This is a genomic window from Aliirhizobium sp. YIM B11859 (genome assembly GCF_057163345.1).
This window is the reverse complement of sequence record NZ_JBXHAY010000008.1, coordinates 1-115,343: the sequence shown is the minus strand read 5'-3', so window position 1 is coordinate 115,343 and position 115,343 is coordinate 1. Positions and strand designations below refer to the sequence as shown.

Below are 115,343 nucleotides of genomic sequence, written 5' to 3'. Positions count from 1 at the left end.
CCTGATCCTGTAGGTAAACCGAGGTGGCGGTCATGTCCTGGGTATAGTCCAATAGGCCGCTTGTCTCTGTCATCGGCGCGCCATAGACGGGATCGTAGATGTCGATCGAGGCAATCTTGCCGCGTTCCCGCCAGAAGTCGAGGCTGGAGCGGACGTGCTCGACGCCCGCCAGCACGGTGTGGCCGATCTCGCCGGTATCGAAGGTCATGACAGTCTCGAACTGCAAATCGAGATTGCTGAGGTCTTGGGTGCGGTCGTTGTAACGGCGATTGAGTGTGCGCCCGTCGGCCTCAAGGCTCTGGAGATCGATGCCAAGGTCATGTGCCAGTGACCGTGTGTAGCGTACGGAGCTGCGGAATTTCAGCCAGTCGAGCGCCTGATGTTCTGCCGTCAACGCAACCTGGGTCTTATGGCTGTTGACCATTGACCAGTCTTCGCCGAGGAACCGGTCATAGGGAAGGTGGATCTTGTTATCGCTACTGACGATAAGGCCGCGGTCGTAGGGCTGGTCCTGGTGGGTATGATTGACGCTGACGCTGACCTTGGTATCGGTGTCCGGCGACCATTGCAGCACACCACCGACATATTGACGTGTGCTGGCCCGCCTTTCGTCGACGAAACCCTGATCATACTGGGCTGCGCCGGTAATCCGCCCGGTTAATGTGCCATCTTCGTTGAGAGGGCCGCTGGCCGTTGCTTCGGCACGACGGAAGCCATAGCTGCCGATCTGCGTCTTGGCTTCCGCCGTCAGCTCTTCGGTAGGCTGGCGGGTGACGACATTGATCAGCCCGCCCGGCTGGCCACGGCCATAGAGCACGGATGCCGGTCCTTTCAGGACCTCGACCCTTTCGATGCCGGCCATATCAGGTTCGGTGCTGTATTCCGGATTGTTTGCCGCCCCATCAAGCATCACGCCATCGACGGCATAGCTGTTGGAGGTGAAGCCGCGGGACATGTAGGACGAGGCGCGGTTAGCGGATGTTGCGCTTTCGCGAACGTTCGAGACGTTTTCCAGCGCTTCGGTCATGCTCGTCGCTTGCTGGTCTTCGAGAACGCTACGCTTCACTACCTGGATCGACTGCGGCACATCGCGCAGCGGCGTGTCAGTCTTGGTGCCAACCGAACTTTCCGTCGCGTCATAGCTTCCCGGCGCATCGCCGCTGTCGAGGACTATCGGCTGAAGGTCTGTCGCATCATTTCTCCCAGCGGACGCGCCAGGAGCGACGATCGTAATCGTGTCATTTGCGCCGAACATGTAACCTAGCTCCGTTCCGAACAGGAGCTGCTGCAGGGCCTGCCGGTCAGTTAACTGACCCTGGATGGCGCTGCTGCGGGCATTCGCGGGCAGGCTGCCATCATAAACGATATTGGCGCCGGTCACGGCGGAATAGCGGACGAGGGCGGAAGCGACGGATTGGCTTGGAATGCTGAATGAATGGGAGGCATTCGCATCCTGCGCCTTGCCCGCCGCTGCTGTTGCAAGCCAGCCCAGCATAAACAGCGCGGTGCCCTTTGCCAGCATGTTGCCGTGAAATTCGATCTTACGCGTCATTCTCGTTTGCCCCCGCAAATACCTGTTCTTCCGGCTCCTCCCAAAGCCGGCTTTGTGTTTGACGATCCGCGGATCGAAAAACCTGAGTGTTGCGGTAAATTATTTTCTGGCGGAGACCAGCGTCAGCAGTGGCGTGTAGTTCTGCAGCGAGATCGGCAGACCTTGGGTCAGTGTGGTGTCGATGCCAGCAATATCGTTGACGTCAAGAATGGCTGTCACTTTGCGCGCCGCAAGCGTCCGGTCGACGATGATAAGCCGCCCGTTGCGCCAGCGGTTTACCTCGGCAACGACTTCGCCGAGCGGCCTTGCCAGAAACACCAGCTGTCGGTCGCGCCATCTTACCCGGTTTTCCGCGTCGCCCTTGGCAATAGTGCCGAGCACGCCGCCCTGCCAGTCGACCGCGTCGCCCTGCGCAAGATCGACGGTCCTGCCGTTCGCTTCGACCCGGACGTTATGCTCGGTGACGGCAACACTGGTTCGCTCTGGCGCGATGGAGACAGAATAAGCCGTGCCGAGTGCGGTTGCAGTCAGGCCGGCAGCCTCCACAACGAAGGGGCGGGCGCCGTCGGCAGTGACAGAGAAATAGGCTTCGCCGCCACGCAGCACGATGCGGCGGGAGGACTGGCTGAAATGGACCGAGATGGCCGAGGCAGCGCCGAGTTCTACGCGCGACCCGTCGGCCAGCGTGACACTGCGGATTTCACCGGTCCCGGTGGAGAAGTCCGGCCGATTGGCGACCGTCCAGCCCGTGGCACTCGTGCCAGCCAAAAGGATGATGCCGCTCGTTACCTTCAGGAAACCACGTCGAGAGGCGGCGCCTTCGGCAAGGTCCGGTTCCATAGCTGCCTGCGTCCACAGCCGTTCCATCCGGGCATAGGCCTGCGCATTACGCTCGTCGGCGATGAGCCAGGCGCGGAACCGTTCGTAATCTGCAGGCGGGGTATCCTCATCGAGAAGACGCGCGAACCAGGTGGCCGCCTGGTGGGCCCGGTCTGAAAAGCCGGTCTCTGGCTGACTGTCGGGAAGCTCTTCCATGGCGTGTCTCGGGATTTTTGAAGTTGCTGTGTCCTGCCATAGACGAATGGCTGCGGCGAAAACCGGGGTTGCAGCAAGTGAATTTCAAAGCTCGGTCTGCTGAAAGCTCTCCAGCCGCTCCAGCGCCACGACCATGTGACTGAAGACGGTTTTCGGCGAGATACCCAGCCTCTCGCCAATAGCGGCATAGGTCATTCCCTCGATCCTCGCCATAACGAAGACCTCGCGTGCCCTCGGCGGCAAGGCGTCTATTGCTCGGGCCAGGCTGTTTAGGCTTTGTGCGGCGATCGCGCAGTGTTCCGGCGTCGGTGCCGTATCGGCGAGGAAGTCGAGATTTTCGACCCCGTCGATGAAGGGGGCAATCCGCTCGCGTCGCTTGAAATCGATAGCCAGATTGCGGCCGGTACGCACTACGTAACCATGCAACATGGAATTGGGGGGCAGATTCGACCGTCGTTCCCATAGCCGCAGAAACGTATCCTGGACAAGATCTTCAGCCGTCGCTTGTGACCTTACGAGCCTCACGATCGAAAGATGCAAACGCTTTCGCAAGCTCAAAAAAACTGCAAGCAGGTCGGGTGGATAGGCCGTTTCCATGTCTGATAGCACTAGCAGCGGAACAGAAACCTTACAATTCCGACTCTAAAAAAATATTACAACAATACTCATGTTTTGTGGTGCGCTGTTGTGATTGTCACGCGCGCGATGAAAGGCCGCCTACATTCCGGATGGGGTGTAAAGATTACCGTCCAGCACCTCATCGTGTCTGAAAAGATCGAGCAACCGCTGCTGGCCGACTGCGCATGATGGTCGTTCCAGCGATCGATTTCGCCTTTGCCATTGCTGGCACGCTGGCTTCAGCATCCGTCCATGCTGGATTACCCGGCGCCAGTGGTCGCGGCATTGTCGATGGTTGCAGCAATCAAGAAGTGACGCGGTTTCGCAATCGGCCCTCGTCCAGGAGTATCTTGATGGTGCGTGCCGCATTGGTGCGCATTTCAATCGCCGCATGGTCGGAATAGAAGGCGTTATGGGGGGTGATGACCAGACGGCCGGCAAGCCAATCGTCCCGGTTTCGCCACGCTGTCAGCAATGGATGCTGACGAGGCGGCTCTTCCGCCAGCGTGTCGATCGCCGCGCCAGCCAGCCGACCGCTTCTCAAAGCCGCTTCCAGGGCGTCGAGATCGGGCAATAGTTCGCCGCGTGCCGTGTTGACGAGAACGGCGCCGGGCTTCATCCGGCAAAGCCTGTCAGCACCCAGCAATCCCCGGGTCTCGGCATTGGCCGGGCAGTGAAGCGTCAGGATGTCAGACAAGGAGAGAATTTCGTCCAGCTTCTCCACGCGCTGATAGCCAACGGCTTTTTCATGGCCGGGCGGTTGCAACGGATCATAACCGAGAATGGTGAAGCCGAAGGGTTTCAGCCGATTGACCACCGCCGTGCCGATCCTCCCGACGCCCACCACGCCGACGGTCGCCCTGTTGGAGCGTGGTAGCGGCTTGAGGCTGTGAACCTGCCATCCGCTCTCGTATCCGCGGGCACGGGCATCGTGTTCCCACAGGCGTCGGTGAAGCGACAGGATCATGGCGAGCGCGTGATCAGCCACTTCCTCGGTACCGTAATCCGGATTGTTGGCGAAGGGGATATTCGCATCGGCAAGCGCCGGGAGATCAATCTTTTCGTAACCGACGCCGTAACGCACCACGCCCCGGCAACGTTTCAGGTGGATGATACTGCGCTCGGTCAGGCACGCGCCCCAGACCATCAGCGCATCGAGCCTTGCCAGACGGGCCGGATCGAAACGGGTCTCGTCGGTGCTGGCGAAAAAATCGAGCTCGACATCCTGCCCGAGCACCTCGGCTTCTAGATCGGGCGAGCCGATCATGTGGTCGGTTATCCCGACCACGTAGCGCTTCCGTGTCAAAGTCTGTCTCCTGCGTCTAGCGCGTCATGCCCCATTTCACCACAGTCCGCTGCTCCAGCTGGCGAAACAGCACGTTCTCGACCAGAAGGCCGAGCAGGATGACGGTGATCAGACCGGCAAAGACGCGATCGGTGTAAAGTTCGTTGCGGTTCTGGAAAATATACCAGCCGAGACCGCCACGGCCTGACGAGGCGCCGAAGACGAGCTCGGCTGCGATCAGCGTGCGCCATGCAAAAGCCCAGCCGATCTTCAGCCCTGCGATGATTGATGGCAGCGCAGCCGGCACGAGAATAAGGGCAACGTAGCGCAGGCCCTGCAGGCCGTAATTACGCCCGGTCATCCGAAGCGTGTCGGGCACGCTGGTAAAGCCCGTATGCATGTTCAGCGCCAGCGGCCAGAGGACGGAGTGGATCAGTACGAAGATCAGACTTCCCTGGCCAAGCCCGAACCACAAAAGCCCAAGCGGGAGAAGTGCGATCGGCGGCAGCGGATTCAACATAGAGGTAAGCGTCGACAGAAGGTCCCGGCCCGACTGGCTCGACACGGCAAGCGATGTCAGCACAAAGGCTAGAAAGACACCCGCGGCATACCCCTTTATCAGGACATTCAGCGAGTTCGCAGCCCGACCCGGTATGACGCCGTTCGAGACATCCTCGAAGAAAGCACGTAGCGTGGCCGTGGCGGAGGGCAGCATAAGGTCATTTCCCTGCAGCCTTGCAGCCATTTCCCATAGGAGGAAGAGCACGATCAGGATCAGGGCCTTGCGCAGCCATGCAATCTGCCAGATGCGTCGTGGCAGTGAGACGCGGCGCTGGATCGTGCCATCCTCCACCGGCTCGGGCACACGCTCGTATTCGGGACGGACCGGCGGTGAGCGCCGTGTGGTCTCGTTGGCAAGCGTTGGTGCCCGACTCATATCTGCGCTCCGCCGGCTGTCGCAGGATCATCGAAGAGAAGGCCGTGGATGCGGTTGACTGCAGCCTGGAAACCGCGGCTTCCGCCGCTCTGCAGATCCCATTGATCGCTATTGAGCTCTGCTCGCATCCGGCCCGGATGTGGGGACAGAAGCGCGATGCGGTTGCCGACGACCAGGGCTTCTTCAATCGAATGGGTGACGAAGAGAAGCGTGAATCGTACATCGTCCCAAAGCGCCAGCAGCTCCTCCTGCATCTTACGCCGCGTAAGGGCATCAAGGGCCGCAAATGGCTCGTCCATCAGGAGAATGCGCGGTTCCATCGCCAGCGCCCGGGCGATCGCGACGCGCTGTTTCATCCCTCCCGACAAGGCGTTCGGATAGCTGTCGGCGAAGCGGCTCAGCCCTACCTTTTCGAGATAATGATCGGCACGCTCCCTGGCCTCCCGACGCCCCAGTTGCCCCGAGACGCGGACGGGAAACGCGACATTCTCTCGCACGGTTTTCCACGGCGGTAACTGATCAAACTCCTGGAACACGACCATACGGTCAGCCCCTGGTCCACTGACGGGGCGACCATCGAGGCGGATCTGTCCTTTGCGCGGCTGGATAAAGCCTCCGATTGCTTTCAGCAGCGTAGATTTCCCGCAACCCGAGGCGCCGAGTAGAATAAAACGATCAGCATCCCACACATCGAAGCTGACATCCTGTGTGGCGCGAACCACACGTCCAGGCGTTTCGTATTCCAACGTCACGCGATCCACCGACAGGAGAGGAGGCGGCAGATCGTGCTTTCCGTTTTCAGGCAGAGATGCGTTTCTGATGCCGTGCATAATCTTTTCCGAATGCGATGCGGTGCCTCACTGGGGGCTGCGCTCGATAATGTTCTGACCGTGCCGGTCGGATCCGTTCTGGATCAGCTGCCGTCGTCAGCATGAGATTCCGGGAAAAAGTAATCCTTCCAGGAACCTGCCTCGTTCTTCAGTACACCGATCTTGTGGAGCTCACGGGCATAGACGAAGGTATTTTTCGGAACGATGGTGAAGTCGTTTTCCGGATCGTTGATGATCTGCAGCACGAGATCCGGCGAGAGTTTCGATTTCTGCTCGCGGATGAAGGTCTCGGCCGCTTCGGATTTGTGGGCGTTGATCCAGTCCGCGGCTTCCCTCAATGCTGCGTAAAACGCAGCATAGGTTTTGGGATTGGCATCGTGAAAGGTGGTCGTCGCGTAAAGCACGTTGAACGTCGCGGGACCGCCGAGGATATCATAAGAGCTGATGACCTTGTGGACGGCTTTGTTTCCAGCCAGTGCCTGATAATAAAACGGCGCCGAGGAGAAATGCGAGTTGACCTCCGTGCCGCCGGAAATCAGCGCAGCGGTCGCATCGGGATGCGGCAGACTGATGGAAATGTCGTCGAGCTTCTGGAAGTTGTCCGGGCCGAATATCTTTGCGGCTTCGATCTGCAACGTGCGCGATTGGAAACCGACACCGGCAGCTGGTACCGCAATGCGGTCGTTCGGGCCGAAATCCTTGAGTGAATGTATGTCCGGATTGGTCGTCAGTAGATAGTTGGGCTGAGAGCCAAGTGTGGCAACCATCTTGACGTTCTGCCGCCCATTGGTGCGGTCCCACATGGTAAGTGCAGGGGGCACGCCGGCTGCTGCGACGTCGAGATTGTCGGAAAGCAGCGCTTCGTTCATCGCCGTCGCGCCGGACACCGTTGCCCAATCGACCTGAATATCGAGGCCTGCTTGCCTGCCATGCTTTTCAACGAGTTTCTGTTCGCGAACGACATCAAGTGTCAGATAGGAAATGCCAAATTGCTGGGCGATACGGATCTTTCCCTCCGCGGCAGCCTGACCGGGCAACAGGGCTGCCGTGAGACAGGCGGAGGTGATCACCGCCAAACGAAGAACATGGATACGGGTCGTGTGGCGGATGCCGGGAAATAAATGCAGCGACATGAGCGCTCCTGCGGAAATATGATCAGGTGTTCGGAAAAGTTCGTATTCGAAAGAACGTTCGAGGACGCCATCTCGCTGAGCGCCGCGAACATCGTGAAGGCTATTAATGACGATCAAATCTATCAACATTGTAGCGTTTCGTTTTGAGCCCATTGTTGAGATGAAAATCCTGCAAATGAGCCAAATCTCGAAAAGTGCGAGGTGAAGGTCAGCGTGTGGTCCCTGCTGCCCTCGTGCTGATCTTCCGTCCCAAGGCCGGCAACCTCGCCTTTAGATCGGTTGGCGTGACGGGAGGGACTGCTCCGCTTAAGTGATCTTGGCTGTCGCGGAGCGGACAGGCACAGTGATTATTGGCGGCTGGTCGCTCATAGCGCAGCTAGCAGATGACCTGTCTTTCGTCACACGCCAAGATCAGCTGATCACCATGCGTTAAAAGCCCTGCGAAAAAGGGAGGTACGGTCCTATCCAACACATTTGCGCATTTGACAACGAGGGCAAACCATCCATCACGTGGCTTCCTTTTGATCCAGGTGAAACAACGCCACCAAGCCAAGGCACGTTATTTAATGGATCCTCGGCCTAGGTCGTCAAAATAAAATACTGTCTGCTCGATTGTCGTCGTGTAGGACATCTTGCAGTTTACCGGTTGAGCAGTGAAAGCGCTTCGTCATGGAGTTTCGGGCTGGCCGAGGCCAGAACCCGTCCATCCGAATGGATCGACAATGGGTTTCCCTGCCAATCGGTGATGCAGCCCCCGGCACCGGTGATGACCGGCACGAGGGCCATGTAGTCATAGGGTTGAAGACCGGTTTCGAGCGCGATGTCGCAATGGCCGGACGCGATCAGCCCGTAGATATAACAATCACCGCCGAAGCGCCTGAGCTTCGCCTTGCGTGACAGGAGGTCGAAAAGATCGGCGTCGTCGCCGGAAAACATGTCGGGCGAGGTCGTGTAGAAACGTGCCTCGGACAAGGTTTCGCAGGTGCTGGTGCGGGCAGCCTTGTCGGCAAAGAATGTCGCTCCCGGCCTGCCAATCCATCGTTCGCCGGTTGCCGGAATATCGATCAGCCCGCAGAACGGCTTTTCCTGGTAGGCAAGCGAAATCAGCGTGCCGAACAGCGGAAAGCCGGTGATGAAGCTTTTGGTGCCGTCGATCGGGTCCAGCACCCAGGTGAAGACATTGCCGTCCTTGACGCCGAATTCTTCGCCATGGATACCGTGGTCGGGAAAACGGTATTCGATCACCTCGCGAAGGCGCTTCTCGATCGTCCGGTCGGCGATCGTCACCGGGCTTTCGTCGAGTTTCGAAATCACCTCGAGCGGCGTCCTGAAATAGGAAAGCGCCAGCGGCCTTGCCACATCTGCAAGCTCGGCTGCAAAGGCGAGATAGGCCCGGATCTCATGCGGCTGGATATCGGAGAGGGACATTACAGGGTTTTCAGGAACAGGGGCCAACGGGCATCGTGGATGATCGAGCGAGCGCGCATGTGCTTCCAGATCCCGTATTTGTAAAAGTCGAAATCCAGCGTCGAAATGCGGTTTTGCACCATCGCCCAGGTGCTCCACTTGATGTCGGCCAGTGCCTTGTGAACGATGAAGCGGGCGTGATGCGCCTTGTCGTAGCGGCCGAAATATTCCTCGATGATCGCGCAGTCCGTGTCTTCCGAATAAAACATCTCGCCGCTCCAAATCGCCAGATCGTAGAGCCTCTCATTGTTCGACGCATATTCGAAATCGATCAGCTTGATCGACTTGTCGTCGCCGATCAGAAAATTGCCCGGCATCGGATCGTTGAAGCAGGGAACGAGATCGAGCCCGGAGGCTTCCAGCGCTTCGCGCGCCTGCAGATAGGACCGATAGAGAAATGCGTGATCGAGCGGCCAGTAACCGCCAAGGTCGCGGACCTGGCCGAAATGTTCCTCGATCATGTCGAACACGGTTTTCGTCAGCGGTAGGGCAGGGGCCTCATGAAACTGTCGGTAGACACGCACCGCCTCGTTGCGGATCGCCGGATCGGCGAAATCCCTATGGGTCGAGGGCCGGCGCCCATCGATGAATTCGGCGATCTCGATATCGAGATGATCGAGATAGTCGAATGTCTTAGGCCCGATGCCGATCGCTTCCGCCTGCTTGCTGGCGGCGGCGGCAGCCTTGCGGTCGATGAACATCTCGGTGCCGCGACCGGGGATCTTGAGGAAATATCCAAGATCATGCCCTTCGACATCAATGCGGAAATTCGTGTTGCTGATGCCGCCGGACACCGGGCGGTAACGCAGCCGCCGTCCGCTCCAGGGTTTCACCTGGACGATCGCCGCCTCGATCGCCCGTTCGGCATCCGATCGTGCCATTCCCAGTTCGTTCATCGCCATGTTCCCGTTTTCTTTTTATGGTCGTGCTCAGAGGGCCCGCAACCGTGCCTCGAAGTCTGGATGGCCAAGAAGCATGCGGCATCGCAGGAACCGCCAGCCGGCATATTTCAGGAATTCCACGCCCTTCGGCGGCGAACGAAGCTCCAGCACAAGGCTGCGCAGTGCCCAGTAGAGATCGTCTGCCGCGGCATAGGCGCGGCAGCGGTTGAAGGCCTTTTCGCTGAATGCGCCATCATGCATTTCGAGCAGCGGCCGCATCTGGCTTTCGAACTGGTAGAGTTCGTTCATCTGCACGCCGAGCTGGCAATAGGGGTCGATATCGGCCGCCATGTCGAAATCGACAAGCTGAAGTGTGCCATCGGCCCGAAGCATCACGTTGGACGAATGCGGATCGCCGTGGGCGGGTTTCAGATCGATGCCGGCCGCCGAAATCGCCTCGCGGATCGGCGCCATCCAGGACAGCATCCATTCGGCATCGCCGGGCAGGCTGGTGTCGCCGGCAACGATGATCGACCACAATTGGGCGATGCCGTCGAAGACGGACCATGTCCGGCCGAACTTGGCGGAGGCAGCGATCGTCTTCTGCATCTCGATCAGACGGGCAACGGCTGCCGGCTGCATCAGGTCGTCGATCTTTGCCGCCCGCCAACCGTCGCCAAGTCGGGCAAACAGCATAGCGCGGGTCGCGGCATCGTAGCCAACAGGCTGCGGTGAAAACCCGAGCTGGTGGAAACGGGTTGCTGCCGCAAATGCGGCTTCGCCATCCACGAGATCGGCGACTTCATCGGCACCAAGACGCAGGAAGTAATCTGCCTCGCCGCCGGCCGGCGCGACTGCGAAGCTGCAGGATTCGACGGCATGATAGGATGGCGATGCGACCGCTGCCGTCGCCGGTGCATAGGACGGCGCATCACCGAGTACGGAGGAAAAGGCGACAAGCGCCGTCTCCGCGCGGGTTTCCATCGGGGTTTCGGGAGATCCCGCTATCTTCATTCGGCAGCCTCGCTCACTTCCGCTGCCTGCAGCCCTTCGCAGGCGATCTTGTAAAGCATGTCCGCAAGGATCTGCGTGCCGAGCGCTTGGTCCTCCGGCGAGGTATATTCGGTCGGATGATGGATCACGCCGTCGCGACTCTGCACTGCCAGAACCACGGCCGGGCAGACGTCGGAGACGGCGACCGCATCATGGCCGCCGATCGTATCGAGACGGCGGGCGGTCTGGCCGAGATGCGCCGCTGCATTTTCCGCCAGCGCGATCAGACCCGGCGCGAAAGGCCCTGCCTTGCGGCGATCGATGGAGCGGACCTCAGAGGTCACACCCGCTTTCAGCGCCGCCTCGTCGATCTTGATCTTCATCTTGCGCTCCGCCTCGGCGAGGATTTCCGGCGAGCCCGAGCGCAGTTCGATGAAGAGCACGGCTTCGGCCGGCACTACGTTCGGTGAATTGGGATAGACTTCCAGACGGCCGACCGATGTGTGCAGGTCGAGACCTTGTTCAGTCGAGATCTGCTTCAGATCGGCCATCAGATAGGCGGCGGCAAGCAGCGCATCCTTGCGGTCTGCCATCGGTGTCGCCCCCGTATGGGCCTGCCGTCCCAGGAAAGCGAGGCGGTATTTCGTGGCGCCCCAGAAGCGGGTGAATATGCCGAAGCGTTCACCGGCGCGGCTCAACGTCGTATCGCCCTCGATATGCAGCTCGATCAGCGCGTCGGGGATTTCGACCTTGTCCTTGCCGGCATAACCGATTTCTTCCAGCGACTGGCGCACGGAAATGCCGTCGCCGTCGGTGCGGTCCAGCGCCCATTCGAGGTCAGCCGCGCCGGTAAACACGCTGCTGCCCAGAAGGCTCGGCTGGAAACGGGCGCCTTCCTCGTTCGTCCAGTTGACGATCTGGAAATTGCAGGCGGACAGCCGATCTTCGGCTTTCAGTCTTTCGGTGACGGACAGAACCGCCTCGCAGGCCGCGATGACGCCGAGCGCACCGTCGAAACGACCGCCATTCGGCTGGCTGTCGATATGGGAGCCGACCATGACGACCGGCGCATTGGCACCGGCCAAAGTCATCTTGCCGAACTGGTTGCCGATCGCATCGACGGCCTGCTCGAAGCCGTTATCGGCAAACCAGCGACCCAGCCAGTCACGCGCCATGCCGTCTTCCCTCGACAGCGTGAGGCGGGTCATCGAACCATCCGGCCCGCCGCCAAACGTGGAGACCGCCTCCATCAGCGATTGAAGCCGTTCAGCGTTGATCGGGGCAGAAAAAGAAGAGGGGACGTCAGGCATGTATGATTTCCACATTGGATTGGTTGAATTGGTCGGAAAATTCTCGGGCGATCACGCCGCTCGTCACCACCGCGTCGATCTCGCTCAGGCCGAAAGTATGGATGGAGCCGAGGCGGCCGAACTTGGAACTGTCGGCGACGATGATCGAACGCTTGGCCTGGGCCTTGGCGACACGGCGCAGGACCGCCTCGTCCTCGCCGAAATCCATGAAACCACGTTCCGAATGAATGGCGCTGATGGCGATGATCGCCAGATCGAAGAAATGCTCCTTCAGCGCCGCCACCGTCTCATGGCCGTAGGTCGCCTGGTAGTCGGAGCGCATGCGGCCACCCAGGACGCGCACACTTGCCTGCGGCAGGTGGAAGAAATGCGCCGCCACGGCCAGCGAGTTGCTGACGACGGTGATGTCCTTGCGGGTTTCGAGATGTTTCAGGCAAGCGATCGTCGTGGTGCCGGTATCGATGAAGACCTTCATCCCGTCCTCGACAAGCGCCGCGGCTGCCTCGCCGATCCTCGCCTTTTCGCGGGCGCTGACGCGCAGACGGTCGCTGAATGGCTGGTCGCTCTCCTGCTGATCGAGCACGGCGCCGCCATAGATGCGGCGGGCATAACCGCGTGTCTCAAGCTCCTTGAGGTCGCGCCGGATCGATTCCTGGCTGACCTGCAGATGATCGGCAAGCTCCTTCACATTGACGCGCTGGTTCTGCTTCAGCATGTCGAGGATGAGCTTGAGGCGATGTTCGGTGAAACTCATAAATGCACCTTGAATTATAGCGATCGTTACGGCCCCTTCGACAAGGGCCGCAACCATGTTCAGGCCAGCGCCACCTGGCGGGTTCCAGCCGCGCCGGGGGCGAGCGGCTGGATCAGATGGCAGGCGGCGAAATCCTGGCTGCCGCGCACGGTAAGCGTCGGCTGCAGGCTGCCGCATTTCTCCATCGCATGCGGACAGCGCGACTTGAAGCTGCAACCGGGAGGAATGTCGATCGGGCTCGGCGGTTCGCCTTCGAGCAGGCAATCCTCCGGCTGGTAGCGCCGTTGTTCAAGAGTCGGCATCGCGCTCAAAAGCGCCATTGTGTAGGGATGGCCGGGATCGAAGAACAGCCGCTCGTTATCTGCAAGCTCGAAGACTTCGCCGAGATACATCACCGCCACCCGGTTGCAGACCTTTCGAACCATCGCAAGGTCGTGGGAGATGAAGATATAGGTGAGGTCGTATTCCTTCTGCAGCTTCTGGAAAAGATCCAGAAGCTTGAACTGTTCCGTCTGGTCGAGGGCCGACAGCGTCTCGTCCATGATCAGGATTTCCGGTTCCAGAACCAGCGCGCGGGCGACATTGATACGCTGGCGCTGACCGGCGCTGAGGCCCAGCGGCAGTTCCTCGTAGAGATCGGCGGACAGGCCGACTTCGCCCATCACCTTCAGCACCCGCTCGCGGATCATGGCGCTGTCCTTCCAGCCATGGGTGCGCAGAGGCCCTTCCAGCATCCTGCCGACCGAGGTGCGCGGCGGCAGGGAGCCGAACGGGTCCTGCAGCACCATCTGTAGCTTCTTGCGGAAGGCCAAAAGGTTCTTGCCGCCGAGCCTTGCGATATCATCGTCGCCGCAGAGGACCTGACCCGAACTTGGCAGTTCCAACCGGCTGAGGAGGCGCATCAGCGTCGACTTGCCGCAACCGGATTCTCCGACGATAGCGAAACTGTCGCCGCGGCGGACATCGAAAGTGACGTTGCGCACAGCGCGCACCTGGTTGAAGCCACCGAAGCCGGTCTTTTTCTTCACCTTGTAGATCTGTGAGGCGTCGCGCAGGCTCAACACGACATCGCGCTTGTCGTTGAGGCGTGGCATCTCGGTCTTTTCGATCCAGATCTTCGGTGTCTGTTCGACGAGTTCCTTCGTGTAGGCATAAATGGGGCTGGCGATCAGCCGCTCGGTTTCCTGCTCCTCGACGATGCGGCCTTGTTCCATCACCAGAATGCGGTTGCAGGCTTCGCGGGCGACCGGAAGGGAGGACGAGACGAACAGAACCGCCGTATCGAAGCTGGCGGTCAGTTCCTTCATCAGGCGGATGACCTGGGCTGCGACGGTGACGTCGAGCGGCTGGGTAACGTTGTCGGCGATCAAAAGCGCCGGATTGGTGACCAGCGCATCGACGATCAGCGCACGCTGCATCATGCCGCCGGAAAACTGCGAGGGGTAGTCGCTGAACCGGCTGCGGGCGGAGGGAATGCGCACCGCCTCCAGCAGTTCGATCGTGCGTTTTTCGGCGTCCTTCCAGGATGTGCCCGGCACAACGGCACGCAGCTTTTCGACGATCTGCGCGCCGACCGGAAGCGTCGGATCAAGCGCGCCCATCGGGTTGGCGCCGACATAGGCGACCCGGCGGCGCAAGGTGCGCATGTCGTTTTCGGACAGGCCATAAATGTCCTTGCCCTCGAACATGACGTTGCCGGAACGCAAGGCGAGGGGCGCCTCCAGCCAGTTGACGACGGCCTTGGACAGCACCGTCTTGCCGGCACCGCTGGCGCCAACGACGCCGACGATTTCACGCGGCGCGAGGGTGAAGGAAATGTCGTCGAGGATGGTCTTCGCCGTGTCCGTTCGTCCGGCGGTAACCGTCAGGTTTTTCAGTTGAAGAAGCGGCTGGCTCATCACTCGGACCCTCCGTGGATGGTGTTGCGGGCACGCTCGAGCGAGGCACCAATGAGGTTGATGCTGGTCAGCGTCAGGCCGAGGAAAATGCCGGGCATGGTGGCGATCCACCAGGCGTTGAGAAGGTATTTGCGCCCGTCGGCAATGATGTTGCCGAAGGTCGGCGTCGGCGGCTGGACTCCGAGACCGAGGAAGCCGAGGGTCGATTCAAAGATCATCATGCGCGCCACATCGAGCACCGAGGTGAAGATCACCGGCGGCAGCAGGAGCGGCAGAAGCAGGCTGATGATGATGCGGATATCGGTCGAGCCGCCGAGCTTTGCGGCACGCACATATTCCCGCTGTCTTTCCGTCATCACGATGCTGCGCATGATGCGCGCATAGACCGGCCAGCTTGAAAGCCCGAGCACCAGCACGATGGCCGGAATGGTGGGGCGCGATACACCGAGAACGGCGATCGCCAGAATGATCATCGGGATCGACAGCTGCGCATCGGTGAGGCGCATGATCAGCATGTCGATACGGCCGCCGAAATAACCGGCGATCGTGCCGAGGGCGCAGCCGATGATGAGCGTCACGGCGACGGACGCGATGCCGATCAGGAAGGAGTAACGCAGGCCGACAAGCGAGCGCACCAGCATGTCGCGGCCGATCTGGTCGGTGCCGAGCGGATGACCCCAGCTCCATTTTTCACCGAAAAAAAGCGGCGGCAGAAGGCGGGCCTTCACATCCATCTTGGTCGGATCAATGCCGCTGATTTCAGGGTACAGCGCTGCGGCGATCGCCAGCAGCAGGAAGATTCCAAGGCCGATGCGGAAACCGGGCGTCGATGCCGCGCGATCGAAGATGCGCCTTGCAATCGAGCGGCTCGCTGCCTTCGATATGATCGGGGTGTCGAGTGCGGATGTGATGGACATCAGTATTCAAGCCTCGGATCGATGGTGGTTGCGACGAGATCGACGACGATGTTGATCAGCACGAAGATGGCGCTGGTAACGATGGCGATCCCCTGGATCAGCGGAAAGTCGCGCTGCAGCACGGCATTGATGGTCAACAGGCCAAGGCCGGGATAATCGAAGATGTATTCGACGATGATGACGCCGCCGAGCAGGCTGGAGAACTGCACGCCGAGCAGGTTAAGCAGCGGCACGGACGCATTGCGCAGCGCGTGGTTGGAGATGATCCGCGAGCGGCTGAGGCCGCGTACCCGGCCGACCGACACATAGGGCTCCATCATCTGGGTGGATACGGAGCTGACGAGCGTGCGGATGAGGACCGGCGACAGTTCGACGGCAAGCACGATGGCCGGCAGGATCGTATAGGCAAAACCCTGATAACCGATCGCCGGCAGCCAGCCGAGCTTGACCGAAAACAGCAGCGCCAGCACGATGCCGAGCCAGAAATTCGGCAGCGAAATGAAGATCGACGATATGTAGAAGGCGAGTTTGTCCGGCCATCTGCCGATCGCAAGGCCACCGGCAATTCCGACGATCGCCGAAAAGACCAGTGCGATGACCAGCGTCACGGCCGCCAACTGAAGTGTCATAGGCAGGGCATCGAAGATCAGGTCGAAAACTTTTGCCCGTTCGCCGCGTGTCGTGTCGTTGAATGTCGAGCCGCCCGTCGAGGCGCCGTTTGCGGGCCTGACGAAAGACTGACCTAGGTCGCCGTGAACCACGCCTCCCATATAACGGCCGAACTGCACGAGGATCGGATCGCGCAGGCCCATATCGGTTGCGATCTTCTCGATTAGCGCTTCGGGTGCCATGCCGCCTGCCATCAGGCGAACCGGGTCACCCGGCACCACCCGCAGAAGGGTAAAGATCAGCAAGGACACGAGGAATATGATGATGACGCCCTGAACCAGGCGCCGCATCAGGAAATTCACGGCAAACATTCAGTCACTCCGCTCAGATATGTCACGGGCAAATCCGCACGCCGCCTGGGGGTAAACGGCGTGCGGCTGATCACGCTCAGGCGGCGGGTTTGGCGGCGTCGATCGATCCGTCTGGATAGATGTACATGCCTTCAAAATCCTTCTGCATGGCGTGGATCATCACGGATGTGAACAGCGAGAGTGCCGGCATCTTGGAGGCGATGAGCGGCATGGTCTCTTCCTGGAGGATCTTCTTGCGCTCCTCCAGCGTCGATGCGTTGCGTTCCTTGTCGAGGCTGGCATCGATATCCTTGTCCTCGATGCCGCAGATGCGGTGCGAGGACGAATGGAAATGGGTGCGCAGAACGAGATCCGGTTCCGGCGAGGCCGTCGACCAGCCGCAATCGACCATGTGGCCGGGGCCGCCGCCGGGGCGATGGTAAAGCTGCTCGTTCCAGGCTGCCGGTTCAAGCACCGTCAGGCTGACGTTGAAACCCTGTTCCTGAAGCATGGCGGTGACCATTTCGCCATATTCCTTGGTCTTCGGGTAGAAGCCCACCGAGGTGATGTATTCAAGTGGCGGCAGGCCCTTGCCATTGGGGAAGCCGGCTTCGGCGAGCAGAGCCTGGGCTTTTTCCGGATCGAATTTCGGGTAGTTCGGCAGATCCGTGTAACCGAATTTGACGGGCGATACGAAGTTCGACGAGGCGTGGCCGGCCGATCCCATCAGTTCCATGATCATGTCGCGATCGATCGAATGGCAGGCGGCGAGGCGGATGCGCGGGTCGTCGAAGGGCGCCTTGGAGCAGCGGAACCACAGATACTTGTTTTCCACCGAAACGACCTTGTTGATGTAGATCGCCGGATTGTCCTTGATTGAATCGACCTGTTCCGGCTCGAGTCGCTCGACGATGGAGGCTTGGCCATTCATCAGCGACAGCATGCGGGTGGTGGAATCGCCGGTGAAGGTGAAGTTGATGCCGGGGATCGCAGGCTTGCCCTTGAAGTAGCCGTCATAGGCCGCCATCACGGTATCGTTGCCGCGCTGTTCGACGAACTTGAACGGGCCGGTGCCGTTCAAGCGCTGGGAGAGCGGGCCGCCGGGGCCGCCGGCGACATCCTTGGCCGACATAATCGGCAGGAAGGATGCGAGGAAGATGAAGAGATGGGCCGGATAACCGCCCTTCGACGTGTCGACGATGACTGTGTAGTCATCCGGCGTTTCGATCGTCAGTGTCTCTGTTGGGCCCGGATACCACTGGGCCGGGCGATCGGCCCGCGAGCCGTATTCGAAGGTCGCCTTGACGTCTTCGGCCTTGAACGGCTTGCCGTCGTGGAAGACGATGCCTTCGCGCAGCTTGATCTGCAGGCGATGCGCATCGAGAAGCTTGATGTCGGTGGCCAGTTCGTAGACGACTTTGCCCGGATCATCGAGCTTCATCGGGGTGCGGGTGAGAAAGCCCATGACGAAGCCTTCGATATTTTTTTGCGAAAGAGTCGTATGGGCCGTCGGGTCCCAGTTGCCGGTGATGTTTTCGGCCGACAGGAATGTCATGGTCTTGCCGGTCTGTGCGAAAGCCGACGAGATGAAAAAGTCAGGATTGATCTGCATATAGCCGGCGACCGCGGCAGCGCCCGCGGTCCCTTGCAGGAAGCGGCGACGATTGAATTCTGAACCCATCGAGTTCCCCTTTTTCTTTTGCAAAACCGTCAGATCAGTCAAAACGGTCAAATCAGTCAAAAGCAAAGGGCGTGCCAATCCCGAAAAACGGCTAGAAAACAAGAATTCTAATGTTGATATTGTGGTTTTTGACTTTTTCTTGGCTCGAATGAGAATGATTTAAGCGCTGTCTGCCAAAATCGTTGGCGACGCCCAGTTTTCTCCCTCAGGGGCAGACGACCGCGCTGCCAGGCCTCTGATCCTTGTCGGTCGGACCGGCAGAAGATGGTGGTGGCTCTACCGTTTTTTAAGCGCGACGTCCTCATAACCCAACGCTGAAGGCCGCACGCGGGGTCGTTACGAAAGGGTAGGTGGATCGCCATCTGAGATCTCGGAAAGCAGCCGTACAGATACGCTTGAATTGATTGAGCGTACGTCGTCAGCCGGCTTAAATAACATCGGCTCGGCACTGCCGCGGCTATCGCTGTGCGGAAATCGAGCTTCGCATTTCCTCAGTTCGCCCCGTGCACGGATCCTATTCTGATCACCCGTTGCGCTCTGTTGATCAGCGCGGGGCGGTGGGCGATAACCACACGGGTGACATCGAGGCTATCAAGCAGTTCCACGATCCGCATCTCGCTCGCCTCGTCCAGATTGGCCGTTCCTTCATCGAGCAGCAGGACTTTCGGTTGCCGGTACAGGGCCCGGGCAAGCAGGATGCGTTGTTTCTGTCCACCAGAAAGTGCCGCGCCCATTTCCCCGACCAGCGACAGATATTGCATCGGCATGCGCATGATCTCGTCATGAATGCCGGCGGCCATTGCCGCCTGGCAGACCGCGACCATGTTGAGATCGTGATCGAAGAAAGCGATGTTATCGGCAATGCTGCCTGAAATCAGCTGGTCGTCCTGCGCCACCACCCCGACCTGGCTGCGCCAGGCCTTCCACATGTCGGATGTCGCCGCACGTCCGTCCAGCAGCACCTGTCCACTGACAGGCTGATGCAGGCCCATCATCAGCTTGAACAGCGTACTCTTGCCGCTGCCGGATGGCCCGGTAATGGCAACGAATTCGCCCGGTCCAATCGAGAGGTTGAGATCATCGAGCACGGTTGCATCGCCCGTACCGTAACGGAAGCAGACATTGCGCAGTTCCAGTCCGCCTTTGACAACGTGCTGCGGAGCGGGTTTGGCAGTGACGCTGGGATCGGCCTCGGACGTGACGATATCGGCAATCCTGCCGAGATGAAAGCCGAGGAGGCGAAACTGGATCGTCTCCGAGATCAGCGACATGGTCCGGTCGCTGAAGGTCTGGCGAAACGACATGAACGCCACCAGCATGCCGATCGAAAAGCCGTCTGCATCGAGTGTCTGTCTGGCGCCGAGATAAATGACGAGCACCGTCTGCAGACCGACAATAGCAGTCTGGATGAATTTCAGCGTGATCTCGGTCTTGCCATAGCTGATCGAGGCGCTGGTCACCGCCGCATATCGGTTCAGCCAGCCGCTTTCCCGTTGGGTTTCTGCCCCCATCAGCTTGATTGTCGACGACGCCCGCATCGTCTCCATCAGGTGCGACTGTTCTCTGGCGGAAGCCAGTGCCCGCCGTTCCACCTGGGCTCGCATCATCGGATAGAAGAGCAATGAGGCGCCGACCGTCAGTACCAGCGATCCGATCACAACGCCGGCCAGAAGCGGGGAATAGATGAACAGGATCCATGCCAGGATGATCGACATCACTCCGTCGACCAAGGCCGCCACCATGCCACGGGTTACCGCGTCCTGCACCGAATTGGTCGATTCGATCCTCGACATGATATCGCCGATATGGCGTTTCTCGAAATAGGAGAGCGGCAGCCGGATCAGGTGCCGGACGATATTGCCGGCCACCTGATAAAGCATCATGGATCCCGTTACGCGCAGGATCCACGATCGCAACGCCTCCAGCCCGCAATGGAGGATCGTCAGCGCACCGAAGCCGAGCGCCAGGATCGTCAGCAGGTCGTAATCGCTCCGGCCGATCGCCTCGTCGACGACGAGCTGCATGTGAAAGGGCAGCGCGAATGTCGCCACCTGATAGGCGACCGAAAGCGCCAGGATCTGGAAGATGGAGGACCAGAGGCCCGTCAGCTTCGACCACAGAGCCGACAGTTTCAAAGGGCTTTTCGCAACGACGGGAACGAAATCCTGCGTCGGAGCAAGTTCGACGGCAACGCCCGTGTAATGCGATGAAAATTCCGCAAGCTCCAGCGAACGGGATCCGAGCGCCGGATCATGGATGACCACGCCTTTTTTGCCGACGCTTTTCAGCACGACGAAATGGTTCAGATCCCAGTGCAGGATTGCCGGCAAGGCGAGTTTTCCGATTGCATCCAGCCCCACCCTTAGCGCGCGAGGCGCAAGTGACAGGCTGCGGGCAAGATCCATCAGTCCCTTGAGCGTCACCCCGCCGATCGATATCGGAAACCGCTGCCTGAGACCGTTGAGATCGACATCGTGGCCATGATAACCGCCGATCATCGCCAGGCAGGCAAGTCCGCATTCGGCGCCTTCGGCTGCGATGATGACGGGCAGGTGCTTGCCTCGTACAAGTTTCAGCATGTCAGTCTGCATGACATTCATCCCGAACGGCTGACGGCATAGATCGGATCGAGAAGCCATTCGAGAAGGGTCCTTCGGTCAAATACGATATCGGCATTGAGCAGCATGCCGGGCTGGATCGAGATATTGCGCCCATAGGCGTCGATACTGTCCTTTTCGAGCGCCACCTTCACCCGGAAGACCGGCTCCTGCAGCTGCGCTTCCGGCATCTGCACATCGCTCGGGCTCAAGAGGGTTGGAGAAACTTCACCGACCACCCCCTTGGCCGTGCCGAATTTCTGATAGGGAAAAGCCTGGTATTTGAGCCGGACCTCCTGTCCCTCTCGAATGAAGCCCGCTGCGCGGGACGGCACGTAAAGCTCCACGCCAAGGCTGCCGCCCTCGGGGATCAGCACCGCCACAACCTTGCCGGGGCTGACATCCTGGCCGTCAAGCACCGGCAGGGCAACGACACGCCCGCTGACGCTGGCGCTCACCCCATAGCTGTTCTGGACGGCAATCTCGGTCCGCTTCTGCTCCAATGTGGCCTGACTGACGGCATTTTGCGCCTGTGCGGCCCTGATATCGATCGGTATCGTGAGAAGGCGTGCATCAAGGTCGGCAATCTGCCTTTGGTGTTCAAGAATGCTGGTGCGGGCTTGCGCCGCTTCCTTCTGGGAATCGAGCGTTGCCAGTTCAGCAGTCTCGACATCCTGCTTGTTGCCGGCGCCGCGGGTCGACAGGGCGCTGACGCGGCCTGCCCGACGAACAAGTATGGTGTTCTGATCGACCATCGCCTTCAATTGCTGCTCAAGTTCTTCTGTCCCGCGCACGAGGACTGCCCGCTGGCTGGTGACCTGTGTTGTTTCCGCCTGCAGTTTTTGTATCTGCGCATCGGTCGCCGCCTGCGTCGCCTCGATCTGCTGCGCCAGTTGTGCTGCGAGTGCGGCGCCGGAATCACCGTTTTCGAGAACGGATGAAAGGTTCAGCGTCAGGATCTGCCCGCCCTTCCTGATGGTGTCGCCCTCGCGCACTGCAATCGATTCGATCGCCCCACCCTGGCGGGCAGTGATCCGGATTAGACCGCCTTCGGGCACGACCCATCCCGGCACCGTTTCCATCCGGGCGTAACGTGTCACCGACAGGAAGATGAGAGCGGCAAGCACGACGCCGACGGCCAGGAAAGACAGGACATTCGTCGACACGGGCTGTGCCAGAAGGACCGCTCCTTCCAGGCGCTGCCCCTGGAAGGCAACGGCCTGTTCCCTGAACACCGTTCTTGGAGCCTCTTGGGCTGTGTTGGGTTTGTGAAGCATGTTCGAGTGCTGTACCGGATGTCCTGTCAGGGCAACTGCGAGCCTTGGTCGAAATCTGCTCCAGTCATGTCTGCCGGCATATGGATTGCCTGCAGGTCGAGGGCGTGCCGCATTCGGTCGCCATGACACCAGGCCTGATCTTCAAGCGGTCAGGCCTGGCACCGAGGATTTTAGGAGGCGCAATATTCGCGCTGGGCAACCGCGAGGCTGATCTGCGTCACGGCCCAAACAGCGCCGATGACAATCGGAAGAATGCCGCCGGATACGTCGTTGATCTCAGTGTCGGAGAGTTCGGAGAACTCGGTTTCCTGATCGGCGAAGTTGCTGTTCGACATGTCCATGTTGGTCATATTTCCACTCCTATGGATATTGATGTTTGTCGTCCCGTCGAAGTGGCAACGCAGTTGCGCCGCTCCCTCGACAAAACGCGCAGAAGGAGTGGCATTTCTCGTTTGAGGCGACAATTAGCACATACGTTCTACTGGCCGACGGTCGTTCTGAGTGCCACGCATGGAACATGAAATCGCTGACCGGTGAGTTGTAGTGGATAAAGCCGAAAATACAGAAACGAATAAAATCAACAACTTGCTGGTGCGTCACTTCGGTTTGCGCGAGGATGCGGAATTCGATACCGAACGGGCCCAGGCGGTGGTCCGGGTGATCGTCATCCTGGTGATTGCGGCATTCGTCATTCCCATGACGTTGTTCGGAATGATGCCCCGGATCGCCATGTATATGCTGCTGGCGCTCTATGCGATCTACGTGCCTTATTCGCTCGCGTTGATCTGGTGGATCATCCGGGAGCCAGGTCACAAGCCGTTGCGGCGGATGCTGACGATCGCCTCCGACTATACGGCGATCGCGCTGGTTTTTTCGACGGGTGGATCGCCAGTGATTGCCATCTTCTCGGTGCTGATCTGGGTGACGGTAGGAAATGGCTTGCGCTTCGGCACACCCTATCTGGTGGGCTCGACCGTCTCCGCCCTGATCGTCGTCTGTGTTGCAAGTGTGTTCAACGATTATCTGCGCCAGGCGCCTTATCTCATCTTCACCTTTGCAACGACCACACTGGTGGTGCCGAGCTACGTCTATATTCTGCAAAGCCGCCTGCAGCACGCCTATAAGGCGGCACAGGATGCGAGCCTGTCGAAATCCAAGTTCCTGGCCCAGGCAAGCCACGACCTGCGCCAGCCTATCCATGCCATAAGTCTGTTCACCGCCTGCCTTCGGGATGCCGGCCTGCAATCGCGCGAACTGCAGATGGTCGACAATATCGACCGGTCGCTTCAGGGTGTCTCACGCCTGTTCAAATCGCTTCTGGACGTGTCGACGCTCGATAGCGGTAAGGTCGAGCCAAGATGGGAAGTGGTTGATATCCGCGACATCCTGGCCGACGTTGTTCGCCAGAACAGCGAAAGCGTACAGCAAAGCGGCGGGGTGATCCGCCTTGTCGAAAGCAGCCAGCGCGTCAAGGTCGACCGGGCATTGCTGACGACAATGGTGCAGAATATCGTCAGCAATGCACTCAAATATGCGCCGGGCGCCGATATTCTCATCGGCTGCCGATTGCGCCGCGGCTCGCTTTCAATCGAGATCTGCGACCGGGGGCCAGGCATCGCGAAAATCCATCATGAACAGATCTTCGAGGAATTCTACCAGATCCGCGACAGAGGCGACCGGGATGTGGACGGGGTCGGTCTGGGCCTGTCAATCGTACGCCGGCTGGCAGGCCTGCTCGAGTTGGAGATCGTTCTGTCATCAAGAGTGGGTTACGGCACACGAGTGGCGATTGAAGGCTTGAGGCGTGTGCGTCGCTCGAAACTCGCCGTCCGAACCGCATCGTCAGGCGCACGGCCGCCGGACCGGCTGGCCGGCATGCGGATACTCCTGATCGAGGACGATCCAGCAGTATTGGCCGCGACCGCCAGCCTGCTCCAACGATGGGGTTGCCGTGTCCGGGCTGAACTGGCCTTGCCGAAGCTCATCGACGACTGCGATCTGCTGATCACCGATTATGATCTGGGTGCCGGGGTGACCGGCAATGAATGCATCAGAGCTGTGCGACGATCGGTGGGGTGGTGCATTCCGGCCATCATCATGAGCGGCCATGATGCGAGCCGGGTGTTTGACGAGCTGAATGATCCAGACATTCCGATCCTCTCAAAACCCGTCCTCCCAAGTGAACTGCGTTCGGTGATCTCAACAAAGGCGCTGGATCTGACTACGGGGCAAGACGTGCCCGTCACGCAGGACGAGACGGGGAGGAATTCTGTGCGCGCTAAAGATTGAGGATGCCCTCGGCAATCGCCTTGCTGACGGCGGCCGAACGGGTATGGACGCCGAGACTGCGAAACAGCGCCGAGACATGAATTCGTACGGTGAATGGCGAGATATTCAGTGCCTTGGCTATTTCCTTGTTGCTGCCGCCGACGGCGATTTGCTGCAGCACGGCCATCTGCCGGTCGCTCAGTGACGGTGTGGCTGGTGCATCGATCACTGCCGTTCCCGAAACGGAGATGATCTGCTCGCCATCCACTACCGCCTGCAGGGCGGCCATCATGTCCTCGGGCTCGATTGCTTTGCTGACATAACCATTGACCCCGAAGCCCATCGCCGTATCGATCGTTGCCTGATCTTCAGCCATCGAGACAATGACGATTGCTGTCCGGTTGAACTCGCGACGCAAGGCCGGAAGGTCGATCATGATGCTGCGGCGGGCAAAGAACAGATCGAAGACCAGCATGAGAGGTGGTGCGGGCAATCCGCGTGCCTGCGCCAGAGCATTTTCGAACGTGTCGGACACCATGATCTTCGAACCGGGAAAACCACGCTCGATCAGGGCGCAAAGGCCATCCCGGAAGACCGGGTGATCGTCGGCCAGAACTATGGTCTGCGATGTCACGTATCTTGTCCTCGCCGTTTGTCGGCAACCCGCGGTTTGTACCAGCACAGATAATGGTGCGCTACCTTCACCGGTCAAGCCGTGTTTGTAGCATGGATCGCAATGTCGACATCAGCTTCACGGCCATGACCGGCAGCGCCCTCTATCAACCGGAATTCTGCAATCCAGCGTCCGACTGAAAGGGGGCCAAGTCGAGAGAATGTACGGTAGTTTCATCATGAGTTCTTACTTGATGTTCGGACATAGCGGCAGCTTGAAGCGTTCCGCGAAAACGTTATCGCAGGCTCGGCCAGGATCAAGCGCCACCTGAAAACGGGATTGTGGCACCGTGCCGTGAGAAAACCTCCAGGTTACGTCGGTTCCGATGGAGCATCCAGGCCGACCCCGGAACGTCCCGACGGAAGCCGGTTGCCGAATATACCGATAGCGGTACCCACGCGAAGCCGGCTCATGTCTGTGAAACGCCTTGTTCGCAGCACCTCCGCTTTTCAATAGCCGATCTGCCCGCGCCAATCGGTCGCATCCCGACGACATCTCTGATCCGGAACCTTCTGTGACGCCGGAGCATTTCAATGCGCAATCTCACCCGCGCGCAAAAACCGCATTTCGACCAGGATAAATATCGCATGACCATGACGACGGGCTCGATGCCTTCGCCGAACACTTCCTCTGTTTCTTCATCCAGTTCAAAGCAATCCCGCTACCTCCACATGATCACCGGCATTGCCACGCTCGGCGCGCTGGCCTTTGGCTATGATACCGGCGTTATCGCGGGGGCGCTGCCGTTCATGACGCGCGGGCCTGAAGACGGAGGCCTCGGCCTTACCCCTCTGACCGAAGGGGTTGTAACGGCATCTCTCATCATTGGCGCGGCCCTGGGCTCGTTTGCCGGCGGCCAATTATCTGACCGCTACGGGCGCCGCAATGCGATGCTTGTTCTGGCGATCATCTTCTTCCTGGGAGCTCTTGGGACGGCTCTATCGCCTGATGTCGGGATGATGATCGTCGCGCGTTTCATTCTCGGGATCGGTGTTGGTGGCTCCTCGGCGGTGGTGCCGGTCTTCATCGCTGAAATAGCACCGCCGAAGCGCCGCGCGCGGCTGGTCACCCGCAGCGAGCTTATGATCGTCAGCGGCCAGATGCTCGCTTACGTCTCCAGCGCAGTCCTTGCCCATCTTTTTGATGATCCCGGTGTCTGGCGTCTTATGCTCGGGATTGCCGCCGTGCCGGCCATTCTGCTTTGGATTGGAATGATTTTCGCGCCGGAATCGCCACGCTGGCTGGCACTTCACGGTCGGGATGACGAAGCCAGAACGGTGATGAGGAAAATTCGGTCCGACCCCGCTGGCCGCGACAAGGAATTGAAGGCCATGACCGAGGGGGCAGGGGACGAAGAGCTGGCGTCCTGGAGCGATCTCCGCGAACCCTGGATCCGCAATCTTCTGCTGATCGGTATTGGCCTTGGTTTTGTTGCCCAGTTCTCGGGCGTCAATGCCTTCATGTATTTCACGCCGATCATCCTGCAATCCACCGGTCTGACCACCGGTGCCGCGCTGACGGCTACAATCGGCAACGGCTTCGTGTCCGTTCTGGCCACTTTCGTCGGCCTATGGCTGATCGGTCGCGTGCCGCGCCGACGAATGCTCATGACAGGATTGTCAGGCGTGATCGCGGCACAACTCGGCCTCGGTCTCTGTCTTCAACTTATGCCGGAAGGACCGATGCGCAGTTATTCCGCACTCGCTATCATCCTCGCCTTCCTGTTCTGTTTCCAAAGCATGGTTTCGACGACATACTGGCTGATGATGTCGGAGCTTTTCCCGCAGCGCCTTCGCGGCATGATCGTCGGCATTGCCGTCTCGGTACAGTGGCTGTTCAACGCGACCGTTGCCTTTCTATTCCCTATGGTGATGGCGTATGTCGGCAACGCAACATTCTACATCTTCTGCGCCATCAATGTGCTGTCACTCCTTTTCGTCGCCCGTTTTGTACCCGAGACACGCGGCAAGTCGCTGGAAAAGCTTGAAGCCGAACTCGAAGAAGAATTGACACCTGATGCAGCGCCGTCGGCAGCCTGATTGTCGGCCGAATATCGGTTACCGAAGGGGACTGCCGCAGTCTCGGCTGCGGCAGTCCCCTGTTCGACATAGCCCCGAAACGCGATCGGGCATGTAACGTTTCTTAATCCAACGACATACCCGCCTCCCTGCTGATCGCTACCCTGTCTTCCGGATTGGCCGTGATATCTGCGGCTCAAACGGAAGGTCGTTTCATGGGTGGAATATCCCGATCATTCTCATCACAGATGCGAGTAGTCGTCGGCGCATTGTGTCTCTGGCTTGCTTTTACGTCGGCTTCCCGGTCGCAGGAGCCAATGCCTGTGACCGTCGTGGCCGCAAAAGAGGCCGACGTGACGGAGAAGATACCGGTTGTCGGCTCACTTGCTGCAAGAGAGGAAGTGCAGGTCTATCCGCTCATCGAGGGTAGAGCGATCGTGCATATTCTGGGTGAGGTCGGACAGAAGGTTGAAAAGGGCCAGCCGCTGGCGCTGCTTGATCAAACCGAAATCCTCCTGTTGCTCGACAAGAACGCGGTGAGTGGCCAGCGAGCCGATGCGGCGGTCGCGGTGGAAGACAGCAGGCTCGATGTGGCCATGGTGACATTGAGGGAAGCGCTCAAGGTGGTGGAGCGTAGCCGGGCGCTGCAGCCGAAAGGTGCCGTGTCGCAGCAGGTTCTCGATGAGCATGAAAATGCCTATGCACGGGCAGTTGCCGAATGCGCTCTCGCACAACAGTCACTCTCTCTGGCCAAGGCTGACGCTGCCCTGATTGCCCGTGAGCGTGATGAGATCGAGCTGTCGATCGAGCGCGGCACGGTGAGGGCGCCCGAGAACGGGATTGTGTTGAGACGAACTGCCCGTGTCGGGGCCATGGCGTCCATTTCCGGAAGTCCGCTTTTCGTGCTCGCCCGGGACGCAGCCATCGAATTCGTTGCGCAGGTGACGGAGACGAGTTTCGCCCGGCTCGGCGAAGGCATGCCCGCTGAGGTGAGTGTGGCGGGATATGACGGGATGATCGATGGGATCGTCCGGCTGAATGCCGCTGAACTCGATCCGGTGACGCGTAGCGGCGAAGTCCGTATCGACCTCGGCGGTGCAATATCTCTCAAGCCCGGCAGTTTTGCCCGAGGAAGCATCAGCGGGCTTGCACGGCGTAACATCGTCCTGCCCGGCAGCGCGATTGCGACCGCGGGCGGCAAAAGCAATGTCTTCATCGTCGATAACGATGTGGTTGATCTGCGCGCCGTCACGATCGGCGCACGGCAGGACGGGTTGGTGGAAATCCTCGACGGTGTCCGCGAAGGCGAAATGGTCGTGCTCAAGTCCGGCGCCTTTCTGAAAGCGGATGAGAAGGTCAAGCCGATCATGGCTTCATCCGCCCGGCAGCCTTCTGATCGTCTCGCCTCGTCGTTTGCGATCCAAGCGACGGAGACGGCCCGATGAACACCAATATTTCGGCGTGGGCGATCCGCAATCCGCTCCCTTCCATCCTGCTCTTCGTCATATTGACGGTCGTCGGCCTGTACAGTTTCGTGAAACTCCCGATCACCTATTTCCCGACGATCATCACGCCGGCGGTCAAGGTTACTGTCGAGCAGTCAGGTGCGACCGCGGTCGAGCTGGAGACGGAGGTGTCGCGGCTGGTCGAGAATGCAATCGCATCGCTTCCGTCGATCAAGCAGCTGTCATCGACGATCGGCGAGGGGCGCTCGGTCACGACGGTAGAATTCGAGCTTGGCCTCATTTCACCGGATCGCGCGATGGCGGATGTCCGTGACGCCGTTGCGCGGATCAGGGGCGATCTCCCGGGGACAATTGACGAGCCGATAATCGAGCGGATCGAGGAGGAGGCGCAGTCGGCTGTGACCTATTCGGTTGCCAGCCAGAACATGACGGTCGCTGAGCTTTCCTGGTTTGTCGACGACGTGGTGACGCGAGACCTTCAAGGTCTTGCTGGCGTCGGGCGTGTCGAGCGGATCGGCGGCGCCGAGCGGGAAATCCATGTCGAACTTGATCCCGGCCGGCTTCAGGCCTTGTCTCTGTCGGCCAATTCCGTCAACGAGGCGATCGCGGAAAACCAGCTCGACCGCTCCGGTGGGCGCAGCGACATGGAGGGACGGGAGCAGATGCTGACGACCTCGGCGGCGGCAGGAACCGTTGCCAAGCTTTCCGACCGACGCCTGTCCCTTGCGGCAGGAAGTTCCGTTCGTCTTGCCGAAATCGCCGAGGTCCGTGATACGTTTGCAGAGCCTCGAACATTTGCGACACTGAACACCGAGGACATTGTCGGTTTCTCCATCTATCGATCGCAAGGCTCAAGCGACGTGGCGGTGGCGGCTGCCGTTGCGGCCGCAGTGGAGAAATTGGCCTCGGCCAATCCCGATCTGCGCTTCAATCTCGTCGATGACAGCGTTTCCTATACAGAAGGCAATTATCACTCCGCCATGGATACGCTGCTTGAAGGAGCTGTGCTTTCGATCGCAGTCGTTCTGCTTTTCCTGCGCGACTGGCGGGCGACGCTGGTCACAGCCGTGGCCCTGCCGCTATCGATCATACCGACCTTCTTTGCTATTCACCTGCTCGGTTTTTCGCTCAACATTCTGAGCCTTCTCGCAATCACGCTGGTGACGGGCATTCTCGTCGATGACGCGATCGTCGAGATCGAGAATGTCGTGCGTCACCGCAATATGGGGAAATCGGCCTATAGGGCGGCGCTTGATGCTTCTGACGAAATAGGTCTCGCCGTCATCGCCATTTCGGCAACAATCATCGCGGTCTTCGCGCCGGTCGGGCTGATGAGCGGCGTGGTCGGCCTTTATTTTCGTGAATTCGGGCTCACCGTGGCGATTGCCGTGTTCTTCTCGCTCCTGGTGGCGCGATTGATTACGCCGATCATGGCTGCCTATTTAATGACCGGCTCTCCTCCATTGGAGGCGAAGAAGGGCTTTCTCTCTTCAGTCTACGAGACGATGCTGCGTGCAACGCTGCGCTGGAAATGGGCAACGATCGGATCTGCATTCGGTCTTTTCATCCTGGCAGTGGTTTCCCTGATGTCCGTGCCGACGACATTCTTGCCGGAAGAGGATATCGGCCGTCTTACGCTCACCGTCGAATTGCCGCCTGGTGCGACTCTTGAGGAGACGCGGGAGGTGACGAACCGCATCTCGACCACTGTTGAAAAGCTGCCCGAAGTCGAAGGCGCGCTGGTGCAGGCGGGCTCAAGCACAAGCGGCCAGCAAGATGTGCGTTTTGCCATCGTCTCGATCGATCTCAAGCACAAGAGCGATCGTGCTCGGTCATCCTTTTCTGTCGAGGCGGAACTCCAAACGTCTTTGAGCGGCATGCCGGATGTTCGTCTTCGGTTTCTCAACGATCGTGGTGGTCGTGATGTCACCTTCTCCGTGCTTGGCAGCGATGGAGACGCGGTTCAGGCGGCCAGCAATCGGATCATGGCCGAAATGGCCACGGACGGCGTCTTTCTCGGTATAACCAGCGATAGCATAGCAACGCGTCCGGAGCTCCGGATGGTTGTCGATAGCGACAAGGCCGCGACACTCGGAGTATCGACCGCCACGATCGCCAGCACGATGCGGATTTCGACGATCGGCGATGTGGATTCGCGTCTGGCGAATTTCACGGAAGCTTCGCGCCAGATCCCGATCAGAGTTCTCCTTGCACGCTCGGCACGGGGGCAGATGCCGGTTTTCGAAACGCTGGGTGTTCCCGCCGCCGATGGCAAGCAGGTGCCGCTTTCTGCGGTCGCTTCGATCAGTTTTGATCAGACTGTCGCCATGATCGAGCGCTTCGATCGCCAGCGCCGCATCGAAATTGGCGCCGACATGGCTGAAGGGTTGACCTCCGGGCAGGGGCTTCAGAGCGTGATGCAGCTCGACAGTGTCCGGAATTTGCCTGATGGCGTGCGTGTTCAGGCGACCGGCGATTCCGATACCGAGAGCTCGGTATTTGAAAGCTTTGCGGTTGCCATGGGAGCCGGCATCATGCTGGTGCTGATCGTCCTGATCCTGCTTTTCAGGAGCCTATTGTCTCCCTGGACGATCCTTGCATCACTGCCGCTATCGATCGGCGGTGTCGCCGCGGCTCTTCTTGTGACGGGCCATGCCATTTCGCTGCCGGTGGTGATCGGCATTCTGATGCTGATGGGCATCGTCACCAAAAACGCCATCATGCTCGTCGATTTCGCCATCGAACGCGAGGCCCACGGCCTTTCGCGACTCGAAGCCGTCGTCGAAGCCTGCCTCGAGCGTATCCGCCCGATCGTGATGACAACCCTTGCTATGGTCGGCGGGATGCTGCCCTCGGCATTTGCCCTGGGTGACGGCGGAGAGTTCAGGGCGCCGATGGCAATCGCAGTGATTGGTGGCCTTCTAGTTTCCACCGTCCTGTCTCTGATCGTCATCCCGTCCCTGCACCTGATCGTCTCAAGCATCGGGGAGCGGTTTAACAGTCTCTTTCTGCCTTTCCTCCAGTCGGCCGAAGCGGGTCCCGGCGGGACCCGGCACTAGCGCGCCAACACCCCAAAGGCGCGCCAGGACGAGGCCGGTCAGCCGCCGGCCGGCCTCGTCATCTTTCTCAAGAGCTTTTAACACGGGGCAACATATCATTAAGCCGAAGGGCTGCTGCGCATGGAACAACCGGAAAGGTTTCCATCCAGACGAGGCGCTCAAGGCATCATGAATGATATCCGAATTCCCTTTCTCCAGATCTACCGTATCAACGCGCTTCGAGCTCTCGGCGGCGTAGCCTTCGGCCTGCTGGCCGTCACATCGCCGCCATTGGCCCTTCCGCTGATCCGGGTTGTGTTCGAGGTCCTCGGGATGATCGCCATCTTCACCGCCATTGCCGGCCGCGGCTGGTCGCTTCTCTATATCGGTGGCCGCAAGAATTCCGAGCTTGTAAGAACCGGACCTTATTCGGTCACCCGCAATCCGCTCTATTTCTTCAGCCTTGTCGGCGTTGCCGGAATCGGCGCACAGACCGGCAGCCTTCTGTGCATGGCGGCTCTGGTTCTGGCTGCCTATCTTGCCTTCGATATGGCGATGCGCGGCGAGGAGGCCTATCTCGGCAACCGTTATGGCGGAGCATTCGATGAATACCGGGGTGCTGTCCCGCGGTTCTGGCCGGATCTGTCGTTATGGCGGGAGTGCGAAGATGTGCCGCTTCGCTCGGCACAAGCAATCAGTAGTCTTAAGGATGGGATCGTCTTTCTCGCTGCCTGGATCGCCGTCGAACTGATCCGGCTTGGGCAGGCTGTCGGTCTTCTTCCAGTCGTCTGGACACTGCCGATCTGACCTCTGGTTTCATCGGGCTTCTCAAGCCTTGCAACAAAACTTAATAAAGCGAAACATCTGCAACCCGGACGGCGTGCGACATGCGTGCTTTCAGGTGAGCGAGGACTTGAAACCGTGCAAGCAAATTCCGCCAATGCGAAAATCCTGATCGTCGAGGACGACCCCGAGATCGGCCAGCTCCTCGCACTTGCCGTGCAGGAAAACGGTATGAGTGCCACCGTCGCCGAAGATGGGCATGTGATGACCGTGTTGATGCGAAGCAACGAATTTGATCTCATCATTCTGGATGTGATGTTGCCGGGCGAGGATGGCCTGAGCATTTGCCGACGCATCCGTTCGGAGAAGACGACACCGATCATCCTGCTCACCGCGCTTGGCGAAGAGGTGGACCGTATCGTCGGGCTTGAGGTCGGTGCCGACGATTATGTCACCAAGCCGTTCAGCCCGCGTGAGGTGGTTGCCCGCATTCGCAGCCTGCTGAGGCGCGCCTCCTACGGGCTTGCGCATACGACGGTGCAACGGAAACTTCGCTTCGAAGGCTGGCAGATCGATCCGCTGAGGCGGCAGCTGCATGATCCGAGCAATGCTCGGGTTGCCGTGACGACGACGGAATTCGATCTTCTGCTGGCCTTCTGCCGCAATCCCGGCCGGGTGATTACCCGTGAGGAACTACTGTCCTTGACGCATACGGGCCTCGCCGGGCCGATCGAGAGAAGTGTCGACGTGCATATCAGCCGGCTGCGCCAGAAGATCGAGGCCGACCCTAAAGATCCGGTTCTGCTGCAGACCGTCCGGCTCGGAGGCTACATGTTCACCGCAAACGTGCAGCAGGCCTGACCCTTGCGCTGTAAAAAAAAGCCGGGTCACACGACCCGGCTTTTTTGTTTGATGTCCGGCCAATTTCAGAACTTGTAACCGACGAAAAGCGATGCGGAAGGCTGCAGCTTTTTTTCGACAATCGGGCTGTCGGCCGCGTCGCCCGTGAGAATACCAAGGCCTGCTTCGCCACGCACCAGCCAGTGCTCGCTGAGCAGATAGATGGCGGATGCCGAGACATTGACGCGCTTCAGGCCGGCTTCAGGCTTGTATTCGGCAAGACCTGAACGGGCGGCCTGGGCGGAGTTAACGCCGAAATAGGCTTGCATGTGCTTGTCGTTGGCAACCACGGCCTCGACACCTGCGCCGAGAATCAGGTTTTCGGTCACGGGTGCCTGATACTCGGCACCGAATGTTCCGATCAGGCTCTCGCTGCCTTCGATCGTCTGGTCGACGCTGGCATAAAATTCGAGACCGTTCCAATTGTAGGAGGCCTTGGCTCCGACCGTGGCAGCAAAATCGATGTCGCCGAGACCACGGAGACGGTCTGCGTCGTCCTCGTCACGTCCGCCTTCATATCCGATCTTTCCTGCAAGCGCGAAACCATCATGGCGGAACGGTGTGATGGTCACCCCTCTCGGATCGATCTCGAGCCATTCACCATAGGTGAATACCGCGAAGGGCACCGGCTGGATCTCGAACTTTTTGCCCCCCTCATATTCCGGCTCGTAGATCGCCCCGGCTCCAAGGATCAGGCTCCAGTTTCGCTGGGGCTTGTCACCCTCGAGCCGGGCCTGATCAAAAGGCGGCTCCGGCGGCTGTCCTGACAGGCTTGCATCGGCTGCAAGCGCTTTCGAGACCGTACCGGCGAGCAGGAATGAAACGTATAACGCGCTGGCGAGACGTCGCCGGTCAGTCCGTTGAATAAAAGACATGTGTGCTCCAGTGATTTGACACGGAGAGCCGCAGAAGGCGCGCCGTGTTTGCAACGCCTCCGTCCTGTCACGTGCAAAGCCCAGGCAGCATGTCTTTGTGTTACGCTTTGTTGCGGGGGCATCCTTGCGTGCCTCTTCCGCCGGGAAGATTGGTGGCTCGTAACAAAACTTAATATCCAGTTCGACTTTGGATCTTTATCCTGCACGCGGGTCATCCATTGACCGCCATCGTTTATCGCCGTGCGAGAGATGGCAGAAATCCGCGGGGGCGTTTTGATATTCAAGATACCACGGTCGGTCTCGACCATTCATGGCCAGATTACTGCCGTCATCCTTGCTTGTCTGGTCATCGCCTTCGTGATCGGTTCGACGCTGGAACGGTGGGTCAGCGATGATTACAACGTCCCTGATCTCGAAGGCATGTCGGCGCGCGTCTGGGCGATCGCTTCGGTTCTTTCCAATGCGACGCCGGACGAACGGCGCTCGATCATCGGGGCAGCCAATCGGAACGGAGAGCAATTCGTATTGCGGCCAATGTCCTACGCCGAACGCTTTGTGACCTCCTCGCCGCAAGAACCTTTTATTCAGGTCGCTATCGACACACTGCTTCCGCCGGAGGAACGGCCCATCCCTCTGGGAGGCTGGCGCACATTCATCGATGGCAAGCGGGTTCTGGCCGCAAGGGTCGATGATGAGACGCTGCTCGTGATGGAACTGCTTCCCGAGAGTTTTCTCCGAAACGATGCCCTGAGGTTTGGTTCGAACTATCTCGTGGCGACGGTCACCCTTATCATCCTGTTCTCCGCCTTCGCCGTCTGGGCCATCACCCGGCCGTTGCGACGGATCGCATCGGCTGCGATGAAGGCGGATATTTCGCTCGGACCAGCCGCATTCGAGGAGCGCGGCAGCGTCGAGATCGTCGCGCTCGCAAAATCGCTGAACAGCATGCAGCGGCGGATATCGACCATGGTCGAGTCTCGCACGCGGATGCTGCGGGGCATCAGCCATGACTTGAGAACGCCTCTCACGCGATTGCGGCTGCGCGCCGAGCGCGTGAGTGAAGGCGAAGGCCGGGACGCCCTTTTGGCCGATATTGAGCGGATCGATCGGCTGCTCAAGGAGAGCCTGGGTTATTTGCGCGACAATCATGAGCGTGAGGCGCGCCAGCGTGCCGATCTTGCCTCGGTTCTGCAGACCGTCTGCGACGAGTTCTCCGACATGGGGCACAACATGCAATATCGCGGGCCATCGCGGCTGATTGCCAGTTTCAAGCCTTTGGCGCTGACACGGGCGGTTACCAATCTATGTGAGAACGCCGTGAAATTCGGGACCAAGGTCGAAATCGAGCTCACCATCACCGATAAAGTGGTGAGCATCGACGTCATGGACGATGGCCCAGGCATTCCGGCGGAATATCGCACGCGTGTCCTGGAGCCCTTCTTCAAGGTGGATACGGCTAGGGCAGGCCTGGATTCCGGCTTTGGCTTAGGCCTTTCGATCGTCTCGGAGATCATTCACGCCCACGGCGGACGACTTTTTTTGCTTGATCGAGCCCCGCATGGTCTGATTGCCAGGATGACTTTCCAGATGGATGAGGGTTAAGGGAGGCTCGCTACATCTCTGTGCCGTTATCCCAAGCCGGATCTTGGGCCGGCGCATTATCTAAAGCTCCAGATTTTCTGTAGCAAACCAATGCGTCGAAGGTTCGGATCTCGTCAAAGTCTTGGGTCTGCTCATTTGGATTGTGCGCGAACCATGATCACAGACACACCGCCCAGGATCAGCGCGATCCCGACGAGCGAAGTCAGCGCGGGTTTTTCGCCGAGCAACGCCCATCCAAGTGCCACGCCGACAAGCGGATTGACATAGGCGAAGGTCGAGGCGATCGCGGGCGGATAGATTTTCATCACCGCCATATAAGCGAGGAGACTGGCCACCGAGCCGAATATCACCAGGTAAAGAAATGCGATAAGCTGAAGCGGGACGAAATCAGCCGGGGGCAGAAATGTCGTTCCGCTCGTCCAGCACAGTCCCGCCAGGACCACTGCCGCCGACAGAGTCTGCAGGCCGGCGGCCCATACGGGGGATGTTGCGACAAAGAGCGGTTTCTGGATCAGGCTGCCGATTGACCAGGTGAGGCCCGCACCACAGAGCACGAAGGCCAGCCAAACGGCGTATCCGCTTTCGACGGATGAGGAGCCGGCAAGGAAAATCGGCGGCCCGACGATGAAGAGCAAGCCTGACAGGCCAATAATAAGCCCCGCGATGACATGGCGCGAAGGGTGGGTTCTGTGGATCACGCTGGAGATCAGCGTCGTCCAGATGGGGATCATGCCCATGGCCATGACGATGAAGCCCGAGGCTGCGTGCCGGGATGCCAGCGTCGCAAGCCCATTTCCCATGACCCACATCAGGATGCCGGAGGCCGCGCAGATGATGACTTGCCTTAACGTCAGAGTGGGAAAGCACCGGGTGCGCAGGAGGCCGATCGCGATCAAGATGGCGGATGCCATCCACATGCGCCAGGTTTGCAATTGCAACGGGCTGATTGCCGGCGGGCCGGTGACGGCGATCTTTACCGCGAAATAGGTGCTGCCCCAGACAAGATAGACGACCAGCAGATTGCCGAGGCCGCTCCATGCGGTATTGCGCGACTTCGCCGCTTCGACTGTGGACATCGTCAGGCTTCCCGCATGAATATGCGGGCGAGGCCTTCCTTCATCGTTTCCATAGCGTCGGTGGCGCTGATCCTGATATGGTCACCCATGATCTGCGATGCCGTCTGCCCGTCCCGCTGGAGCATCGCCTCGGCAATACGCACGTGCTCGGTATAGGTGGTCGACAGGCGCCGGTGTTTTTCCACCTCGATCTGCCGGACGAAATGAATGCGGGTGTTGATGCCCTCAATCATCTTGGCAAGTTCCGGATTGCCGGAAAGCTGCGCGATGCGCATGTGGAATTCCTCGTCCTTGGCCGTCAGGTCCGCACTGGAGAGGGCGTCCGCCATGGCCGACGTCCTCTGCCACCAGTCGACCAGCGCCCGCAATTCCAGATCGGACGCCTTTTCCGATGCAAGCCGCACGGCGCGTTCTTCCAGCAGGATGCGGACATCGGTGAGGTTGAGAATTTCCTCGACATCGAAGCCCCGGCAGAAGAAGCCGCGATTGACCTGAAACGTGATCAGCCCTTCGGTGACGAGCCGTTGCAGGGCCTCGCGGATCGGGCTGCGGCTGACTTGCATCTTCGCCGCCAGCTCCAACTCGTTGATCCGCTCGTTCGGCTTGAACCGGTAATCCATCGCCATACGGCGGATTTCCTCATAAACACGAGGTCCGGTCTTCGCAGGTTTCGATGCCAACACGTCTTGATCCTTGAGGTTGTGGCGATTGACGGCCCGGACCATTGCGCTGATGCCATGCAGACTGTCAATCGAAACCAATGCGGCGATACCCGGATCGCCGCATCGGAAAGCTTCAGATGCCGGCGATGACGGCAATCTCGACGGTAAACTGCGCAGCGGCGAGCCTGGATTCGACACAGGCGCGCGCCGGCGTGTTGCCGGGAGAAACCCATGCATCCCAGACCGTGTTCATCTCGTTGAACGTGGCGATATCGGTCAGCCAGGCGGAAATGAGCTTGCTCTTGTCGCTGCCGGCTTCTGCCAGGAGTTCGTCGGTTTTCGCGAGGATATCCGCCGTCTGTTCGGCGACCGACGCGCCGGGTGCGCGCAGGGCGACTTGGCCTGCGAGGAATACGAGGTTCCCATAAGCGACAGCCTGCGACATGCGGGGGCCGGCGCCAAATCGGGTGATCTGGTTCATGTTCTTTCCTTTTCTGTGGGGTGATTTGCAGATGCCGTCAAGTTCAGGCAGCAGCGCGGGAAATGTTGTCGAGATCTACCGGGGAGTTCCGGCCGGCCATCAGGTCGGCGATGATCCGGGCCGAACCATGCGACATCGTCCAGCCGATATGGCCGTGACCGGTATTGAGCCACAGATTGTCGATCCTGCTTTGGCCGAGTACGGGAAGGTTATCCGGCGTCATCGGTCGCAGGCCCGCCCACATATGGGCGCGGTCATAGGCGATGCCTTTGGGAAACAGTGAACGCGTCACCTCCATCATGAAGGCGAAGTCGGAGGGCTTGTGTGACCGGTCATAGCCGGCGAATTCAGCCGTTGCCGTGACGCGGATCTGATCGCCCATCGGCGTGATGGCAACGAGATTGTGCTCGTCAAGCACGGGCACTTTCGGCGCTAGATCCGGATCTGTGACCGGTATGGTGAGTGAATAACCTTTGATCGGATAGATGGGCAGCGAAAGCCCGATCTTGCGGGCAAGCAGTGGGCTCTCGCTGCCGAGGCTCAGTACATAATTGTCTGCGGTGAACTCACCTTTGCTGGTGATCACCCGGCTGATCCTGTTGCCGCTGCGCTCCAGTTTGACGATGCGCGTATCGGTCAGGATACGGCCGCCGCGGCTGCGAACGATATCGGCGAGCGCCTTGGTGAATTTTGACGAACTGCCGGTCTCGTCGGTCGGGCAGAGTATTCCGCCTGCGATCAGGTTGCGCGAGCCGAGCAATGTCGGTTCCCGCCGCACGATCTCGTCGGCATCGACGAGGCTGATCTGCTGGCCGTCGCTTTCCAGAAGCCGCATGTTGCGCACGCCGGCGTCAAGCGCTGCCTTGTTCCGGTGGAAATAGATGATCCCCGAGCTGATCCGGTCGTAGGCGATGCCCTCGCGCGCGACGACATCCTGCAGGACGGCCTGCGAATGGGTTGCCAGGCGATGCTTGCGAAGTGTGTTGAGCCGCGCCTTTTCCGCAGTGCATTGCATCAGGAAACGCCATGACCAGCCGTAGAGATGCGGATCGGCGGACAGGCGAAAACGCAGCGACTGGTTCTTGAGAACCAGCGATTTCAACAGGATCTTCGGTGCGGCGGGTGATGACCAGACGAAGGAGTGACCGGGCGCGATCATTCCGGCATTACCCCAGCTGGTGCTTTCCGCCACCTGGCTTTCCTGCTCCAGCACCGTCACCTGATGACCGTCCTGAAGCAGTTGATAGGCCGTGGTGATGCCGACGACACCGCCGCCGAGGATCAAGGCATGCATGGCAAATTCCTTTTGTCGAAAAGATTGTCGACAATTAATGGGTCTGATGTCAGCCTGTCAATCCCGTTATGCATCGCAATAGGTGTCACCAATTTCGCCGATGTCGACGGTATAATTGATGCATCGCAAAAAAATATCGCGACGCACCTTGACGTAGAAATTTATTGTCGTTTGTATTGTCGACAATAAATTCCAAACAAGAGGGGTGTGACATGAAGAGCATTTTGTTGAGTGGCATATTCGTTTTGGGCCTGTCGGTGGCGGCCTATGCGCAAGACGCGGTGATCGGCGCGATCCTGCCGCTATCCGGCTCCAGCGCCACGCAGGGTGATGACCAGCGGCGGGGCATGGAACTGGCGCTTGAAAAGATCAATGCGGATGGCGGTGTTCTCGGTCAGCCGCTCAAGATCGTCACGGAGGATTCCGGCGGGCGGACGGCAACCGCGCTGGACGCCGCCAAGAAGCTCGTCACCGTCGACAAGGTTCCTGTGATCCTCGGCGAATTCTCCTCCGGCATCACCATTCCGATTGCCCAATATCTGCTGCAGCAGGGCCGGGCGCATATCAATATCGGCAGTTCCAGCACTCAGATTCGCAGCCTGGGCAAGGGTGCCTTCAGCGTCATCGGCCTCGACGACGTCTCCGGAGCTTTCGCCGCGCAGGACGTCTTTGCCGAGGGCGCAAAAAAGGTTGCGGTCATCGCGCCGAACAATGCCTATGGCCAAGGCATAGCCAAGGCCTTTGCCGACAAGTTCAAGTCGCTCGGTGGCGCCATCACCTCGACCGTTCTCTATACGGAAGGGCAGACGAGCTATCGCCGGGAACTGCAGCAACTTGCGGCCGGCGCGCCCGATCTTTACGTCTACACCGCCTATGGCAAGGAATCGGCGACGATCAACCGGGAAAGCTTCGAACTCGGTCTCAACGACAAGACATGGTACGGGCTTTATCTGACCATGTGCACCGCTGATAGCGACCCGCAATATGTCGAGGGCCAGACCGGCATGGATCTCAACTATATCGGCGGCAAAGGCGGTGACTATCAGAAGTTATATGAAGCCAAGTACAAGAATGGTTTCACCTCGACCTTCAACGGTTTCGCCTATGACGGGGTGATGCTGGTGTCCGCCGCCATCAACAAGGCAAATTCGCTCGACCCGCAAAAGATCGAAACGGCGATTGCCGAAATCGGCAAGACCTATGAAGGGGTCACCGGCCAGATCGTGCTGGATGCCGACGGTCAGCGTAGCGCCCAACCCTATCTCCGCCTGAAGATCGAAAGCGGCAAGGCTGTCGCCACCCAGTAAAGCGCCAAGGGTGCCGGTGGCCGGGGCATGCCTCCCCGTGCTGCCGGCACCACCGACTTTTGCCGATTTAACCGGACCAGAATCATGTTTCAATTTCTTGTCGACGTGCTGATGCGCGCCTGCGATCTCATGCTCGTGGCGATCGGCATGAGTGCCGTCTACTCGCTGATGAAATTTCCCAATATCGCGCTTGTCCAATATGCCGCCACAGGCGGCGTGCTGGCGATCATGCTGCAAAAGGCCGGCATACCGGTCGCTGTCGCGATCGTCTTCGCGATCGTGCTGACCGGCTTGCTGGCCGTCATCCTCAACGAATTCCTGTTCAATCGCATGCTGAAAACCGGGTCTTCGACGGCGATGATCGGATCTCTGGCTGTGGGGATGCTTTTCTCTGCCGTCTTTCTCGTCACGGCGGGACCAAACCCCAGCCGCTTCGCGTTACCGGTCTCGCGGCCGTTTCGCATTCTCGATGCGCGCATCACCGAGCCGCAGCTTGTCAGCCTCGCCATCGTTGCAGCGGCAATCTGTGTCTTCGCGCTTCTTTATTTTCGCACCGATCTCGGGCGCTGCATGCGGGCGACATCGACCAATGAAGTACTTGCCGATGCCACCGGCATCAATACCGGCCGGATGAAGACGATCATCGTGCTGATCAGCGGGGTCATGGCGGCACTTGGCGGCGTTGTCATTGCGCTCAAGGGTGAAGTCGATATCCAGCTCGGCATGAATCTGCTCCTGCCGGTCTTCGCCTCCGCAATCCTTGGCGGCCTCGGCAATCCGTTCGGCGCCGTCGCCGGCGCGCTGCTCATCTCGCTGGCCGAAACGGTAGTGACCAGCATCAATTTCGGTCCGCTGATCGGACAGGTCGTCGCTTTCCTGCCGGTCGCCTATGCCAGCGCGATATCTTTCCTTCTTCTCGTCGCCGCGCTCCTTTGGCGCCCGCGCGGCCTGTTCGTCAGCGAGGTCAAGCGTGTCTGATTTCATAATCCACGTCACCATCATGTCCGGCTTTTATGCGCTGCTCGCCTTGAGCCTCAACCTTCAGGCCGGCTTTGGCGGGCTGATGAATTTCGGCCAGATCGCGCTCTTCGCTTGTGGCACCTATGGCGCGGCCATCGCCTTTCACTTCGACCTCGGCGCCATTTCCGGCTTCGTGCTGGCGATGATCGCCGCCGGTCTTCTCGGCTGGGCCTTTGCCAGCGTTGGCCGCAACCTTCAGGCAGATTATTGGGGCATCGTCACCCTGGCACTGGCCGAAGTCATCCGTATCGTCGCAACCAGCGAGGACTGGCTGACCGGTGGCGCCCAGGGGATCGGCGGCATTCCGCCTCTCTATTCCGGCCTTGAAGGCCAGGCGCGCCAGATCGCCATTCTTGCGACGGTTCTGGCACTCGTGCTTGCTGCCGGACTGCTGTGCCGCCATCTCATCGGCGGCCGTTATGGCCTGTCGATCAGGATCATGCGCGAGGAGCCGCAGCTTGCCGGCTCGCTCGGCTACGATACGATTGCGTTGAAGCGCCAGCTGATGGCGGCATCGAGCGTGCTCGCCGCCGTGTCGGGTTTCCTGTTTGCCCATTACGTCAGCTTCGTCGGGCCGGAACAGATCGACAGTTCGGAGACCTTTCTGATCTGGGCCATGATCGTGGTCGGCGGGCTGGGCAACAATGCCGGCGCCATCGTCGGCGCTTTCCTGCTGCAGTTCACCTTCGCTTTCATCCCTTTCGTCAAGGACTGGGTCGGACTGCCGACCGAATATGTCGCGGCGGGACGGCTGCTTTTGACCGGCGGCGGGCTGATCGCCTTCATCCTTTTTCGACAGTCGGGCATCCTGCCGGAACGTGTGGGAGGGCGCCGTTATGTCTGATCCCGTGCTCGCACTCAAAGGCGTCGCCAAATCCTTCGGCGCCAATCAGGTCCTGACCAATGTCGGCTTCGCGATAGGGCAGGGCGAGATCGTCGGCCTGCTCGGCCCGAACGGTTGCGGAAAGTCGACCCTGCTCAATCTCATCTCCGGAGTATTGCCGGCCGATGCGGGAAACGTGGCCTTTTACGGCGAGGACATCACCGGCCGCAGTCTAGACCGGGTCGCCCGCAATGGGCTGGTGCGCACCTTCCAGCTGCCGTCCATGCCACGCAGGATGACAGTCGCCGAGCTTCTCTATGGGGCAGCGGCCAGAAATGCGGGCTTCGCAAGCTTGTTCCATCGTGACCTGGACGAGCGGGCGGAGATCGACGGACTGCTGGATGATCTGGCGCTGTCGCATGTGCGCCATCTCCCGGCGGCATCGCTCTCCGGCGGTCAGAAGAAGCTGCTGTCGATTGCGCTCGCTTTGCGGACGTCGCCGAAGATGATCTGCCTCGACGAGCCGACCGCTGGCGTCCATCCCAATTTGCGCCACCACATGGTCGGGCTTTTACGGCGCATGGCGGCGGAAGGCATCACCCTTCTGATCGTCGAGCATGACATGCATTTCATCCGCGAACTCTGCTCGCGCTGCATCGTGATGGATCGCGGCACGGTGATTGCTGACTGCCCGCCATCGGAACTCACCTCCAACGAACAGGTGGTCGAAGCCTATCTCGGCAATGCCAGACAGAAGAGGGCGATGGCATGATCGAAGTCACCGATGTAAGAGCCGGTTACGGTGATGGGCCGGATATTCTGAACGGCATTTCGCTGAAGGCGGAGCCGGGCAGGATCGTCACCATTCTCGGCCCCAACGGCTGCGGAAAATCCACGCTGCTGAAATGCATCGCCGGTTTTGTCCGGCCGCGGGCCGGCAATATCCGCATGTCTGGCGAGGCCGTCACCGACGTGCCGACCTATCGCAAGGTGCGCCATCACAGGGTCGGTTTCGTGCCGCAGACGGACAACGTGTTTGCCACGATGACGGTCGCGGAGAATATCCTGCTTGGCGGTCGCCTGATGGAGACGAGGGCGATGGAAAGCCGCTTCGATGCGCTTCTTGGCCAATATCCGAGCCTTGCCGCCAAGAAGAACAGGCGTGCTTCCGCCTTGTCCGGTGGAGAGCGGCAGCTTCTGTCGCTGGCACGCGCACTGATTTCGGAACCGTCCATTCTGCTGCTCGACGAGCCGTCGGCCGGGCTCTCGCCACGAATGATGCATGACGTCTTCGAGGCGATCGCCGATGTCCGGCGCCGGGATGGCCCGTCCATTCTGATGGTCGAGCAGAATGCCTTCGAGGCCCTTCACGTATCTGACCGCGCCTACGTCCTGTCCCTCGGCAGCGTAGCGATCGAGGGGGCTGCATCCGATCTGCTGGCCGATCCGGCCATGCGCTCGCTCTATCTCGGTGGCGACAAGCATTGAATTTCACATTTCCATTTCGGAGACATAACCAATGACGATCCATTCGCCCCAGACCCAGTCCCCACTTGTCATCAACAGGGAAGGAATGCCTTTCGAGATCGATGAGGGCATCGGCACGCTTGCCAATCTCGGCCTGCTTGTGCTTCGAACCGACCAGACGATCGAAGACGAATTCCGCTTCGCGCTGCCGGCATCGGACGTGGCACTCTATGGCGCGCGGCTTTACAGCGACGTGGAGATTACCCCGGCCAATCTGATCAAGATGTCGGATGAAATCCCCGGAACGGTGGGGCTGTTGCCGGATGTGGCGTTCGACGTGATCGGATTTGCCTGCACATCGGGTTCGCTGGTCATCGGTGAGGACCGTATCGCCGAGCGCGTCCACGAAGTTCTGCCGGGCGTGAAGGTCACAAATCCGGTCACCGCCGCCCGTGCTGCAATGGAGGCGCTCGGCGCAAAGCGGATTGCGCTGCTCACGCCCTATATGCCGGAGATCAACCATTCGTTGCGCGCCTCGCTGATGGCAAGAGGCATGGATATCCCCGTCATGGGTTCCTTCCACGAGCCTGACGACAATCGCGTGGCGCGGATCACGCCGGGCGCGATCGAGCAGGCCATCATCGAGCTGGGCAGCTCTGCCGAATGCGATGCCGTCTTCGTCTCCTGCACCAGCATGCGCGTTGCCCGGATAGTTGCTGATGTGGAAGCGAAGCTCGGCAAGCCGGTGACGTCCAGCAACCATGCGCTCGCCTGGCACATGCTGAGACTTGCCGGCTATGCTCAGCCAATGCCCGGGCTTGGTCAATTGTTCATGCTACCAACCATCTAGTCAGTTTTGATTGAGAGATTGACCCCGGGCTTCGGCATAGGCTCAAGCCCCAACTAACTAAGTCGCAGTGGCGCGGTGGCATCAATTTCCTGGGATCAAAACGAAGCCGCGCGATGGATGATTTGCTCTTGTTGCCTGAGGCGCAGATGCTTTGGATAGGGCCTTAAGCCCTTTGTCGCAAGGCGTTCCGCGCGCTGATGATCTGTTGCTTTTGAGCGGCATCATCTTCGCCTTGCGCCACGGGTTGCGATCACGTGCGCGCCGGCTGCGGCAAAGGTGAGGGCGCGTGCCCGGCCGATATCCTAGCCGCTTGTCGTGACCACACAGACCTTATCGTGAACCCTGTTCATCTTACGCCTCCGGATGAATGGCATTGGATTGAGAAGAGGGACATGGCGCGGAAACCTCATCGGGACGGTGCGCCATGGCGAATGTCGAGCCCTTGGATCAATCAGGCGGTCGCTGCGGCGGGTTGCGTCTTTTCCCGGTGGATGAGGTTCATGATCGCTTCGCTCATGTGGTCATAGGCGCCGTCGTTCTCGATCGTGCCCTGCACCCTGTAATCGTCCATCACCACGATCCGGTCAGCGAGCGCCACGATCTCCGGCATGTCGCTGGTGATGACGATGACGGCGGTGCCGTTATTGGCAAGTTCCCGCAAGAGCTCGTGCAGATAGGCCTTGGTCTTGATATCGATGCCGACGGATGGCTCGTCGATGATCAGGACCTTGACGCCTGCTGCGAGCCATTTGGCGACGCTGATCTTCTGCTGGTTGCCGCCGGACAAATTGCCGACCGTCTGCGACAGGCTCGGCGTCTTGACCTCCAGTCGTTCCAGGAACGGCACGACTTTCTTGCGGATGGTGGTATCGGACAGGCCGCCGAATAGGCCGGACAATCGCTTCCACACGACGATGCCGGCATTGGCAAGCACCGAATGCGGCAGCAGCAGCCCTTCGTTCTTGCGGTCCTCGCTGACATAACCGATCCCATAGCGGTGGATAGCGTCGCCGACTGAAGAGATGCGGGCGGCCTGGCCTTCGATCAGAACCTCGCCGTCGGTCACCGGAATTCGACCCATGATCGATTTGGCGAGTTCGCTGCGGCCGGCGCCGATCAGGCCGTAAAGGCCGACTATCTCGCCCTTTCGGACGGTCAGATCGATATTGCTGTGGCCGATCGCGGTCGAGACGTTGCGCAGTTCAAGGGCAATCGGATTGGCCGTCGTATCACGTTTCTGCCAGCCGCCGACGCTTTCGTTGCGCCCGATCATGAAGCGGACGAGATCCTGGCGCCCGAGACCTTCGAGCGACTGGCTCTGGCAGGCATTCACGCCGTCGCGCAACACGGTAACGCGGTCGCAGATCTCCTGCACTTCCTCGAGCTTGTGGCTGACGAAAACCAGGCTGACGCCATTGTCCCTCAAGCGGTGCAGGACGGTGAACAAGGTCCTCGTTTCGTTGGAGGTCAACGATGCGGTGGGTTCGTCGAGCAGAAGCACGCGGCTTTGCAGCGACAGGGCCTTGGCAATCTCGACAAGCTGCATCTGCGCAACGGACAGATCCATGACCGGTCTCGCGGGGTCGATGTCGAATTCGAGAGCGTCGAGCCACTGGCGCGCCGAGCGGTTCAGTTCCGCATAGTCGATCGGCTTCAGTGCGTGGCGGCTCGTCTGTTCCAGATGGATGTTCTCGGCCACCGAAAAGCGCGGGATGAGGTTGCGCTCCTGGTGAACGACACCGATGCCCTTGGCCACGGCGTCACGCGTGTTGGAAAACTGGACATCCTGCCCGTTGACGAGAAGCTGCCCGCCGCTCTGGCGATGGACGCCGGTGATCACCTTGATCAGCGTCGACTTGCCGGCGCCGTTTTCGCCGAGAAGCGCATGGATCGAGCCCGGCAGCAGCGATAGCGACACACCGTCCAGCGCCTTCACGCCCGGAAAGCGTTTCTCGATATTGAGGGCTTCGAATACGGGAGTGATGGTCATGGTCATGCCTTTCTCGAAACAGGTGCCGTTCCGCGCAGGCGATTGACACCGACGGCGGCAAGAATGAGCGCGCCGAGCACGACCTGGACGAGGAACGGATCGATGGAAAACAGCACCAGCGCCTGGGTGATCAACGCGACGACCGCGACGCCGAGGAAGGTGGCGGTGACGCTGACATGGCCGCCGGCAAGGACCGCTCCACCGATCACCGGCGCGGCAAAAGACAGGATCAACCAATCGTCTCCGATCGACGGTTGGCCGATCTGCAGGCGGGAGACCAGAAGCATGCCGGCGCAGGCGGCAAGCAGGCCGGAAATCGCATGCGCGACGACAACGACGGTGCGGACCGGAATGCCGGACAGCGATGCGGCATGTTCGTTGCCGCCGACAGCCAGGATGAAACGGCCGATCGGCAGGCGGTTGAGCAGGTACCAGAGGGCGATGGCGACGATTACCGTCGGTATCGCCAGCATCGGCAACGTGCCGAACAGGGTTGCCGAGCCAAGTTCCTTGACGCTTTCCGGTATGCCGTAAAACGGCTGGGCACGGGTGATGCCGAGATTGATCCCCTTGTAGATCGACAGCGTGGCGAGCGTGATGACGAAGGCGGAAATGCCGGTGACGCTGATCAGCACGCCGTTGAGGACGCCGCAGAGGCAGCCGATCGTCAGGGCGAGCACGGCGGCAAGCGGCGCCGGGATACCCCAGATTTCCATCATGCCGGCAAACGAGATCGCGGCGAGGCCACCGATTGCGCCGACCGACAGGTTCATCTGTCCGATGGCGATGATGATCATCTGCGAAAAGCCGATCAGCGCATTGATGGCAACCGCCAGCAGCAATGTCTGGATATTGAAGGACGACAGGAAGTTCGGGCTGAAGCTGCGGATCACGACGATCGCGATCAGCGTGGCGAGCAGGGGGCCGAACCAGTCTGCCTTGGCGAGGCGGGAAAGACTGAAATTGGTCATCGACTGGTCCTTAGGCAAGATTGCGATAGGCAAGGTAGCTGCGGCGCGCCTTGTCCATGAACACCGCGACGAGAAGGAGCAGGCCAAGGAAGGTCTGCACCCAGAAATCCCCGATCTGCAGCAGCAGAAGGCCGCCGGTCAAAAGCGTGACGAGCGCTGCGCCAAGGCAGGTGCCCAGCACCGGCGCCTTGCCGCCGTTCAGGAGGGCGCCGCCGAGAACCGGGCCGAGAAATGCCGGAAGAAGCCAATCCTGCCCGAGCTGGCCGGCCATCGACGGAATGGCGGCTCCGTTGCGCGAGACCAGCATCAGGGCGGCGATGCCGGCGAGCGCTCCCGACAGCATGTGGCACAGCACGGTGATGCGCCCGACGCGAACGCCGGAGAGTTCGGCTGCTTCCGGTCTTGCGCCTGCCGCAAGCATTTCGCGGCCGAGAACGCTGCGGTGGTAAAGCCAGGTCAGAGCCAGCGCGACGACGATCGTGACCAGCAGAAGCGGCGAGATATAGGTGAAGAATTTCATCTTGCCGAAAGCGACAAATTCCGGCGGCAGGTTGCGATAGGCTTCCGCTCTGGTCAGGAACACCATGACGCCGAAGAAGATGCTCATTGTCGCGAGCGTGATGATGAAGCTGTGCAATCCTGTCCGCACGACGGTAAAGCCGTTGATGAAGCCGAGCGTGACGCCCATTGCGATGCCGCAGATGAGTGCAAGTGGCCAGGGCAGATGCAGGACCTCGATCGCATAACCGGTGAACATCGCGGCACAGACGCCGATGGCGCCGACCGCGAGGCTGAGGCCGCCCGTGACGATGACGGTCATCATCGACAGGCCGATCATGATGTTGACGGCGGTGTTGCGGCCTAACGTGAACAGGTTGAACGGGCTGAGGAACCCCTTTGTCGTCAGGCTGAAGACGATCACGAACAGGGCAATCAGAAGGATCAGCCCGAACTCGTTGGACACGAGGATGGTGCTGCGGGAGGTTCCCGCGCTGAACGCCGGTCGACGTGTGCCGACCTCGGCTGGTGCTGGAATGTCATGCGATGGCATGGGGGTGTTCCTTCGAATTCCGGTCATGGGACCAGTCATGGGACAGGCCATGGGAAGAGAGGCGATACCGCCTCGCTGGACGCGCCAAGGCCGCCCGTCGATACAGGGATGAGGCTTCAGGAAGCCTCATCCCTTTCCGAGTTCAGAAACCTACTTGCAGCTCAGATAGGTGGCGTCGAAGCTTGCTAGAAGCGTCTTGGTCTCGTCGCGCATCGTATCGACATAGGAGCCGACCTTGCCGGCATCGATGAAGGACGTGCCCGAATCGATGAATTTGGCGGTCAGCGCGTTGGTCTTAAACGGTGCATCCGGCTTGATCGTGCAGCCCGAGCGCAGCTTGTCCACGGCATAGGAGCCGATATAGGCCTGGCCATAGGGGTTCTGCAGCATGGTGCCGTCGACGAAGCCGTCCTTGATCGCCTGAAGCACGACTTGGTCATGGTCGATGCCGACCATGTGGATGCGCTTGTCGCCAATCTTGCGCAACGCATTGGCGGCGACCACGGAGGGGACCCATGCGGTGGCGATGATGCCATCGACCTCGTTGGCATGGGCTGCCAGATAGGCATTGATCTTTTCTTCCGCCGGCTCCGGCGCGTCGATATCGGCGATGACCTGCACGACTTCGTTGCCGGTTTCCTCGGCGGCCTTCTTCACCGCGTCGATGCGCAACTGCGTATTCGGATCGACGAGGAAACCTGTCAGGTGCAGGATGCGCTTCTTGCCCGAGCCCATGATCCGGGCAAGTTCCTTGGTGCCGATATAGGCGGAATTGCCGGTATCCGTGCCGAGGCAGAAGGCGGCCGTCGACGGATCCTTGAAGCAGCCACCCGCCGCGATCACCACGGCGTCGTTGGAGGTCAGTTCTTCTGCGGTGGAGACGGATCCGACCGGATCGCCCGGGAAGATGACAAAGCCGTTATACCCTTGGGAAAGCAGGCTCTCGAGCAGCTGGTTCTGCTGGGCGAGTTCCCATTTCTGCGGCACCTTGTAATCGGCCGACTGCAGGCCGAATTCCTTTGCAGCATCTGCACCGGCCTGTTCCCAGGCGGCAAAATAGGGATGTGGTCCACCCGGGACGAGCGCGATCGTGCTGTCGCTTGCATGTGCGAGACCGGCCAGGCCGGCACTCATCCCCAATGCCGCCACGGCGGCAAAATTACGAAATCCATTCAACATGAGCTTCCTCCTCATTCTGTTGAAACCTCCTCAAGCCCCATCATGTGTCTGATCGAGCGCCCTCTCAAAGTGGGCTGCTCCCAACTAGCCACTTGCAAGAACGTCTTGGACACTATAATACTTGTATCCAAGCTGCAAACGGAATCTTGGCAGTGATTGTTTTGAGGATGAGCCGTCATGAAGCGCCTTTTGACAGAGTTGCCGCAAGCGAGTGGACCGGTATCCACTCTGGGCGCGACCGGTCTGGAAGGGCTGGAGATGGTTCTCGACCGACAGCGTTCCGCCTCCGATCAGGTGCATGCCGCCCTGCGCCGCGCCATCATCGAGGTGCGCCTCGCGCCCGGCAGTCCGATCAGCGAAAACTCGATTTGTCGCCAGTTCGCCGTATCCCGCACCCCGGTTCGGGCCGCGATCCAGAGACTTTCTGAGGAGGGGTTGGTCGATGTCTATCCGCAGGTCGGCAGTTTCGTTGCACCGATCAGGCTGGCCGGTCTTCAGGATAGTCACTTCGTCAGGCGATCGCTGGAGATCGCGCTTTTGCGCGAAGTGGTGCCGCTCTGGACGCCGGAGATGAGCCGGAGGATGCGGAATGTGGTGGGCGAGCAGGAACGGTTTATCGCCGCGGGAGACGGTGATGGATTTTTCCGGGCCGACGAGGAGTTCCACCATCTTCTGGGAACCTTCGCCGGACGCGAGGGTGTCTGGCAGGCGGTGTTGAGCGCCAAGGTGACGCTCACGCGATTCCACCGGTCATGGCAGACGGCGGAACGCCTGCCGGATGTCATCACCGAGCATCTGGCGATCGTCGATGCGCTTGATCGTGGAGACGGTGCCGCTGCGGAGCGGGCGCTGGTGACGCATCTCGACATGATTTTCGTGATCTTCGGACGAATGTCCGAACAGGAGAGAAAAAATCTGGCCGTCTGACTGAGACGGCAAGTGGAGGGGAGTTCCATGGAGCTAAAAGGTAAAATTGCACTGGTGACCGGTGCGGGAGGTGGTATCGGCCGCGCCATCGTGATGGCGCTGGCCGACGCCGGTGCGCATGTTCTGGCGGTCGATCGTGATGCGGCCGCCATCGGCAGGCTGGGAGATATCTGTGAGCCCGTCGTGGTTGATCTGTCCGATGCCACAGCGATCGGTGAGGCGATGCAGGATATTCTGGCGCGCCATGGTCGCGTCGATATTCTCGTGAATAATGCAGGCATTCTCTCGCCCAACAAGCTCCTCGGCACCACCCTTGAGGAGTGGCATCGGTTGATGGCCATCAACCTCGATGCGGCTCTGCTTCTGACCCAGGCCGTGATGCCGGCAATGAAGGACAATCGCTGGGGGAGGGTGATCAACATCGCCTCCTATGCCTGGAAGTCCGGCGGGCTGACTGCCGGCACCGGTTATGCGGTGTCGAAGGCAGCCCTGGTCGGGCTCACGTTTTCGACGGCGCGTGAACTGGCCTCGGCAGGCGTCACGGCAAACGCCATCGCCCCGGCCTATGTCGTCTCGCCGATGATCATGGAGCAGCTTTCCGAAGAGGATCGCAACCGGCAGCTCGCCGCCATTCCGGTCGGTCGTCTGTGCGAGCCGGAAGAAGTGGCGCATGCCGTGCGGTTTCTCGCCTCGCCGCTATCCGGTTTCATGACTGGTGTGGTGATCGACATGAATGGCGGACTGCAGTTCGGCTGAACAGGCCGGATGCCCCCGACCTTCCGCAATCCCGATGAAACCCAGCGTCGGGATATGGCCCTTATCTCTGTCGATTGGAAAATTCAGTGCCAGGAACCCGTCTGTCACAAGCAGCGCTCGCCGACCTGCCGGCCGCCGTCGCCCTCCCAGCCTACGACCGTAAGATGGTGACGCCCGGCATCGTGCATCTCGGCGTCGGCGCCTTCCATCGTGCTCATCAGGCGGTTTTCGTCGATGACTGTATCGGTCGCGGTGAAACGCAATGGGGCATTGTCGCCGCCTCGATGCGCAGTGCCGATACGCGTGATGCGCTGGCACCGCAAGACAATCTCTACACCTATTGCGAACGCGACGGGCAGACGGAAACTTATCGCGTCATAGGCTCGATCCTCGAAATCCTTGTGGCACCGGAAGACCCCGGCCGGTTGGTCGACCGGCTTTGTGATCCTCGCGTGCGGATCGTGACGCTGACGGTGACGGAAAAAGGCTATCTCGCAAACCTGTCGGAGCGCACGCTTCTGCGCAGCCATCCCGATATCATGAACGATCTCGATGCGGCCAAGGCGCCGCGATCCATTCACGGCGTTCTGCTGGCCGCGATCCGGCGGCGACGGGAAGACGGTGCCGTACCGCTGACACTCGTCTCCTGCGATAATCTGCCTTCCAACGGCAAGGTCTTGAAGGCATTGCTGGTGGAATTCGCGGGCATGACGGACACTGCTCTGGCCGATTACATAGAGGAAAACATCTCCTGTCCCTGTGTCATGGTCGACCGTATCGTTCCGGCAACGACGGACCGGGATCGTGAAGCCGTGGCAGAGGCGCTTGGGGCAGAGGATGTCTGGCCGGTCGTCGCCGAACCCTATTTCCGCTGGGTGATCGAAGACCAGTTTCCACACGGCCGTCCGCACCTGGAAGCCTCCGGCGTCGAATTTGTCGACGACGTCGAACCCTATGAGCATATGAAGCTCAGGATGCTCAACGGCGCGCATACGGCGATTGCCGCGATCGGCCAGATTGCCGGACTTGAAACGGTTGCGGATGTCTATGCCGATATCAGGGTACGCCGTTTCATCGATCGCTACTGGAGTGAGATCGAACCGACCTTGTCGCCCCATCTCGACGGTGCCGGTTATGTCGAGGGTTTGCGAACGCGCTTCGCCAACCCATCACTCAGGCACCGGGCGGTACAGATCGCATCGGATGCGTCGCAGAAAGTGCCGCAGCGTATCTTGGCGCCGCTTGCCGAGCTGATTGGCGAGGGCCGGCCGCATGGCGCCGTCCTGATGGCGGCGGCGCTCTGGATATGCTCCTGCGCCTCCCGCAACGAGAATGGCGAGCCGATCTTCATCCATGATCCTGCCTTCAACGAATGGCCGGCAATCGACCAGCAGACGCTCTCGCCCGAACAGGTGGTCGAGCACTTCCTGGGCTTTGATCGTGTCTTCGGACCCGAATGGAGAGACAGACCGGACTTCATCGCGGCGCTAGTGACCGCCTGCCGCGCGATTAAGACACAGGGCGCGCTTGGCGCCATCGATTCTATTGCCTGAGGAGGAACTTATGCAGGAAACCTGGCGCTGGTACGGCCCGAACGACCCGATCACACTCGAACATGTCCGCCAGACCGGCGCCACCGGCGTGGTGACGGCGCTGCACGAAATTCCCGACGGCATCTCCTGGCCGCTTGAGGAAATCGTCAAGCGCAAGGAGATGATCGAGGCAGCCGGTTTAGAATGGAGCGTCTGCGAGTCGATCCCGATGGAGCAATGCGTCAAGCGCGGAGACAAGGACGCGCCTCAGGCTATCGCCCGCTGGAAGGAAACGCTTGCCAATCTCGGTCGCGCCGGCATTCCGACCGTCTGCTACAATTTCATGCCGGTGGTCGACTGGACCCGTACCGATCTTCGCTGGAAGACTGCGCGCGGCACCGGACTTGCGCTGCGGTTCGAGATGACCGATTTCGTCGCCTATGACGTCTTCATCCTGAAACGCCCCAATGCCGCCGAAGACTACGATGCCGATGTCGTCGTGCGTGCCGAATTGCGCGAGAAGGCGATGAGCGAAGACGAGAAACTGCTGCTCGAGCGCAATATCATCGCCGGCCTGCCCGGTGGGGCACTGGTCCAGACCCGGCAGTCGATCATGGCATTGCTTGCCTCGTTCGGCGGCATCGACGCTGCCACCATGCAAGGTAATCTTGTCGCCTTCCTGAAGGAGGTGGTGCCGGTCGCGGAGGAATATGGCGTGATGCTGGGCCTTCATCCCGACGACCCCCCATTCTCGCTTTTCGGTCTGCCGCGGGTGGTCTCGACGCCGCAGGATGTGCGCACCATTCTTGCCGCCGTCGATAGCCCCAATCACGGCATCACTCTCTGCACCGGATCCTATGGCTCTCGCCCGGACAACGATCTCGTTGCCATGGCAAAGGAGTTTGCCCCGCGCATCAATTTCGCCCATCTGCGCAATGTCACCACAGAAGCTGACGGCTCGTTCTTCGAGGACGACCATCTGGACGGCGGGACAGACATGGTCGGCGTCGTCGAGGCTCTGTTGCGCGAGGAGCGGCGCCGGACCGCTGCCGGTGACACGCGCCCGGCGATCCCGCTGCGACCGGACCACGGACATCTGCTGGGTGACGATATCGATAAGAAGACCAATCCCGGCTATTCCTATATCGGCCGCGTGAAGGGCCTCGGCGAACTGCGCGGCGCGATTCGCGCCATCACCCGCCAGCTGGACAAAGGGGAGGCCACGGCATGATCGGCCGTCCGCTCGGAAATACAGGCCTGGCGCTCAGCACATTCTCCTTCGGCGCCGCCGGCATCGGCAATCTCTACCGCGAGGTCTCGCGCGAGGATGCGATGGCGACGCTGGAAACGGCCTGGGATGCAGGTATCCGCTATTTCGACACGGCGCCGCATTACGGACATGGCCTGTCGGAACGCCGGCTGGGTGATTTCCTGCGCGACAAGCCGAAGGGATCCTATGTCCTGTCGAGCAAGGTCGGCCGGCTGCTGAAGCCGGTACCTGAAGACGCCATCCCCGATCACGGCTTCGTCCGTCCGCTGCCCTTCGCGCAGGTGCATGACTATAGCTATGACGGCATCATGCGTTCCTACGAGGACAGCCTTGCCCGCCTCGGGCTGAACGGGATCGATATTCTCTACATTCATGATCTGGAAGTCACGACACTCGGTGCGGACTATGACCACCATTTCGCCGATTTCGTCGGGGGCGGTGCCAAGGCGCTGGAGGAACTCAAATCCTCGGGCGCGATCAAGGCCGTGGGGCTCGGGGTGAACGAGGTTCCCGCGTGCCTTAATCTTCTGGCGCGCGCGCCACTCGACGTGATCCTGCTTGCCGGTCGCTATACCCTGCTCGATCGCTCGGCAGAGCCTGAACTTTTAGCCCGCTGCGAAGAGACGGGCACGCGCCTCGTCATCGGTGGCGTCTTCAATTCCGGCATCCTGGCAACCGGTGCACGGCCGGGTGCCACGTTCAATTATACCGAGGCATCACCGGATGTGATGAAGAGGGTAGAGGCGATGGAAGCGGTCGCCGTCTCGGCCGGCACCAGCCTTGCCGCTGCCGCCCTGCATTTTCCCCTGCGCAGTCCGCTGGTGGCAAGTGTCCTGATCGGCACGGCAAAGCCATCGAGCCTGATGCGCAATGTCGAGCTTTTCGATCAGGCCATCGCCGAAGCCGCATGGCCATTATTCGACGAGCATTCTATCGGCGCGACGGGGTGACTGGTCATGGAATTGATCGACACGCATCAGCATCTCATCCTGCGCGACCGGCTTGGCTATGCCTGGACCGAGGATATCCCGGCGATCGCCTCCGGCATCTTCGACCAGAACGTCTATGCCAGGCAGGCCAAAGGCTGCGACATCGTCGGGACCATATTCATGGAAAGCGGCGTCGATGACGTCGATTATCAGAACGAGGCGCGGCTTGTTTCGAAACTGGTCGGGTCCGGTTCCCCCTCCATGCTTGGAGTGATCGCCGGTTGCCGCCCCGAAACCGATCTGGGCTTCGATGCCTGGCTGGAAGAGTGCCGGGATCTCAACGTCGTGGGGTTTCGCCGGATCCTGCAGGTCATGCCCGACGATCTGAGCCGCATCGAAACTTATCGCCGGAATATCCGCAAGATCGGCGAGGCAGGATATCCGGTCGATCTCTGCTTCGACGGGCGACAGCTGGCAATCGCTCACGATCTCGTCCGAGCAGCTCCCGATACGTTTTTCGTGCTCGACCATTGCGGCAGGCCCGACATCGCTGCCGGCGATTTCGCAGCATGGCGGCGGGACATGACGCGACTTGCCGAATTGCCGAACCTTTCAATCAAGCTTTCAGGCCTGCCAAGCTATTGCGATCAATCGGTATCTGCGATGACTGCCATCAGACCGTACAGCGACACCGTGCTGGACCTGTTCGGGCCGCATCGCATGCTCTGGGGCGGCGACTGGCCGGTCATCGATATCGGAGGCGGCTTGTCCGGTTGGGTGAAGCTCACATCGAGCCTGTTATCCGACCTTTCTCTCGATGAGCAAAACCTTGTCGGAACGCAGAACGCAAGAGACGTTTATTTGGGATCCCGTGCCGCAGATTGGATATAAAAGTGTATTCAAGAAAGGCGATATCGGGCGGGCCTTTCGATGGGTTCATTTTTTAGATGTCGTTCATCCGCGAGCGGCCTGCTGCCTGATCTGGCGAATGGCATCGTTGAAACCTTTAGGGGTGCCGCTTGAGCCTGCAAGCTTGAAGACCCTAACCTCATCTATGCGTTTACCCACCACCACCTTCGGAACGGCCGCGGCGAAGGCGCGCTGGAGTTCCAGCGAGCGGGGCACGTAGGCATGCGGGGTCACGGTGACGGCCGTGATGATGCCGTCCTTGAGTGTTGCTTTTACGGTGATATGTGAAGGCTGGCCGCCGTATTCTCCGGTCGCTGTGTAAACTCCATCCGCGTACGGGCTCTTTTCAGCCCCCCGTGCGTCCACGGCCCCCGCAAGGATGACGGTAAGGGCAGTGGTCAGAATCATTTTCCGTGTCTGGTTTTGCATCATTTTTCCTTTCTCAGGTGAAGAGTTCTCCGTCGAAGTTGTCCGAGACTTCGACGCGTCCATCGGCGAACATTCGGACGAAGGAGAAATCGAAGATTGACGTCAATTGCGAGGGCGAACTGAAGAAGAGAGCGGTTGCCAGTCCGTCGGCGGTTGCCGTGTCGGCCGCGACAGCCCAGGTGGCGATCACATCCATTGTCGGTCGTCCGGTGCGGCCATCGAGGACATGATGCAGGTTTTCGCCCCACCGTCGTCGATTGGGCGCAGATGCACAGATGGAGCCGTTGATCAGGTTGGCGATCCCGATCACCATGCCCGAGTCAAGAGGATGCTCGAGGCCGACATCGAGCGCGACGTCTCCGCGATGGCGCATGTCTCCGCTGCCATCGACAAGGAAGGTCCCGAGGCCACACGCTTCCAGAAGCCTGGCGATGCGATCGACGAGAGTGCCCTTGCCGACCGCGCCGAGATCAATGACGAGCGGCTTTCGCACGGTCACGGATTTGCCATCACGAAGCACGTCCCGTCGCCAATCCGGACGTTGCCTCGCCAAGGACGACATGGCTCCATCGCCAGGGACCAGTGAATAGTCGCTGTCATATCCGAGACGTTCGAGATCGCGACCGACGAGCGGATCGACGGCGCCGTCCGTCGCAGCGTGAAGTCGATCATAGAGATCGAACATTGAAACTGCATCTGAAGGAAAACGGAATGTACCGCCGTGCGCCGCTTTCGCGATCCGCGTCACGATCGAGCCCTCTCGGAATCTCGAATAGATGCCATCGAAACGCTCGACGATATCAAGGATGTTTTCCTTGATATCCAGCGCAAGTGGTGCTGGCGTGCTGATCTCCCAGGACGTGCCTATGGCATCGAACTCGAAACGGGAGGTCAACACGCCGTCCATGTCAGAGGCCGGTCATCTTGAGAACAGCTTCGGGGAGGCGCTCACCAACGACGTCGAATTTCGCAAGGACGACTTCGATGTCTGCCATGTCAGCGGCGGTCAGTTCGAGATCGACGCTGCCGATGTTCTCTTCGAGACGGTGCTGTTTCGTGGTGCCGGGAATGGGTACGATCCATGGCTTCTGTGCCAGAAGCCATGCGAGAGCGACCTGGGCAGGCGTGGACCGCTTTCCGTCTGCGATCGACGTGATCGCGGCGACCAGCGCGAGATTGGCCTTGCGAGCCTCGGCATTGAAGCGCGGCACGGCGTTGCGGAAGTCTGTGGCATCGAACTTGGTATTCTCGTCGATCTTGCCTGTCAGAAGGCCGGCGCCAAGCGGCGTGAATGGCACAAAACCGATCCCGAGCTCTTCGAGCGCAGGCAGCAATTCCGCTTCAGGACCGCGCCAGAACAGTGAATATTCACTCTGCACTGCTGCGACCGGCTGGACGGCGTGCGCCTTGCGGATGGTGGCGACACCAGCCTCGGACAAACCGAAATGCTTGACCTTGCCCTCGGCGATCAACTCCTTCACGGCACCCGCGACGTCTTCGATCGGAACGGCCGGATCGACGCGGTGCTGGTAGAAGAGGTCGATGCGGTCGGTCTTCAGGCGCTTGAGAGCTGCTTCTGCCACGGCCTTGATATGCTCTGGACGGCTGTTGGTGCCGCCACGGCGCGCACCCGTTTCGAGATCGATGTCGAAGCCGAACTTTGTGGCGATGACGACCTTGTCGCGGATCGGGGCGAGCGCCTCCCCGACGAGATCTTCGTTGACGAATGGGCCGTAGGCTTCCGCCGTGTCGAACATGGTGATGCCCTGATCATGGGCAAAGCGCATCAGCTTGATCATCTCGCTCTTGTCGGCAGCAGGGCCGTAGGCCGAGCTCATGCCCATGCAGCCGAGGCCGAGGGCGGAAACTTCGAGGTTTCCGAGTTTTCTGGTTTTCATGGTCATTCTCCTGGTGTTACTTGCTCACGCGCGACTGAAGGTGTGCGTGATAGCCGTTGCCGCTGATCCTTTCGTTGGTGAAAGGGCCATAGACCTGTGGGGTATCGAAGAAGGTTACGCCACGATCGTGCGCGTCCGGATCAATGTGGCCGCTCCTTCTTGTCTGTTGCGTCACCATAGCCGTGACTAAGGCCCATGCATCCGAGGCCGACAGCCGGGACTTCTAGGTCCTCTTCAAGAATACGTTTTTCATTTTTCGTTCCTTTCGAATTCATTCCGGATCCTGTCAGGCCGCCGTCGGCGCCTTCTCTGGCAACGGGCCGGGACGAGCGATGAAGACGACGGCAAGGATCAGGGTGGCAGCGATGAGGGCCGATCCGGTCTCCATCGCGACGCTTGCGCGCTGAGCCAGGCGCTCGGCGCCCTGGAGGCCCTGCGACCCAATCGCCGCCGCTGCGACGAGGACACCGAGACCGAGCGAGCTGCCAAGCTGGTGGGCGACGTTCACTACACCGGATGCGGCTCCCGCCCGCTCTGATGACACGCGGACGATACCCGAAGCAGTCAGCGGCCCGAGAGCGCCACCCTGGCCAGCTCCGATCAGCATCATGGGTATGGCGAGACCGAGGAACGATGCCTGCTGCATGGCGATGCTCAGCCAGATCATGCCGATCAGGCCCGCCACGACACTGGTGATGAGGACTTTCCCGGCGCCATATTTTCCAATCAGGCGCGGCGCGCACATGGCGACGATGAAGTTGACCACGGTGGTCGGCAGAAAGGCGATGCCCGCTTCTGAAGAACTCAGACCCATCACGCTTTGCAGGAACTGCGCGACGAAGAAGTAGAACCCCACGTTTGCCCCCAGGAACAGGGCACGAGCCCCATAGGCGGCTGAGCGTTCCCGATCGGCGAACAGAGACAACGGCATGATCGGTTGGCTCGCACGCGATTCCACGAACGTAAACACGATCAGCATGACGATTCCAAAGCCGACCCAGAGTTCGGTCGTCAAATCGGACCATCCCGTCGATGCCGACCGGATCACACCGTAGACAAGCGCGACAATGCCGACCGTTGAGGTGATCGCGCCAGCCATATCGAACGCCCCTGGAGTCAGGTCGGTTTCATCGATGTAGCGTTTTGCGGCGACCATCATGGCAATGCCGATCGGCAGATTGATGAAGAAACCCACGCGCCAGGAGAGCCAGTCGGCAAGAAGCCCACCGATCACCAGCCCGAAGGCGGCGGAAACGCCTGCCGCCGCCGCGTAATAGGATACGGCACGTGTTCGTTCCGGCCCGGCTTCGAAGTTGGTCTGCAGAAGCGCAAGTGTCGAGGGGGCGAGAATCGCCGAACCCAGACCCTGCACGGCTCTCGCGGCAATCATGACAGCGGGGCTTTGCGACATCCCGATTGCGAGTGATGCAAGAAAGAAGATGGTCAGCCCGATAAAGAACATCCGTCTGCGGCCGAATATATCTCCGGCTCTTGCCCCAAGAAGCAGGCAGCCGCCGAAGGCCAGGGTATAAGCGGTCGACACCCAAGAGAGGCCTGCATCGCTGAACCCCAGCTCTGCATGAATCCTGGGCAATCCCGTCAGTACGATCGAGATGTCGAGTACGATCATCACGTAGCTGATTAGAATGATCGCGAGGATGGCGGCCTTGTTCGGGGATGTGGAAGTCTGTTGGCGGTTTGACATCTCGTTTTCCGTTCGGGGATCGGCAGCGCCGTCCTCCACGGCAAAGCATCTGTTTCCATGACGCCAAGATACGTCTTGCGGACCTTTCGGATTAGGGGCAGTAATCGGGATGAAGCTATAAGGATGCCTAATGAATGCCGCAGGAGAACTTCAACGATTTGGTCGCTTTCGTCATGGTGGCGCGCGAAGAGAGTTTTACGAAAGCCTCCGTGAAACTCGGCGTATCGCAATCAGCGCTCAGCCAGACGGTGCGCGCGCTTGAAGAGCGGTTGGGAATTCGGCTTCTGACGAGGACGACGCGGCGGGTCTCGCCGACGGCGGCAGGCGAGCGTCTCCTTCAGACGGCGGGGCCGAGGTTTGAGGAAATCCAGGCGGAACTGGCCGCACTTACCGAGATGCGGGACAAACCGGCCGGGACCGTGCGGATCACGGCGGGGGAACATGCCGCGATTTCGGTTCTCGCTCCGGCGCTCGACAAATTCCTGCCGGACAATCCTGACGTGAGGGTCGAGATCACCGTCGACTATGGCCTGACCGATATCGTGGCCGAACGATTCGATGCTGGCGTGCGTCTCGGTGAGCAGGTCGCCAAGGACATGATTGCTGTCAAGATCGGGCCGGATATGCGGATGGCGGTGGTCGGATCACCGTCCTATTTCCGGAGGAACCCGTGGCCAGACGTTCCTCAGGATCTCACTAGGCACAACTGCATCCAGATCCGCATGCCAACCCACGGCAACATTCTCCAATGGGAATTCGAGAAGGATGGTCACGAACTGAACGTGCGGGTAGACGGACAGCTCGTCTTCAACAATGTCGCCATGCGGATGGATGCTGTCTTGCGCGGCCTGGGGCTTGCCTACATGCCTGAGGATCTGGTCGAACACCATATCCAGGAAGGGAGGCTGGTGCGCGTCCTTGAGGACTGGTGCCTGCCGTTTCCGGGTTATCACCTCTACTACCCCAATCGCAGACATGCGTCGCCCGCCTTCAGTCTGGTTCTTGAAGCACTGCGATACCGCAGATAACGTACTAATGAACTGAACGTGATTGATAAGTCAGCCTAATGACTTCAATCGGAAATAGGCGGCTAATCGACCAGAAGGCCTTCGACTAACTTTCTCCCAACCTTATGTTGTGAGATCCAGATGCATCGAACCTTTGTCAGAACCGTTTCCGCCCTTGCCTTCTCGACCCTGATCGCGGGTGCGGCCTTCGCCCAGGCAGCAGCTACGCCCGAGCCACTCGTCATCCAGGAGCAGGGGAGCTTCGCAGTCGGCGGCACTGTTTCGAAGACTGTAGGCACCTACAACAACAACGCTCCGACGACTGCGGGACAAACGCTTCACGGCGACCATGCCTATGTCTTTTATCAGGTGCCGCAGAACCCGAGACCTCTGCCGATCGTCATGCTCCATGGAGCCTTTCAGTCTGCCCGAAGCTGGGAAACGACACCGGACGGACGTGAAGGCTTCCAGAACATCTTTCTGCGCCGAGGTTTTTCCACCTATCTCGTCGACCAGCCGCGCCGCGGCCGCGCAGGCAATTCGACCGTGGCGACCAACATCGAACCGACGCCCTACGACCAGCTTTTCTTCGATCAATTCCGGCTCGGAAAATGGCCTGACTATTTCCAGAACGTCCAGTTCGATCGCGGTTCGGAAGCGCTTGACCAGTTCTTCCGTTCGGTCACTCCGAACACCGGACCTTACGATGCAAACGTGATCTCGGATGCGATGTCGGCCCTGTTCGACAAGACTGGTCCCGGCATCCTGTTCACCCACTCACAGGCGGGTGGTCCTGGCTGGTTGACGGCGATCAAGAACCCGAACGTCAAGGGCATCGTGGCGCTCGAACCTGGTAGCGGTTTCATCTTCCCGGAAGGCGAGGTTCCTGCAGACATGCTGAGTGCCGCCGGTACGCTCAAGGGCGAGGCCGTGCCTGTCGCCGACTTCGAGAAACTGACCAAGCTGCCAATCGTCATCTATTACGGCGACAACTTCCCGGTCGAGCCGACGGCCGAGCGCGGCCAGGACAACTGGCGGGTTCGCCTGGCAATGGCCAAGCTCTGGGTCGCTGCCGTCAACAAGCATGGCGGTGATGCAACGCTCGTCCATCTGCCGGAAATCGGCATCAAGGGTGGCACCCACTTCCTGATGTCGGACCTGAACAATGTCGAGATCGCCGACCAGCTCTTCAAATTCCTTACCGACAAGAAGCTCGACTGATCCATCGGCGCGCGCTGCCGGAAGATGTCAGCGTGCGCAACTCTACACATTGAGGAGCCCATCATGGAAAACGAAATCATCAATACAAGAAGACGCGAATTCCTCGGAGGATCCGCGGTTATCGTCTCCGGTGCAATCCTGGGCGTGTCTACGATCACGGCCAAAGCAGTCGCCGCCGATTACAAGCAGAACCCGTTCACCCTCGTCTATGATGGTGCGATTACGAAGAACGAGCCGGGCAAGGTCAATATCCATCCGGTGAACTACAAGCTCAACGGCCTGGATATTGTTGCCAATGTCTACACGCCCGCCGGCTACGATCCTGCGAAGACATACCCGACACTCGTGCTGGCCCATCCGAACGGCGGCGTGAAGGAGCAGACGACTGGTCTTTATGCCCAACGTCTCGCGGAACGTGGCTTCATCACGATCACCGCCGATGCTGCCTATCAGGGCGGAAGCGGTGGCGCCCCGCGCAGCACGGACAAGCCGCAGTACCGTATCGAGGACATTCATGGAATGGCTGACTTCATCAGCCAGTTCCCGGGTGTGGATACGGCGCGCCTCGGGCTGTTCGGCATCTGCGGCGGCGGCGGCTATTCGCTGGCGGCAGCCAAGTCCGACAAACGTTTCAAAGCAATCGCGACCCTCAGCATGTTCAACTCCGGGCGTGTCCGCCGCAACGGCTTCCAGGACAGCCAGATGGGGACGATCCAACAGCGCCTGCAACAGGCTTCCGCGGCGCGCGCCCAGGAGGCCGCGGGTGGCGAAGTGCTCTACTCGGGTGATGCGGATCTCTCGGATGCCCAGATCGCCGCCCTGCCGTTCGATCTCTATCGCGAGGGCTATGAATACTACTGGCGTACGCATGCCCATCCCGGCTCGACCTTCCGCTATACGACGAGCAGCCTGATGGATCTGATGCGCTGGGACGCAACCGACGAAATCGCGCTGATCGATGTGCCGTTGCTTATGGTTGCAGGCAGCGCTGCGGACACCCTCTACATGACCGAGGATGCATTCTCCAAGGCCACGGGCACCAAGGATAAGGAACTCTTCAAGATCGAGGGCGCCAAGCACATCCAGACCTATTGGGTTCCCGAATATGTCGAGGCGGCCCTCGGCAAGCTGAAGCCGTTCTTCGACCGTCATCTCGCCTCCGCATGAGGGCACTCCAGCGGTCTGCATCGGGCCGTCTGGATGAAGGTGGCAGACGCTTTCTCTCGGCCAGACGCTGATTGTCACCGCAAGTGCAGGCCTCGTCCAAAACGGGGACGCGAGGTTCAGGAGATCCGCGCGGCGACATCGCATGGATCCCGCCGGGCATGAAACACTGGCACGGAATGATCGCAACGAACGGCATGTTCTATCTTGCGGTCGCAGATCCATTCGACGGCAAGTCGGTCGAGTGGATGGAACACGTCCCCAACGAACAATACGCGCACTGACCTGAAATCAGGCGCTAAACGAAGAGGTTTTGATGAAGAAGTTAATCGGCGGCATAGGTAGCGCGTTGCTGGCAGGGCTGGCGGTCCTGTCGATTGGCATGCAGGTCCATGCAGAACCGACGCGCGCGACGATGCCGGACATCGGCAAGCTCGTTCACTACACCACGGTCACGCGCGGCGAGGTGACCGAGCATATCATGACAACACGCGAGGCGATTGAAGCGGCGAAACGTGGCGAGCCGATCCCGAACGGCACCCATGTCGCGCTGGTCGATTACCGTGGGGGCAAGGTCTTCCGTTACTTCATCATGGAGAAGGGCGAAAACTGGGGACAGGACTACGCCGAGAACCGCCGTACGGCGGACTGGCAGTTCCAGTGGTTCAAGCCGGACGGCACCATCAATACCGCCGAAAATACGGCGCGCTGCCAGAGCTGTCACATGTCACGGTCCGACAGGGACTTCCTGTACACATTCAACGAGATGCGGCGGTTCGAATTCAAATGAAGGTCTTGCGCGTCCGTCTTCTGCTAGACTTTCTGGCTGTTGCACTCATCATTGCGTGCCTCGCATACTGGTGGCTGGACAATCTCTATCACGAACTGTTCGGCACGGCTCTTTTGGCACTCGTGATCGTGCATAACGTCTTCAACAGGCGCTGGTATGGCGGCGTGGCAAAGCGAAAGATGGATGCTACCCGCCTCATCAATCTTGTGACCATCGTCTGTCTGGCCATCGGGATGACGATCATGTTGGTTACGAGCTTTCTCGTCTCCCGGGATCTGTTTCCATTCACGGCTCTGAGCGGCGCCTTTGCTGTCCGTGAGATCCATATGTTCGTCGGATACTGGGTCCTGTTGTTCGTCGCGGTGCATCTGGGTACGCGATGGAACGTGGTGATGAACGTATTCCGTTCGACATTCGGAATACAGCAATCGAACGTCGTTTGGGTGTGGGCCGCCCGAACGCTTACGCTGGTTGTCGCGGTCTGGGGTGTGAGAAGCTTTTCCGAGATGGCCTTCGGCTCGAAACTGATGCTGACCTATTCGCTCGACATGTGGGATTTTAGCCAGTCGACGCTGGCTTTCTTCCTGAACTATGGATCGATCGTCGGATTTTTTGCCGCCACAACCCACTATTGCCTTGGACTTGTTCGGCAATGGCGAGAGACATCTATCTAGGTCATTGACGTGGGCCTCCATCACTCCAACCGCCTTGGCGGCAAGATCCGCCCGTGGGCAAGCTTTTCGGCCCCATCTCATGAGGTTAGCGCGTTGCTTATCACCGGGAGCATACCTAACTACATTTAGCCCCATAGAGATTTCAGAGAACCTGCTTCATGGCAAAATCCCTACACCTCACGGCGTTCATGCGCCCCGTCAGCCTGCACACCGGCGCATGGCGTTATCCTGGCGCCTATCCGGACGCCAACTTCAATTTCCGTCATATAAAAATGTTCATCCAGAAGCTTGAAGCCGCAAAATTCGATGCGTTTTTCATGGCCGACCATCTGGCTGTCCTGAATATGCCGATCAACGCACTTGTTCGCAGCCATACGGTCACATCGTTTGAGCCGTTTACACTTCTTTCTGCTCTTGCCTCCGTGACGGAGAGGATCGGGCTTGCAGCCACCGCATCGACCACGTTCGACGAGCCTTATCATGTCGCTCGCCGTTTCGCGTCTCTGGACCATATCAGTAACGGCCGTGCGGCCTGGAATATCGTCACCACGTCCAATCCCGATTCCGCCCGGAATTTCGGTCTGGACGAACATGTCGCGCATGGCGAGCGATATGCGCGGGCGCGCGAATTCTATGAGGTCGTCACCGGCCTCTGGGACAGTTTCGCCGATGATGCCTTCATTCGCGATCAGGAGAGCGGCATCTTTTTCGATGCGGCCAAGATGCATGTGCTCGATCACAAGGGTGATGAGCTGAACGTTCGTGGTCCGCTCAACATTGCCCGTCCGGTTCAGGGTTGGCCGGTGATCGTGCAGGCCGGCCAGTCAGAGCCTGGTCGACAGCTTGCTGCCGAAACCGCCGAACTGGTGTTCTGTTCACCGCGCGATATCACCGCTGCCAAAGCGCTTTACGCCGATATCAAGGGGAGGATGCCGGCTTTCGGCCGCAAGGCAGAGCATCTGAAGATCCTGCCGGCGGCCCTCATCGTGATTGGCGACACGGTCGAGGAGGCGAGGGCCAAGCGTGCCAAGCTGGACAGCCTGGTGCATTACGACAGCGCGATCGCGTCGCTATCCATCGCGCTCGGGCATGATGCTTCTGGCTTCGATCCCGACGGACCTCTGCCGGATATTCCGGATACCAATGCCAGCAAGACCGGGCAGGCGCAGGCCATCCGGCTGGCGCGCGAAGAAAATCTGACCGTCCGCCAGCTTGCACAGCGCTATGGCGGTTATTCGGGGCTAGCCTTTGTGGGAACGCCGCAAACCATCGCGGACGAAATGGAGACATGGCTTGGCGAGGCCGCGTCGGACGGCTTCACGATCGTCTTCCCGTACCTGCCGCAGGGTCTCGACGACGTGACGCAGCAGCTTGTGCCGGAATTGCAAAGGCGCGGGCTTTTCCGCGAAGATTACGAGGGTACGACCTTACGCGAGCATCTGGGCCTTCCCCGTCCGCAAAACAGGTTCTTCGCTTGACGGAAGCGGCGGCCATGCGCCGCCGCACTCCCAGAAACTGTGATCTGCATTCGATGATCTCTTCGTTGGGGCCGGCAGACGGAATCGCCAGATCCGCCGATAGGCATGTCATTGCCCGATCTGCACGGCGGCGTTGTTGCGTTGAAAAGATTACAGCCGGGCATATCGCTTCACCGGCAATCCGCCGATAAAATCTATTTTTTTTATAGAAAATTGGTTTCTAGCCTGCTGGCCTGATTTGGCAATATCGACCGGCATAAAGCGGTCGCGCCAAAACTCGTTCCCCGAATGTCTTCCGGTTGAGACTAAGTCTTTTTTTCGATCGTTTTTGATCGGATTTATTCCTCTTTTTTCACCGCAGATCGTGTGCAAAGCTCATTTCACAGTCGAAATGATGAAAGAAATTCAGCGATGGCTAAGGTCGCAATCGATCCTGGGAGTTTGTCGGAAGGCGTTACCGCAGTGTTCGACGACATCAAGGCGACGCGCTCGCTCGATGACGTGAACAACTTCTGGAAATACCTTGCAGCGGATGAAAAGACCCTTCGCCGGACGTGGGACAGCCTGAAGGAAGTCATGGCGCCGGGCGCCCTCGATCCGCTGGTGAAGGAGCTGATCTATATCGCCGTCAGCGTCACCAATAATTGCGGTTATTGTATTGCAAGCCATCGAGCGAGCGCGATCAAGGCGGGCATGTCCGAAGCGCAATTCCAGGAGCTCCTGGCGGTCGTTGGAATGGCCAACGAAACCAACCGGCTCGCAATCGGATATCGCATTCCCATCGACAAGCAATTCGAAGACTAACAGCAGTCTCGACCGCCGGCCGTAAGCGAACGACGCACCAGGCCTCACATCATTATCCACCACCCTGTTCATCGCCTCCTTCCTGACCGTTGGATGGGCGCTAAGGAGTCATGCATGCTTATCACCAGACGCCAGGGCTTGAGCCTTCTGGTAGGCGCTACCGCCACCCTGTCTCTTCCGGCCATCACCCGCGCGCAACAGGCGTCAAAGACCATTATCGGCGTGCAGAATGGTCTTGCCTATCTCAACTTCATCGTGGCCGAACGCCTTGGCCTGTTCGAAAAACATGCGGAGAAGCTCGGCGCCAAATCCGATTTCCAGATCGTCCGCCTCGGTGGCCCGACGGCGCTGACGGAAGGCATCCTGAGCGGCAACGTGAACATTGCCGCACTCGGCATGCAGCCACTTCTGATCGGCTGGGAAAAGACGCTCAACAATTACAAGATGGGCGGCATCAGTGGCTATTGGAAAGGCAACTACGCGATCTACGCGAACGATCCTGCAATCAAGTCGATTGCCGATATCCGGCCGACCGACAAGATTGCAGTCCCGGGGCCGACCAGTTCGCAGGCCGTCATTCTTCGCCGTGCCGCCGAAAAGCTGTTCGGTCCGGGCAATGCCAATAAATTCGACCAGCAGCTGGTGACGCTGCCACATCCGGATGCCGTTGCGGCGCTTTCGACCGGCAATACGGTGCAGGTCTATTTCGCAATATCGCCATTCACGGAGGTGCTGGCCAAGTCACCGAACGTGCATCTCATCGGGACATCGGCCGATTACAATCCCAAAGACATGACCAATGGCGTCACGGCCGGTCTTTCGGATTTCGTCACGGCCAACCCGTTGGTGATCAGGGCATTCCTGTCTGCGCTGGAAGAGGCAAACGCCTTCATCCCGCAGAATATCGAAAAGACGGCCGAGATCTATTTCGCGGCCGAACCCTCCAAGGTCAGCGACGACCAGAAGATCGAGATCATCCGCAACAATGCCGGCGAATACACGACCACGCCGAACGGCGTCGTGGAAACCGCAACCTTCATCAATAGGCTCGGGCAGCTGAAGACAGTGCCGTCTAAATGGCAGGACGTCTTCTTCGCCCCGATCAACGAAGGCGCTGGAAGCTGAGCACTGCAATGCGATCGACGATGGCAATCACTGCCCCGCCACCGGGTGGAGCCGTGAAGCAGGGAAAGATGAACTGATATGCAACAGACCAACAGCCGGCGCGTCAGCCCGACGACACCGCTTCTCGCTGTCGATGACGTGACGCTGCAATATGCAACGCGCCAGCAGATCGTCACGGCCACGCATCGCGTGTCGCTCGACATGTACGAGCATGACCGTTTCGTGCTGCTGGGGCCGTCAGGCTGCGGCAAGTCGACCTTGCTGAAGAGCATCGGCGGCTTCCTGAAGCCTGCGGCCGGTGAAATCCGGCTAAATGGAGAGCGGATCACCCGGCCGGGGTCCGACCGGATGATCGTCTTTCAGGAATTCGACCAATTGCTTCCATGGCAGACGGTAATGCAGAACGTCGTTTTTCCGATGAAAACGACGGGACGTTTTGCACGTAGCGAGTGGCAGGACCGGGCGAGGGCCGCCATCGGCAAGGTGGGACTGGCGAAATTCGCAGATGCCTATCCGCATACGCTTTCGGGTGGAATGAAGCAGCGTGTCGCCATCGCTCGGGCGCTGGCCATGGAGCCGGCGGTCCTGCTGATGGATGAGCCCTTTGCCGCGCTCGACGCGCTGACACGCCGGCGCATGCAGGAAGAACTACTCGATCTCTGGGCGGAGATCCGCTTCTCGATGGTCTTCGTCACCCACTCGATCGAAGAGGCGATCCTGCTCGCAAGCCGGATCGTGGTGATGACCCCGCATCCCGGCCAGATCATCGCCGAACTGGATGCGACGCAATTTACTCCAAACGAAGTGGGAGGCGACGCATTCGTGGCCTTCCACAAGCAGATCAACGGCATGTTGTTCGGACAGAAGGAGGTCGCAAATGGTTGAGCTTGCAGCATCGGCCAGGAAGATATGGGTAGAGGTCGCTCCCCGACCTGATCTTGATCGCCCGATCGTGGAAGTCTCGGCAATCGGCGATATCTCGCAGGATCTGAGCCTCTGGGAACGGCTTGCCGAAAAAACCTGGCTACGCCGCCTCGTTGCCATCGTGGTTCTGATCATCGCCTGGGAGATCTATGCCAGATATGCCAGCAACGAGCTGATGTTTCCCTCTTTCAGCGCCACGGCTCAGGCGTGGTGGGAGGGGATGCGCTCCGGCGTCCTGCCGAGTGCGGTCTACGGCACGATGCAGGTTCTGCTGCTCGGCTATGCTGTCGCGATCGGCATATCGGCGCTGATCACGACGCTTGCCATCAGCACTCGTGTCGGGACAGACATCCTTGCGACGCTGACGGCGATGTTCAATCCGCTTCCGGCGATTGCCATTCTGCCGCTGGCGCTGCTCTGGTTCGGCATCGGCGTCACCAGCCTGGTCTTCGTCATCGTCCATTCGGTGCTGTGGGCGGTGTCGCTCAACACGCTGACGGGTTTCCTTTCAGTCAGCCAGACCCAGCGGATGGTGGGTCGAAATTATGGCCTCAGGGGCGTAAGTTTCGTGCTTCGCATCCTTGTGCCCGCGGCCTTTCCGTCAATTCTCTCGGGCCTGAAGATCGGCTGGGCGTTTGCCTGGAGAACGCTGATCGCAGCCGAGCTCGTTTTCGGTGTCTCGGGCAGTTCCGCAGGGCTCGGTTGGTTCATTTTCCAGAACAGGAACGCGCTTGAGACGGCCAACGTCTTTGCCGGGCTTCTGACCGTGATCATGATCGGCCTGATCGTCGAAGGCCTGGTGTTCCGGACTATCGAGGCCGCCACGATCCGCCGCTGGGGCATGCAGAGCAACTAGGGCGCAGGCCCTCACGCTCCGGGAACGGAAACCATGGTCACCATCAAGCAGATAGAAGCGGCACATTGGGTCGAGAAGCTCGGAAGCTTTCATGCAGCCGCCGAGCAGATCAACACGACGCAGTCGACGGTCTCCAAACGAATCCAGGAGCTTGAACAATCGCTGGGCTTTGCGGTCTTCGAACGATCCCACAAGCAGTCACAGCTGACGTTGCAGGGGCGGGGTCTGCTCGACGACTTCGCTTCGATGTTGAGCCTCCATCACAAGATCGACAACTATGCCAAGAGTGACGAGGGGTATTCCGGCTATTTTCATCTGGGCACCAGCGAGATGGTGGCGCTGACCTGGCTTCCCAAGCTGATTGGCGCGATCACCGCCCGCTTTCCCAACATCAACCTGAAGACCAGCGTCAACATGACTCACGATCTTCAGGTCAAGTTCAGCGAATACAAGCTGGATCTCATCATCTGCCCAATGACCCATGACGAGGCGCTGGCGGGCAGGCCTTCGGTGGCGCTTCCGCCGCTGGAATCCGCCTGGATGTGCGGCAACGGGCTTGCGGTCGGCCGGCAGGGAATATTGTCGCCGCAGGACATAGCCAGCCTGCCGTTGCTGACATTCAACGAGGGATCGCTTCTCCACCAGACGGTGGTGAAGACCTTGGCGGAACATGGCTATTCGGCACGCCAGACGATCACCTGCAGCAGCATGATCGCGCTTGCCGAACTGGCGCGCGAAGGTCTCGGCATCGCCTATCTGCCACGGGACTATTTTCAGGGCTATGGCGGGCTCAATATCCTGCACACCAGCATGACGATGCGTCCGCTGCAATATGGCGCCATCTATCGCGACGACTTCATCGCCTCGCGGATCGCTGGCCTTGCACAGGAACACTGCAGGTTCGCGAGGCCCGGCGCATGAGGTTTTCCCATGTTTCACAACGCACTCACGACAGCTTTATCGACCTGATTGCCCGGCGGAGCGGCCAGTCATCTCATTCAACAGGCATGCTCGATCAGAGCGACGGAGACGAACATGTCCGGTAGTCAGAACCCCGGTAATCAGAACCAAAGCATCGAAGAGCAGCTCAAGGCTTTCGAGGGCCAGCTTCTCGGCCTTATTCCGACGGAGCGGATCAAGGCCGTGAACTTTGCAAGACCGGCGGCGGATATCGTCGAGCGCTACAGGCGGCTTCCCGATCTGACGTCGTCTATTGCCGATATCCTCGATCAATACGGTGTCGACAGCGCCATCCCGACGACATTTCTTGCGCCGATCGCACCGGGCCAGCGCATGGTCGGGCCGGCGGTCACCGTCAAGCACGGGCCGGCGCGTTTCAACCCCGGCTACAATGTCGCCAACAAGACCTCGCCACAGCTCGGCGCCATCGACGAGGTGACATTGTCGAAGGCCGGCGACGTTATGGTGATCGATGGAAATGCCGTTCCGACGGCCTCCAATATCGGTGGCATCATGGCAACCGCCATAGCCGCCAAGGGCTTTTCCGGTGCCGTCGTCGACGGCTGCGTTCGCGACGTCGAGAACATGAAGCGCCTCGGCTTGCCGGTATGGGCGCGTGGTGCAACGCCGCGAACCGGCAAACACCGCATGGAGCTGATGGAATTCAACGGCCAGGTGGATATTGCCGGTGTGCGGGTGTCCCCCGGCGATCTGGTCCTCGGCGATTCCGACGGCGTGATTGTCGTGCCGATCGAGCTTTGCGAGGAGGTTCTCCTGCGCGCGGAAAAAGTGGCGGAAACGGAAAAGGTTTTGCTCGGAGCCATCGAAAGCGGTGCGTCGGCGCAGGAAAGCGCCTCGATCGTCGCGCCGGACAAGTGGTGAGCCCTGTGAGTGATGTCGGGCGCCTTATGTTCCTGGGTTTTGGTGAAGCGGCATCGCTTTTCGCCAAAGGGTTTGTGCAGCAAGGGCTGGCGGACTTGGCTGCCTATACGCCCTCGGCGAATGGTGGGCCGGGAGAAAGCTTGCTGCGTGATCGCGCGGCGCAATCGGGAACGGTTATACTGTCCGGCCGCGAAGGTTTTGCCGAGGCTGACTGGATCTTCGCCATGGTTTCGCCAGCCAATGCGAAAGCTGCAGCCGAAGGTGTTGCTCCGCATCTCGTCGCTGGCCAATTCTATATCGACTTTTCTTCCGCCTCACCAGCCGACAAACGCGCAGCGGCGGATATCGTTGGCGCGCGAGGCGTAATTTATATCGATGCAGGCATTCTTGGCTCGGTCCCTACGTCTGGCCATCGCGTGCCTGTTATAGCTTCGGGGAGCGAAGCCTCGGCCTTCCGCGACAGCTTTTCGCCGCTCGGAATGGACATCGCCTTGGTCGGCGATGCCGTCGGGATGGCAGCAGGCACCAAGCTGATCAGGAGCATTTTGACCAAGGGGCTGGAGGCACTTTATGTCGAGGCTTTGATCGTTGCTGAGCGGTCTGGCGTCACTGCTGAAGTGATGGACAGTTTTTGTGCCTTTCTGGATGCGCGCAACGCCCGTGAAACTGCCGGCATTTTCCTGAAATCCCATGTGGTTCATGCCGCCAGACGCGCCGACGAAGTGGCTTTGGCACGCGAGCTGGTGCTCGATACCGGCGTCCTGCCTCTCATGACCGATGCAACGATCCGCGTCATGCAGCAGACGGCTGCCACCTCTATGGCCGAGCGTGCCGGCAGGCGCCAACCGGACAGTCTCCATGAGGCGCTTACCCTTCTTGAAACCGAATTGCCGGGCGGGACGTCCGGTGTAGCGAACTCTTAGGACATGGAGACTTCAATGAGCGTGTCTCAAACTCGAAGCGAAACGATCGCCCTTGCCCACGAACTGCTGTCGTTCGGCTCGGCCGTCGTATTTGATTCACAGAACCGGACCGGTGCACTTGCATCCGGAATCAAGCCGCTCGATCGCGGTTCGAAAATCGCCGGTCCTGCCTTCACTTGCGCCTGCGAGCCGGGCGACAATCTCACCCTGCATGCAGCGCTGAAGATGGCACAATCCGGTGACGTTCTGGTCTGCGATGCCATGGGTGCGACCGAGCAGGGCATGTTCGGCGACGTGATGGCAAGCTGCGGCAAGGGCCGCGGGCTTGCCGGTCTGGTGACCGATGGCGGCGTGCGCGACCGGTTGACCATCATCGATGTCGGCTTCCCGGTGTTTGCCGGCAATGTCTGCATGAAGGGAACGGTCAAGGAAGTGCTCGGCCCGGTCAACCAGCCTATCACGCTCGGCGGAGTTCTCGTCCGTCCCGGCGATCTCATCATCGGTGACGAGGATGGCGTCGTTGTCGTCCCATCCGAAACGGCGCAGGTCGTGCTCGAAGCCTGCCGCGCGCGGGCTGCCAAGGAGGCACAGACGATCTCGGCGTCGGCGGGCGGGCTTACCCCCTGGGACGTGAACGATCTCAGCGGCTTCCTGCGCGGCAAGGGCGTCGCCGTCAACTTCTGACCAGACCAAAAGCACGGCACGACAGGCCGACTGCAGGAAACCAAGATGAAGATTACCAATATAGAAACCTTCCTGTTTCACCCCGGCAGCGGCAAGAACCTGCTGTTCGTCCGTGTGGAAACCTCGGACGGGACCTATGGCTGGGGAGAGGCCTATGTCGGCGTGAAGAAGGAGGCCGTGGTCGAGACATATATCAAGGCGATGGCGCCCTATCTGGTTGGTCGCAGCCCTTATACGATCCGCCACATGGCGCAGGTCATGTTCGACGATTTCGCCATCCGCCGCACCTCCGTCGATTTCCTCTGCGCCTGGAGCGCCATCGAGATCGCGCTATGGGACATCGTGGGCAAGCTTTCTGGCCAGCCGGTCTATAATCTGCTCGGCGGCCCGGTGCGCGAAAAGATACGCATCTACGCCAATGGCTGGTGGTACGGCGTCAGCAATATCGACCAGACCGTCGAGCGTGCGCTTCAGGTCAAGCAGATGGGCTACACCGCGCTGAAATGGGACCCGTTCCCCGGTCCGTGGCGAACGTTCATATCCCGCGAAGAGGAGGACTACGCGGTCGACAACGTGCGTGCGGTCCGCCAGGCGCTCGGTCCCGATGTCGATCTACTGATTGACGCGCATCGCCGGGTCGCACCGCATCATGCGATCCGCGTGGCGCGCCGGCTCGAGGAGTTCGGGATCTTCTGCTACGAGGAGCCGTGCCTTTCGGACAATATCGATCTCGTTGCCGAAGTGCGCCAGTCGATCGATACCCCGGTCGTCACCGGCGAAACGCTCTACACCAAGGAACAGTTTGCCCAGGTGTTCGAGAAGCGGGCCGCAGATATCCTTAATCCGGATATTTGCGCCGTCGGCGGCATCCTGCAGATGCTCGATATCGCCGCCATGGCACATCCGCATGCGGTCGCCATCAGCCCGCATAATTACAACAGCCCGATCGTCGGCCTTGCCGCCACGGTGCATTTTTCCGCGCTCATCCAGAACTTCCTGATTGCGGAATGCTTCATCAATCTTTCCGACGCCTGCGCGGAAATTGCCGCGCCCGGCCTGACCATCGAGAACGGCTGGGTCGATCTGCCGACCGCACCCGGCCTCGGGGTCGATATCGACGTCGATGCGCTGCGTCGGCATCCCTACAAGGACTTTCCCCACAAGGACATGCGCCAATACTGGGAAGAGTTCCCCCGCAAAAATTACGTCTGGGGCGTTGCAAACGTCACCCGCTGAGAACCGGAGAACCGAAATGACTGAATCTACTCTGACTGCCGAATTGCTGGCTCGCTTCGAAACCGTCACCGCCGCCACGGCTCATGAGGCCATGGGCCGCAAGGGCGCGCTGGATTCGGCGATCAAGCCGATCCGCAGCGGCATGCGTGTTCTCGGCCCGGCCTTCACCTGCGTATGCCCTCCCGGCGACAATCTCACGCTTCACGCGGCGCTGAAGCTCGCAAAGCCGGGCGATGTGGTGGTTTGCGCAGCGGCCGGATTTACCGAGCAGGGCCTGTTTGGTGACGTGATGGCGAGCGCTGCCAAGGGCAAGGGGCTTGCCGGACTGATTGTCGATGGCGGCGTGCGCGATGCAAGCGATATCGACCGCATCGGGTTTCCGGTCTTCAGCCGCTCAATCTCGATCAAGGGTGCGGTTAAGGAAACGCTCGGCCCGCTCAACCAGCCGATCGTGGTCGGCGGCGAACTGGTATCGCCGGGCGATCTCATCATCGGCGACGATGACGGTGTCGTGGTGATCCCGGCAGCGCTCATCGCCGAAACGGCAGATGCATGCATCGACCGGGAAAAGAAGGAAACGCGTTTCCGTGAGGCCCTGCTGCAGGGAAATACGACCTGGGAAATGCTGAACCTCAACACTCTGATGGAAAAGAAGGGGAGCGCCTTCCGCCTTTAAGGCGAGGGCGGCACGGCATGTCCACTATCGACCAGACGATCACTCAGCTTGAAGCCCTGTTCGGCGCGCGCGTGTCGCGCGCCGATGCGGTGCGCAAGCATCATGGCGACGACCTATCCTACATCCCGGCGATGTTGCCGGATGCCGTGTTCTTTGCGGAAAACACGAAGGAAGTCAGTCAGGCGCTTGCGATCTGCAATGCCAATCGCACACCCGTCATTCCTTTCGGAACGGGGACCTCGATCGAGGGGCAGATCCATGCGCCGAAGGGCGGGATCTCGATCGATGTCTCCGGCATGGACCGGATCATTGCGATCCATGAGGAAGACTTCGATGCCGTGGTGCAGCCGGGCGTCCGCCGCAAGCAGCTCAACGAATACATACGGGCGACCGGCCTGAGCTTTCCGGTCGATCCGGGTTCGGATGCGTCGATCGCCGGCATGGCTGCCACCCGCGCATCCGGCACCAACGCAGTGCGATACGGAACCATGCGGGAAAATGTGCTGGCACTGGAAGTCGTTCTGCCCGATGGCAAGGTGATCAGGACGGGCACGCGCGCCCGAAAATCCTCCACCGGCTATGATCTTACCAAGCTCTTCGTCGGATCGGAAGGCACGCTCGGCATCATCACCGAGGTGACCGTCAAGCTCCATCCCATTCCGGCAGCGATTTCATCTGCCGTATGCACCTTCTCGTCACTCAAGGGCGCCGTCGACACGGTCATCGCGACCATGCAGTCGGGCGTGCCGATGGCGCGTATCGAATTCCTCGACGAGGTCGCCATCGAGGCATCGAACAACTATTCCAAGCTCAGCCTCAAGGTCGCTCCGACGCTGTTTCTCGAATTTCACGGTACCGACGCCGGCATCAAGGAGCAGGCGGAGATCGTTGAGGCGATCGCCTTCGAGAATGGCTGCGAGGGGTTCGACTGGGCGACGCGCGCCGAGGATCGCAACCGTCTCTGGCAGGCGCGCCATGATTCCAATCCCGCCACACGTGCGCTTCGTCCCGGCTCCGCAAACTTCGTCACCGATGCCTGCGTGCCGATCTCGGCGCTTGCGGACAACATCCTGGCGGCCAGAGCAGACGCTGATCAGTCATTTCTGCGCACCAAGATCAACGGGCATGTCGGGGACGGCAATTTCCATGTCAACTACCTCGTCATGCCCGGTATCGAGGAAGAAATCGTCGAGGCCGAACGCCTTGCCGCAAGGGTTGTCGAGCGGGCGCTGGCAAGTGGAGGCACTGCCAGCGGCGAGCACGGTATCGGCATCGGCAAACTGAAATTCCTGCGCAGCGAACATGGCCCTGCACTCGAAAGCATGGTCGCGCTGAAGCAGGCCTTTGATCCTAACGGCATCATGAACCCCGGCAAGATCGGTTCGATCGAAACACTTTCGATCTGATCCGTCGGGCATACCAGACGAAAGGTCCGGCTTCCGGGCCATCCCATCACCACTGTTCCTGGAGGGAACTCACGATGACACATGCGTTCACAATGAACCGCCGCAGCCTTCTTGCTGCCGGCGTCGGCACGGCTCTTTCGGCCGGGCTCGGCCTGCCGGCGCTAGCCGCCACGCGCGAGATCAATATCGGCATCAATACCGGCCTGCCATTTCTTCCCTATGCCGTAGCCGAGCAGCTCGACCTTTTCACCCAGACAGCAAAGGAACTGGGCGTCACCGATGCGAGCTTCAAGATTGTTCGCATCAACGTCGCGACCACACTGATCGATGCCATCCTCAGCCAGAATGTGCAGTTCGGCACGATGGGGAATCAGGCATTGCTCAATACCTGGGAAAAAACCCGCGGCAACGTCAATTTCCGCGGCATCTCGGCATACTGGAAGGGCAAGTTCTCGGTCTTCTCCAATACCGACCGGATCAAGAGCTTTGCCGATATCGGACCTGACGACAAGATCGCGGTTCAGGGGCCGAAGAGCGCCCAGGCACTCTACGTCAAACTGGCGGCGATCCACTATTTCGGCGCGGATCAGGCGCATCGCTTCGACAAGCAGCTTGTGTTGCTGCCGCATACGGAAGCTGTGACCGCGCTGACGAAATCCGATGCGATCCAAGTCTATATGGGCATTTCGCCCTATTCGGAATTCGTCGAAAAATCGCCACGCGTCCATCTGCTGGCAACCTCGCGGGATTTCGCTGAGCCGGCCACGACCAATGCCTTCATCGGCGCCATAGAGCCGGTCTATTCGAAAAATCCCGATATCGCTGCTGTTATCATCGAAACACTGAACCGCGCCAACAAGCTGATCCTCGACGATCCGGCCCAGGCCACCAGGCTTTATTCGGCGGCTGAGAAAACGCCGCTGTCGGCAGAGGAACTGGCCAGCGTCATCACGGCAAGCCGTGATGATTATGCAACCGTTCCGAACGGGCTGATGAAAGTCGCCGGCCTGATGAAAGAGCTGGGCGATCTCAAGCAGGTGCCGCAGGCCTGGACCGAGGTCTTTGCCGGCCCGATCACGCAAACCCAGGGGAGCTGAGTTAATCCATCGGAACGACGCATGAAAAGATGGCGCCGATCCGAATGACCTCCAACCCGATAAGCAAGCCCGGACAATCGGGCTTGCTTGCCTCAACAGGAATGATCTTCGATGTTGCCAATTCCGGAAAAGCCGACGGTTGCCACCCATTGGGGCCTCTATCGTGCGCGCATGGTTGATGGAGCCGTCGAAAAACTCGATCCGTTCGAACTCGATGCCGATCCGGCACCGTTGGGCGAGGGGCTGATCGAGGCGCATTCGGCGCCTTCCCGCATCCTGCGTCCGGCCGTGCGCCAGTCGTTTCTCGCCGCACGGGAAGCGGGGCGTCGCGGAGCTGGTGACGGCGAGGGAAGGGGCTACGAGCCTTATGTCGAATTGCCGTGGGATGAGGCTCTTGATCTGGCCGCAGGAGAACTCGACTACGTTCGCCGTCAATGGGGCAATCAGACGATCTTCGGCGGTTCTTATGGCTGGAGTTCTGCGGGGCGGTTTCATCATGCACAAAGCCAGGTGCATCGTTTCCTCAACAGCATCGGCGGTTACACGCGCTCGGTGCAGAACTACAGCTTTGCTGCCGCCGACATGATCCTTCCGCATGTGATCGGCAGCCGGAAAGGTCTGATCAACGGCCACACGCCCTGGCAGCGTGTGGTAACCCATGCCAAGCTCGTCGTCATGTTCGGCGGGACGCCTTTGCGCAATGCGCAGGTCGGATCCGGCGGCGTCGCGTCCCATATCGTCCCTGGCGCGATGGAGCGTTCGCGGAGACAGGGCATGCGGATTGTCTCGATATCGCCGATCCGCGACGATACGGTCGGTGACAATGTCGAATGGCTGCCGATACGACCGGGCACCGATACTGCGATGCTGCTCGCCATGATGCATGTCCTCATCGCAGAAGACCGGGCGGACCTGGCGTTCCTGAAGCGTTTTACCGTCGGCTACGAGCAGCTTGCTGACTACATTCGCGGTGTAACCGACGGCGAGGAAAAGACGCCGCAATGGGCAGCCGTGATCTGCGGCGTGCCGGCTGCAACGATCAGAGATCTCGCACTGGCGCTCGCCGAGACACGCAGTTTCCTGATGATGTCCTGGTCGTTGCAGCGGGCCGATTTTGGCGAGCAGCCCTATTGGGCAACCGTGGCACTTGCGGCAATGTTGGGGCAGATCGGTCTGCCCGGCGGCGGTTTCGGCTTTGGTTATGCTTCAGCAAACGGTGTGGGAAATGCCATTCCCGATGTGAAATGGCCGTCCTTACCACAAGGGACCAACGCCATCTCCGACTATATCCCTGTCGCTCGCATTGCCGATGCGCTGCTCGATCCCGGTGGGCACTATGATTTCAACGGCGAAAGCCGCCGTTATCCCGATCTCAAGCTGATCTATTGGGCTGGCGGCAATCCCTTCCATCACCATCAGGACCTCAACAGGCTGCGCCGCGCCTGGCAGAGGCCCGAAACCATCATCATCCACGACAGCTGGTGGAACCCGCTTGCGCGCCATGCCGATATCGTCTTCCCGGCGACGACGACGCTGGAGCGCAATGATATTGCGTCATCGGCACGCGATAGGTTCATCGCGGCATCGCACGCCGTGCTGGCACCGGCCGGTGATGCCCGCGACGACCACGCGATCTTTGCAGCGCTTGCCGATCGGCTCGGCGCTGCAGAGGAATTCACCGAAGGCCGCAACACCGAATCATGGCTTCGCCAGATGTATTCAAACGCCCGTCAGATGGTGGCGGGCCTTGGTGAGGAACTGCCGGAATTTGAGCGTTTCTGGTCCGAGGGCGTGGCGATGCTGCCATCGACCCCGGAGGCCGAGCAGCAGGATCTTCTGACAGATTTCCGCCATGACCCGGATAGGCATCCGCTTGAGACGCCGTCGGGCCTGATCGAGCTTTATTCCCGAACAGTTGCGGGTTTTGGTTATGACGATTGCCTCGGACATCCGGCTTGGTTCGAGCCTCGCGAGTGGCTCGGGGCCGGGCTTGCCGAGCGCTATCCGCTTCACCTCTTGAGCAATCAGCCGAAGCGTCGCCTGCACAGCCAGTACGATGTTGCATCCCATTCCCGAGACGGAAAGGTCGGCGGTCGCGAGGTGATGCGCATGAACCCCGGAGACGCAGATGCGCGCGGGCTGGTGAGCGGCGACATGGTACGGATTTTCAACGATCGGGGCGCCTGCCTCGCCGCTGTCGAGACAAGTGACGATCTGTTGCCCGGTGTCGTGCAACTCGCCACCGGCGCCTGGTACGATCCTCTGTCCGGTCGCGATGATCCCTTGCCCCTTGAAATCCACGGGAATCCGAATGTTCTGACAGCCGACATCGGCACCTCTCGTCTCGCGCAGGGGCCAAGCGCCCAGTCCTGTCTCGTCGAGGTCGAGCGGTTCGCAGGGCCGTTGCCTCCGGTGCGCGCGTTCGACCCGCCGCCGCTTGTCGAACGCCGGTTAGAGCCCGCCCTTTGATCTCTTCTCCTACATCCAAGGAAACCTCATGACTACCACCAGGAAATCCATCTCGCCGGACGACCGGCTGCTTCAGGCCTTCGACGGAATTCAGCCCGCCACGGTCTCCGACGCAATGTTTTCGCTCGGCTTGAAGGATAGCGCGATCGATTCATCCGTCCGTCTGCTTTCGGGCAAGCGCATTCTCGGCCGTGCCCGCACAATCGGGCGCACGCCGATCACCGCAAATGCCGGTCAGACCGAGCTTGCTGCAGACTACGGTTTTGCGATCCAGCAGGTGATCGATGGCTGCACGCCTGGCAGCATCATCGTGATCGCCACGCAGGGCATCGCCTCCCATGCCAACTGGGGCGGCAACATGGCCCACCGTGCAAGCCATCTCGGTGCCGTCGGCCTGGTGACGGACGGCGCGCTGCGCGATGTGGAGGAAATGGAGGGATACGAGCTTACGATCTTCGCACAGGGCACTTCGGTTCGTGCCGGCCAGCATCGTTTTGCGACCACGGTGGCGAACAAGCCGGTCATTTGCGGCGGGGTCCATATCCGGCCCGACGACATCATTCTCGGTGATCGTGACGGCGTCATCGTCATCGCGCCGGAACACGCGGCCGATATCGCCCGAAAGTCGGCGGAACTGATCGGAACAGAGCGGGAAATGCAGGCTCATATGGATGCCGGGGCATCCCTGTTCGATGCGGTCATGAAGTTCAAGGTGCGCTGACGGCTGGCCACATGGCTCCGGTCGGTCAGACCGGAGAGAGCAAAAAACCTGCCGAAAAATGCGATCAAGAAAAGGAGCGACGATGCCAAATCCTGTTTTCAGCAACTCGGAGATATCGATCTTCGAAACAATGTCCCGGCTCGCATCGCAGCATCGAAGCATCAATCTCGGTCAGGGATTTCCGGAGGGGTTGGAGCCCGCACCGTTGATAGAGGCCGCCATCCAGGCCTTGAGAGATGGTCCACATCAATATCCACCGATGATGGGACTGCCCGCCTTACGTCAGGCGGTCACGGAAAACGCGCGTCGATTTTTCGGTCTGGAAGTCGACTGGGAAAAGGAAGTCCTGATCACGTCCGGAGCAACCGAAGCGTTGGCCGCTTCACTCCTGGCGCTGCTCAACGCCGGAGATGAAGTGATCATTTTCGAGCCCGCTTATGACAGTTATGCACCGATCATCAGGCGGGCCGGTGCCATACCCGTACCTGTCCGACTTCTGCCGCCCACATGGGATATGCCACGCGAAGAATTGCTCTCGGCAATAACCGGAAAAACGCGAGCCGTTCTTCTCAATAACCCGATGAACCCAACCGGCAAGGTCTTCTCTGCCGATGAACTCACCTTTCTTGCTGAGTTGATGGAAGAAAACGATCTGATCGCGATCTCGGACGAGGTCTATGAGCATCTCGTGTTTGACGACCGTCGCCATATCTCGCTTTTTTCGATACCTGGCATAAGAGACAGGGTTGTCCGGATAGGATCGGCAGGAAAGTCATTCTCCTTGACTGGCTGGAAGGTCGGCTATGTTACCGCGGATGCCAAGTTGCTGCAGCCGATCACGCGGGCCCATCAATACATCAACTTCTCAACGCCGCCCGCGCTGCAGGCTGCCGTTGCCGTGGGGCTTCAATTGCCCGGTTCCTATTTCAATGAACTGCGCCAATCATTGCAGAACCGGCGAAATTTTCTGACCAATGGATTGCGGGCTGCGGGATTTGATGCACTTGGGTCAGCGGCGACCTATTTCGTCACCGTCGATTTAAGCGGCGGCGAACAGCAGGATGATTTTACGTTCTGTACCCGTCTAACGACTGAGGCAGGGGTGACGGCAATCCCGGTGTCGGCGTTCTACAGTACATGTGCCGTCAAAACCTTGGCCCGCTTTTGCTTTGCCAAGCAGCAGATGACGCTTCAAGAGGCGATCATAAGGCTCCTAAAATGGCGCGGTCTTCCGCAATCGAATATCCAACCGATCATCCAGGCGCTTTCAGACGAAGTTGCGTTGACACCAACATCAATTCCTTCCGCGGGCGCAGATTTGACCGAGCTTTTGGCGAGGACATACTGACAACCTGACCACAACGGCTCTTCAGAATACGTCGCACATGTGGGGCTGGCCTAGGATGCGCGTCGCGACAGGAGGCCGCCAAAAGAACCGGATTTCAGCGCTTGATACAGTATTGGCTTGAAGCTTGAAGGGACAGGTCTGAATGGAAAAAGGCCACGTGAAGTGGAATCGCGGTTTGCTCGTTCAAATGGCAGGTTTGTTCGCAAGCATTGGGCATGAAATGCGTTCTGTGTCGCACATTCTCGGAGAAAAGGGGCGTAAGTCCGTGATACCGGAAAAAGGCCAAGACCCGACTGCGTGCTCAACAGATCAGTTCCTTCCATATTAGGCCAGGAGCTTGATCCCGAGCTTTGGTGCAATCTTATCCATTCAATGGAAGGGAAGCACTATGGGTCGGGTTTTTCCCGGAAGCTGCACCGCGACACAGGCGGTTCGCCGAGCGATACAACATAGTCAATGGAGCCTGAGTGTAGGCCGGGCGCGGCAACATCACTCAGAAAATCGTCGCCAAATGGAAGATACGAGCTTCGGTGGCGGATCTGCCGGCTGATCCGAAAGGGCCGAAGTCAACGGCGCTGTCCAGTGATGACAAGGCGATCATCGTTTGCGTTCCGTCGGCATATCTTCACCTCGGGCACGGCCTACATACCGGTGTCGATCGGCTTCAGATTTATCCGCTCGATCGAAGCGTGGTTCATCTCGACGCGGGATGTGGTCCTCGGGCCATTATGGGCCTGGCATGACAATTGCGTCTCTGTTTCCATCGAAAGGAATTTCAGTGGAAATCAAGCCCATCCGGTATTTCGTCACCGTGGCCCGACACAAGAGCTTCAGCAAAGCCGCCACGGAACTCTCGATCGCCCAACCTGCCATCAGCCGCCAGATACAGCTTCTTGAGGAAGAACTTGGGGTAAAGGTCCTCTTCAGAACGACAAGGGGCGTAGAGCTGACGCCAGCAGGTGAGGAACTCTATCGTCAGGGAATGGAAATAATCGAGAGCGTCGATCAACTGACCCGTTCACTGCGTTCCCGGGCAGGCCGGTTGCATGGAAAAGTATCGATTGGCATTCCTCCCTCCTGTTCGGAATTGCTGGCGCCGCTGATCGTCAGCCAATGCCAGATCGAGTTGCCGGATGTGGAACTTCGCATCATCGAGGGGCTGACGGTTTTCCTTGAAGACTGGCTTGGTTCGGGACGCATCGATATGGCAATCCTTTCGGGCATTCCGATGAAGCCTTCGACGCTTTATTCCGCATTTGCAGAGGAGGAGCTCGTGCTGGCCGGACCTGCAAAGACGATCGGCAACGATGCAGCGGAGATCGGCACCGAAGACCTTTGTGCTCTTAATCTCATCATGGCCAAGGCCTTTCGTCTCGGCGTCGCCGAACAGTTGGGCATCGACGTTCAGCAGCTGCGCTGTGCGATGGAAATAGACAGCATTCCGGCGATCAAGAAAATCGTCGCCTCCGGCTACTACGCCACCATCCTTCCTCGCTCGCTGATTACCGACATAGATTTCGATGCCGGGATCAGGGTGCGAAGCATGGGCTCGCGCCCGAAGCGCAGCCTGTTCATTGGCGCACATCCACGCCTGGCGACTTCATCCGCCATTCGGGCTGTTCGGGATGTTCTTCTCGGGCCAGTCCGAAGTGAGCTGGTCTCGCCCGAATTTGACGGTAGAGAGCCACGCTTCAATCTTTCTGCAAATCGCGCCGTCGTCGGCAAACTCGAAGAACTCCCGGCATAAGTCTTATAACGGGAATGTCTTGGCCAGCGCTTCTGAATGCCTCTAACTTTCATATCAGTTATCGGAACCGGCGAATATCGGGGTGGTTCGAGGATGGATCGGCCTCTTGGGGGATGCGTGGTTTTGCCCCGCATCCCGCTCTTCTCGATAACGATGCCCGGTGACCGATAAGTCGGATCTAAAACAATAAAGGGAACAGGTCGTGAAAATAACCCGCAGGATGATGATGGGAGTAAGTGCCGCCACATGGCTGGGACTTTGTGGCGTGACGCATGCCCAGGAGGACAAGAAGGTTACGATCGTCCTCAGCACGACCGACCAGGATATTTCCTACGAGCCCTATGGACCGCTGCCGGCGCAGCTCGGCTTCTACAAGGACCAGGGTCTTGATGTGAATGTCGAGACGGCCAATACGACCGGGCAGGTGATCCAGTTGTTGCTGTCCGGCAAGGCGCAGTTCGGTCAGGTTTCTCCCGATGCGCTGCTTCTGACGGCAGACCATGGGGATGTCCCGCTCAAGATGGTCTATGTCCTGATCCGCAAAATGATCTATTCAGCGGCGGTTCTGCCCGACTCCAAGATCCAGACCTACGGCGACTTCAAGGGCAAGACGATCGGCTATCCCGCCTACCTGCCGTCGCTGGTCTCCTATATCGACAATCGCATGTCCGAATTCGGCAGTTCTTCCAAGGATACCAAGGAAGTCGACGCAGGGTATGGCGTCACCGCCATGGAAGCGCTGAAATCCGGCACCGTCGACGGTTTCGTCGCGTGGCCGGGGCTCTTTGCGGCCTACCAGAATGCCGGATATAAATTCCGGGTCCTGCCGGAAGCCGACTGGCAGTCGCAATATTACGGTATCGGCCTCGTTGCCCGCGCCGATTTCATCGAGAAAAATCCAGATCTCGTCGAGAAGATCGGTCGCGGCCTGGCACAGTCCGCCGTGTTTCTGAAGCATAATGCTCCGAGCGTTGTCGATACTTTCTGGCAGAGTTATCCGGCCCGCGCGCCGCTTCCCGGTGAAGATTCCGATACGCGCCGCAAGCAGGAAATCAACGTGCTTGCAGCGACGATGAATCAGATGCGGATCGATCAGCTGCCGGACGATTTCAAATGGGGGTCTCAGGACAAGGAGACCTGGGAACGCCACGTAGCGCTTCTGAAAAGAACGGGGCAGCTGAAGAACGACATCGATGTGACCAAGTATTTTACCAATGAATTCAGCGCCAAGTATAATGAATTCGATCATGCTGCGATCGTCGAGAAGGCCAAGTCCAAGTAAATCATGAGTGCCATCAGCCCCATAGGTGAAAACGGGTCGGCGATCGCGGCGATCAATGTCTCCGCCATATCGAAGACCTTCAAGTCCCGGAACGGAGAGGAGGTCATTGCCCTCTCCGACACCGATTTCAAACTGCAGCAAGGCGAATTCGTCTCCATCGTCGGCCCGAGCGGATGCGGCAAGTCAACCGTCATGCGCATCATCGCGGGCCTGATCGAGCCGACCAAGGGTGGCGTTTTCCTCAACGGAAGCGTCATTGACGGCCCATCGCAGAATGTCGGGATCGCGTTCCAGCGCCCGGTTCTTCTGCCATGGCTGTCGGTCGCGAAGAACATCGCCTTGCCTGCAGAACTGGCGGGCAAAATGCCGAAGGCGGCGATCGACGAGCGGGTCAAGCTGCTGCTGGAAATCATCAAGCTGCCGGGCAGCGGGAGCCGGTATCCGTCAGAGCTGTCCGGCGGCATGCAGCAGAGAGTGTCGATTGCCAGAGCGCTGATGGCGGAACCCTCGGTTCTTCTGATGGACGAGCCGTTCGGTGCGCTCGATGCTTTGACGCGCGAGCATATGCATGACGAACTTTTGGCGATCTGGGGTCAGAACAGCTCGACCGTCGTGTTCATCACCCATGACATAACGGAGGCGGTCTATCTCTCCGATCGGGTTCTCGTCATGGCCGCAAAACCTGGCCGGGTGATTGCCGACATCAAGATCAATCTGCCGCGACCGCGTCGTCCCGATTTGAGGGGAGATCCCGAGTTTGCTCGCATGAGCGCCGCGATCCGAGAGCTCATTCCCCATTAACGGCAGTCGCCTGACGGCCCGCCGGGTCGCAAACAGTGAAGAGAATTGTTGTGTCCATGAAAGCAGCTGCCCTTTTCATCGCAGCGAAATTCGCCCAGGTTGCCGCGGCTGTCATCGTCTGGCAGTTCATCGTGACGGCGCTTGCGGTCGATCCGCGTATCCTTCCGCCGCCCGACGCCGTCGCCTTGATGCTGTGGGCCCAGATCACCAGTGGCGCAATTATCCAGGCAGGCTGGATCACGCTGCAGGAGACCGTCATCGGCTTCGTCATCGGTTCGGTGCTCGGGATCGCACTCGCCGTTCTTCTGTCTGAAATAGACATTCTGAGGAGACTGCTGCAGCCCTATATCGTCGCACTCCAGGCCGTGCCAAAAGTGGCAGTGACACCATTGTTTCTGATCTGGTTCGGCTTCGGTCTGGAATCGAAGGTTGCCCTTGTCATCAGCATTCTGTTCTTCCCTGTCCTGGTCAACACGATGGCGGGGTTGGCGAGCACGAGCGAAGACCAGATCGAACTGATGCGGGCCTATGGCGCGACACGTTGGCAGATGCTGATGCGCCTCAAGATCTATGTCGCCTTGCCCTATATCTTCGCTGCGTTCGAAGTCAGTCTGGTTCTCGCGCTGACGGCCGCGGTGGTGGCCGAACTTCTTGGCTCGGGAACGCTTGTGGGACTTGGTACGCTGATCAAGATCTACGATGCGCGAATGAATTCGGCAGGCATGTGGGCGGTGCTGATCGTTCTGTCATTGCTCGGCGTTGCGATGCACGGACTGGTCGTGCAGGCGAAGAACAGACTTATCAGCTGGGATCGGAAGGCCTGAACCCGCGATTATCCGCGTGGGGGAATGCTCCCACGCTCAACAGATTACCTGAAATTTGATCAACAGGAGTATAGACCATGGCAAAGCGAGCAATCGCTGTGGGAGATGTTTTGCCTTCTTTCGAGGCATATCCGATTGCAGTTGAAGCCGACGGGCTTCTCTATATCAGCGGTCTGCGCGGCGGACGGCCGGATGCGACGCCGACACGGTTCGACGAACTTCCCGCCTCCTTCCAGACGCAGGCGCAGGGCTTCACCATGGCAGACGCCATGGAAGGCGCATTTTCCGCCGATGCCTGGACGGTGCATGAAAACCTCGAAAAGGTCATGGTCGCTGCTGGCAGTGATGGCAGCCAGGTGCTGCGCCAGCATGTCTGGCAGAAGGACAAGCGCTTTTTCCCGCAATATGAGCGGGTTCGGATCGAGTGGCAGAAAGTGCCGTCGCCAAGCTCCGGCCTCGGCGTCGCGGATATCGCTGGCCGGTTCGGCCGATATTATGGCATCGATGCGCTGGGCGTCGTGCCGGGCAAGAACGAGCTTTACCCGGAACGCGCAACCGTCCGGACCTTCGATAACAAGGATCTGCCGAGCGCATCCTATTATTCGCAGGCAGTTCGCTGCGGTCCCCTGATCTTCCTTGCCGGTCATATTCCGATCCAGACGGACAAGCCCGGCAAGCCGCTGGTTCGCTCCTATGACGACGTGCCGGCCGAAGGCCAGATCCTGATGACGGGTCGCAGCCACCCGGACAGCCGTCACGGCCCCATCGCTGCCCAGACCTGGTACACTTATGACCAGATCCGCAAGAACCTGGCGGCCCAGGGCCTGTCGATGGACGATATCATCCAGGTGACGATCTTCCTGCAGGACATCCGCGATTTCGGTGCTTTCCACAAGGTTCACCGTCATTTCTTCCCGGAAGGCGGCCCTGCGATGACCGTGACCGGCTTCGACGAGGTCGGCCATCGCGGCACGCTGATCGAGATCGAGCCAACGGCGCTCGACCCGGAACACAAGATCAGGCCGAAATCGGTGGAATGGCCGATCGTAGCCCCCTTCGCTGGTCCGGCGGCGGTCATTGGCGGCAATGTCGCCTTCTTTGCCGGCATGCTCGGATTGGACGTCGAGGGGCATCTGGTTCGCGACGCACGCGATATCGAGGATGAATCCGGGCAGCGGATCGTTGCTGATCTCGAAGCACGGGAACGGGTTCCGGGTCTCGCGGCCCAGTGCTGGGCTTCTTGGGCGTTGCTCCGCGACACGATGAAAAATGCCGATATGCCGCTCACCGCACTGACGAAGACCACGGTCTATCTGCGTGATGCGGAAGATCTCGTCATCTACGAAGCTGTTCGCTCCTGCTTCATCAATGACGATCTGCCAGCGTTCGACTGCGTTATCGTTCACGGTCCTGGCCCCGTCGCAGAAGCGCTCGTTCAGATCGAAGCGATCGCATCGACCTCAGATGTTTGATGCCAGCCTTTTAGCAAGCTGGGGTTTCGCCCTTGCCTGCATGGTCGTCTTCGTCGGCTCGATGCTGCAAGCCGTAACGGGTTTCGGGTTCGCGATGTTTGCCGCACCATTGCTGGCAGCCATCTCGCCCGATCTGGTTCCGGGCCCTGTGCTGCTCCTGACCCTCATCTTCACGATGGGGGTCATCCGCCGCGAGTGGAAGAATGTCGACTGGTCAGGCCTATGCTGGATACTGGCCGGTCGGTTGCCCTTCACGCTACTGGCGGTCCTCGTGATGGGTTATGTCTCACGGGACATGACGACGATCGTCTTTGCGATCTTCGTTCTGACCGGTGTCGCGCTCAGCCTCACCCGTTTGAGGATCGAGCCCAGTCCGCTGGCGCTCCTTATTACCGGTGGGCTTGCGGGCTTCTTCGGGACGGTGACATCGATCGGCGCACCGCCGCTGGCGCTAATCTATCAGCATCAGAAGAGCAGCACCGTCCGCGGAACGCTGGCGATCAATATCGTGGTGGGCTGCGCCTTCTCGCTGATCATGCTGTTCCTGTTCGGCAATATCGGGTCACAGGATCTGGTGCGGGCATCGGCGCTGGTCCCCGCATCGATGATCGGACTATTCTCTTCCTCGTTGATCGTGACGCGGATCAACGACCTTCTTCTTCGCCGGCTATTGCTGGTCATTGTCGCTGTCGCTGCGATTTTCGTCCTGCTGCGAACCGTGTTCTAGACGCTGGCGGGCCGGCATCGATGAGAATGAGGATGCGCGAGCGAGAAGCCCGGCAGAGCCGGACGAGAAGCAAAACGCTCCATCGCGTAACGGGCTGCATTCCGCCAGTCCGCCCTGCCGCTGACTGAGCCTTCATCCGTAGGCCTGTCAGGTCGTAGTCCAGCCCACATGCCCATTCACAATCGGTGGCAGTTTCCAGTAGATAATCAACTTGGCCAAGTAGGGCCGCATATTCTCCAGAACTCACTTGGAGGCGGGGTCGCTGTGATCCGCCGCTAGCAGAATCCCGGTACCTCGCTCGAAATCGTGCGATGGCCGGCTTTCGCTGTAAATATTGGCATTGGCGACGTCATCTCAAAAACTGGTTGCTTGTCCATTGTGGCGAGGGCGACATGCCGACAATCGCCCCGGTTAACCAGCCATTCCGCACATTCCAGCTGACGATGGCGGTATCTAGCCGTGAACATTCTCTGCGCAGACCGTTCACCGGCAACTCATGAAACTATGCAAGGCGGGTCGATGATCCTGCTTCCACCACGAGTAATGTGAGAGACGCAATCTGGCTAAGGTTAGATGCAATCGTTTCCATTTCATAAACGCCGATTTTGGCTGATGCTAGGATCGCACCAACGATCGCACTGCGTTGCCCAAGTACCCCTGCAAGATCTCGACAAATTGGTTGGCGCCATCGGATGTACGCAAGGCGAGACCAATTTTCCCCAGTTTCGGGAGCCTTGAATCCTTATACCGGACAACACCTTCAGGTGCGGCAATAGGCACTCTGCAGGTGACGCCCAGTCCTGCTGCAACGGCGGACCAAAGACCGGTCACACTTGTTGTCGCGACTGTGATCCGCGTAGCCTCCCGCGCCTTGGAAAGCTCATCGATGCCGAGGTCGCGAAACAGACAGGGAGACTGCAAAACGACAATCGGCAAAGACAGCTTCGGATCGCTTGTAAATGACTTTGCCGCCATCCATTCAATCGGGAATGTCGCGATCGGCTCTGGAGACGCAGTTTCTGTACTCGCTATCCAGTGCAGTGCGATGTCCACTTCGGCAGCCTCGACCTTTTCGATTATCTCGCTGTTGCGCAGGACCTGCGTTTCGGTCGAAATTCCGGGATGAGCAGACATGAAGGACGACAACAAGGGCGGCAGCCATGTTTCAGCCAGGTCCGCAGGCACGGCAAGCTTGATTGTCTGGTCGGCCATCGCGCCGGCTATGATACGCAATCCCTCGTCGTTTGCCGACACGATCCTTTCGGCATAGGGGAGCAGCTTGCGCGCGTGCTCCGTCGGCACCACTCCGCGACCCGCACGACTGAACATCTTCACGCCAAGCATTAGCTCAAGCCGCTGAATCTGAAGCGTGACGGTCGAGGGGCTTTTCCCGCGGATGACCGCTGCCTTTGCCAGGCTCTGTTCGCGCATGCTCTCGATAAAGGTTCTCAACACATCGACGTCGAAGTTCGTTTCAATCTCTGCCACTGCAATGGTCCGTCAACTCAACTTGTGATGGTCTGATACTACGCTTTTTGGGAGTTTTGCCAAAGCAAATTGTTTTTTATAAATCGTTTGATATTTGAAAAGTTTGTGCGTGCCTCGATCCGTAGTTTGTCGATAGAGTTTATCGACATTCAGTTCGCCGCAGTGGCGACTTCAACAAGCGGAGTGAGAGCTTCATGCGCATTATTATCAGATCGATCGGTCTCGCAGCTGCGGTCGCGGCGTCTGTTTCCGGCATTGCCGTTTCATCGGCGGCAGCAGACTGGAAGCCTGAACGGCGAGTAGAAATCGTTCTGGGTACCGGTGCCGGTGAAGGCGGACTCAACCGCACCGCCCGGTTCCTGCGCGAATGGCTGGTCAGCAAGGGCAAGATACCGGAAAGCAGTATCGTTCTGAACAAGCCAGGTGGTGGCCACGCGCTGGCGCTGGCCTACACCGCAAGCCATGAAGGCTCGGCTGAATATATTCAGCTCGTCAACACGCCGCTCATCACCAACAACATCCTCGGTCGCAGCCCCATCACCTATGAGCAGTTTACGCCGCTGGCGCTTCTCTACGACGAGGAAGTGACCTTCACCGTTGCCAAGGATTCAAAGATCAAGGATGCGCAAGACCTTCTGGCGAGATTGAAGGCCGATCCGGGTTCGGTCGTGTTTTCGACAGCGACCGGTCTTGGAACCGTGCAGCATATCGCAACGCTTGCGGTGGCGAAGAGCGCTGGCGTCGACCTTCATTCGGGCCAGCTGAAGACGGTCAACTTTTCCTCCGGCAATGCCGAGGCAATCACGGCGGCGCTTGGCGGTCGTATCGATGTGGTTGTGTCTTCCCCGTTACCCGTTCGCCCGTTCGTCGAATCCGGCGACATGCGAGTCATCGCCGTTGCCAGCGAAGAGCGCGGCAAGGGTTTCCTCAAGGATGTTCCGACCTGGAAAGAGCTGGGCGTCGATTCCCGCATCACGGCCTGGCGTGCTTTCGTCGCTCCAAAGGGGCTGAAACCCGAGCAGGTGAAGTTCTGGAACGACACGCTCGCGGAACTGTCCACTTCGCCGGAATGGGCGAAGGAACTGGCCGATACCGGCGGAAATGTCCGCTATCTCGACAATGAAAAGACCGGTGCGTTCTTCAAGAGCGAGACCGAACGCTACAGCAAGGTCTATCAGGGCCTTGGGCTGGAAGCGCAGGCAGCGAAGTGATCCGGTCATGAATGTGTCACCCCGCAAATCGAGCACTTCAGGCTCGAAGCAATGGATCGGCAGGCTGCCGCCGGAAGCCCGGCTCAGCATCGCACTTGCGGGGATCACCTGCGTGGTGGCCGCAGCCTACCTTTACAGCACAAGCCTCCTGCATGTGCCCGAGATGGTCGATCCGGTAGGCCCGGCCACCTTCCCCTACCTGATCGGCATATGCCTTTTGCTCTGCGCTGCCGGACTGGTCTTCGAAGGTGTGTCGAAAGGACGGGGGCAGCTCCCGCCGCAAGATGTTCGCGAGAAAAAGCCGATCTCTGACTATCTCGTCAGTGTCGGAACGATTGTCTGGACGCTGATCTATTTCGCAGCGTTTGATCGGGTCGGTTACGTTGTCTCGACGGCGGTGTTTCTGCTTGGCCTGATGAGTGTCTTTTATCGCGGCTTCCACATCACCAACCTGCTTGTTTCGGTCGGATTTGCGATTGTGAGCTACGTGCTTTTCACGCGGTTCTTCGAGGTTGTTCTACCGCCGGGACCATTTTTCGGAGGCGTGCTCTGATGGAACTCGGCGCTACCTTTTTCGATGGCCTTGCGATCGCCATCCAGCCGCACAATCTCGCCTATACCGTCATCGGGTGCCTCATGGGCACGATCGTCGGCATCCTGCCCGGGCTTGGTCCGTCGGCGGGCATGGCGCTGCTGATCCCCGTCATCTACGGCATGGATCCGGCCGGCGCGCTGATGATGGTCGCGGCCATCTATTACGGGGCGATGTATGGCGGCTCCGCGACGTCGATCCTGTTGAACACGCCGGGCGAGTCGTCATCGGTGATGACGACTCTCGATGGCTATCAGATGGCCAAGAATGGCCGCGCCGGCGCCGCGCTTGCGGTATCCGCAATCGGTTCTTTCATCGCGGGCACGGTCGGGATCCTGTTGCTCGGCCTGCTTGCCAAGCCGCTGTCCCTGCTTGCGCTCAAGTTCGGCCCACCGGAATATTTCACCCTGATGGTCTTTTCGATGACGTCCGTTGCCTCGCTGGGCGGCAAGTCAGTGGCGCGCGGAATGTTGTCGATGCTGCTCGGCCTTGCCATCGCGACAATCGGCATCGACCTTCAGAGCGGGCTTCCGCGTTTCACCGGTGGTAATGTCAATCTTCTCGACGGGGTGGATTTTGTCCTGGCAGCCGTCGGCATGTTTGCCTTGTCGGAAGTTTTTCTCAGTCTGGAATCGCATATCCGAAGCCCCGCCGAGCTGATCGGCATCAAGGGCCGTCTCTGGCTCAGCCGGGAAGAATGGTCCCGTTCGATCTGGCCGATCCTGCGCGGAACGGCGATCGGTTTCGTCAAGGGCGTTTTGCCGGGCGGCGGTGCGACGATCTCCACGGTCATCTCGTACAATCTCGAACGTTCGCTGTCGCCACGCCGCAAGGAATTCGGCACCGGTATGATCGAGGGCGTCGCCGGGCCTGAAGCGGCAAACAATGCGGCGAGCTCCGGGTCGATGGTTCCTTTGCTCGCGCTGGGTATCCCGGGATCCGGTGCCACGGCCGTGCTTCTCGGAGCCTTTGTCATTCTCGGGATACAGCCCGGGCCACTGATGATGAGCCAGCGCCCGGACGTGTTCTGGAGCATGGTCAGCAGCATGTATATCGGCAATGTCGTGCTCTTTTTGCTCAACCTGCCGCTGATCTTCATCTTCGTTCGGCTGCTCTATATCCCTGCCGGCGTGCTTCTGCCGCTGATCATCGCCATCGCCACGATCGGCGTCTATGCCACCAATACCAGCGCTTTCGACCTCTATCTGGTCCTCGGGTTCGGTATTCTCGGTTATATCTTCAAGAAAATCGACGTTCCCGTCGCGCCCATGGTGCTGGCGCTTGTCCTGGGTGGATCGATGGAACAGTCGTTCCGCCAGTCGATGACGATATCCGGGGCCGATCCGTCGATTTTCCTCAGCACGGGGATCGCCGTCTTCTTCCTGGTGCTCAGCGTTGGTGCGCTTGCCATCTCCACATTGATGCCGCTGTTTCTCGGACGTGAATCCCGTTCGGTTCTTGCGGAAGGAGCCGGCGATGTCTGATCTCGTACGGTTCAAGCAACATGCTGGCGATCCGCACGATGGAGCTGATTGGCTTTCGCGGGCAAGGGAATTGTCGCAGACGTTTGCTGAAGGCGCGGCCCTGGTTGATCGTGCAGCGGTCTTCCCTACAGAAAACTTCTCCCGCCTGAGGGATCATGGCCTTCTCGCGTTGACGGCGCCGTCTGCATGGGGTGGCGGTGGGGCTGGCCTGTCGGATGCATCACGGGTCATCATCGAAATCGCCAAGGGCGAACCGTCAACCGCGCTCATCCTTTTCATGCAATATGTAAATCTCGCACTGCTGCCGAGGGGAAGGGCGCCCGAGCATATCGCCCGGCAAATCGTCGGTGATGCCGTCGCCTCGGGCTCCCTGATAAACTCGCTGAGGGTCGAGCCCGATCTCGGCAGCCCCGCACGCGGCGGATTGCCGGAGACGACCGCGCGGCGAACGGAACATGGCTGGCGCCTTTCTGGCACCAAGATCTACTCGACAGGCAGCACGGGACTGACCTGGATGCTGGTCTGGGCCCGAACGGATGAGCCGGAAATCCGCGTCGGCCGTTTCCTGGTACCCGCCAACGCGGCCGGAATTTCCATCAAGCCAAGCTGGAACACGCTGGGAATGCGCGCGACGGTCAGTCATGCGGTAACCTTCCGGGACGTCGAGCTTGCCTTCGATGCGGCTGTCGATATCAGTCCTGCAGCCGAACAGCGTGGCAAGGAGCCGCTGGAAAGCGCCTGGAGCGCCTGCCTGCTCGGCTCTGTCTATCACGGCATCGCGCTCTCTGCCCGCGATTGGCTGGTCGGTTTTCTGAACAGCCGGAAACCTTCCAACCTCGGTGCGCCTCTCTCTTCCTTGCCGCGGGTGCAGGAGGCGCTTGGCCGTATCGAGGAGAAACTGTTTTGCAATGAGCAACTGCTCGCGCGCCTCGGGCAACGCGTCGATGAAGGCGATGTGCTCCCGCCCAGCCATCCCGGCTTTCTCAAAAGCATCGTGACTGAAAACGCGATTGCCGTGGTCGAGGAGGCGCTGAAACTCACCGGCAACAACGGGATCAGCCTCGACAATCCGCTGGAGAGGCATCACCGGAACGTGCTTTGCGGCCGGATCCATACGCCGCAACAGGATGCCGTTTGGACGGCGGCCGGACGCGCGCTCAGTATCAAATCTTAGGTATTCAGGAGAGCATCATGCCAGTCGAATTCACCGGCTATGTCGGGCATTTCAATTCATCGGAGACCATGAAGCGACAAAGTTCCGCACTTGATGTCGGCCATATCGAGTCCGTTGCCAAAGCCCATGAATATGTCGGGTTCGATCGGGTTCTCGTGGCCTTCAATTCGAATTCCGCCGAAAGCATCATGATCGGCCATCATGTGGCGGCCGTGACGGAGCACCTGAAGCTGATGATCGCGCATCGCCCCGGTTTCACGGCGCCGACGCTTGCCGCCCGCCAGTTGGCAACACTCGACCAGTTTTCGAAGGGACGCATCGGCGTCCATATCATCACCGGCGGCAATGACGCGGAGCTTGCACAGGATGGCGACCATCTGACCAAGGACGAGCGTTATGCCCGCACAGGCGAATATATAGAGGTTCTGCGCCGCGAATGGCGCGAGGCGCAACCCTTTGATTTTGATGGTCACTACTATCAGGTCAAAAAAGGTTTCGGCGATGTCAAACCCCATAACGGTTCCAGCATCCCGATCTTTTTCGGCGGCGCCTCCGATGCAGCCTTGGTCGTTGCCGGTGCACATGCCGATATCTACGCGCTATATGGCGAGACCTACGAACAGGTCGAGGAACTGACGGCGCGGGTAAGGACTGCTGCTGCCCCGTTTGGCCGCACACCTAAGTTCAGCGTTTCGCTGCGGGTGATCCTCGCCGATACCGAGGAAAAGGCTTGGCAGAAGGCCGGCACGATCCTTGAGCAAGCATCTGCGCTTCGCCAGGCGGGCGGCAACAGCCAGTCGCCGCACAACATCCGTCGCAAACGTAAAGAAGGCGAGGTGCCGCCGAATGAAGGCTCGCGCCGGTTGCTTGCGGCCGCCGAAAAAGGCGAGCGTCTCGACAAGTGCCTGTGGACGGGCATGGCCAAACTGACCTCCGCACAGGGCAATTCGACGGCACTGGTCGGAACGCCGGACCAGGTGGCCGATGCCATCCTCGGTTATTATGAACTGGGCGTCGAGACCTTCCTTGTGCGCGGTTTTGATCCGCTCGTCGATGCAATCCAGTATGGGCGTGAACTGCTTCCGCGTGTTCGGGCGCTTGTCGCCGAGCGTGATCGAGACGCCGCCCCGCCCTCGATTGCAGCAGCCTGAGACGATTTAAAGGAAACTCATCATGAGCATCGAATTCATCGGCTATATCGGTCATTTCAATTCGTCTGAAACGATGCGGCGTACAGGGCCTGCGCTAGATATCGACCACATCGAAACAACGGCAAAGCTCAACGAATATGTCGGGTTCGACCGCGCGCTTGTCGCCTTTCATTCCACATCCGCCGACAGCATCCTCATCGGTCAGCGTGCCGCACAGGTGACCGAGCGACTGAAGCTGATGATCGCGCATCGCCCGGGCTTTACCGCGCCCACACTTGCCGCGCGTCAGCTTGCCACTCTCGACCAGTTTTCCAAGGGCCGCACTGCTGTCCACATCATCACCGGTGGCAACGATGCGGAGCTGGCGCAGGATGGCAACCTGCTCACCAAGGACGAGCGCTATGCGCGTTCATCGGAATATATCGAAGTGTTGCGACAGGAATGGACCGCCTCCGCGCCGTTCGATTTTGAGGGCACCTATTACAAGGTGAATGGCGGTTTCGGCGATGTGAAGCCCGTCGATCCGAAAGGCATACCCGTGTTCTTTGGCGGAGCATCCGATGCCGCGATCGCCGTCGCCGGGCAGCATGCCGACGTTTATGCCCTGTGGGGCGAGACCTATGATCAGGTTGCTGAGCTTCTGGGACGCGTCAATGCTGCCGCCGCCCCGTTTGGCCGCAAACCGGCCTTCAGCGTATCGTTCCGGCCGATCCTCGCAGACACCGAGGAAAAGGCCTGGGCCAAAGCCGATGCCATCCTTGAGCGAGCAAAGCTCTTGCGCAGTAGCGGTGGCGACGGCCGAGCACCCAATAACGTGCGCCAGACGACCGGCGTCGCACCGGCCCCGCAGAACGAGGGATCGCGACGACTACTCGAAGCCGCAGCCAAGGGACCGCGCCTCGACAAATGCCTGTGGACCGGCATTGCAGCCCTGACCGGTGCCAAGGGCAATTCCACCGCGCTGGTCGGGACGCCGGATCAGGTCGCGGACGCGCTGGCCGATTACCACGACCTCGGCGTCGACCACTTCCTGTTGCGGGGCTTCGATCCCGTCGCCGACACCACGCAATACGGGCGCGAACTCATTCCTGCGACCCGAAAGCTCATAGCCGAACGCGCTGCCCGCAGAAACGAGGCCGCGTAACCCGGCCCGGAAAGACATGATGCAATTATTCTTTTCTCCCACCTCGCCTTACGCGCGCAAGGTGATCATCGTCGCGATCGAAACTGGCCTTGCCGACCGCATCGAGAAGATCGATGCAAAACCGCATCCGATAGAGCGCGACCGGGCCGTCGTTCGGAAAAATCCGTTGGGCAAGGTCCCGACGCTCGTCACCGATGATGGGGACGTGCTGTTCGACAGCCGGGTCATCTGCGAATATCTCGCCTCGATCTCCGGCGATACGCGGATCTTTCCGCCGACCGGTGTGGGGCGCTGGGAGGCACTTTCGATACAGGCCCTGTCCGACGGCATTCTGGATGCGGCGCTGTTGATCCGTTATGAAGAGACGTTGCGGGCGTCCGATCTCCAGTCGGCACCCTGGAAAGTCGGACAGTGGGAGAAGCTCACCTGCGCGCTTGATGCGCTGGAGGCCAGGGTGGCATCCTTCTCACGAGAACCAGATATCGGCCTGATCTCGATCGCATGCGCGCTAGGTTATCTGGACTTCCGTTTCACAACGTTCGACTGGCGCAGTTCCCACACCAATCTAGCTGGCTGGCTTGCAAAGTTCGAAAAAAGCGAAAGCATCGTCCAGTCTCGCCACAGCTTGCCAGCCTGAAGAAATTTCAAGGAGCACACCATGTCCGACCATCATCACCATGACCACGAGCACGGCCATGATCATTCGCACGAACACGACCCCGACCGCTGGAAGCACAATGGCGTGCGCGTCATCAAAGGTGACCAACTCGACGCCAATACGGCACAGACACCCGGCATGTTCCGGCAGGCTGCGATCAACCATGCACGCGTCGGCGCCCAGAAAATCTGGGCCGGCACGGTTGCTATCGAACCCAATGCGAAAACTGGCGTACACCATCACGGCGCGCTCGAAAGCGTGATTTTCGTCATCCGTGGCAAGGCTCGGATGCGCTGGGGCGATCGTCTCGAATATGTTGCAGAGGCAGGTCCTGGGGATTTTATTTTCGTGCCGCCTTACGTGCCTCATCAGGAGATCAACGCTGATCCGAACAATGTGCTGGAATGTGTCCTTGTCCGCTCGGACAACGAGGCGGTGGTCGTGAACATCAGCGATGTCGATCCTGTGGAACAGCCTGAAGCCGTCTACTGGGTCGATCCCATCCACAAACATCCGGACGCAAAATAGTCGCCCGTCGTCATCCAGCCGTCACTTTCAACAGAGAACACACCATGCCCAGACCCCTCGCATCACTTTCCGGATCGACCGTCGTCCTGCTCCTTGTTCCGACACTTGCCTTCGCCCATCCGGGTCACGGGGACAGCGGTTTCACGGCAGGTTTCCTTCATCCCGTATTCGGTATCGATCACGTATTGGCGATGCTGCTCGTCGGACTGATTGCAGCGCGTATCGGCGGCCAGGCCCTGTGGCTTCTGCCCGCAAGCTTCGTCTGCATGATGATTGCGGGAGGTGTTTTGGGTGCAAGCGGCATGGCTCTCGATCATCTCGAACTCGTCATCGCTGCTTCATTGGTGGCGTTCGGTGCAGCTGCTGCTACCAGCCTTCGAATTCCACTCTTCGTCTTGTCTTTGGCAACCGGTGGGTTCGCCTTGTTTCATGGTTATGCTCACGGCGTAGAAATGCCTGTTGCGGCTGACGCGATGACCTTTGCTATCGGGTTCGTCGCCGCAACCTTTGTATTGCATGCTGCGGGCATCGCCCTATGGTTCGGCGTAGTGCGCTACAGCAGCCGGCCCCACCTTGTCGGTCGCATTGCCGGGATCGGCAGTGCGTTTCTCGGCCTGCTCTTCGCCGCAGGCCTTGCCTGACGCACAACTAAGGGTCAGCTATGAAGGGGCTAAGCAAGCCCCGACGTCAGACACGACAATCAGACTAGACGAGGAGGGACTTTTCTGGCTCACGATCATCTTTGAAGGATTTGTTACGCATCTCATCCCGGATTTAATCGGTTGAGATGCTTCATTCTATTTGGGGGCGTCATGCTAGCCCCAAATTTAATCAGAAACCGACAGGGATCACCCATATGACGACGATCAAACGTATCGTTCTGGTGAGCAGGCCAACTGGTGAGCCGACGGCCGAGAACTTCAGACTGGAAGAAACCAATCTTGAGGATGCGAACGAAGGTGAGGTGACCGTTCGCGTTCTCTATCTCTCGCTCGACCCTTACATGCGCGGACGAATGAGCGACGCCAAGTCTTATGCCGCACCGGTTCCGATCGGAGGCATCATGGAAGGCGAGACGATCTGCGAAGTCATCAAGTCCAGGCACAACGGTTTCGCGCCGGGGGACATCGTTCGAGGCAGGACGGGTTGGTGTACGGGCGCCGTCATCAACGGCGACGGACTGCGTAAGGTCGATACACATGGTGCTCCGATTACCACTGCGATTGGCGTGCTGGGCATGCCGGGTTTCACCGCATGGAGCGGTCTGCAGTTCATAGGCAAGCCGAAGGCAGGTGAAACTGTTGCTGTTGCGGCAGCATCGGGACCGGTCGGGTCTATGGTCGGACAACTCGCAAAGCTCGCCGGTGCGAGAGCGGTCGGCATAGCTGGCGGTCCCGAGAAGTGCGCCTTCGTCAAGGGTGAACTCGGCTTCGACGCGGTTATAGATCATCGATCAAAGGACCTTGCCAACGATCTCCTGGTCGCCTCGCCGAATGGGATCGACGTCTATTTCGAAAATGTCGGCGGCCACGTTTGGGAGGCTGTACTTCCGCTTCTAAACCAGTTCGCGCGTGTGCCCGTTTGCGGTCTGGTTGCGCAATACAATGGAGCAACCCCGTCGGAGGTAGATCATCTTCCAGCGACCATGTCCGCCATCCTGAGACGGAGTCTTCTCATCAGAGGATTTATCCAGACCGAATTCGCCGCGGAATATTTCGACACCTTCCTTGCCGATATCGGCCCGAAGGTGGCCAGCGGCGAGGTAAGGTATTGTGAGGACATCGTCGATGGACTGGAGAACGCTCCTGAGGCATTCATCGGCATGCTCAAGGGCAGGAATTTCGGCAAGCTCGTTGTTAAGGTCGACAGCGCCGCCTGATTGAAGAGGTCTCGACATGAAGAAGGTTGCGGTGCTGGACGACTACCAGGGCGTCGCCCTGAAAAGCGCCGATTGGACGATATTGGACGGGCGCGGGGAAATCACGGTCTTCAACGATCATGTCAACGATGAAGATCGACTTGTAGACAGGCTCCTGCCTTTCGATGCCGTGTGCGTCATGCGAGAGCGAACGCCGTTGCCGCGGCGGTTACTGGAACGTTTGCCAAACCTCCGGTTCATCGCGTCTACCGGAGCGCGTAACGCCTCGATCGATCTTACGGCGGCGCACGACCTCGGGATAAAGGTATCGACCACCGGCGCGAATGGCTCGGGCGCTCCTGAAATGACCTGGGCGCTTATCCTTGCCGCCGCGCGCCACATCCCCGCGGAAGTTGCTTCGTTCCGCAATGGAGGCTGGCAGACCACCGTTGGACGCGACCTGTCCGGAAGCACGCTCGGCATTGTCGGGCTGGGTCGTATCGGCCGTCAGGTGGCGAAGGTCGGTATCGCGTTCGGAATGGACGTGATCGCCTGGAGCCAGAACCTGACCGAAGACGCTGCGAATGCTGCAGGCGTCAGGCGGGTCGACAAAGATGTTCTTCTTCGCGACGCTGACTGGGTGACGCTGCACCTTGTCCTTTCCGAACGATCGGAAGGGATAATCGGGCGAAACGACCTTGCTTTGATGAAGCCAACTGCCTGGCTTGTGAATACATCGCGAGGCCCGCTCGTCAATGAAGCCGCCTTGATCGACGCCCTTGAACAGCATTCCATCGGTGGTGCCGCCTTGGATGTGTTTGACGTCGAGCCGCTTCCGTCAGTTCATAGACTGAGGTCTTTCCCTAATGTGATCGCGACACCACATGTGGGATTCGTGACCGAAAAATCTTACGAAATTTTCTACCGGGAAATATTGGAAAACCTAGCCAAGTGGTTGGACGGGTGCGCTTGACCGAAGAAGACCAAGCTGTGAGACGGCTCTCTGCACCCATCAAGACCGCATTTCGTATCTTGTCTCACGATTATGCCTAGATCAGCAATGAGGCTGCATCGCGATCAAGAGCCCAAGTCACATCAGGGTGGTTTGCCAGGAACGATGCCGGGCATGCGATGTCGGGCGCCTCCAGCAAGGCGCGCCTGACTGCTTCCGCTTTGCGGGCGCCCGTTGCCATGACGATTATCTGACGCGCCGCCAATATTGTGGCAATACCCATCGTAATCGAGAATGACGGAACTGTTTCGCACGAAGCCATCGAGGCAAGATTGGCTGCACAAGTGGCTGGCGAAAGCTGGACGCGCCGTGTCTGGCTGCCGATGTCTGATCCTGGCTCGTTGAAGCCTATATGGCCGTTGCCGCCTATTCCGAGCAGCTGGATGTCGATCCCACCTGCTGCGGCAATCGCAGCCTCATAGGCCGCAGCCTCCCGTTCGATGTCGGCGGCATCCCCATTCAGGAGATGGATACGATCCGGGCTAAAGTCAGTGTGGTCAAACAGCTCGCGCCTCATATAGGCCGCGAATGCGTCTGGGTGGTCTTGTGGGAGGCTGACATATTCGTCGAGATTGAAGGTCGTTGCCTCGGCGAACGAAATACCATCAGCGCGATGCGCTGTCACAAGCGCTTCGTAAACAGGTTTGGGCGTCTCGCCGGTGGCAAAACCAAGCACGGATGCCGGCGCTGCCTTGAGTTGAGACACAATATGCTTTGCGACGGCTTTGGCGACCTCTGCCGCAGTGTCAAAAACGCGTACGTTTCCTGAGTAAATCACGCTCGCTGTTTGTCGGGAAATCGGCTGGTTCATTCGTGCTCACCTTATCTGCGGGCAGGTTGACCAAAAATTCCATATTGGTATTATATCGGTATGACAAGCGGTATGATATTTTGCGTCGATGGCGGTGGCACCAATACACGGGCGAGGTTGTATGCGTCCGACGGTACCGTTCTTGCAGAGGCGCAGGCCGGGCCCTGCAACATTTCTTCGGATCCGGCAACATCGGCCTCGAACGTCGTTGCCGTTTGGCTCCGCTGTGCCGCGGATGCCGGATGCGATGCGGGTGTGCCGGGCGCCGTTCGTGCCGTGATTGGCGCTGCCGGGACTTTGCCGTTTGCGACGAGGAAGATTTTCCTGCAGGCCTTGCCGGAGTTCAGCGTGCTTGATCTCGTCATGGACGGGCACTCTGCGATGATCGGTGCGGGCCTTGGACGGCCCTGCCTTCTGCTTGTGGCAGGCACCGGAGCGGTCGGGCACGGGCTCTATTCGGACGGTCGATCGATCCGAAGGGACGGCTGGGGCTGGATCGGTGGCGACCGCGGCGGCGGCGCATGGATCGGCCGCAAGGCAATCCGGCATGCGGTGGATGTCTCGGACGGTCTTTGCCCGCCCACGTCGCTTGGTTTGGCAGTCCTTGCCGAATTCGAACCCAAGGGAGGCATTGCTTCTGCGCTTGCAGGCATCCGCCCTCATGAAATCGCCGCCTATGCGCGTCTTGTCTTCCAGGGGGCCAGCCAGGGTGATGAGATCGCTGTGGCGCTGGTCGACCGCGCTGTAGAGCACTTCGCCAATCTGGTTTCATTGCTCGACATCGAGCCAGGCCTGCCGATTTTCATGGCTGGCGGCATGTCTGTGGAGCTTGCGCCACGGCTCGCGCGCCGCCTTTCTCGCGAGATTTTCAGTCCCAAGACCGATGCGCTTCATGGTTGCTATCTGATCGCAACCGGTGCAGGGCAGGTGCATGACATTGCGCTCAGCGCGCGCGCGGATTGGGGCCAGAAAACATGACCAGCAATGAGCTTGTCGAACTTTTCAAATCACGCATGGTGGCGCAGCCGAAAGGGCTGCGCAGCGCCATTGTGGCGAAGATCATCGAAGAGGCCGTCCGCAGCGGACATCTGGTCCCCGGCGAGATGCTGCCGGCTGAGCGCTTGTTATGCGAGGTCTTCGACGTGTCGCGCACGACATTGAGGCGGGCATTGGCATTTCTGGAGGAGGCGGGCGTCATCGACCGGCGCCTTGGTGCCGGTACGTTCATCTCCCCGCGCGTCATGGCGCCCAAGGCGCCGCTAATGGGTTTCACCCAGGATATCGAAAGCCGCGGCATGCGTGCGCATTCGATCATTCTGAACAGTCGGCGGGGCCTTGTTCAGCCGGACGAATCCTTCAATCTCGGACTTGCTCCCGGCGCTCGCGTGTTGCGCCTCGAGCGCCTGCGTTTTGCCGACCAGAACCCGGTGTCGATTGAATCCTCTGTCATTCCGGTGGATGCCATTCCGGCAGATTATGACGGCAGCAGCTCGCTTTACGCCGCCATGACGACGCTCGGTGCGCAGCCGATCAAGATCGTGCAGCGTTATGGCGCTTCGCTCGCGACGGAGGATCAGGCCCGTCATCTCGGTGTCGCACCCGGCGATCCGATGCTCATCCTGCAGCGTCTGGGCTTTTCAGCCCAGGGGCGGGCAGTCGAATTCACGCGGTCACATTTCCGAGGCGATCGCTTCTTCATCTCAACGGAGCTCGATGTTTAATGTCAGGTAATTTCTCCCTCGAAGGGTCCATACTCACGCCCGCAGGCTGGGTCGCGGGACGTGTCAGTATCGAGGGGGGCAGGGTCGCAGCCGTCCATGGCGCGCTGCTTGCGCCAGGCGAGAAACCAAAGGCGCCCTTTATATTGCCTGGTTTCGTTGATCCTCACGTTCATGGCGGTGGTGGCTTCGATTGCCTTGAAGGCGTCGAGGCGACGCGCGGGATGGTTCGCTTTCATGCGCAGCACGGAACGGTCGCCATCCTGCCCACGACGTCCACGGCACCTGCCGAAATCGTGGAGAGCTCACTGCGCAATATCGCCACCGTTTTGGCAGATCAGGAGGCTTACGGTGCCGAAGTGCTTGGCGCTCATCTGGAAGGCCCCTTCCTCAGCGAGCACCGTCTGGGCGCGCAGGAGGCTCGTCCGCTGGATGGTGATGTGGCGCTAGCTCTGGAATGGGCGAAAATCTGCCCGATCGTCGTCGCGACCGTTGCGCCTGAAATCGTCAATGGCCTCGAGGTCGGTCGCGCGCTAGCGAAGGCTGGTGCGCGTGTGCAGGTCGGCCATAGCGTGGCGAGCGAGGATGTCCTGCGGGAAGCCTTCGCAGCCGGCTTTACCGGTTATACCCACCTGTTCAATGCAATGACGCCGGTGGATCACAAGCTTTCCGGCATCGCAGCTTTTGCCTTGGCCTTTGCTACCCATGCCGAAGTGGTCGGTGATCTGCGGCATGTCCACCCCACGGTCGTCATGGCGGCATATCGCGCTATTCCGCTCCTTTATGCCGTCACCGACGCTGTCGGCGTCGCAGGGCTGCCGGATGGTGAACATGTTACTCGCGGTGGCCGCCGCACGATCATAAAAACCGGCATCGACATCTTTTTGAAAGACAGGCCAGCCACGCGCGGCGGCAGCGGTGCCACGATGCATCTGGTTTTCAAGAGCCTGCTTTCGCTTGGCCTTCCGATCGAGATGGTGTCGCAGATGACCTCCACCCGCGCCGCCGATTATATCGGCGCGTCCGATCTAGGCCGGATCATGCCCGGCAAGAAGGCCTCGCTCGTCACCCTCAACGAAAACCATGACCTGACGCAGGTCCATATCAACGGTGTCCCGGTTCTGTCGTGATCTCCTTGCCCGTCGCTGGTCAAAAAAGCGGCGGGCACAACAAAACGGCATGTGAAGACTTGCTTGTTTGTTTTTTTCGGTATTAAATCGGTATTATTGGTATCGTAAGAATATCGTTTAAAGGGGATCGAACGAAATGATGAAGAGATCGATAGGCCTTGCTGCTTCCGGTATTGCACTTCTCGCGTCTGCCGCAAGCGCATTGGCCCAGCCGGTGGAACTGAAGATCGAGAGCTGGCGCAACGACGATTTGCTGATCTGGCAACAGAAGATCCTGCCGGTGTTCAACAAGGCACATCCCGACATCAAGGTGACGTTCAGCCCGACGGTTTCCACTGAATACAATGCCGGCCTCAACGCCAAACTCGATTCCGCCACCGCCGGAGATCTCATCACATGCCGGCCCTTCGATCTTTCGCTCAACATGTTCAAGAAGGGACAGCTTGCCGATCTGACCGCGCTGCCGGGGATGGACAATTTCACCCCACTTTCGAAAACGGCGTGGTCCACCGATAATGGCGCCCAAACCTTCTGCGTCCCGATGGCAGCCGTTCTGCACGGCTTCATCTACAACAAGGACGCCTTTGAAGAGATGGGTCTGACGCCGCCGAAGACACAGGCCGAATTTTTCGCTCTGCTCGACAAGATCAAGGCCAATGGAAGTTACGTGCCGCTGGCGATCGGTACGGCATCCGAATGGGGCACGGCCTCAATGGGCTACCAGAATATCGGCCCGACCTTCTGGAAGGGTGAGGCTGGTCGCAAGGCAATCCTCGCCGGTACGCAGAAACTGACGGATGCCCCATGGGTCGCAGCCTTTGCCGCTTTGAAGCGCTGGGGTCCCTATATGGGACCGGGGTATCAGTCGCAGTCGTATTCCGACAGTCAGAACATGTTCACGCTCGGCCGCGCGGCAATCTATCCCGGCGGCTCGTGGGAAATCGGTCCCTTCAAGGCGCAGGGTGCTGATTTTCCGATGGGTGCCTTCCCGCCGCCTGTCGACGAGAACGGCAAATGTTATGTGACCGATCACCCCGATATCGCGCTCGGCATGAATGCCAAGACGAAAAATCCGGAAGCAACCAAGACTTTCCTCTCCTGGGTGGCGTCGCCCGAGTTCGCCCAGCTTTACGCCAGCGCGTTGCCGGGTTTCTTCCCGCTGTCGAAGGCTGCGGTGAAGGTTGACGATCCGCTGGCGCAGGACTTCCTGAAGATGCGCTCAGAATGCGAGCCGACCATCCGCCCGTTCTACCAGATCCTGTCGCGCGGTTCGCAAAGTGCGGAGGAGTTGAACAAGATTGTCTCCGCCGCAGTCATCAACGGCTCGGTTACACCTGAAGACGCCGCCAAGCGGATGCAGGACGCCATCAGCTGGTACAAGCCATAAAACGGCGCAACGGGAGGACGGCATCAGCCGACCTCCCTCTCCGGAGACGTCGCGATGACCATTCAGGCCCGCCGGCCCTTCCGCTGGCACATCCCGCTTTTGCTGCTGCCGACCCTTGTGATCTATTCGCTTGTGATGGTCTGGCCGCTGGCCGACAGCCTGTGGATGTCGCTCTACGCCTCTCCCGACGGTGTCGGCCAGGAATATGTCGGAGTGGACAATTACCGCCTGCTGTTCGGCGATGTCTTCTGGTCCGGCCAGTTCTGGAATGCTCTCTACAACAATTTCATCTTTTTCGCCGTGCATATGCTGGTGCAGAACCCGATCGGCATCGCGCTGGCTGCTCTCCTTTCGCTTCCCTGGCTGAAGGGCAAGGCCATCTACCGGACGATCTATTTCGTGCCGGCCATTCTGTCCTTTGTCATCGTCGGTTTCGCCTGGCGGCTCATTCTGAGCCCCACCTGGGGGATTGCCGGTTCGCTGATGAACGCGATCGGCCTCGGTGCCTATTTCGGTCCCTGGCTCGGCATGCAGGAAACCGCGCTGATCACGCTGTCGCTGATCTCCGTCTGGCAGTTCGTTGGCATCCCGATGATGCTGATCTATGCCGCCATCCTGTCCATTCCCGACGAGTTACTGGAAGCCGCCGAATGCGACGGCGTGACCGGATTTGCGCAATTTTTCAAGATCAAGCTGCCGTTGCTGTGGCCTTCGATCGGCATCATTTCAATTCTCACTTTCGTCGGCAATTTTAACGCCTTCGACCTTGTCTACGTCTCGCAGGGGATTTTTGCCGGACCGGACGGCTCGACGGAACTGCTCGGCACGCTGCTGTTTCGGACGTTCTTCGGCAACACCTCACAGCTCGGCAATCCCTACATGGGAGCGACGATCGCAAGCGTGATGTTCGGCGTCATTCTCATCGGCGTCGTGCTTTATCTGTTCGGCGTGCAGCGCCGGCTCACCTATTACAAGCTTTGAGGAGACAGCCATGAGCGTTTCCAGCAACCGCCTGCGCGTCACTGGCCCCATTCACGCGGCGCTGATCGTCTATGCATTGATCTGCGTGATGCCGATCCTGCTGATCGTGATGAACTCCTTCAAGTCGCGGCGTTTCATCTTCAACGATCCGCTCGGACTGCCTGTTGGCAAGGCCTTCAGTACGGTCGGTTATGACACCGTCTTCAGCATCGGCGACTTCCCGCTCTATTTCCAGAACAGTTTCATCGTGACGATCGTGTCGCTGGTGCTGACAGTGGTGTTCGGTGCCATGGCAGCCTTCGCCGTGTCGGAATACCGATATCGCGGCCGCGAGCTGGTCAGTCTCTACCTCATTCTCGGCATCATGATCCCAATCCGGCTCGGCACGGTGTCGATCCTCAAGCTGATGGCCGAGGCGGGCCTGAGCAATACGCTGACGGCGCTCATCCTGGTTTACACCGCCCAGCACCTGCCCATGGCCGTTTTCGTCATGTCGGAATTGATGCGGCAGGTCTCCGACGACCTCAAGAGCGCCGCTCGGGTCGATGGCCTTTCGGAATTCAAGATCCTGTTCCTGCTGGTCATGCCGGTGATGCGGCCGGCCATCGCCACGATCGCGGTCTTCACCATGATCCCGATCTGGAACGATCTGTGGTTTCCACTGGTGCTTGCACCCGGTGACAATACCCGAACCATCACCATGGGCGTCCAGAACTTCATCGGCCAGTTCGTCACAGACTGGAATGCGGTGCTCGCCGGGCTGACGCTCGCCATGCTGCCGATGATCGTTCTCTATCTGATTTTCTCTCGCCAGGTGATCAGCGGTATCACATCCGGCGCCGTGAAATAATCTCTTCAGGAAAGATCCAATGGGAAATCTCGTTCTGCGCAATATCAACAAGAGCTTCCAGAAGACGGAGGTTCTGAAGCATGTCGATTTCGAGGTGCAGAACGGCGAATTCGTGGTCATCGTCGGTCCTTCCGGCTGCGGAAAATCGACCCTACTCAGGATCATTGCCGGCCTCGAGAGCCAGACCAATGGCGAGATCCTCATCGGCGGCAGGGATGTCGGCATGCTGCCGCCGGCCAGGCGCGGCATCGCCATGGTGTTCCAGAGTTACGCGCTCTATCCGCATCTGACGGTCGAGGGCAACATGACACTGGGACTGAAACAGGCCCGTACTGCCAAGAGCGTGATCGCCGACCGGGTTGCGGAGGCGGCCCGTATTCTCGAACTCGGCCCCTATCTCAAGCGTCGACCGGCGCAATTGTCGGGCGGCCAGCGCCAGCGTGTCGCGATCGGGCGGGCGATCACCCGCCATCCGGACGTATTCCTGTTCGATGAGCCGTTATCGAACCTCGATGCCGCGCTCCGCAATCAGGTGCGCGTAGAAATCGCCGATCTTCACAAACGGCTCGGCGCCACGATGATCTACGTCACCCATGATCAGATCGAGGCCATGACGCTGGCGGACCGGATTGTCGTCATGAACGGCGGTGTCGTCCAGCAACTGGGCACGCCGGCGGAACTCTATCGCAAGCCATGCAACCTCTTTGTCGCGGGTTTTATCGGCTCGCCAAAGATCAACATGCTGAACGGCGCGTTCGCGGCCGGCCGTTTCAGAATGGATGGTATCGGCGAACTCAAGGTGGCATCCGGTCATGATGGCCCTGGCACGCTGGCATTCCGCCCTGCTGCGGTCACTTTGCTCGATGTACCGGGAGAAACTAGTTTTCCAGCGACGATCGTCGGAATGGAATATCTCGGCAACGTCACCTACATCCGCGCTGAACTCGGTAACGGTACCGTGGTTGTTGTCGAGGAAAAGCCGGACAATGGCTGGCGGCAAGGCCAGGATGTGCATGTCACGGTCGCTCCGTCGGGCCTTCACCTCTTCGACCATGCCGGTGACCGCATCGAATGAAACCCGCACCAGAATGATCTTGCTGAGATCGCCCATCTGGATATTACGAAATTGTAAAGCTGCGGCCAGACCACCGTATTCTTGAGCATGCATTTCTTCCGCATCGTAATTCCAGATGGAGGAAGAAAAATGCGAACCATCGTTGCAGCTGCAATTCTCAATGCGGTCATTGCCGTGGGGCTGATCGCGGTCTCGCTGCCTGTCCATGCCGCGGCTCCCTGCGAGGACATGCTGAAATCCATGCGTCAGGCAAAGGCGTCAGCAAACCTCACTGCGGCCGACAGGCAGAAGGTCGACGAGCTCGAGGCAAAGGCCGTGGAGCGGTGCAATGCCGACGACGATGTCCGCTCTGACGCGTTCCTGGCCGACGCCATGAAGCTCCTTGGCAAATGACAGGGAGCAGTCCGATGACCTTCAATAAATCCGCAGCGAACCGCGTCCCTGACGTCACGGCTTCCTTTTGGCTCATCAAACTGATGGCCGTCACGATGGGAGAAACGGCAGCAGACTATCTGGCCGTCAACCTGGGACTGGGGCTTGCGGTGACCTCGACCATCATGACCGTGGTTCTTATCGGCGCAATCGCTATCCAGTTCGCGCAGAAGCGATACGTTCCGGCCGTCTATTGGGCGGCGGTCGTGCTTGTCAGTATTGTCGGAACCCTCGTGACTGATAATCTGACGGACAATCTCGGAATACCGCTGGCGGTATCGACGATGGTTTTCTCCGCAGGCCTGATCGTTGTTTTCCTCTGCTGGAAATCAGTTGAGGGAACGTTGTCGATCCATACGATATTCATAGATCGACGGGAGGTTTTCTACTGGCTCGCGGTTTTGCTGACCTTTGCTCTCGGAACCGCCGCTGGTGATCTTGTCGCGGAAAGCTTCTCATTCGGCTATCTGACGACGGCGGCCATTTTTGCCATGGTTATCGTGGTCATCGCCGCCTTGCATTATGTCCTGCATCTGGACGCAATCACCTCGTTCTGGCTGGCCTACATCTTCACCCGTCCACTTGGTGCGTCTATCGGGGATCTTCTCTCCCAGCCGAATGAATACGGTGGTGCCGGCTTCGGGACGATCTACACGAGCCTGGGGTTCCTGCTTGCCATCCTTATCCTCGTCGCGCTGATGTCTCACCGGCAGAACACGGCTGTCACGGATGTTGCGGGTTGACCTGCGCCTTGTGGCGTATGTCCCGACACGGACCGGAAACTCTGCCGTCGTTGTCGCCGGCAGGGAAACAGGTCTTTTTCGAGCTTTCAGGTTCTGGTCAGGTCAGTGAGCGATGCGAGGGAAATCAAGGCCCCACGCCGACTATCCCGGCACGCGAATTGTGAATGGTTATGACGCCCAGTACAGATACTTCGCGCAAGACATTCTTCTCTGCATTCGTTGTTTTTTCGACGCTTTGGATCGCCCTTCTGTTGATATTCAACCGGCTGCCATTGCTCGATATCAACACTTCGTCGCTGTTCTTCACGCAGGCGGCCTGCCTTCCGGAAGCGGTTAAGGTAACATGCGGACGTTTCGGCTTGAGCGAGTTGGATGCAGTCCAGGCCCTGCGATCGGCTCTCTATAACCTGCCTTACCTCGCGGCAGCGGCGATTGTGGCTGCAATCGTCATTTGTTACCTGGAGCCCAGGTGGAAGGCACGGCTGCCATTGCCGAGACTGTGGCTTTCGCTTGCAAGCCTCTGCATCAGTACGGGGCTGTTGACCAACCTGGTCCTGAAAACCCATTCGGGTCGACCGCGTCCCGTCCATGCAGATCTCTTTGGCGGGACAATGGAGTTCATGCCGGCCGGGTCATTCAATGGAGCCTGTCAGGGAAATTGCTCCTTCATATCCGGCGAGGCTTCGGGCGCCGGATGGGTTATCTGTCTCGTCATGCTACTTCCGGAGCGCCTGCGCGAATGGGCCGGGCCGCCGCTGGTTGTTGCTTCCATCGTCACGGTGTTCCTGCGGGTGGCCGTTGGAGCCCATTTTCTCTCGGATGTGCTTTTAGGATGGCTGCTATCCGTGACGGTGTTCTGCGGGCTGATGGCGATCGAAGAGAAATTTCGCTCCAGAGATCGCGTTGCCGAACCGTAAAGGGGCGATCAATGCAGGACGACATATCCACACCCCATAGGGGCGCAGTTGGAGGCTCGACCAAGTGCGCTCCTTTGGCATCCATCACCCACTTCTGGTTTTCATTGTCTGGTTGAAACATGCGCCTTCTGCTTGTCGAAGATGATCAACGTACGGCGGATTATGTTCGCAAGGGCATGCTTGAGGCGGGGCATGTGTGTGATACCGTCGGGGACGGCCGCGACGGTCTGTTTCAAGCCCAACGCGAACCCTATGACATCGTCGTGGTCGACCGGATGCTTCCCGGGCTTGACGGTCTTTCCCTGGTGCGTTCGCTCAGAGCCGCGAAAATCCAGACACCGGTCCTCTTTCTAACGGCAGTCAGCGGTGTCGATGATCGCGTCGAAGGGCTGGAGGCTGGCGGTGACGATTATCTGGTGAAGCCCTTTGCCTTTTCCGAACTGATGGCACGCGTCAATGCGGTGGCGCGGCGACCTCCCGTCCAGGAGCAGAAGACGGTACTCCAGGTGGCAGACCTCGAACTCGATCTGATCCGGCGCGAAGCCCGGCGGGCGGGGCAGGTGATCGAGTTGCAGCCTCGCGAATTCATGCTTCTTGAGGTCCTGATGCGCGGTGAAGGCCGCGTGCTTACCAAGACCATGCTGCTGGAGCGGGTCTGGGACTTTCATTTCGATCCCAAGACAAGTGTTGTCGAAACGCATATCAGCCGGCTGAGGTCAAAGGTCGACAAGCCATTCGATCTCCAGCTGCTCCACACGATACGCAACACCGGATACAGCCTTCATGCGCCTCGCTAATCTGCGCCGCAGCACGCCGTTCCGGTTGGCGCTGACATTTGGCGTGCTGTTCGTGGTCTGCTTCGCGGTCTGCGGAGCGATCATGTATCATATGCTGCGCAGCGGGCTTGCGGCGCAGATGGATGCCGCTCTGGGCGAGATGAATTCGGTTATCGTGTCGACTTACGCTTCCGACGACATGGAAGACCTCGTTTCGACGCTCAACAGCTATGCAACCATGCAATCGACCAGCGACGGTCTTTATTCGCTGGTTGATGGGCAGGGAAAACGTCTCGCGGGGAATTTCACCTCTCCCGCCTTGGATGTCGGAAGACGAACGATGACACGCCGTGCGCTGGGATTGTCCGGAGACGAACGTTACCGCATTCAGATCTCCAGGCTCGGACCAAATACACTTGTGGTGGGAGAGAGCTTTTCCGATACCAATGGCTTGTTGAGGATCATCCTTGTTAGCCTGGGATGGGCCGCGGGGTTGGGCGTTGCCGCAGCACTTGGAGGCGGCGTATTTCTCGCCGCACGTGCTCAGACCCGCCTTGACGCTGTCGCGAGTACGATGCTGGATGTTTCCAATGGCCGTCTCGATGCGCGCATTCCGCTGCTTGCTGCCAATGATGATCTGGATATCGTTGCGCGGCAGATCAATGATGCATTGGGAAGACTAGCGGGCTTGGTCGAAGGCATGCGGCAGGTCAGTGCCGATATTGCTCACGAGTTGAAGACACCGCTCAACCGGCTTCGAATGACCATCGACGAAGCATGCGCAGGTATCGCAACGGGGCAAGACATCTCGACCGATCTGGCCGAAGCCAGAGTGGAAATCGATCGTATCAATGCGACGTTCGAGGCGCTGCTGCGTATTTCGCAGATCGAGGCCGGCGCAAGACGTGACAGGTTCAGCGAGATCGATCTTCGCGAAATCCTCGAATTGGTCAATGAAATCTATGAGAGCGTCGCCGAAGACCGGGGGCAGATGTTGGTTCTTGTCGCTGCCGAGACTGCTCTGGTGCAGGGTGACCGGGAACTGCTTATCCAGATGGTCGTCAATCTGGTCGAAAACTCGCTGACGCATTGTCCGGCAGGCACGACAATTAAATGTATGCTCACGAACAGTCAGGGTCATGCAACGCTGATCGTGATGGATAACGGGCCCGGAATTCCGCCCAGCGAAAGCGACAATATCTTTCGCAGACTTTATCGCCTCGACAAGAGCCGCACCACACCCGGCAGCGGGCTTGGCCTCAGCCTGGTGAAGGCGATAGCTGATCTCCATCATGCGCAGGTCTCGGTCGCAGATTGCGCCCCCGGACTTTCGATCAGCATTTCGATGCGGACCTGACCGGCAGGCCATCGCGAAAATACATCGGCAATCCTGCACGGTGCAATCAGTCTGCGATCCGTCGATATCGGACTGGCCGTGACGCGCCGTGAGAGGATGCGCCTTCTCATGACGCTGCCATGCGGCATATCTTACAAAACCGTATAGTTGTGGAACAGGGTGGGAAAAGTTCAGGTGGAATGGTGCGCGGGCTGCAATCGCAACCATGAGCGCCTCGATGAATGTAAATGTCAGTTCCACCGCACTGAGTATTCCGATCCACCCCGTCAATTCCCGCCTGGTGACATACCTCATCAACCTGGATCGAGCGCCAGAGCGGAGAAAACGCATGAACTGGCTGCTGACGCGAAGTGGTTTTGAATTCGAGCGTGTCACTGCCGTCGATGGTGCCCATGCCGTTTTTTCGGACGGTGTCTTTGACCCGTCGGCCTACTTCCATCATCACGGACGGCACCCCAATCCATTCGAGATTGGTTGTTATCTAAGCCATATCGAGTGCGCCCGGCGTTTTCTCGCAACGCCAGTGGAACATGCGCTTATCCTCGAAGACGACCTCCATCTCGACGACCGGCTTGCGATTGTGCTGGACGCTGCGCTGAACGAACACCGGCATTGGGATATCCTCAGACTGTCCACTGTCAGTTCCGGGAGGAAGTTCGAAACCCTGTCGCTGGCGACCCATTCGCTGGCGATTGCCCTGACGCGAGAAAAAGGCTCGGGCGCCTATGTCATCAATCGCAAGGCGGCGCGATGGATGTGTGAGCAATTGCTTCCGATGAAGCTCCCATTCGACTTGGCATTCGATCTTGAACATGAAGCGGGTCTGAAGGCGTGTTTCGTCACGCCGCTTCTGGTAACACAGGATGCCGAGCCGCGTTCATACATCCAGGCCAGGCTTTCGCAATACAGGTTGAAAGCACGCAGACCTCCCAGTGTATGGTTACACCGGACCCGGATGGAGTGCGGGCGCTTCCTTGCCCGCTCCGGCAGGCTTTTGCGCTGGCGTCTTTTCGGAGCACGCTGAACATTCGTGCTGATTGTTTTTTGCGGGATTCTGGCTGAGTGAAGTGGCGCTATCGCCGCTAACGGGCGCGAATGCGCCTTGTTGCTCAACAGCAGCTTCCAGCCGCAGAACGTTCTGTTCGCCAACGTTCCTCCCCAATCAAAAACGACACACGTGGCCGGAGTCGGGCTCCATCCGCCGAGGGACAACGGGAAAAGGTAAGAATTGAAAATGAAGGCTGGTTCAAAGTTTTTGAACGCAGTGTCGGCGTTTGCGCTGTCTGCTAGTGTTG

The 115,343-nt window shown here is 59.4% G+C and carries 106 protein-coding genes and 1 pseudogene (1 of these 107 running past the window's edge); 72 read left to right on the top strand and 35 right to left on the bottom strand.

Annotated elements, in window-relative coordinates:
• The 19 genes from AC2GXZ_RS25745 to AC2GXZ_RS25655 all read right to left on the bottom strand — a co-directional run.
• Positions 1 to 1,552, bottom strand: the 5' portion of a protein-coding gene (locus AC2GXZ_RS25745) for a TonB-dependent siderophore receptor (RefSeq protein WP_483762089.1). It extends 821 nt beyond the left edge of the window; 1,552 of the gene's 2,373 nt are visible here — the first part of the coding sequence; the start codon lies at positions 1,550 to 1,552; the stop codon falls past the left edge of the window.
• Positions 1,553 to 1,651: 99 nt separating this feature from the next.
• Positions 1,652 to 2,587, bottom strand: coding sequence for a FecR family protein (locus AC2GXZ_RS25740; protein ID WP_483762088.1), 936 nt, complete (start codon positions 2,585 to 2,587; stop codon positions 1,652 to 1,654).
• Between the two features lie 84 nt (positions 2,588 to 2,671).
• Positions 2,672 to 3,184 carry an RNA polymerase sigma factor gene (locus tag AC2GXZ_RS25735; RefSeq protein ID WP_483762087.1) on the bottom strand — a complete coding sequence of 171 codons (513 nt, stop codon included), beginning with the start codon at positions 3,182 to 3,184 and terminating at the stop codon, positions 2,672 to 2,674.
• A 325-nt stretch (positions 3,185 to 3,509) separates the two neighbouring features.
• Positions 3,510 to 4,511: a C-terminal binding protein gene (locus tag AC2GXZ_RS25730; RefSeq protein ID WP_483762086.1), complete on the bottom strand. Its 1,002-nt coding sequence runs from the start codon at positions 4,509 to 4,511 to the stop codon at positions 3,510 to 3,512.
• 16 nt (positions 4,512 to 4,527) lie between these two features.
• Complete coding sequence (locus AC2GXZ_RS25725; RefSeq protein ID WP_483762085.1) at positions 4,528 to 5,427, bottom strand: ABC transporter permease; 900 nt, start codon at positions 5,425 to 5,427, stop codon at positions 4,528 to 4,530.
• On the bottom strand, positions 5,424 to 6,257 hold the full coding sequence (locus AC2GXZ_RS25720; protein WP_483762084.1) for an ABC transporter ATP-binding protein: 834 nt from the start codon (positions 6,255 to 6,257) through the stop codon (positions 5,424 to 5,426). Before AC2GXZ_RS25720 ends, AC2GXZ_RS25725 begins: the two co-directional genes overlap by 4 nt.
• Positions 6,258 to 6,340: 83 nt before the next feature.
• On the bottom strand, positions 6,341 to 7,390 hold the full coding sequence (locus tag AC2GXZ_RS25715) for an ABC transporter substrate-binding protein (RefSeq protein WP_483762083.1): 1,050 nt from the start codon (positions 7,388 to 7,390) through the stop codon (positions 6,341 to 6,343).
• 639 nt (positions 7,391 to 8,029) lie between these two features.
• Entirely contained in the window at positions 8,030 to 8,818 is a 789-nt protein-coding gene (hisN, locus tag AC2GXZ_RS25710) for a histidinol-phosphatase (RefSeq protein ID WP_483762082.1), read from the bottom strand.
• Entirely contained in the window at positions 8,818 to 9,753 is a 936-nt protein-coding gene (locus AC2GXZ_RS25705; RefSeq protein ID WP_483762081.1) for a phosphotransferase, read from the bottom strand. The genes hisN and AC2GXZ_RS25705 overlap by 1 nt, the downstream gene beginning before the upstream one ends.
• 33 nt (positions 9,754 to 9,786) lie before the next feature.
• Positions 9,787 to 10,722, bottom strand: coding sequence for a phosphotransferase (locus AC2GXZ_RS25700; RefSeq protein WP_483762080.1), 936 nt, complete (start codon positions 10,720 to 10,722; stop codon positions 9,787 to 9,789).
• Positions 10,723 to 10,748: 26 nt separating this feature from the next.
• The gene (locus AC2GXZ_RS25695) at positions 10,749 to 12,041 is read right to left on the bottom strand and encodes an allantoate amidohydrolase (protein ID WP_483762079.1); all 1,293 of its coding nucleotides are present in this window, start codon (positions 12,039 to 12,041) and stop codon (positions 10,749 to 10,751) included.
• Complete coding sequence (locus tag AC2GXZ_RS25690) at positions 12,034 to 12,795, bottom strand: DeoR/GlpR family DNA-binding transcription regulator (RefSeq protein ID WP_483762078.1); 762 nt, start codon at positions 12,793 to 12,795, stop codon at positions 12,034 to 12,036. The genes AC2GXZ_RS25695 and AC2GXZ_RS25690 overlap by 8 nt, the downstream gene beginning before the upstream one ends.
• 59 nt (positions 12,796 to 12,854) lie before the next feature.
• Positions 12,855 to 14,693, bottom strand: a complete 1,839-nt coding sequence (locus AC2GXZ_RS25685; RefSeq protein ID WP_483762077.1) for an ABC transporter ATP-binding protein — start codon at positions 14,691 to 14,693, stop codon at positions 12,855 to 12,857.
• A complete protein-coding gene (locus AC2GXZ_RS25680) occupies positions 14,693 to 15,610 on the bottom strand; it encodes an ABC transporter permease (protein ID WP_483762076.1) in 918 nt (305 codons plus the stop codon). The genes AC2GXZ_RS25685 and AC2GXZ_RS25680 overlap by 1 nt, the downstream gene beginning before the upstream one ends.
• On the bottom strand, positions 15,610 to 16,590 hold the full coding sequence (locus tag AC2GXZ_RS25675; RefSeq protein ID WP_483762075.1) for an ABC transporter permease: 981 nt from the start codon (positions 16,588 to 16,590) through the stop codon (positions 15,610 to 15,612). The genes AC2GXZ_RS25680 and AC2GXZ_RS25675 overlap by 1 nt, the downstream gene beginning before the upstream one ends.
• Positions 16,591 to 16,666: 76 nt before the next feature.
• Positions 16,667 to 18,250 carry an ABC transporter substrate-binding protein gene (locus tag AC2GXZ_RS25670; RefSeq protein WP_483762074.1) on the bottom strand — a complete coding sequence of 528 codons (1,584 nt, stop codon included), beginning with the start codon at positions 18,248 to 18,250 and terminating at the stop codon, positions 16,667 to 16,669.
• 491 nt (positions 18,251 to 18,741) lie between these two features.
• Positions 18,742 to 20,841, bottom strand: a complete 2,100-nt coding sequence (locus AC2GXZ_RS25665) for a peptidase domain-containing ABC transporter (protein ID WP_483762073.1) — start codon at positions 20,839 to 20,841, stop codon at positions 18,742 to 18,744.
• A 5-nt stretch (positions 20,842 to 20,846) separates the two neighbouring features.
• On the bottom strand, positions 20,847 to 22,082 hold the full coding sequence (locus tag AC2GXZ_RS25660; RefSeq protein ID WP_483762072.1) for an HlyD family secretion protein: 1,236 nt from the start codon (positions 22,080 to 22,082) through the stop codon (positions 20,847 to 20,849).
• Positions 22,083 to 22,294: 212 nt separating this feature from the next.
• Complete coding sequence (locus AC2GXZ_RS25655; protein ID WP_483762071.1) at positions 22,295 to 22,474, bottom strand: class IIb bacteriocin, lactobin A/cerein 7B family; 180 nt, start codon at positions 22,472 to 22,474, stop codon at positions 22,295 to 22,297.
• 193 nt (positions 22,475 to 22,667) lie between these two features.
• Here AC2GXZ_RS25655 and AC2GXZ_RS25650 point away from each other — a divergent pair, with 193 nt between their 5' ends.
• Positions 22,668 to 24,413 carry a hybrid sensor histidine kinase/response regulator gene (locus AC2GXZ_RS25650; protein ID WP_483762070.1) on the top strand — a complete coding sequence of 582 codons (1,746 nt, stop codon included), beginning with the start codon at positions 22,668 to 22,670 and terminating at the stop codon, positions 24,411 to 24,413.
• Here AC2GXZ_RS25650 and AC2GXZ_RS25645 read toward each other — a convergent pair.
• The gene (locus AC2GXZ_RS25645) at positions 24,403 to 25,026 is read right to left on the bottom strand and encodes a LuxR C-terminal-related transcriptional regulator (protein ID WP_483762069.1); all 624 of its coding nucleotides are present in this window, start codon (positions 25,024 to 25,026) and stop codon (positions 24,403 to 24,405) included. The genes AC2GXZ_RS25650 and AC2GXZ_RS25645 overlap by 11 nt on opposite strands.
• Before the next feature lie 626 nt (positions 25,027 to 25,652).
• On the opposite strand from AC2GXZ_RS25645, the gene AC2GXZ_RS25640 reads away from it, so the two are divergent.
• From AC2GXZ_RS25640 to AC2GXZ_RS25620, 5 genes are all read left to right on the top strand, one after another.
• Complete coding sequence (locus AC2GXZ_RS25640; RefSeq protein ID WP_483762068.1) at positions 25,653 to 27,104, top strand: sugar porter family MFS transporter; 1,452 nt, start codon at positions 25,653 to 25,655, stop codon at positions 27,102 to 27,104.
• 302 nt (positions 27,105 to 27,406) lie between these two features.
• Positions 27,407 to 28,528, top strand: a complete 1,122-nt coding sequence (locus AC2GXZ_RS25635; protein ID WP_483762067.1) for an efflux RND transporter periplasmic adaptor subunit — start codon at positions 27,407 to 27,409, stop codon at positions 28,526 to 28,528.
• On the top strand, positions 28,525 to 31,608 hold the full coding sequence (locus AC2GXZ_RS25630; RefSeq protein WP_483762066.1) for an efflux RND transporter permease subunit: 3,084 nt from the start codon (positions 28,525 to 28,527) through the stop codon (positions 31,606 to 31,608). The genes AC2GXZ_RS25635 and AC2GXZ_RS25630 overlap by 4 nt, the downstream gene beginning before the upstream one ends.
• Before the next feature lie 168 nt (positions 31,609 to 31,776).
• Positions 31,777 to 32,394 carry a methyltransferase family protein gene (locus AC2GXZ_RS25625; protein WP_483762065.1) on the top strand — a complete coding sequence of 206 codons (618 nt, stop codon included), beginning with the start codon at positions 31,777 to 31,779 and terminating at the stop codon, positions 32,392 to 32,394.
• A 114-nt stretch (positions 32,395 to 32,508) separates the two neighbouring features.
• Positions 32,509 to 33,231: a response regulator transcription factor gene (locus AC2GXZ_RS25620; protein ID WP_483762064.1), complete on the top strand. Its 723-nt coding sequence runs from the start codon at positions 32,509 to 32,511 to the stop codon at positions 33,229 to 33,231.
• Positions 33,232 to 33,296: 65 nt separating this feature from the next.
• Here the strand turns inward: AC2GXZ_RS25620 and AC2GXZ_RS25615 are convergent, their stop codons facing one another.
• Positions 33,297 to 34,145, bottom strand: coding sequence for a MipA/OmpV family protein (locus tag AC2GXZ_RS25615; protein ID WP_483762063.1), 849 nt, complete (start codon positions 34,143 to 34,145; stop codon positions 33,297 to 33,299).
• A 273-nt stretch (positions 34,146 to 34,418) separates the two neighbouring features.
• Here AC2GXZ_RS25615 and AC2GXZ_RS25610 point away from each other — a divergent pair, with 273 nt between their 5' ends.
• Positions 34,419 to 35,747 carry an ATP-binding protein gene (locus tag AC2GXZ_RS25610; protein ID WP_483762062.1) on the top strand — a complete coding sequence of 443 codons (1,329 nt, stop codon included), beginning with the start codon at positions 34,419 to 34,421 and terminating at the stop codon, positions 35,745 to 35,747.
• A 131-nt stretch (positions 35,748 to 35,878) separates the two neighbouring features.
• Here AC2GXZ_RS25610 and AC2GXZ_RS25605 read toward each other — a convergent pair whose 3' ends face one another.
• From AC2GXZ_RS25605 to AC2GXZ_RS25590, 4 genes are all read right to left on the bottom strand, one after another.
• On the bottom strand, positions 35,879 to 36,823 hold the full coding sequence (locus tag AC2GXZ_RS25605; RefSeq protein ID WP_483762061.1) for a DMT family transporter: 945 nt from the start codon (positions 36,821 to 36,823) through the stop codon (positions 35,879 to 35,881).
• A gap of 2 nt (positions 36,824 to 36,825) precedes the next feature.
• A complete protein-coding gene (locus AC2GXZ_RS25600) occupies positions 36,826 to 37,506 on the bottom strand; it encodes a GntR family transcriptional regulator (RefSeq protein ID WP_483762060.1) in 681 nt (226 codons plus the stop codon).
• Between the two features lie 112 nt (positions 37,507 to 37,618).
• Positions 37,619 to 37,966: a RidA family protein gene (locus AC2GXZ_RS25595; protein ID WP_483762059.1), complete on the bottom strand. Its 348-nt coding sequence runs from the start codon at positions 37,964 to 37,966 to the stop codon at positions 37,619 to 37,621.
• A gap of 43 nt (positions 37,967 to 38,009) precedes the next feature.
• Positions 38,010 to 39,260 carry a D-amino acid dehydrogenase gene (locus AC2GXZ_RS25590; protein ID WP_483762058.1) on the bottom strand — a complete coding sequence of 417 codons (1,251 nt, stop codon included), beginning with the start codon at positions 39,258 to 39,260 and terminating at the stop codon, positions 38,010 to 38,012.
• A 212-nt stretch (positions 39,261 to 39,472) separates the two neighbouring features.
• Here AC2GXZ_RS25590 and AC2GXZ_RS25585 point away from each other — a divergent pair, with 212 nt between their 5' ends.
• From AC2GXZ_RS25585 to AC2GXZ_RS25560, 6 genes are all read left to right on the top strand, one after another.
• Positions 39,473 to 40,567 carry an ABC transporter substrate-binding protein gene (locus AC2GXZ_RS25585; RefSeq protein WP_483762057.1) on the top strand — a complete coding sequence of 365 codons (1,095 nt, stop codon included), beginning with the start codon at positions 39,473 to 39,475 and terminating at the stop codon, positions 40,565 to 40,567.
• A gap of 84 nt (positions 40,568 to 40,651) precedes the next feature.
• Positions 40,652 to 41,545, top strand: a complete 894-nt coding sequence (locus AC2GXZ_RS25580; protein WP_483762056.1) for a branched-chain amino acid ABC transporter permease — start codon at positions 40,652 to 40,654, stop codon at positions 41,543 to 41,545.
• Positions 41,538 to 42,431 carry a branched-chain amino acid ABC transporter permease gene (locus AC2GXZ_RS25575; RefSeq protein WP_483762055.1) on the top strand — a complete coding sequence of 298 codons (894 nt, stop codon included), beginning with the start codon at positions 41,538 to 41,540 and terminating at the stop codon, positions 42,429 to 42,431. The genes AC2GXZ_RS25580 and AC2GXZ_RS25575 overlap by 8 nt, the downstream gene beginning before the upstream one ends.
• The gene (locus AC2GXZ_RS25570; protein WP_483762054.1) at positions 42,424 to 43,182 is read left to right on the top strand and encodes an ABC transporter ATP-binding protein; all 759 of its coding nucleotides are present in this window, start codon (positions 42,424 to 42,426) and stop codon (positions 43,180 to 43,182) included. The genes AC2GXZ_RS25575 and AC2GXZ_RS25570 overlap by 8 nt, the downstream gene beginning before the upstream one ends.
• Entirely contained in the window at positions 43,179 to 43,898 is a 720-nt protein-coding gene (locus AC2GXZ_RS25565; RefSeq protein WP_483762053.1) for an ABC transporter ATP-binding protein, read from the top strand. Before AC2GXZ_RS25570 ends, AC2GXZ_RS25565 begins: the two co-directional genes overlap by 4 nt.
• 31 nt (positions 43,899 to 43,929) lie before the next feature.
• Positions 43,930 to 44,727, top strand: a complete 798-nt coding sequence (locus AC2GXZ_RS25560; protein WP_483762052.1) for a maleate cis-trans isomerase family protein — start codon at positions 43,930 to 43,932, stop codon at positions 44,725 to 44,727.
• 451 nt (positions 44,728 to 45,178) lie between these two features.
• On the opposite strand, the gene AC2GXZ_RS25555 is transcribed toward AC2GXZ_RS25560, so the two are convergent.
• From AC2GXZ_RS25555 to AC2GXZ_RS25540, 4 genes are all read right to left on the bottom strand, one after another.
• On the bottom strand, positions 45,179 to 46,723 hold the full coding sequence (locus tag AC2GXZ_RS25555) for a sugar ABC transporter ATP-binding protein (RefSeq protein WP_483762051.1): 1,545 nt from the start codon (positions 46,721 to 46,723) through the stop codon (positions 45,179 to 45,181).
• A complete protein-coding gene (locus AC2GXZ_RS25550) occupies positions 46,720 to 47,688 on the bottom strand; it encodes an ABC transporter permease (RefSeq protein WP_483762050.1) in 969 nt (322 codons plus the stop codon). Before AC2GXZ_RS25550 ends, AC2GXZ_RS25555 begins: the two co-directional genes overlap by 4 nt.
• A 10-nt stretch (positions 47,689 to 47,698) precedes the next feature.
• Positions 47,699 to 48,739 (bottom strand): ABC transporter permease, encoded by a 1,041-nt coding sequence (locus AC2GXZ_RS25545; RefSeq protein ID WP_483762049.1) that lies wholly within the window; start codon positions 48,737 to 48,739, stop codon positions 47,699 to 47,701.
• A gap of 150 nt (positions 48,740 to 48,889) precedes the next feature.
• Complete coding sequence (locus AC2GXZ_RS25540; protein WP_483762048.1) at positions 48,890 to 49,918, bottom strand: sugar ABC transporter substrate-binding protein; 1,029 nt, start codon at positions 49,916 to 49,918, stop codon at positions 48,890 to 48,892.
• A 177-nt stretch (positions 49,919 to 50,095) separates the two neighbouring features.
• On the opposite strand from AC2GXZ_RS25540, the gene AC2GXZ_RS25535 reads away from it, so the two are divergent.
• The 6 genes from AC2GXZ_RS25535 (at position 50,096) to AC2GXZ_RS25510 (ending at position 56,223) form a co-directional block, all read left to right on the top strand.
• The gene (locus tag AC2GXZ_RS25535) at positions 50,096 to 50,845 is read left to right on the top strand and encodes a GntR family transcriptional regulator (RefSeq protein WP_483762047.1); all 750 of its coding nucleotides are present in this window, start codon (positions 50,096 to 50,098) and stop codon (positions 50,843 to 50,845) included.
• A 27-nt stretch (positions 50,846 to 50,872) separates the two neighbouring features.
• A complete protein-coding gene (locus AC2GXZ_RS25530; RefSeq protein WP_483762046.1) occupies positions 50,873 to 51,601 on the top strand; it encodes an SDR family NAD(P)-dependent oxidoreductase in 729 nt (242 codons plus the stop codon).
• An 86-nt stretch (positions 51,602 to 51,687) separates the two neighbouring features.
• The gene (locus tag AC2GXZ_RS25525) at positions 51,688 to 53,154 is read left to right on the top strand and encodes a mannitol dehydrogenase family protein (RefSeq protein WP_483762045.1); all 1,467 of its coding nucleotides are present in this window, start codon (positions 51,688 to 51,690) and stop codon (positions 53,152 to 53,154) included.
• A 10-nt stretch (positions 53,155 to 53,164) separates the two neighbouring features.
• Complete coding sequence (gene uxuA / locus AC2GXZ_RS25520; RefSeq protein ID WP_483762044.1) at positions 53,165 to 54,364, top strand: mannonate dehydratase; 1,200 nt, start codon at positions 53,165 to 53,167, stop codon at positions 54,362 to 54,364.
• Positions 54,361 to 55,353, top strand: coding sequence for an aldo/keto reductase (locus AC2GXZ_RS25515; RefSeq protein ID WP_483762043.1), 993 nt, complete (start codon positions 54,361 to 54,363; stop codon positions 55,351 to 55,353). Before uxuA ends, AC2GXZ_RS25515 begins: the two co-directional genes overlap by 4 nt.
• Before the next feature lie 6 nt (positions 55,354 to 55,359).
• Entirely contained in the window at positions 55,360 to 56,223 is an 864-nt protein-coding gene (locus AC2GXZ_RS25510) for an amidohydrolase family protein (RefSeq protein ID WP_483762042.1), read from the top strand.
• A gap of 63 nt (positions 56,224 to 56,286) precedes the next feature.
• Here the strand turns inward: AC2GXZ_RS25510 and AC2GXZ_RS25505 are convergent, their stop codons facing one another.
• The 4 genes from AC2GXZ_RS25505 to AC2GXZ_RS25490 all read right to left on the bottom strand — a co-directional run bounded on the left by AC2GXZ_RS25505 (position 56,287) and on the right by AC2GXZ_RS25490 (position 60,273).
• Positions 56,287 to 56,670: an FMN-binding protein gene (locus AC2GXZ_RS25505; protein ID WP_483762041.1), complete on the bottom strand. Its 384-nt coding sequence runs from the start codon at positions 56,668 to 56,670 to the stop codon at positions 56,287 to 56,289.
• Positions 56,671 to 56,683: 13 nt separating this feature from the next.
• Positions 56,684 to 57,565 (bottom strand): FAD:protein FMN transferase, encoded by an 882-nt coding sequence (locus tag AC2GXZ_RS25500; RefSeq protein ID WP_483762040.1) that lies wholly within the window; start codon positions 57,563 to 57,565, stop codon positions 56,684 to 56,686.
• Between the two features lie 13 nt (positions 57,566 to 57,578).
• A complete protein-coding gene (locus AC2GXZ_RS25495) occupies positions 57,579 to 58,568 on the bottom strand; it encodes an aldo/keto reductase (protein WP_483762039.1) in 990 nt (329 codons plus the stop codon).
• Positions 58,569 to 58,854: 286 nt separating this feature from the next.
• Positions 58,855 to 60,273, bottom strand: coding sequence for an MFS transporter (locus tag AC2GXZ_RS25490; protein ID WP_483762038.1), 1,419 nt, complete (start codon positions 60,271 to 60,273; stop codon positions 58,855 to 58,857).
• A gap of 134 nt (positions 60,274 to 60,407) precedes the next feature.
• Here AC2GXZ_RS25490 and AC2GXZ_RS25485 point away from each other — a divergent pair, with 134 nt between their 5' ends.
• The 29 genes and pseudogenes from AC2GXZ_RS25485 (at position 60,408) to AC2GXZ_RS25345 (ending at position 89,571) form a co-directional block, all read left to right on the top strand.
• The gene (locus tag AC2GXZ_RS25485; protein WP_483762037.1) at positions 60,408 to 61,301 is read left to right on the top strand and encodes a LysR family transcriptional regulator; all 894 of its coding nucleotides are present in this window, start codon (positions 60,408 to 60,410) and stop codon (positions 61,299 to 61,301) included.
• Between the two features lie 120 nt (positions 61,302 to 61,421).
• Positions 61,422 to 62,501 (top strand): alpha/beta hydrolase, encoded by a 1,080-nt coding sequence (locus AC2GXZ_RS25480; protein ID WP_483762036.1) that lies wholly within the window; start codon positions 61,422 to 61,424, stop codon positions 62,499 to 62,501.
• Between the two features lie 63 nt (positions 62,502 to 62,564).
• Positions 62,565 to 63,668: an alpha/beta hydrolase gene (locus tag AC2GXZ_RS25475; RefSeq protein ID WP_483762035.1), complete on the top strand. Its 1,104-nt coding sequence runs from the start codon at positions 62,565 to 62,567 to the stop codon at positions 63,666 to 63,668.
• Positions 63,669 to 63,826: 158 nt separating this feature from the next.
• Positions 63,827 to 63,949: a hypothetical protein gene (locus AC2GXZ_RS25470; RefSeq protein ID WP_483762034.1), complete on the top strand. Its 123-nt coding sequence runs from the start codon at positions 63,827 to 63,829 to the stop codon at positions 63,947 to 63,949.
• Between the two features lie 32 nt (positions 63,950 to 63,981).
• Entirely contained in the window at positions 63,982 to 64,455 is a 474-nt protein-coding gene (locus AC2GXZ_RS25465; protein WP_483762033.1) for a cytochrome P460 family protein, read from the top strand.
• Complete coding sequence (locus AC2GXZ_RS25460) at positions 64,452 to 65,129, top strand: DUF4405 domain-containing protein (RefSeq protein ID WP_483762032.1); 678 nt, start codon at positions 64,452 to 64,454, stop codon at positions 65,127 to 65,129. Before AC2GXZ_RS25465 ends, AC2GXZ_RS25460 begins: the two co-directional genes overlap by 4 nt.
• Before the next feature lie 158 nt (positions 65,130 to 65,287).
• Complete coding sequence (locus AC2GXZ_RS25455) at positions 65,288 to 66,607, top strand: LLM class flavin-dependent oxidoreductase (protein ID WP_483762031.1); 1,320 nt, start codon at positions 65,288 to 65,290, stop codon at positions 66,605 to 66,607.
• A gap of 411 nt (positions 66,608 to 67,018) precedes the next feature.
• Complete coding sequence (locus AC2GXZ_RS25450; RefSeq protein ID WP_483762030.1) at positions 67,019 to 67,411, top strand: carboxymuconolactone decarboxylase family protein; 393 nt, start codon at positions 67,019 to 67,021, stop codon at positions 67,409 to 67,411.
• Positions 67,412 to 67,525: 114 nt separating this feature from the next.
• The gene (locus tag AC2GXZ_RS25445) at positions 67,526 to 68,536 is read left to right on the top strand and encodes an ABC transporter substrate-binding protein (RefSeq protein WP_483762029.1); all 1,011 of its coding nucleotides are present in this window, start codon (positions 67,526 to 67,528) and stop codon (positions 68,534 to 68,536) included.
• 78 nt (positions 68,537 to 68,614) lie between these two features.
• Positions 68,615 to 69,421 (top strand): ABC transporter ATP-binding protein, encoded by an 807-nt coding sequence (locus tag AC2GXZ_RS25440; protein ID WP_483762028.1) that lies wholly within the window; start codon positions 68,615 to 68,617, stop codon positions 69,419 to 69,421.
• Complete coding sequence (locus AC2GXZ_RS25435; RefSeq protein ID WP_483762027.1) at positions 69,414 to 70,316, top strand: ABC transporter permease; 903 nt, start codon at positions 69,414 to 69,416, stop codon at positions 70,314 to 70,316. Before AC2GXZ_RS25440 ends, AC2GXZ_RS25435 begins: the two co-directional genes overlap by 8 nt.
• Before the next feature lie 33 nt (positions 70,317 to 70,349).
• Entirely contained in the window at positions 70,350 to 71,237 is an 888-nt protein-coding gene (locus AC2GXZ_RS25430) for a LysR family transcriptional regulator (RefSeq protein ID WP_483762026.1), read from the top strand.
• Positions 71,238 to 71,351: 114 nt separating this feature from the next.
• Positions 71,352 to 72,158 carry an RraA family protein gene (locus AC2GXZ_RS25425; protein ID WP_483762025.1) on the top strand — a complete coding sequence of 269 codons (807 nt, stop codon included), beginning with the start codon at positions 71,352 to 71,354 and terminating at the stop codon, positions 72,156 to 72,158.
• A complete protein-coding gene (locus AC2GXZ_RS25420) occupies positions 72,155 to 73,081 on the top strand; it encodes an NAD(P)-dependent oxidoreductase (RefSeq protein ID WP_483762024.1) in 927 nt (308 codons plus the stop codon). Before AC2GXZ_RS25425 ends, AC2GXZ_RS25420 begins: the two co-directional genes overlap by 4 nt.
• A gap of 15 nt (positions 73,082 to 73,096) precedes the next feature.
• Positions 73,097 to 73,765 carry a 4-carboxy-4-hydroxy-2-oxoadipate aldolase/oxaloacetate decarboxylase gene (locus AC2GXZ_RS25415; RefSeq protein ID WP_483762023.1) on the top strand — a complete coding sequence of 223 codons (669 nt, stop codon included), beginning with the start codon at positions 73,097 to 73,099 and terminating at the stop codon, positions 73,763 to 73,765.
• 45 nt (positions 73,766 to 73,810) lie between these two features.
• Positions 73,811 to 75,001: a mandelate racemase/muconate lactonizing enzyme family protein gene (locus AC2GXZ_RS25410; protein ID WP_483762022.1), complete on the top strand. Its 1,191-nt coding sequence runs from the start codon at positions 73,811 to 73,813 to the stop codon at positions 74,999 to 75,001.
• A 16-nt stretch (positions 75,002 to 75,017) separates the two neighbouring features.
• Positions 75,018 to 75,677, top strand: coding sequence for a 4-carboxy-4-hydroxy-2-oxoadipate aldolase/oxaloacetate decarboxylase (locus tag AC2GXZ_RS25405; RefSeq protein WP_483762021.1), 660 nt, complete (start codon positions 75,018 to 75,020; stop codon positions 75,675 to 75,677).
• A 17-nt stretch (positions 75,678 to 75,694) separates the two neighbouring features.
• A complete protein-coding gene (locus AC2GXZ_RS25400) occupies positions 75,695 to 77,083 on the top strand; it encodes an FAD-binding oxidoreductase (protein ID WP_483762020.1) in 1,389 nt (462 codons plus the stop codon).
• 74 nt (positions 77,084 to 77,157) lie between these two features.
• Complete coding sequence (locus tag AC2GXZ_RS25395) at positions 77,158 to 78,180, top strand: ABC transporter substrate-binding protein (RefSeq protein ID WP_483762019.1); 1,023 nt, start codon at positions 77,158 to 77,160, stop codon at positions 78,178 to 78,180.
• A 111-nt stretch (positions 78,181 to 78,291) separates the two neighbouring features.
• Complete coding sequence (locus tag AC2GXZ_RS25390; RefSeq protein WP_483762018.1) at positions 78,292 to 80,649, top strand: molybdopterin-dependent oxidoreductase; 2,358 nt, start codon at positions 78,292 to 78,294, stop codon at positions 80,647 to 80,649.
• 28 nt (positions 80,650 to 80,677) lie between these two features.
• Positions 80,678 to 81,370: an RraA family protein gene (locus AC2GXZ_RS25385; protein WP_483762017.1), complete on the top strand. Its 693-nt coding sequence runs from the start codon at positions 80,678 to 80,680 to the stop codon at positions 81,368 to 81,370.
• Positions 81,371 to 81,452: 82 nt separating this feature from the next.
• Complete coding sequence (locus tag AC2GXZ_RS25380) at positions 81,453 to 82,718, top strand: aminotransferase (protein ID WP_483762016.1); 1,266 nt, start codon at positions 81,453 to 81,455, stop codon at positions 82,716 to 82,718.
• A 388-nt stretch (positions 82,719 to 83,106) separates the two neighbouring features.
• A pseudogene (locus AC2GXZ_RS25375) lies at positions 83,107 to 83,339 on the top strand (IS481 family transposase); the annotation flags it as partial.
• Between the two features lie 88 nt (positions 83,340 to 83,427).
• Entirely contained in the window at positions 83,428 to 84,465 is a 1,038-nt protein-coding gene (locus AC2GXZ_RS25370; protein WP_483762015.1) for a LysR family transcriptional regulator, read from the top strand.
• A gap of 202 nt (positions 84,466 to 84,667) precedes the next feature.
• Positions 84,668 to 85,747: an ABC transporter substrate-binding protein gene (locus AC2GXZ_RS25365; protein ID WP_483762014.1), complete on the top strand. Its 1,080-nt coding sequence runs from the start codon at positions 84,668 to 84,670 to the stop codon at positions 85,745 to 85,747.
• 3 nt (positions 85,748 to 85,750) lie between these two features.
• Positions 85,751 to 86,548 carry an ABC transporter ATP-binding protein gene (locus tag AC2GXZ_RS25360; protein WP_483762013.1) on the top strand — a complete coding sequence of 266 codons (798 nt, stop codon included), beginning with the start codon at positions 85,751 to 85,753 and terminating at the stop codon, positions 86,546 to 86,548.
• 56 nt (positions 86,549 to 86,604) lie between these two features.
• Positions 86,605 to 87,372, top strand: coding sequence for an ABC transporter permease (locus AC2GXZ_RS25355; protein ID WP_483762229.1), 768 nt, complete (start codon positions 86,605 to 86,607; stop codon positions 87,370 to 87,372).
• Between the two features lie 77 nt (positions 87,373 to 87,449).
• Entirely contained in the window at positions 87,450 to 88,844 is a 1,395-nt protein-coding gene (locus AC2GXZ_RS25350) for a Rid family hydrolase (protein ID WP_483762012.1), read from the top strand.
• Positions 88,837 to 89,571 (top strand): TSUP family transporter, encoded by a 735-nt coding sequence (locus AC2GXZ_RS25345; protein ID WP_483762011.1) that lies wholly within the window; start codon positions 88,837 to 88,839, stop codon positions 89,569 to 89,571. Before AC2GXZ_RS25350 ends, AC2GXZ_RS25345 begins: the two co-directional genes overlap by 8 nt.
• 615 nt (positions 89,572 to 90,186) lie before the next feature.
• On the opposite strand, the gene AC2GXZ_RS25340 is transcribed toward AC2GXZ_RS25345, so the two are convergent.
• A complete protein-coding gene (locus AC2GXZ_RS25340; protein WP_483762010.1) occupies positions 90,187 to 91,059 on the bottom strand; it encodes a LysR substrate-binding domain-containing protein in 873 nt (290 codons plus the stop codon).
• Positions 91,060 to 91,253: 194 nt separating this feature from the next.
• Here AC2GXZ_RS25340 and AC2GXZ_RS25335 point away from each other — a divergent pair, with 194 nt between their 5' ends.
• From AC2GXZ_RS25335 to AC2GXZ_RS25285, 11 genes are all read left to right on the top strand, one after another.
• Positions 91,254 to 92,270, top strand: coding sequence for a Bug family tripartite tricarboxylate transporter substrate binding protein (locus AC2GXZ_RS25335; protein WP_483762009.1), 1,017 nt, complete (start codon positions 91,254 to 91,256; stop codon positions 92,268 to 92,270).
• Between the two features lie 7 nt (positions 92,271 to 92,277).
• Positions 92,278 to 92,823, top strand: a complete 546-nt coding sequence (locus tag AC2GXZ_RS25330; protein WP_483762008.1) for a tripartite tricarboxylate transporter TctB family protein — start codon at positions 92,278 to 92,280, stop codon at positions 92,821 to 92,823.
• Entirely contained in the window at positions 92,823 to 94,346 is a 1,524-nt protein-coding gene (locus AC2GXZ_RS25325) for a tripartite tricarboxylate transporter permease (protein ID WP_483762007.1), read from the top strand. The genes AC2GXZ_RS25330 and AC2GXZ_RS25325 overlap by 1 nt, the downstream gene beginning before the upstream one ends.
• Entirely contained in the window at positions 94,339 to 95,520 is a 1,182-nt protein-coding gene (locus AC2GXZ_RS25320) for an acyl-CoA dehydrogenase family protein (RefSeq protein WP_483762006.1), read from the top strand. Before AC2GXZ_RS25325 ends, AC2GXZ_RS25320 begins: the two co-directional genes overlap by 8 nt.
• Positions 95,521 to 95,537: 17 nt before the next feature.
• Positions 95,538 to 96,671, top strand: a complete 1,134-nt coding sequence (locus AC2GXZ_RS25315; protein WP_483762005.1) for an LLM class flavin-dependent oxidoreductase — start codon at positions 95,538 to 95,540, stop codon at positions 96,669 to 96,671.
• A gap of 22 nt (positions 96,672 to 96,693) precedes the next feature.
• Positions 96,694 to 97,815, top strand: a complete 1,122-nt coding sequence (locus AC2GXZ_RS25310; RefSeq protein ID WP_483762004.1) for an LLM class flavin-dependent oxidoreductase — start codon at positions 96,694 to 96,696, stop codon at positions 97,813 to 97,815.
• Positions 97,816 to 97,834: 19 nt separating this feature from the next.
• The gene (locus AC2GXZ_RS25305) at positions 97,835 to 98,452 is read left to right on the top strand and encodes a glutathione S-transferase family protein (protein ID WP_483762003.1); all 618 of its coding nucleotides are present in this window, start codon (positions 97,835 to 97,837) and stop codon (positions 98,450 to 98,452) included.
• 21 nt (positions 98,453 to 98,473) lie between these two features.
• The gene (locus AC2GXZ_RS25300; RefSeq protein ID WP_483762002.1) at positions 98,474 to 99,001 is read left to right on the top strand and encodes a cupin domain-containing protein; all 528 of its coding nucleotides are present in this window, start codon (positions 98,474 to 98,476) and stop codon (positions 98,999 to 99,001) included.
• A gap of 44 nt (positions 99,002 to 99,045) precedes the next feature.
• A complete protein-coding gene (locus tag AC2GXZ_RS25295; protein WP_483762001.1) occupies positions 99,046 to 99,642 on the top strand; it encodes a HupE/UreJ family protein in 597 nt (198 codons plus the stop codon).
• Between the two features lie 215 nt (positions 99,643 to 99,857).
• On the top strand, positions 99,858 to 100,880 hold the full coding sequence (locus tag AC2GXZ_RS25290; RefSeq protein ID WP_483762000.1) for an NADP-dependent oxidoreductase: 1,023 nt from the start codon (positions 99,858 to 99,860) through the stop codon (positions 100,878 to 100,880).
• A gap of 16 nt (positions 100,881 to 100,896) precedes the next feature.
• Positions 100,897 to 101,832, top strand: a complete 936-nt coding sequence (locus AC2GXZ_RS25285; protein ID WP_483761999.1) for a D-2-hydroxyacid dehydrogenase family protein — start codon at positions 100,897 to 100,899, stop codon at positions 101,830 to 101,832.
• Between the two features lie 76 nt (positions 101,833 to 101,908).
• On the opposite strand, the gene AC2GXZ_RS25280 is transcribed toward AC2GXZ_RS25285, so the two are convergent.
• Complete coding sequence (locus AC2GXZ_RS25280; RefSeq protein WP_483761998.1) at positions 101,909 to 102,682, bottom strand: glucosamine-6-phosphate deaminase; 774 nt, start codon at positions 102,680 to 102,682, stop codon at positions 101,909 to 101,911.
• A gap of 72 nt (positions 102,683 to 102,754) precedes the next feature.
• Between AC2GXZ_RS25280 and AC2GXZ_RS25275 the strand changes: the two genes are divergently transcribed.
• The 13 genes from AC2GXZ_RS25275 to AC2GXZ_RS25215 all read left to right on the top strand — a co-directional run bounded on the left by AC2GXZ_RS25275 (position 102,755) and on the right by AC2GXZ_RS25215 (position 115,072).
• On the top strand, positions 102,755 to 103,660 hold the full coding sequence (locus AC2GXZ_RS25275; RefSeq protein ID WP_483761997.1) for a glucosamine kinase nucleotide-binding domain-containing protein: 906 nt from the start codon (positions 102,755 to 102,757) through the stop codon (positions 103,658 to 103,660).
• On the top strand, positions 103,657 to 104,403 hold the full coding sequence (locus AC2GXZ_RS25270) for a GntR family transcriptional regulator (protein WP_483761996.1): 747 nt from the start codon (positions 103,657 to 103,659) through the stop codon (positions 104,401 to 104,403). Before AC2GXZ_RS25275 ends, AC2GXZ_RS25270 begins: the two co-directional genes overlap by 4 nt.
• Positions 104,403 to 105,530 carry an N-acetylglucosamine-6-phosphate deacetylase gene (locus tag AC2GXZ_RS25265; RefSeq protein ID WP_483761995.1) on the top strand — a complete coding sequence of 376 codons (1,128 nt, stop codon included), beginning with the start codon at positions 104,403 to 104,405 and terminating at the stop codon, positions 105,528 to 105,530. Before AC2GXZ_RS25270 ends, AC2GXZ_RS25265 begins: the two co-directional genes overlap by 1 nt.
• Positions 105,531 to 105,666: 136 nt before the next feature.
• On the top strand, positions 105,667 to 106,917 hold the full coding sequence (locus AC2GXZ_RS25260) for an ABC transporter substrate-binding protein (protein WP_483761994.1): 1,251 nt from the start codon (positions 105,667 to 105,669) through the stop codon (positions 106,915 to 106,917).
• A gap of 54 nt (positions 106,918 to 106,971) precedes the next feature.
• Positions 106,972 to 107,898 carry a carbohydrate ABC transporter permease gene (locus AC2GXZ_RS25255; protein ID WP_483761993.1) on the top strand — a complete coding sequence of 309 codons (927 nt, stop codon included), beginning with the start codon at positions 106,972 to 106,974 and terminating at the stop codon, positions 107,896 to 107,898.
• Between the two features lie 10 nt (positions 107,899 to 107,908).
• On the top strand, positions 107,909 to 108,748 hold the full coding sequence (locus tag AC2GXZ_RS25250; RefSeq protein WP_483761992.1) for a carbohydrate ABC transporter permease: 840 nt from the start codon (positions 107,909 to 107,911) through the stop codon (positions 108,746 to 108,748).
• Between the two features lie 19 nt (positions 108,749 to 108,767).
• Positions 108,768 to 109,823: an ABC transporter ATP-binding protein gene (locus tag AC2GXZ_RS25245; protein WP_483761991.1), complete on the top strand. Its 1,056-nt coding sequence runs from the start codon at positions 108,768 to 108,770 to the stop codon at positions 109,821 to 109,823.
• A 129-nt stretch (positions 109,824 to 109,952) separates the two neighbouring features.
• Positions 109,953 to 110,216: a hypothetical protein gene (locus AC2GXZ_RS25240; protein WP_483761990.1), complete on the top strand. Its 264-nt coding sequence runs from the start codon at positions 109,953 to 109,955 to the stop codon at positions 110,214 to 110,216.
• Between the two features lie 14 nt (positions 110,217 to 110,230).
• Positions 110,231 to 110,998, top strand: a complete 768-nt coding sequence (locus tag AC2GXZ_RS25235) for a COG4705 family protein (protein WP_483761989.1) — start codon at positions 110,231 to 110,233, stop codon at positions 110,996 to 110,998.
• Positions 110,999 to 111,168: 170 nt separating this feature from the next.
• Positions 111,169 to 111,915: a phosphatase PAP2 family protein gene (locus AC2GXZ_RS25230; protein WP_483761988.1), complete on the top strand. Its 747-nt coding sequence runs from the start codon at positions 111,169 to 111,171 to the stop codon at positions 111,913 to 111,915.
• A 119-nt stretch (positions 111,916 to 112,034) separates the two neighbouring features.
• Positions 112,035 to 112,712: a response regulator gene (locus tag AC2GXZ_RS25225; protein WP_483761987.1), complete on the top strand. Its 678-nt coding sequence runs from the start codon at positions 112,035 to 112,037 to the stop codon at positions 112,710 to 112,712.
• On the top strand, positions 112,699 to 114,048 hold the full coding sequence (locus AC2GXZ_RS25220) for a sensor histidine kinase (RefSeq protein WP_483761986.1): 1,350 nt from the start codon (positions 112,699 to 112,701) through the stop codon (positions 114,046 to 114,048). The genes AC2GXZ_RS25225 and AC2GXZ_RS25220 overlap by 14 nt, the downstream gene beginning before the upstream one ends.
• Positions 114,049 to 114,265: 217 nt before the next feature.
• Positions 114,266 to 115,072, top strand: a complete 807-nt coding sequence (locus AC2GXZ_RS25215) for a glycosyltransferase family 25 protein (protein WP_483761985.1) — start codon at positions 114,266 to 114,268, stop codon at positions 115,070 to 115,072.
• Positions 115,073 to 115,343 lie beyond the last annotated feature (271 nt).

Bases quoted from the DNA above. Each gene is read 5' to 3' on its own strand.
- AC2GXZ_RS25475 (WP_483762035.1), top strand. From the start codon at position 62,565: ATGGAAAACGAAATCATCAATACAAGAAGACGCGAATTCCTCGGAGGA.
- AC2GXZ_RS25240 (WP_483761990.1), top strand. From the start codon at position 109,953: ATGCGAACCATCGTTGCAGCTGCAATTCTCAATGCGGTCATTGCCGTG.
- AC2GXZ_RS25360 (WP_483762013.1), top strand. From the start codon at position 85,751: ATGAGTGCCATCAGCCCCATAGGTGAAAACGGGTCGGCGATCGCGGCG.
- AC2GXZ_RS25245 (WP_483761991.1), top strand. From the start codon at position 108,768: ATGGGAAATCTCGTTCTGCGCAATATCAACAAGAGCTTCCAGAAGACG.
- AC2GXZ_RS25235 (WP_483761989.1), top strand. From the start codon at position 110,231: ATGACCTTCAATAAATCCGCAGCGAACCGCGTCCCTGACGTCACGGCT.
- AC2GXZ_RS25590 (WP_483762058.1), bottom strand. From the start codon at position 39,260: ATGCATGCCTTGATCCTCGGCGGCGGTGTCGTCGGCATCACCACGGCC.
- AC2GXZ_RS25355 (WP_483762229.1), top strand. From the start codon at position 86,605: ATGAAAGCAGCTGCCCTTTTCATCGCAGCGAAATTCGCCCAGGTTGCC.
- AC2GXZ_RS25720 (WP_483762084.1), bottom strand. From the start codon at position 6,257: ATGCACGGCATCAGAAACGCATCTCTGCCTGAAAACGGAAAGCACGAT.
- AC2GXZ_RS25675 (WP_483762075.1), bottom strand. From the start codon at position 16,590: ATGTTTGCCGTGAATTTCCTGATGCGGCGCCTGGTTCAGGGCGTCATC.
- AC2GXZ_RS25605 (WP_483762061.1), bottom strand. From the start codon at position 36,823: ATGTCCACAGTCGAAGCGGCGAAGTCGCGCAATACCGCATGGAGCGGC.
- AC2GXZ_RS25735 (WP_483762087.1), bottom strand. From the start codon at position 3,184: ATGGAAACGGCCTATCCACCCGACCTGCTTGCAGTTTTTTTGAGCTTG.
- AC2GXZ_RS25680 (WP_483762076.1), bottom strand. From the start codon at position 15,610: ATGTCCATCACATCCGCACTCGACACCCCGATCATATCGAAGGCAGCG.
- AC2GXZ_RS25415 (WP_483762023.1), top strand. From the start codon at position 73,097: ATGAGCGTGTCTCAAACTCGAAGCGAAACGATCGCCCTTGCCCACGAA.
- AC2GXZ_RS25450 (WP_483762030.1), top strand. From the start codon at position 67,019: ATGGCTAAGGTCGCAATCGATCCTGGGAGTTTGTCGGAAGGCGTTACC.
- AC2GXZ_RS25455 (WP_483762031.1), top strand. From the start codon at position 65,288: ATGGCAAAATCCCTACACCTCACGGCGTTCATGCGCCCCGTCAGCCTG.
- AC2GXZ_RS25480 (WP_483762036.1), top strand. From the start codon at position 61,422: ATGCATCGAACCTTTGTCAGAACCGTTTCCGCCCTTGCCTTCTCGACC.
- AC2GXZ_RS25410 (WP_483762022.1), top strand. From the start codon at position 73,811: ATGAAGATTACCAATATAGAAACCTTCCTGTTTCACCCCGGCAGCGGC.
- AC2GXZ_RS25630 (WP_483762066.1), top strand. From the start codon at position 28,525: ATGAACACCAATATTTCGGCGTGGGCGATCCGCAATCCGCTCCCTTCC.
- AC2GXZ_RS25265 (WP_483761995.1), top strand. From the start codon at position 104,403: ATGTCAGGTAATTTCTCCCTCGAAGGGTCCATACTCACGCCCGCAGGC.
- AC2GXZ_RS25640 (WP_483762068.1), top strand. From the start codon at position 25,653: ATGACCATGACGACGGGCTCGATGCCTTCGCCGAACACTTCCTCTGTT.
- AC2GXZ_RS25435 (WP_483762027.1), top strand. From the start codon at position 69,414: ATGGTTGAGCTTGCAGCATCGGCCAGGAAGATATGGGTAGAGGTCGCT.
- AC2GXZ_RS25705 (WP_483762081.1), bottom strand. From the start codon at position 9,753: ATGAACGAACTGGGAATGGCACGATCGGATGCCGAACGGGCGATCGAG.
- AC2GXZ_RS25550 (WP_483762050.1), bottom strand. From the start codon at position 47,688: ATGACCAATTTCAGTCTTTCCCGCCTCGCCAAGGCAGACTGGTTCGGC.
- AC2GXZ_RS25430 (WP_483762026.1), top strand. From the start codon at position 70,350: ATGGTCACCATCAAGCAGATAGAAGCGGCACATTGGGTCGAGAAGCTC.
- AC2GXZ_RS25295 (WP_483762001.1), top strand. From the start codon at position 99,046: ATGCCCAGACCCCTCGCATCACTTTCCGGATCGACCGTCGTCCTGCTC.
- AC2GXZ_RS25725 (WP_483762085.1), bottom strand. From the start codon at position 5,427: ATGAGTCGGGCACCAACGCTTGCCAACGAGACCACACGGCGCTCACCG.
- AC2GXZ_RS25380 (WP_483762016.1), top strand. From the start codon at position 81,453: ATGCCAAATCCTGTTTTCAGCAACTCGGAGATATCGATCTTCGAAACA.
- AC2GXZ_RS25285 (WP_483761999.1), top strand. From the start codon at position 100,897: ATGAAGAAGGTTGCGGTGCTGGACGACTACCAGGGCGTCGCCCTGAAA.
- AC2GXZ_RS25280 (WP_483761998.1), bottom strand. From the start codon at position 102,682: ATGAACCAGCCGATTTCCCGACAAACAGCGAGCGTGATTTACTCAGGA.
- AC2GXZ_RS25540 (WP_483762048.1), bottom strand. From the start codon at position 49,918: ATGTTGAATGGATTTCGTAATTTTGCCGCCGTGGCGGCATTGGGGATG.
- AC2GXZ_RS25740 (WP_483762088.1), bottom strand. From the start codon at position 2,587: ATGGAAGAGCTTCCCGACAGTCAGCCAGAGACCGGCTTTTCAGACCGG.
- AC2GXZ_RS25595 (WP_483762059.1), bottom strand. From the start codon at position 37,966: ATGAACCAGATCACCCGATTTGGCGCCGGCCCCCGCATGTCGCAGGCT.
- AC2GXZ_RS25470 (WP_483762034.1), top strand. From the start codon at position 63,827: ATGAAACACTGGCACGGAATGATCGCAACGAACGGCATGTTCTATCTT.
- AC2GXZ_RS25465 (WP_483762033.1), top strand. From the start codon at position 63,982: ATGAAGAAGTTAATCGGCGGCATAGGTAGCGCGTTGCTGGCAGGGCTG.
- hisN (WP_483762082.1), bottom strand. From the start codon at position 8,818: ATGTCCCTCTCCGATATCCAGCCGCATGAGATCCGGGCCTATCTCGCC.
- AC2GXZ_RS25335 (WP_483762009.1), top strand. From the start codon at position 91,254: ATGCGCATTATTATCAGATCGATCGGTCTCGCAGCTGCGGTCGCGGCG.
- AC2GXZ_RS25350 (WP_483762012.1), top strand. From the start codon at position 87,450: ATGGCAAAGCGAGCAATCGCTGTGGGAGATGTTTTGCCTTCTTTCGAG.
- AC2GXZ_RS25390 (WP_483762018.1), top strand. From the start codon at position 78,292: ATGTTGCCAATTCCGGAAAAGCCGACGGTTGCCACCCATTGGGGCCTC.
- AC2GXZ_RS25255 (WP_483761993.1), top strand. From the start codon at position 106,972: ATGACCATTCAGGCCCGCCGGCCCTTCCGCTGGCACATCCCGCTTTTG.
- AC2GXZ_RS25685 (WP_483762077.1), bottom strand. From the start codon at position 14,693: ATGAGCCAGCCGCTTCTTCAACTGAAAAACCTGACGGTTACCGCCGGA.
- AC2GXZ_RS25395 (WP_483762019.1), top strand. From the start codon at position 77,158: ATGACACATGCGTTCACAATGAACCGCCGCAGCCTTCTTGCTGCCGGC.
- AC2GXZ_RS25665 (WP_483762073.1), bottom strand. From the start codon at position 20,841: ATGCAGACTGACATGCTGAAACTTGTACGAGGCAAGCACCTGCCCGTC.
- AC2GXZ_RS25290 (WP_483762000.1), top strand. From the start codon at position 99,858: ATGACGACGATCAAACGTATCGTTCTGGTGAGCAGGCCAACTGGTGAG.
- AC2GXZ_RS25715 (WP_483762083.1), bottom strand. From the start codon at position 7,390: ATGTCGCTGCATTTATTTCCCGGCATCCGCCACACGACCCGTATCCAT.
- AC2GXZ_RS25585 (WP_483762057.1), top strand. From the start codon at position 39,473: ATGAAGAGCATTTTGTTGAGTGGCATATTCGTTTTGGGCCTGTCGGTG.
- AC2GXZ_RS25460 (WP_483762032.1), top strand. From the start codon at position 64,452: ATGAAGGTCTTGCGCGTCCGTCTTCTGCTAGACTTTCTGGCTGTTGCA.
- AC2GXZ_RS25425 (WP_483762025.1), top strand. From the start codon at position 71,352: ATGTCCGGTAGTCAGAACCCCGGTAATCAGAACCAAAGCATCGAAGAG.
- AC2GXZ_RS25560 (WP_483762052.1), top strand. From the start codon at position 43,930: ATGACGATCCATTCGCCCCAGACCCAGTCCCCACTTGTCATCAACAGG.
- AC2GXZ_RS25215 (WP_483761985.1), top strand. From the start codon at position 114,266: ATGAATGTAAATGTCAGTTCCACCGCACTGAGTATTCCGATCCACCCC.
- AC2GXZ_RS25565 (WP_483762053.1), top strand. From the start codon at position 43,179: ATGATCGAAGTCACCGATGTAAGAGCCGGTTACGGTGATGGGCCGGAT.
- AC2GXZ_RS25325 (WP_483762007.1), top strand. From the start codon at position 92,823: ATGGAACTCGGCGCTACCTTTTTCGATGGCCTTGCGATCGCCATCCAG.
- AC2GXZ_RS25225 (WP_483761987.1), top strand. From the start codon at position 112,035: ATGCGCCTTCTGCTTGTCGAAGATGATCAACGTACGGCGGATTATGTT.
- AC2GXZ_RS25670 (WP_483762074.1), bottom strand. From the start codon at position 18,250: ATGGGTTCAGAATTCAATCGTCGCCGCTTCCTGCAAGGGACCGCGGGC.
- AC2GXZ_RS25655 (WP_483762071.1), bottom strand. From the start codon at position 22,474: ATGACCAACATGGACATGTCGAACAGCAACTTCGCCGATCAGGAAACC.
- AC2GXZ_RS25400 (WP_483762020.1), top strand. From the start codon at position 75,695: ATGTCCACTATCGACCAGACGATCACTCAGCTTGAAGCCCTGTTCGGC.
- AC2GXZ_RS25515 (WP_483762043.1), top strand. From the start codon at position 54,361: ATGATCGGCCGTCCGCTCGGAAATACAGGCCTGGCGCTCAGCACATTC.
- AC2GXZ_RS25345 (WP_483762011.1), top strand. From the start codon at position 88,837: ATGTTTGATGCCAGCCTTTTAGCAAGCTGGGGTTTCGCCCTTGCCTGC.
- AC2GXZ_RS25220 (WP_483761986.1), top strand. From the start codon at position 112,699: ATGCGCCTCGCTAATCTGCGCCGCAGCACGCCGTTCCGGTTGGCGCTG.
- AC2GXZ_RS25315 (WP_483762005.1), top strand. From the start codon at position 95,538: ATGCCAGTCGAATTCACCGGCTATGTCGGGCATTTCAATTCATCGGAG.
- AC2GXZ_RS25270 (WP_483761996.1), top strand. From the start codon at position 103,657: ATGACCAGCAATGAGCTTGTCGAACTTTTCAAATCACGCATGGTGGCG.
- AC2GXZ_RS25330 (WP_483762008.1), top strand. From the start codon at position 92,278: ATGAATGTGTCACCCCGCAAATCGAGCACTTCAGGCTCGAAGCAATGG.
- AC2GXZ_RS25260 (WP_483761994.1), top strand. From the start codon at position 105,667: ATGATGAAGAGATCGATAGGCCTTGCTGCTTCCGGTATTGCACTTCTC.
- AC2GXZ_RS25615 (WP_483762063.1), bottom strand. From the start codon at position 34,145: ATGTCTTTTATTCAACGGACTGACCGGCGACGTCTCGCCAGCGCGTTA.
- AC2GXZ_RS25570 (WP_483762054.1), top strand. From the start codon at position 42,424: ATGTCTGATCCCGTGCTCGCACTCAAAGGCGTCGCCAAATCCTTCGGC.
- AC2GXZ_RS25445 (WP_483762029.1), top strand. From the start codon at position 67,526: ATGCTTATCACCAGACGCCAGGGCTTGAGCCTTCTGGTAGGCGCTACC.
- AC2GXZ_RS25580 (WP_483762056.1), top strand. From the start codon at position 40,652: ATGTTTCAATTTCTTGTCGACGTGCTGATGCGCGCCTGCGATCTCATG.
- AC2GXZ_RS25695 (WP_483762079.1), bottom strand. From the start codon at position 12,041: ATGCCTGACGTCCCCTCTTCTTTTTCTGCCCCGATCAACGCTGAACGG.
- AC2GXZ_RS25405 (WP_483762021.1), top strand. From the start codon at position 75,018: ATGACTGAATCTACTCTGACTGCCGAATTGCTGGCTCGCTTCGAAACC.
- AC2GXZ_RS25275 (WP_483761997.1), top strand. From the start codon at position 102,755: ATGATATTTTGCGTCGATGGCGGTGGCACCAATACACGGGCGAGGTTG.
- AC2GXZ_RS25495 (WP_483762039.1), bottom strand. From the start codon at position 58,568: ATGAAAACCAGAAAACTCGGAAACCTCGAAGTTTCCGCCCTCGGCCTC.
- AC2GXZ_RS25230 (WP_483761988.1), top strand. From the start codon at position 111,169: ATGACGCCCAGTACAGATACTTCGCGCAAGACATTCTTCTCTGCATTC.
- AC2GXZ_RS25485 (WP_483762037.1), top strand. From the start codon at position 60,408: ATGCCGCAGGAGAACTTCAACGATTTGGTCGCTTTCGTCATGGTGGCG.
- uxuA (WP_483762044.1), top strand. From the start codon at position 53,165: ATGCAGGAAACCTGGCGCTGGTACGGCCCGAACGACCCGATCACACTC.
- AC2GXZ_RS25250 (WP_483761992.1), top strand. From the start codon at position 107,909: ATGAGCGTTTCCAGCAACCGCCTGCGCGTCACTGGCCCCATTCACGCG.
- AC2GXZ_RS25370 (WP_483762015.1), top strand. From the start codon at position 83,428: ATGTGGTCCTCGGGCCATTATGGGCCTGGCATGACAATTGCGTCTCTG.
- AC2GXZ_RS25505 (WP_483762041.1), bottom strand. From the start codon at position 56,670: ATGCAAAACCAGACACGGAAAATGATTCTGACCACTGCCCTTACCGTC.
- AC2GXZ_RS25555 (WP_483762051.1), bottom strand. From the start codon at position 46,723: ATGACCATGACCATCACTCCCGTATTCGAAGCCCTCAATATCGAGAAA.
- AC2GXZ_RS25300 (WP_483762002.1), top strand. From the start codon at position 98,474: ATGTCCGACCATCATCACCATGACCACGAGCACGGCCATGATCATTCG.
- AC2GXZ_RS25440 (WP_483762028.1), top strand. From the start codon at position 68,615: ATGCAACAGACCAACAGCCGGCGCGTCAGCCCGACGACACCGCTTCTC.
- AC2GXZ_RS25625 (WP_483762065.1), top strand. From the start codon at position 31,777: ATGAATGATATCCGAATTCCCTTTCTCCAGATCTACCGTATCAACGCG.
- AC2GXZ_RS25310 (WP_483762004.1), top strand. From the start codon at position 96,694: ATGAGCATCGAATTCATCGGCTATATCGGTCATTTCAATTCGTCTGAA.
- AC2GXZ_RS25490 (WP_483762038.1), bottom strand. From the start codon at position 60,273: ATGTCAAACCGCCAACAGACTTCCACATCCCCGAACAAGGCCGCCATC.
- AC2GXZ_RS25385 (WP_483762017.1), top strand. From the start codon at position 80,678: ATGACTACCACCAGGAAATCCATCTCGCCGGACGACCGGCTGCTTCAG.
- AC2GXZ_RS25305 (WP_483762003.1), top strand. From the start codon at position 97,835: ATGCAATTATTCTTTTCTCCCACCTCGCCTTACGCGCGCAAGGTGATC.
- AC2GXZ_RS25545 (WP_483762049.1), bottom strand. From the start codon at position 48,739: ATGCCATCGCATGACATTCCAGCACCAGCCGAGGTCGGCACACGTCGA.
- AC2GXZ_RS25510 (WP_483762042.1), top strand. From the start codon at position 55,360: ATGGAATTGATCGACACGCATCAGCATCTCATCCTGCGCGACCGGCTT.
- AC2GXZ_RS25690 (WP_483762078.1), bottom strand. From the start codon at position 12,795: ATGAGTTTCACCGAACATCGCCTCAAGCTCATCCTCGACATGCTGAAG.
- AC2GXZ_RS25320 (WP_483762006.1), top strand. From the start codon at position 94,339: ATGTCTGATCTCGTACGGTTCAAGCAACATGCTGGCGATCCGCACGAT.
- AC2GXZ_RS25535 (WP_483762047.1), top strand. From the start codon at position 50,096: ATGAAGCGCCTTTTGACAGAGTTGCCGCAAGCGAGTGGACCGGTATCC.
- AC2GXZ_RS25530 (WP_483762046.1), top strand. From the start codon at position 50,873: ATGGAGCTAAAAGGTAAAATTGCACTGGTGACCGGTGCGGGAGGTGGT.
- AC2GXZ_RS25700 (WP_483762080.1), bottom strand. From the start codon at position 10,722: ATGGAAACCCGCGCGGAGACGGCGCTTGTCGCCTTTTCCTCCGTACTC.